This window comes from Pseudomonas sp. ADAK18, assembly GCF_012935695.1.
GTDB lineage: Bacteria > Pseudomonadota > Gammaproteobacteria > Pseudomonadales > Pseudomonadaceae > Aquipseudomonas.
In genome coordinates, this window is the sequence record NZ_CP052859.1 from 1,415,509 (window position 1) to 1,529,995 (window position 114,487).

A 114,487-nucleotide genomic window follows, 5' to 3' on the forward strand; every position below is an offset into this window, starting at 1 on the left:
GCTGTTGAGCACCCTGCGAGACGGCAGCGCCACGCCGATGATCCTGCTTCAGGGCGGATTTGCGGTGGTGGCATGGGGCGCGTTTCATCTGTTGCGCCAACGCCGGGTGGTGTTGGTGCCAGCCTGATCAGGCCATATCGCTCTGGGAAAACTCCTCCCCGAGGAAATCAATCAACGTGCGCACTGACGGCAATAATCCCCGGCGCGAGGGGAAAATCGCGTGGACAATCCCGGTCCTTGGCGACCAGCCGGGGATCAGGCTCACCAGGCGTCCCGCTGCGATGTCTTCGCGCACCACTACACTGGGCAAGTGCGCGATACCCACTCCGGCACAGGCCGCATGCCGCAGCGCCAGCAGGTCATCGGTGACCATCCGCGGATAATGCCGGATGACCGCGCTGGCACCGTTCTCACCAAACAATTCCCACTGATATTCCCGGTGCGGCGATCCCCAATGCAGGCTCGGCAGACCATTGAGGTCCGCCGGCGAAGGCGGGGTCGACAGCTGTGGCAAAAATTGCGGGCTGCCCACCAGGCACTGGGTGCTATTGCCCAGAACCTTCATCACCAGGTCGGTATTTTCCAGCGGCGGAAAGCGAATCCGCAGGGCGATGTCGAAGCCCTCATAAATCACGTCCACTCGACGGTTGGTGCTCTCGACATGCAATTCCACCAGCGGGTACTGCAGCATGTAGCGGGTGAGCATCGGCCCGACCCACGAGTTGAGCAGGGCGGTGGGGCAACTCAGGCGCACGATGCCCTGAGGCTCGGAGCGGTTGAGCTCGATGACCTCGGCGGCGCTTTCGGCTTCCACGCGCATCGCCAGGCAACGCTGGTAATAGGCCTGGCCGATTTCGGTGAGGGAACAGTGGCGGCTGGTGCGATTGATCAGGCGCACGCCCAGGCGTTCTTCCAACTCGCTGATGCGTCGGCTGAGCTTGGACTTGGGCATGTCCAGGGCTCGTCCGGCAGCGGCGAAACCACGGTGCTCGACCACCTGGGTGAAGTAGTAGAGGGTGTTGAGGTCTTCCACTATCGTTCTCCAAATAGAACGCTAAGGGTTATTTTTGCCGTCTAGCGCTGCAAAGGTAACGGATTTAAGGTGTATCCATGAACTGCTTTCACCCATTTGGAGACACACCATGAAAAATATCATCGGTATCTACACCAGCCCACGAGGCCATTGGGTGGGCGACGGCTTCCCGGTTCGCACCCTGTTTTCCTACGACACCATGGGCAAGCACATCAGCCCATTCCTGCTGCTGGACCATGCCGGCCCCGCCGATTTCACCCCGACCGAACATCGTCGCGGTGTTGGCCAGCATCCCCATCGCGGTTTTGAAACCGTGACCATCGTCTACAAAGGCGAAGTCGAGCATCGGGATTCCACCGGAGCCGGCGGCACCATCGGCCCGGGCGACGTTCAGTGGATGACGGCGGCGAAGGGCATTTTGCATGAAGAGTTCCACTCCGAGGCTTTCGCCCGCAGTGGCGGCGCCCTGGAAATGGTCCAGTTGTGGGTCAACCTGCCGGCCAAGGACAAAATGACCGACGCCGGGTACCAGACCATTCTCGACAGTGACATTCCATCGCTGCCTCTGGCCGATAACGCCGGCAGCCTGCGCCTGATCGCCGGGGAGTTTGCCGGTGTCAAAGGTCCGGCTCGCACCTTCACGCCGATTGACGTGTGGGATGTACGGCTCAACGCCGACAAGGCCGTGACGCTGGACTTGCACGCAGGGCGCAATACCGCGCTGGTGGTGCTCAAAGGCACGGTGCAGATCAACGGTGTGGAATTGGCGCGTGAAGGGCAACTGGTGTTGTTCGAGCGTGACGGCGACCAGCTCAGCCTTGAGTCGAACAACGACGCCACGTTCCTGCTGCTCAGCGGCGAACCTATCGACGAGCCTATCGTCGGCCACGGTCCGTTCGTGATGAACACTGAGCAGGAAATCCACCAGGCCTTTGCCGACTTCCAGTCCGGCGAGTTCGGCCAGATGCACAGCTGATACACCCCCGCAACACCCCCCATGGAACACGACAGCCAGGCCGGTTTACCGGCCAAGGATGGCTGTTGCCCAGAGAAAAGAGGAAAGCCCTATGACCCTTCACGCACCGGCCAACTTCAACGGCCACAAGCCAACCATCGACGCCAGCGACGCAGCGATGTTGTTGATTGACCATCAGAGCGGCCTGTTCCAGATCGTCAAGGACATGGACGTGCCGCAATTGCGCGCCAATGCCATTGCCCTCGCACGTGCAGCAACCCTGTTGAACATGCCCGTGATCACCACCGCCTCTGTGCCCCAGGGGCCCAACGGTCCGCTGATCCCCGAGATCCACCAAGCCGCGCCTCACGCTCAATACGTGGCTCGCAAAGGTGAAATCAATGCCTGGGACAATCCTGAGTTCCACGCCGCAGTTAAGGCCACCGGCAAGAAAACCCTGGTGATCGCCGGCACCCTGACCAGTGTGTGCCTGGCGTTTCCGTCCATTAGCGCGGTGTATGAAGGCTACAAGGTGTTTGCCGTGGTCGACGCCTCGGGCAATCACTCCAAGTTGGCCACTGACCTGAGCATCGCCCGCCTGGCCCAGGCCGGCGTGGTGCCCATCGATATCATGGCTACGCTGTCTGAGCTGCAAGGCAGTTGGAACCGCCCGGATGCCGAGCAATGGGCACAGGTTTACACCCAGGCAATGCCGCACTACCAACTGCTGATCGAAAGCTATATCAAGGCCCAGCAGGTGGCGAACGAACACGAAGTGCTGGATTCCCAGCGCTGAGTGCAACCGCAATACCTACCTTCATTGATGAAAGAGGACTACCCCATGAGCACTCCCTACAAGCGTCTCGACAAGGACAATGCCGCCGTTCTGTTGGTGGATCATCAAGCGGGCCTGCTGTCCCTGGTGCGTGACATTGAACCGGACAAGTTCAAAAACAACGTGCTGGCCCTGGCTAACCTGGCCAAGTACTTCAAGCTGCCAACTATCCTCACCACCAGCTTCGAAACCGGCCCCAACGGCCCGCTGGTGCCGGAACTCAAGGCGCTGTTCCCGGACGCGCCGTACATCGCCCGTCCAGGCCAGATCAATGCCTGGGACAACGAAGACTTCGTCAAGGCCATCAAGGCCACTGGCAAGAAGCAACTGATCATCGCGGGTGTGGTGACCGAGGTGTGCGTGGCGTTCCCGGCGCTGTCGGCCCTGGCAGAAGGATTTGAGGTGTTTGTGGTGACGGATGCTTCCGGCACCTTCAACGAAATCACTCGTGACGCGGCCTGGGATCGTATGTCGGCCAACGGCGCACAACTGATGAATTGGTTCGGCGTGGCGTGTGAGTTGCATCGCGACTGGCGCAACGATATCGAAGGCTTGGGTGCCTTGTTCTCTAACCATATCCCGGACTATCGCAACCTGTTCACCAGCTATAACGCGTTGACCGGCGCTAAATAACAGCACACCAGATGTGGGCACGGCTTGTGTGGGAGCTGGCTTGCCTGCGATAGCATCGCCTCGGTATTACTGAAAGACCGAGGCGCTTGCATTGCAGGCAAGCCAGCTCCCACATGAACCGTGCCCACACTGCTTTTGCGGCGCACTCTTTTTCATGCGATCTTCATCCCATTCGCCCTGGAGTCGCCCGGATGCCCTCATTTATCGCTGATCACCCGATGTTCTGCGCCCTGGCGCTGATCCTGATCGATCTTCTCCTGTGGCGGCTGATCGCCACTAATGCAAGCAACTGGAAGCTGGTGGTGCGGCTGGTGATCTTTGCTGTGTTCAGCGCCTTGCTGTTCAACGAAGGCATGAACCCGATGCAGGTCGCGCCTTGGGTGGAGAACGTGCCGTTGCACCTGGCGGCCACGGCGTTGCAGATCGGTTGGTGGCTGTACGCCGCGCGTACCCTTACGGTGTTGCTCGGTACGGTGATGATGCAGCGGGTCGGGCACGGCGGGCGGCTGCTGCAAGACCTGATAGGCGCGGTGATCTTCCTGATTGCGATCATTGCCGCCATGGCCTACGTGCTCGACCTGCCGGTCAAGGGCGTGTTGGCCACCTCCGGCGCGGTGGCGATCATCGTCGGCTTGGCGTTGCAAAGCACATTAAGTGATGTGTTTTCCGGCATCGTGCTCAACACCACCAAGCCCTATCAAGTGGATGACTGGATCTCCATCGACGGCACCGAAGGCCGGGTCACCGACATCGACTGGCGTGCCACGCGGCTGCAAACCTCCCAGGGCAGCATGGCGGTGATTCCCAACTCGTTGGCGGCCAAGGCCAAGATCATCAACTTCTCGCGCCCGGCGGATATGTTCGGGCTGGCGGTCAGTGTGCAAGTCAGCCCCCATGCGCGGCCGCAAGTGGTCATCGAAGCCCTGGAGCGGGCCATGCAAGGTTGCCGGCCACTGTTGGTCAAGCCGGCGCCCAGCGTCGCCTTCAAGACCTCCGTCAGTGGCGGGGTGGAATATGAAATCAGTGGTTTCGTGCCGGCCATGGGGCAGAAACGCGAAGTGCGCAACCAGCTTTACGACTTGGCTTATCGGCATCTTGCAGCGGCGGGTGTGAGCCTGCTGTCGGCCACCGAAGGGGCCACGCCGGCGGCCACATCACGGGCGCGGGCACTGCTGGAAAGCTCGAATATCTTCTCCACCCTGCGTCAGGAGGAGAAGGAAACCTTCAGCCAGAACATGACCCTGAAAACCTTCCGTGCCGGGGAGATGATCCTGCCGGCCGGAGAGGTCAGCGACCACCTGTTTATTGTCGAGTCCGGCGTGGTCTCGGTGATCTTGAGCAAAGGCGGGCACAAATTCGAAGCCGGACGCATGGGACCGGGGGAAGTCATCGGCGAGGGCGGGATCCTGTCTGACCAGTCAGTGCCGGCGGACTTCACGGCCAAGACCTATTGCACGCTGTACCGGATTGAGAAGGAATACCTCAAGCCTTGCCTGGATGCGCGCCACGACATTGGCGAGGCGATGAAAAACCTGCTGGATTTCCGCTTGCATGCGGCCCAGAACCTGACTCAGGAAGCGCCGGTAGTGCCGGTGAAGAAGGGGTTCTTGCAGTGGCTGCGTAGCCGAACCTGACGTTGGGGCATTGGCTACCTGTTCTTCCCCCGAATTGGCTATTTGTCCGGGGCAGTGGGGTGACTAAGCTGGGCACCACTTCCTACTGTCTTGGAGTATCACCATGCACGCTCGTACCGACTTTTACACTGCTTCGCCTGATGCCATGAAAGCCATGCTTGCCCTGGAGGCGGCTGTCGGCAAGCTGTCGCTGGAACTGCCGTTGCTGGAGCTGGTGCGCCTGCGGGTTTCGCAGATCAACGGGTGTGCGTTTTGTCTGGACATGCATACGGCTGATGCCCGTAAAGGCGGGGAGACGGAGCGTCGGTTGTATACGTTGTCGGCTTGGCGTGAGACGCCGTTCTTTACTCCGCGTGAGCAGGCGGCGTTGGCTTGGGCAGAGAGTTTGACGTTGATCAGTCAGACGCATGCTTCGGATGAGGATTATGCGCGGGTTGCTGCGGAGTTTAGTCCGAAAGAGCAGGTGGACTTGAGTGTGGCGATTGCTACGATTAATAGTTGGAATCGGTTGGCGATTGGGTTTCGCAAGATGCCTAAGTAATCAGGGGGACGTGGCGGCCTGGTAGCCGACCAGGCTGTTTGGTTGTTTGAGTACATATCCATTTCTTCGGTGATGGCTACCTATGGTTCCGCTCTTACAGCGGGTCACTTTTGGCAAACGCCCCAAAAGTAACCAAAAAGTCTTGCCCCACCATTCGGCGCCTCGCCCAGGCTCGGCGTGCCCTCACTCTGGCATTGCTCCGTGGGCCGCCGCGACGGGCCATCCATGGCCCAACGCGGCTATCCCGGCATCCATGCCGGGATGCCCACTGCGCAATGCCTGCGTTCGGCCATCATGGTTAACGGGGCCGGATAGATCAAAATCAAAAGCACGGCGGCCTGAAAGCCGACCTGAGTGGTAGAAGCAAAGGCAAGGTCCAGCAAGGACCAGAGCGAAAGCAGATCTGCTTTTCTGTGGGAGCTGGCTTGCCTGCGATGCAGGCAACTCGGTCTTTCAGGAACACCGAGGTGATGCCATCGCAGGCAAGCCAGCTCCCACAGTAGACCGTGCCCGTTTTTGATTTTGCCTTCGCTTCACACCACTCAAGCCGGCCGGTAGGCCGCTGTGTTCTTGATCTGCTTTTGACTTTGATCTTAGGCGCCCCGTTAAACCACGATGGCTGAACGCAGGCATTGATCCGTGGGTAAACCGGCAGGACGCCGGTTTAGCCGCACTGGGCCATGGATGGCCCATTGCGGCGGCCCACGGAGCAATGCCGGAGTGAGGGCACACCGAGCCTAGGCGAGGTGCCGAGTGGTGGGGCAAGAGCGTTTTGCTTACTTTTGCGCTGTTCAAAAGTGAGCCGCTGTAAGAGCGGAACCAATAGCAGCCGTTACCGCAGCAACGGATATACCCCCCAAAACCGCCTACCTCAAAAATTAACCGAAGCACTCAACCGAGCCGTCAACGGCGCCCCTTGGAACAAATAATCATCCCCCAGATACTCCCCTGCATCCCGCCAATAACGCTTGTCAAACACGTTATCCACCGTCAACCGAAAAACAGTCTCATACCCCTCGATCCGCGTGGTGTAACGACTCCCCACATTGAAGATTGCATAATCCCCGACCTCAACCTGCCCAGTACGATTGGCATACTTGCTGGCGCTGTACTGCACCCCACCAAGCACCGCCAGCCCGTCCACCCAGGGCAAGGCATAGTCAGCATACAAACTGGCCCGCAGCTTTGGCACGTTGATCGCCTGATGGCCCTCATATTCCGGCGTACCACTGCCACTGACCCGAGCCCGAATAGCCGCAGCACTGGCCGCAATCTGCAAGCGCGACGTCACCCAACCGTTGGCAGACAACTCCAGTCCGGTGTTTTTCTGTTCGCCCTGTTGCACGTAGGTGTAGGTGCCTGCGTCATCCGGCTTGGCGTATTGATAGGCCTGGCGTGTCTGGAATACGGCGGCGGCAAAACTGATACGGCGCCAGTCGTATTTCACCCCGGCTTCGATTTGGCGGGAGACGGTAGGGGCGAGGGTTTCGAAGCTGTTGAGGGCAAACCAAGGTGCTGTGCCGCCCAAGGACAAGCCCTTGCTGTAGCTGGTATACAGCGACAGATTCTCCACTGGCTTGTAGATCAGTGCTGCCTGGGGCAGGAACACGTACTGTTGGGTGTGACGTGACGGATTGCCGTCCTTGTCGAAGGCGTGCTCGTCGAGGCGCACTTCGCGGCCACCCAGTACGGTCTGCCATTGTTCGTTGAGGCTGATGCGATCGGTCAGGAACAGCCCGTATTGACGGCTATCGAGACGGCGGTGACTATCGTTAAGCTTTCCGCTATAGCGGGGAAAATTTTCCGGCTCCTGATCGATATTGCCGATGCCGATAAATTCATTGATCGGTTCTCGCTGGTTCACTATTTGGCGAAATGCACTCGTGCCAAATGTCAGCTCATGACCCAGGCCTGCGGTATTGAACAGCCCGGTCATTGCCGCCTGTACTTCGTCATTACGTCGAGTGTCATCAGGACTACGGAAGTCGTAGATGCCGTAGTCACCATTCGGGCTGAAGTAGTTGCCATTACCTGCCGTATCACCGCCCCACGCAAACGAACTGTAATCATCAATCACCACCTTGCTGCGCGAGGCACTGACACTGCCTTTCCACTGGTCGCTGAAACGATACTCAAACTTGCCATTGAGGTTCAGCGAATCAATGCCCACCTGATTGGCACCGCTCTGATGCCCCAGCAGTTTTTTCGGTGAAGCGTGATGCGGCAACTCCGTACCCCCGAGCAACTGGTATCCAGGCACCGAACGCTGTTGCTTGTTCTGATACTCGACGTCCAGTTGCAACAGCGCATCCGGGCTGATGCTCCAGTCAAAGGCCAGCGACAGGAAGTCCCGCTGGCCATTGGCGTGTTCGACATAAGAGTTGAGGTCTTCATGGGCCACGTTGGCCCGCAGGCCGAATTGTTGCTCGCTGCCAAACCAGCCACCTACATCCGTGGCGATATAGCCGCTGCCGCGATCGTCGGTGGACACCGTCACCGAACGCACATCTTCCGGGCGTTTGGTCACGTAGTTGATCACGCCGCTGGGTTCGGAAATGCCGCTTTGCAAACCCGACAAGCCCTTGAGCAATTCCACCCGCTGTTTGTTTTCCAGGGCGACGTTTTGCTCACCGGTGATGGTGCGGCCATTGATCTTGTAACTGCTGGCAGCATTCAGGGAGAAGCCGCGTACCACGAAGTTTTCGTAGTAGCCGATGGGCGCATAACTTTCACCCACTGAGGCGTCATTACGCAGCACTTCGCTGAGCAGGCGCGCCTGCTGATCCTTGATCATTGACTCGTTGATCACCGTTATCGAGGCCGGTGTATCCAGCAAAGGTGCTTCGTCAAAACCACCCACCGAGGCGCTGCTGTTTTGATAGCCGGAAGGTGTGTCGCCCTCGATTTGGGTGGGCGCAAGCTCTAAGTCTGTGGCACGGCTGGTGGAGCTCGTGGCCATCAGCAGGCTGGCGGTCATGAGGTTGAGGGCGAAACGGCCCGTCAGGGCAGATGAGCGATACAGCATAACCATGGAAAGCTCCCGGACTACCGCAGTCCCTTGCCAGATCAAACGTGCGGGCACGGTCAATCTTCAGGGCGCAGTGGATGATTCAGGCTGGAAAGGGGGGGCACTATACCCAAAGCCAGGCTTTTGGGGGCAATTGTGGTTCGGTGCTATGGGTATCTGATGGCCGGGAGAGGGAGCAGGGCGCCGGCGCGGTGGTAATCGTGTGGCAAGCCGATGTCGATAAAGCTGCCCGAGGTTTCAAACCCCAGGAGTGGAGTACCGTTGTCCATCAGTTTGGGCAGCAGTTGTTCTTCCAGAGACAGGACCTGGCCGGGCTGATAGTCCAGGTGGTTCAGGCTGGTGCGGCGGACCCAGTACACCCCGCCATTTGCCAGTGCCCCGAGCTGGCCGCGTTGGGATGCGAACCTGTGGATATGACCATCGGTGTCGATATCAATGCCCATGTAGCGATCGGCTTCGCTCGCTCGAAATAGCGCCAGGCAGACGCCCGCGCGATGTTGTTCGGCAAACTGCTGGAAGGCCATCAGGTCTAGGGCGAACCAGGTGTCGCCATTGAGCAGCAGGAAACTCTCCTCACCCTCCGTCAGATGCTCAAGGGCCAGCAGCAGTCCCCCGCCGGTGCCCAGGGGCTGTGATTCGAAGGCATACGCAATCGGTACCCGGCGATAGCCGTTACCGAAGTGATCGACGATCACGTCACCGCGATACCCCACCGACAGGATGAAGCGCTCGATTCCCTGGTCTATCCAGTAGTCCAGTAAGTACTCGAGGAACGGCCGACCTTCGATCGGGGCCATGGGTTTGGGAACATCGGTCACGACACTGCGCAAGCGGGTACCGAGGCCTCCGGCGAGAATCACAGCGGTACGTGTTTTCATGCAAGGGACTCTCGATCAAAGCCCATTGGGCTGGTACAGCACGATCCGGCTGCCGGAGTGTTCGAACTGAAAGGGCACATGCACCAGGTCGCGCAGGCTTTCGCGAACCCTGGCCTGGAGTTCGGGCTTGACGAACAACAGCATGAAGCCGCCGCCACCGGCGCCCAAGAGCTTGCCGCCTATGGCGCCTGATGATCGGGCGATGGTGTAGAGATGGTCCAGATCAGGGTTACTGACCTTGTTCGACAAGGTTTTTTTCAACTGCCAACTGTGATCCAGCAGTTCACCGAAGGCTTCCAGCGGCCCCGAGCCCTGCAGAATGTCGAGCGCTTCGTCGACCATGGCGTGGATTTGGGTCAGCTCCACATGCCGTGCGGCGAGGTTATCGATTTTTGATTGGGCGATTTGGGCAGCGATCCGTGAGAACCCGGTAAAAAACAGCATCAGGTGTGTTTGCAATGCCTCCAGGCGAGCCTTGGGTACGATGGTGGGGGTGACATTAAAGCCGCCTCCCCGCAAGAAATCGATTCGGTTAAAGCCGCCAAATGCTGCGGCGATTTGATCCTGGGAGCCAACACTTTCGGCGATGACCCGTTGCTCGACATGGATAGCCAGTTCAGCCAGGGATTCGTGGGAGATGTGTTGGCCTTGCAACGCCTTGATGGCATGCAGCAAACCGACAGTGAATGATGAACTGGAGCCCATGCCCGAGCGGGCAGGCAGGTCGCCATCGACATGCACTTCCAGGCCTTCATCGCAGCCCAGATGTCCGAGTACTGCACGTACCGCCGGGTGTTGTATTTCACTGGGGTGCATGACGTTTTCGATACGCGAATAAACGATCCGGTATTTGTGGTCAAAAAAAGGTGGCAGGTGTCGACAGCTGATGTAGCAGTACTTGTCGATCGAGGTGGACAGTACGGCGCCGCCATGGTCCTGGTACCAAGCCGGATAATCGGTGCCTCCGCCAAAAAAGGAGATGCGATAGGGGGTGCGAGTAATGATCACAGGTGAAGGGCTCCCGATAGGGCCGCCAGGAAGTCAGATTGGAAATAAAAGAATGGGCGCTGCAGTAAATAACCGTGAACTACGGGTGATCCGTCCATGGCAATCCTTAACTAATACGCATTGTTTGTAAGAAAATACCTACATTATATTTTGTCGTTTTGAACACGTTCCTGTGTTTCGTAACGTTCATCAGGTTTGGTGGGTTAAGTCAGGCAGTTACGGCAATGGTTATTGTGGGTTTGCCAGTTTTTTATAGATTGTGGTTATAACGGTTCCATTCGTTTTTGATACTCGCTAAGGGCCAGCATAGCAGTGGTTAAGAACAACGCACCCGCCGTTTGTCGGCGACGATAAGGCTGTTTCAGAGGGGCTAATAAAAATTTGCGTAGTGGTAAACAACTGCTAGCGTAGAACAACACTGAAGGCCTCTGCGGTTCATGAGTTGTCGGTTCCGAGGGATAAGGTCGTCAAAATCGTTGTTTCAGGGAAGATGTTGAAATGTACTAGGGATAATTCGCTATAACCGGATCGAAAATTATCGTGAATGCTGCTTATGACAGTGGCATGGATTTTTTTGATCAAAAGTTAATTATTTTTCCCCATTACTGTTTGAGTGCAAGGGGCGTTCGGCTATGAATGATGTTATTCAGTTTGTTCAAGTTCAAAGTTCTTGTAATAACCCTTTGATTCATGCTGAGTTACCAAAGGCTATATACATAGAACTGACAGATCGCTGTAACTTGACCTGTCCGATGTGCCGCTGCAGTCCGGTAAAAGGCAATATCCTGCCTTTGCCATTGTTCAAGGAAATGGCCGCAACGTTATTTCCCGGCGCCACGTTTGTGGACCTGCGTGGCTGGGGGGAGAGCACCATCATTCCGGGCTTTCTCGACTACCTCGATGTGGCGTTGGCCTACCCGGTCAAGATCAAGCTGATCACCAATGCCGTGGTACGCAAGCCGTCAATGTGGCAGCGCCTGGGCCAGGAGGGCATTACGGTCGGGGTGTCGTTCGACGCCGCCACCGCACCGTTGTTTCGCGAGTTGCGAGGGGGTGCCAATCTCGAGCACGTCATGGCCAATCTGCGGCTGCTTACCGCTGCTCAACGAGAGGCGGGCCATGATCCGGCGGAAAAGCTTTATCTGTGCGTGACCATCAGCGGGCGCAATCTCGACGAGCTGGAAGACATCATTGCCCTGGGCATGAGCCTTGGCGTGCGGCGCTTTAAATTCGAACCATTGTGGGCACCTGACGATGATCCCAATCGCCTGGAGTTCCACGCCGAACGAGTAGCGACGGTCATGCGGCGGCTGACGGCGCTGCGACGCCAGCACGACCTGCAGATTGAACTGTCGGCCGCACTCTCCGAAGCCAGCATCCAACCCAAGGCGATCCACAAGGTCTGTATCCATCCCTGGCAGTACCTCTACATCAACAGCCGTGGGCGCCTGGGCTTTTGCGATCACCTAAATGGCCGTGATGAATTCACCTTTGGCAGTTGGCAGGAAGGCACCTTCGATCAGTTCTGGAACGGTGCCGACATGCGCCAACTGCGTGCCGAACACATGCAACGCCTGGGGGGCGAGGCAATCAAGCGTTGCGCAGACTGCAATTGGTGTTACGAGCGGCGCTATATGGATCTTGAAGACTGGCTAGAGCCCGAATGGGCCAACTACAGGGTGACCCTATGAACATCGACGACCTCACCCTCAACCCGCCCTGGCTGGCGCACTTCTATGACCCCGCGCTGTTTGATGCCAGCGCAGGCGACGCGGATTCAGCTGCGACCATCGGCTATTACCGCACCCGACTCGAAGGGCCACAGCGCAGCGTACTGGATATTGGCTGCGGCACTGGCCGTCTGGCCCTTCCCCTGGTGCAGGACGGGCATAGCGTACACGGCGTGGACATTAGTGAGCCGATGCTGGGTTACCTGGCAGCCAAGGCCGAGGGCTTGGATCCGGACGTCCGGACGCGATTGACCTGGGCTTGTGGCAGCGTGTTGGACATGCCCGTCACCCAGACCTTCGACGTACTGGTGGCGGCAGATGACTTTGTCACCCATTTCGACCTGGATGAGCTGGGCCGTTTCCTGGTCATTGCTCACCGTTGGCTGCGCCCGGGAGGCATGTTGCTGACCGATATGCGCGAGCGCTCACCCGCTCGCCTGGACGCCGCTGCGGCACCTTTTCCCAAGCCAATGCAGAGCCATGGCCTGGCCAGTGGCATCGCGACCGAAAACGGCCCGCGCTACGCGGCAATGATGGGCTGGGAAGAGTACGACCCCCACAGCCGTTGGTTGGTCAGTCATCAGTTATTCAGCTTTATCGATCCACTGGGCCAGGAAGAACGACGCAACTGGAAGACTATCCGTCAACGTAACCACAGCAACGCTGAGTTCATCGAAGCCGCGCATCAGGCTGGCTTCAAGGTTGAACAGGCCACCGGTCGTGGTCCGCAGGGTTCGCTGGGTGAACAAGGCGGCTTTTTCCTGCTGGTGCAGGCGTGAGTGCCAGGCTAAGGCTGATCTGGGTGGTGCCCTCACTGGCCGGTCTTGGAGGCAGTGAATACGCTGCCGTGACCTTCGCTCGCCTGGTGGCTGGCGATGGACATCATTTGCGGCTGTTGACCGGGCCGCAAGTACACCCGGCGTGGCGTGAATTGTTGCAGGTCGAGGGCCTGACGTTGATTGAGGACCCGTCCGGCAGCCCCCAGGCACTGTGCGAAACCACCGAGCGCCTGCTTGAACACCAACCAGCGGACCTGATCCAGTTCATGCCCCTTGAGGAGCACTGCCTGGCCTGGTTGCGCAAGGCCCTTCCAGTTCCTGTCATTGGTTGGGAACCCACCGATCTGAGCCCACAGTGCTGGTGGTTGCCTGCGGCCTTGAAGACCCAAATCCATGATCTGAATGCCTTGCTCGTACTGAACCCCTGCGCCGCCCGGCATGCTCGCGAACACTATGACTACCGGGGCCCGGTGACGGTGTTGCCCAACACCCTGAACGGTGTACCGGCCAAGATATCGGCTGATCTGCACGGTGACCCGGTGGTGGGCTGTATTGCGCGTTTATCGGCAGAAAAGGGCCTGGAATACCTGTTGGCGGCATTCTCGTTGTTGCTCGTGCGCTGCCCGCGGGCCATTTTGCGTTTGTGGGGTGAGGGTGAGGACCTCCAGCGTCTGGAGAATCTGGCGAAGATGCTGGGTATTGAGTCACAGGTGCAGTTTGTGGGCGGGTTTGAGCCGTTCAGCGGGATAGATGAGGTGGCCGCGTCCGCTGATGTGTTTGCCTTGAGCTCGCTGTTCGAAGGGGCCCCGGTGGCCTTGCTGGAGCTGGCCGCCAGGGGCCGGCCGGTGGTTGCCTCGCGGACCTCGGGAGCACGCTGGGTGTGCGGCGAAGACTATCCGTGGCTGCCTGCTGTCGGTGACACCCGGGCCATGGCCGATGCCCTGGCGGATGCGCTCAACGGCCAAGGCCGCGAAACCCTGGGTGAGCAGTTGTACCAACGGTTTCATCGACAGTTCGCTGCCCGCCCGGCGTTGGCCGCGCTCAATGCCGCGTATGCCGACGTACTGTCAGCCGGAGTCCGGTTGTGAACGCCGTTGGCGGTACCTGGTTGCTGGCGCCTCACTGTGACGACATTGCCTACTCCCTGGCCGGCCGGCTGTTCTCTGGAGTGGAGGGGAGGCGGCGCATGCAGTTGCTGACGATTTTCTCCCGCAGCCGTTTTGCCCCCTACGCCCCTTATGCGACCACCGAAGCGCAAATCACTGCATTGCGCCAAGACGAAGAGTCGCGTTTCTGTGCCGCCCTGCACCTGGAACACGACTGCCTGGACCTGGCCGAAGCGCCGCTGCGGGGCTATCTCGATGTCGACTCGCTGTTTGCCGAAGACGGCGTTACCCCAAATGACCCAATACTGGAGTGCCTGGAGCAGCGATTGCGCCAGCGCCTGGAGGTTGCCGCCCCCACCAGGGTTTTTGCGCCCTTGGGAATCGGTGGCCATGTCGATCACCTGATCACGCGCGCTGCTGCGCAACGGGTATTCGGCGGCGTCTGCCCGCTGTTGTTCTACGAAGACTTGCCCTATGCCGGCGAACTGCAACCCGACGAACTGACCCGTCAATTGTCCCGTGATGCCCAAGGCTTGCGACCGTTGCTGACACCTCTTGGTGATTGGTTGCCGGACAAGCTGGAGCAGTTGGCCGGATACGCCTCCCAGGTGGCGCCCAAAGACCTGGAATCGGTAGTAACCCATGCTCATTTGATTGGAGGTGAACGTGTCTGGACCCTTGGCTGATGTGTGCATTTTGACGTTTGCTGTCGATCGGCCCGAGGCGCTGGCGCGTTGCATTGCCAGCGTCGCCGCGCAGCAGGGCTCGATCCGTATCGAGCAACGAATTTTGTCCGAGCGTGCCGCGGCGCTGCGGGCGCATCCGGCATTGGCGCCCTGGCGTGACCGGGTGCAGTGGCAGCAACTGGCGGGGCAACCTTTCCAGGGTCCGTCTTCGGCACGCATGGCCCGTTTGCGCGCAACGGCGGTGGCCCAGGTAACGCAGCCACTGGTAGGTTTCCTCGACGATGACAATGAGCTTGAGCCCGAGCACCTGGATTCCCTTTGCCAACTGCTGCGAGACCCTGAACTGCAGGCGGCCCATTCCTGGCGACAGGTGCTCAACCCGGATGGTTCGGCATTTTTGTTCGAGCATTACCCGTGGCACGACGACCCGCGTGTAGCCCACAAGATGTATCAGTGGGGCCTGGAACAAGGGGTTTTTGCGCCGGGCAGTCCGGTGATGCGGGACGGCGTCCGAGGGCCTGATTGCCCCGAAAACTGTGCCACCGTCGACATGAATGAATGGCTGTTTCGCACCGCATGCTTGCGTGGCCTGGGATTTGACGATCGCTTCAGTCAGTTTGAAGTCGAGCACCGGGTGGGCGAGGACGACAAGCTGTTCCAGCGGGCCCGTGCCGAGGGCGTGAAGTTTGTGTGTTCGCAGCGCCCCACGGTGCGCTACTACTTGGGTGGGGTGTCCAATTTGCGCCTCACCAGCGGCCCGACCCTGGCTGTCGCCGGAGCCTGCTCATGAACCGCCTGGCGCTCCACGGCGGGGTACCTGTGCGTTGCGAGCCCTGGCCGCAATGGCCACAGTCCACGGTGCAATCCGAACAGGCGCTGCTGACGGTGATGCGCAGCGGGCGTTGGTCGGTCAGCGGCCTGGAAACCGATGGCAGCCCGGCCTGGGATACCCGGTTCGCCCAAGCGTTTGCCCGTTACAACGGCGTGGAGTGTTGTGTGCCCACCGCCAATGGCACCAGTGCCTTGATGTCATCCATGCAGGCCTTGGGGATCGGCGCGGGCGACGAAGTTATCGTGCCGGGTATGACGTGGGTTGCCTGCGCCAGTGCAGTGCTGGCGATCAATGCAATCCCGGTCATTGTCGACATCGATCCGCTGTCCTTGTGCCTTGACCCGCGTGCCGTGGAAGCGGCTATTGGCCCGAGGACCCGAGCCGTCATGGCCGTGCATTTGTACAACGCGATTGCCGACCTGGATGCCTTGCTGGCCCTGACCCGGCAGCACGGCCTGCACCTGATCGAGGACTGTGCCCAGGCCCATGGTGCCCTGTGGCGTGGTCGGCGTGTAGGGAGCATCGGTACGGTGGGCACTTTCAGCATGCAGAACGGCAAGGTGCTGACCAGTGGTGAAGGCGGTGCCTGTATTTGCGACGACCCGCAACTGGCCGCGCGTATCTATCGTCTGCGCTCGGACGGCCGACGACTGGCCAGCCAGCCGGTGCCGTCCGGTCATATGAACCTGGAGGAGGGCGGCCCGGGGTTTGCCCAGAACTTCTGCCTGAGTGAGCCCCAGGCGGCGATTCTGCTCTGCCGCCTGGAAGACCTGGACCAGGAAAACGCCCAGCGTGCGCGACAGGCCCAGACGTTGCGCAGGCACTTGGAGGAAATCGGCGGATTTGGCTTCCAGCACTCAGCCCCAGGTACCGAGGCGACCACCCTCTACCACTTCCCTATTCGGCTGGAGGGGCCGGAGTTTGACGGCGTGGATGTCGAACAGGTCTGCCAGGCATTGTCTGCTGAGCTGGGATGCTGGGTGCATCCGACTTACCCGCCGATGGATGAATTTTCTTTGCTTGCCCCGGGGCTTTCACGGCGTTTGTTGGCGCCGCCTCGGGTGCCGCAACCGTTGCTGGGTGCCCGCAAGGCTCGTCGGCAACATGTGGTGTTGGCCCATTGGCTGTTTTTGACTGACAGCCACGCCATGGCCCAGATAGCCGACGCTTTTGCCAAGGTCAAACAGCAGGCAGCGAGCTTGCGCGTGCGCCAAGGAGAAGGACAATTATGAGTACCCCTCTGCATGAAACAACGGCTCGGCGCCCAGCACCGGCGCCTGCTGTGCAAACCCTGAGCTTCCGATTCGCTGACCAGACGATGGAAATGCTCCTGGGCTATCAGTACACCGAACAGATTGCCACGCGGGCCAGTGAGGACGCCGAACACATCATTCTGGTGGCTGACCGTCGGGTTTACGAACTGTGGGGCGCTCCATTGCTGAGCGCCCTGCAGCGCCACTTGCCGGTGACCTGCCTACTGGTAGAAGCCGATGAAGTCCACAAGACTTTGGCGGTATTGCAGAGCTTGCTCGATCACGCGGTGGCCGACGGCGCGACACGCCGTTCGGTGGTGGTGGCGTTTGGCGGTGGGCTGACGGGGAATCTGGCCGGTTTGCTTGCTGGCTTGCTGTACCGCGGTATTCGCCTGGTACATATCCCTACCACGCTGCTGGCAATGTCCGATTCGGTGCTGTCGCAAAAGCAGGCCGTCAACGGAGCGAATGCCAAGAACATGTATGGCTTGTACCACCCTGCGACCTTGTGCTGCGTGGACGTGCAGTACCTGGAAAGCCTGCCACCGCAGGACTTTTCCGCCGGTGTGGTGGAACTGTGCAAGAACGGCTTGGCTTTCGATGTCGCCACAGTGCCTGAGCTCAAACGTTTGGCTGCTGACCCGTCACCTGTCGGCCGTATCGACTTGGTGAAGCTGGGTATTCGGGCCAAGCAACGGTTGCTGCTGGACGATCCACTGGAGCATGACTTGGGCGTGGTGCTGGAATATGGACACACCGTCGGGCATGCCCTGGAGTTGGAAACCGGCACCTTGACCCACGGCCATGCGGTGGGGTTGGGCATGCTGGTGGCCGCCGCCATCGCCCGAGGGCGTGGCTGGTTGACCGAGCAAGACGAGCGCCTGCATGCCCAGTTGCTGGCCCGCAGCGGTGCGCCCTGCAGCTTGCCGTGGCCCGTGCCGTTCGACGCCGTCATGGCACGGGTTCGCCTGGACAACAAGCGCGGGCGTATCCCGGTGAGCGCCGGACACTACCCCTTCGTCCTGTTGCGTCGCCTCGGCCAGCCGGCCATGACCCAGGGGCAGCCGCTGGTGGGCGTGGAGGAAAGAGAAATTCGCCAGGCTTACGAAAAATTGCAGTCGGGGTATTACGCCGCCCTGGTGTTTGCCGAGTAACCCCACCGGCAGGTCTTTCGCGATAAGGAGTGTCGTGATGTCTGAACTCAACGTTACCCTGGCCTGGCTGGATGAGCAGCGCCTGGCGAACGCCATCGACCAGGCGAATCACCAGCAACGGCCCCTGTACATGATTGTCCTGGCGACCAAGCCTTGCTACATCAAGCTGGCGAGCCTGGTATTGGCCTGTGAGGCCGGGGAAGTGCCTTTTTTGTTGGTCGACAGCGGCCAACATTATGACGAGGCACTGACGCAGGCCAAGCAGGAGCTGGGCTATGAGCATTTGCTGGCGGTGATTTTCGGCATACGGGGTTCGCTATTGATGCGCACCGCGCAGTTGGCAATCGGCATCGAGCAGCTTGATGCCCGGCTCAAGGCCGGTGGCATTCGCCAGCCCGTGGTACCGGTGGTGTCCGGTGATACGGCCACCGCAGCGATGTTTGCCCAGTTCTGGTACTTCGCCCATGGTGTGCGCAGTGTGCATGTCGAGGCCGGGTTGCGCAGTTACGGGCCCCATGTCCAGGACTGGGAAAACCTTCATGACTTGACGCAACAGCGGCATTTTCATTGGCAGCGCTTTCGTGACGAGCCCTTCCCTGAAGGTGTCGATACCGCGTTGGCCAGCGTGGTCTGCGATCTATTGCTGGCGCCGGTGTGGCGCAATGTTGAACAGCTGCGCACCGAGGGTTACCACGAACAGCAGATTAGCCAGGTTGGCTCCTTGAGCAGTGATGCTGTGCGCCTGGCGTTGCCCCAAGCAGGGCGTAGCCAGATCTTCCAGCAATATCCGCAGCTGGCTCACGGCCGTTGGTTGCGGGTGGATCTGCACCGACGCGAGAGTATGACGGCGGATGCTTTGCGTGCCGTGTTACAGGGCTTGGGCAGACTCGCGGCGGATGGCATCCAGGTGGTGCTGATTCGCACCAACGCTTTTAACGGTGCCCTGGTTCAACATCAGCTCACTGATGTGTTGGACGAGGCTCGGTACCAGGGTGTGGTGGTGCAGCCAATGTGGCCACACTACACCGATGTCATCCACTTCCTCACGTCCAGCCATTGCCTGGCGTTGTACACCGACAGCGGTGGCCTGCAAGAGGAAGCCAATATACTCAGGGTGCCATGCCTGACCTGCCGCCTGAGCAGTGATCGCCCGGAAACGGTACTCGACGCCCAGACCAACTTGCTGCTGCCACCCCTGTCGGCGGAGTTTGTCCACCGGCACCTGAGTTGGGCGTTGGCCCAGCCACCCGCCACGGTCTGGCCCGGGCTCACGCGAACACAGCCGCTCTACGGTGAGGACGTGGGCCAAGGCATCGCTCAACTGCTCAAGGCCCACCCGGCGCCTGTGCCATTGGCAGGCGCACAAGCGCAGTTTCTGTCGCGGGGTGCCTGAATGAACCGCCCCGTGTTTTGCGCGGATGCTCGCCATTCTCCGTCGGCCTTGTGCGGCGGGCTCGACGGTGAAACCGGCGACCTGGCCTTATGGCTAGGGTCACTGTGCCGGGCGATTGGCATCAACCCTGACAGTCTGCCCTCCCGACAACACACCCATACGTTGTGGTACGGCGAATTGTTCAACCGTGCGCAGTTACTGGAATGGCTGGGGCTGTCATCGCCGGCCCTGACCGACAGCGAGCTGCTGACCCGGGCCTTTCTGGCCTGGGGCGAGTCGCTGACCCTGAGGCGGATCAGTGGCAAGTTCGCCCTGGCGTATTGGAACGCCGAACATCAGCACCTGATCCTGGCGTGCGATGGCACCACCGAGGTCAATCTCTTCTATGGCCGTATCGGCAGCCATTGGTTGTTCAGTTCCGACTTTGCAGCTTTCCGGCCGTTGCACCGACATCTGGAGGTCGATCGCCAAACCCTCGGGTTGTTCGTGCGCTATGGCTTTGTACCTGCGCCCCATACGTTTTATCGCGAAGTCCGCAAGTTACTGCCTGGGCACTGGGTTTCATTATCTGGTCGATCTGGCGCAGACGTAGCCGTGCAGCAGCCCTATGCATCGTCGTTATTTGCCTGCCAGCCGACGCCCCGGGTCAAGGTGGCCGAGGCACACGAGGCTACGCAAGCCTTCGAGAGCCGGTTGATGCAGTCCATCGCGGCGCGCCTGGACGGGACGACGACGGGAGCGTTTATGTCCAGTGGTTTTGACTCGACCCTGGGCGCAGCACTGTTGCAGAAAACCCTTGGCGAACCCATTCACACGTTCACCGCAGGCTTTTATGGCATGCATTGCAATGAAGCTCCGGCGGCCAAGGCCATCGCCCATCACCTGGGCACCCTCCATCATGAAATCTACCTGGATGACCGTGCATTAGCGGGGGCAGTCCATGACATTCCCAAGACCTATTCCGAACCGTTGGCTGACTCCTCGCAGTTGCCTTCCATGCTGTTGGCCCGGGCCGCGAGTGAGCACGTGAGCACGGTCTTTGCCGGCGATGGCGCAGATTGTGTGTTAGGCGAATACGCCCAGCGCCTGGACATGTACCGGGCGTTCGTACGTGCCCGTGCACTCGGCCCACGGCTCAGGGAGGCACTGACCGCAGGACTGTTGCTGGCCGAGCGCTGTTCGCCGCGCCTGGGAGGGTATGTGGCCAATCACCTGGCTCACCGGCTGGCCCTTGATGATCCGGGGCGTGATGCCTTGGAAGACGTCCGTGGCGTGTTGGCGGCTGAGGGCCTGGGGCAGGTCGAGCAAGTCCTTGGCGCCCGGGTATTGGACCCGGGGCGACTGGTATTGGGGGAGGCATCGACGGATATCCCCTGGCCAGGCCTTCAAGCACCGCCGCGCTTGTCGGTGCTGCTGAATCAGTTGGTGCAGGTGCAGGGCGAGATCCTCCTCGCACCGGTGATTCACAAGACTGTCGCGGCCTGTGCCAGGCAGGGCCTGCGTGTGGCCATGCCGTTTCTCGATGCCGGGCTGCTGGATTTTGCCAGCGGTTTGCCCCACCGCCTCAAGTACCGCAAGCACACCTCCAAGTGGCTGTTGCGCCAAGTGGCGTACCGGCACATTCCCCAAGTGCTGCTGGACCGCCCGAAACTGGGTTTCAGTATCTGGCTCAGCCCGCTGCTGCGTCACCACCTGCGCGAGTGGGCCGAGCACTTGCTGGCGCCCGAACGGTTGCATAACGACGGCTTTTTTGACGTGGCACAAGTTCGCCGGGAATGGACGCGGTTGCTGCACCACGGGGAAAACTTCCGGGAGGAACGGCTGTGGTCGATCCTCATGTTTCAACAGTGGCTGGACACCAGCCGTGCCTTATCCCCTGCGGAGTGACTCATGACAGCGATTAAAACGGCTTTGATCGGATGCGGCACGGTCTGTGATTGGCACCTGGAAGAACTGGTGAAATTGAAGGACCTGTTCAAGGTGCGCTGGCTCTGTGACAACGTCCCGGGCAAGGCGCAACAGTTGGTGCACAAGTGGCAAACCGGGCGCTGGACCGAGGACTATCAGCAGGTACTGGATGACCCCGAGGTCGAGTGCGTCTGGGTACTGACCCCGCCTTTCAACCACGCCGAGGTGGCCATCGCCGCGCTGCGGGCCAACAAACATGTTTTCTGTGAGAAACCCTTGGCCAAATCCTCTGTGCAATGCCAGGAGGTGGTGCGGGTGGCCGAGGACAGCCAGCGGGTGTTTCTGCTGGGATATCCGATGCGCTTCTCCGCCGACGCCGCCAACCTGCGCCAGGTGGTGCAAAGCGGCGTACTCGGCCGGCCGGCAGTGTTCCGTGATGTCTGGGCAGTGTGCAAGGGCTCGGACAGCCCGGCCATCCACGATGCTGAACTGGGCGGCGGCGTGGTCTTCGAACATACCCATTGGCTGGATTTCGTGACCTGGATGTTCGGCCCCGCACAAAAGGTCTATGCCTCCACCCGCAAACTCAAGGCGGGTCCTACCACTGCCCATGACACCTTGATCGCGGTGATCGATTTTGTCTCCGGTGACCAGGCCGTCTGGTCCGAGTCCTGGGCCGCCACCGGCATGGGTTGGGAGCCGCTATGCGTGGGCCGCGCCGGGATCCGGCCGACCTTCGACGTGATCGGTGAGCGGGGCGTCCTGCAGTTTCCCAATGCCCGTGGAGAGAAGGTCTTGAGTCTGTATCGCTTTGATGCGCCCGAGCAGCCGGTCAGTACCTGGACCTGGCAAAACGATTGGGGCACCAACGACGATGCGTTCCCCAATGAACATCGACATTTGTATGACTGCATCCGGCACGGTACACCGCCCATTTGCCAGGCCCGGGACGGGCTGCAAGCGGTGCAGTTGGCCGAAGCCATTCTTGAGTCCAGCCGCAGTGGCCTGCCGGTATTTTTCCAGCAGTAGCCGATCAACAAGGAGTGTCATCGTGCAGCAATTCAATCAGATCGTGTCGGTGAATTTTCAGGGTGTGGTGGTGGTCTTCGGCCGTGAGCTGGCGGGCAAACAGGCTATCTATTTCGATGTACTTGGCCAGGACGTAGACAGCACCGACGATGACCTCGACTGGTCGGGCTTCACCCCGGTGGGGTTTACCGAGCAGGTTCGACAGGTAGGCATGAGCATCATCACCGTGGACTGCGAGGCATCGACCCTGATGCCGTCGACGGCGCCTTTTCGGGTAGTGACCGATCAGAAGTACATTTCGGTCATTCAGCAATCTCTGAGCGGTACCTTGTATGTCAACCGTTTTCGCCTGCTCAAGACCAAGTCCGGCACCGATCAGAAGACCACCGCCTACGTGCTATCGCCCGCCTGGGAGGTGCGTTACGCGCGCAGTCATAAGGAGGATGTACCGGCTGACAAGTCCGACAAACAGGACTTTCTGGACCCCGATGCCCAGCCCTTCCTGGAGCCGTCCCTTGAGCTGTCGATGATCACTGGTGTGACCGACGGTAATTTCGATGCGCTGTTGCTGCCGATCTCAGGCAGCGAGAGTTTCGCCTGGCAATTGCTCTCCCTGGATGGCGCCAAGACAGCCGTCCGGTTGTTCAACTTCCCGGCCACCGACAACGGCCTGTTCGACGTGGCCGGCAAACCCGTCGGCAGTGACCTGCGCATACTGCCGGACAGCGTCTTCAGCGTGGCCAAGGCCGGCTCCACCGCTGCCCTGACGATCACCTCGGCGCCACGGGCGGTGACCTACGTCAAGCATGAGAAGGTGGTACAGCCTGACGGCTCTAGCATCGGCGTGCGCCGTGCGACCCGTGCCATGATTACCCTGACGGTCGCCGATGGCACCGCTACCGTAGATTCGGCCATCAGCGTGAGCGGGACGATGGCTGATCTATCAGGGGTAATTGTGACCTCCAATATTGTGCCCGCCGAATTCGATTTGCGTTTTGATGGGGTTTCCAGTCTTGGACTGGTGCCGCCTGGCAGCGGTGCCAATCCGTTGGTAATCAACGGCCCCTTCGAGATCACCCTGATGTTGGCGCCGGGGATCAAGGGCGATGGCCTCAGCGTCGTCGCAGGCGCGGCCCAGTCAGAGGAAAAGAATCTCGCGCCGTATGTGTCGATCGTTGATGGCGACAAGATTGAGGTGGGCTTTGGTAATGGCAGCGCCCGGGTCAGTTGCCGCACGTTGCATCAGGTGTTGTTCAACGAGGTGTGGACCGATCTGCACATCCAGTACGCCGGCAAGGGCGACAACCCGTTCACCCTGACGGTCAACGACTCCTCGGTCCCTCTTACGCCGTGCACCACTGCGGCAGAGCCTTGCGGCACGCCGCTGGCCCTGGTCGGGGCCGCCAGCAAGGGCTTTGTGGGCGCGTTGAAAAAACTTGAAGTCAAGGTCGCGGGCACCAGTGTGGTGTTGCTGGACTGCAACAGTGTGAACTACAGCGTCAACCCGCCCACCACCCTGAACCAGGCGGCATCTGCAGTGGTGGTGACGGTCACGGGGGCACGCCTGGAACCTTCGGCCTCGCCGGTCAACAGCGACATGAGTGGCGCGTTCTATATCGATGCCATGGGCCTGACCTATTACGCCGGCCTTGCCGGGTTTATCCGCCCGGATGCCGCAGCGTGCCTGATCGATGGCTCCGATGGCCTGCTGCATTTGTATTACCAGGGCGATAGCAGTTTGCTGACGGTGGCGCAATTTTCCACCCAGTCGGCGCGCGCCACCTTCACCGTGGACTGGACGACTCAATGGAGCAGCAGCGGGCTGAGGGCGGCGGCACTGGAACAGCCTTCAACGTCCGTGGCCCTGTATCGCGGCTGGGGCTGCGAGACCTGGGCGCCGGTTGGCGCGCGCTTGTTAGCGGCACCCGACACCACCCAAAGCGGCTTCCTGAACTTCGTTGCCCACCGGGTGGGCACTTATATGAACGGTACGCAAATCACGGTCAGCGCTTCCAGCGTATCGGAGCTGTTGTGCGACATCAGCGTAAAAGCCGCGCAAGATGTGGGTACCGAAACCTGGCACGGCCTGCCACGGGACGTTGGGCAGTTGTCACAGATCTGGAACGGTGCTGGCTCCAACAACCCTGACGACCCGGATGTACTGAACCAGTCAAAACCCTATTACGACTACGCCGCGAGCGCCCCAGCGGTGCTGATACCCACACTTGCCGGTGGCAACGGCAGCTTTTTTCTGTTGACCTCAGTGCCGCAGTTGCCGGTGACCCTGACGTCGGTGCAGGTCGCTGCCGGGGCTACCGCAGAGTTTGTCGTTATTGATGTGACGATCAAGGCGCCTCCTCGTTGGCCGGCTACCGCCACTCTTAATCAGCACTGGCCCACCGTGCCCGCTGCACCGCGTACCTTGCTGGATGTGTTCGCCGGCAAGGCCAGCCATTATGACTACAGTGCCGTGACCACGACAGGCAGCCGCGCCTATGGTCTGCCTATGAGCCTGGCGCGCTCCGACGAGCAAGTCAGCCATGTGCTGATGTTTGTGCGCGATGAGCAGAAGGACTTCTCGGTCACCGTCGCCCAGGGCAGCCGACCGGCTTTGTGCAATGTTGCTATCTGCGGGGTGAGCTTGACCGACGTGCCTCGTGAGCAGGCCGGGTTCGTCCGGGTACTCAATGGCGACGACCCGAGCTACCCATACCCCAGCGGTTATCAAACGGGCTTGGCGACATTGATTTACGCCTTGGGCAACGGTTTGAGCGCCGATGTCGTCGACACCCCGGCGCCTGCCCCGGAGGGTGGCGCGTTTGCCTACGCGGGGTTGTTGCGGGTGCTGTTTCAGGGGCCAAGCTACGATGCACCGGGCATGGCCACTCAGGCATTGACCGCAGCGGCGGTGATCCAGGGTGCGCGCCTGGCCTTCCAGGGCCGTGACGATGCGCTTCGCGGCTCGATGCTGTTTGGTGCGCTGATCGACTCGCCACCCACCGACGGTGGTGTCGGGCGCCTGACCAATACTTCAGTGCATCAGGACGGTATCGCCCCAGTGCTGACGCCTGGGGTCAACGGTGGTTGGATGCCGCTGTCACCCAGCTTCAGCCTGGACGTGAACCCGCAAAGCAAAACCAATTATGTGGGGTTCAATGTTGATAAGGCGTTTTCCCCCTCGGATCAATTGGCGATTCTGTCCGACCTGACGGTAGAAACCTGGCTGGCCCAGAGCGATGCCCGAATCAATCCGTCGTCCCGGGTCTTGTCCTATAACGTCCTTGGCAACCGCCAGCACCCGGACTTGCCGGTGCAGTACATGATCGGTGCCCGGCAAGGGCCGGGGCTGGTAATGAACGACAGCACCTACGTCAGTCGCTCGTTCAACTTCAAACCGCCGGCCTTGTCATTGCAGGTTTACCTGTACCTGTCGCAAAGTAATTTGACCGGTATTGTGCTGACGGTTTCGCAAGTGCGGGGTAGCGCCCGGTACGTGCAACTGTCGTTGGACGAGTACGGCAAGGCGGTGCTGACGTTCCTCCAGAATGCCGGCCAAGTGCAGACGGCTCAGCCCCTGCCGGTGGGCGCCTGGGTGTGTCTGACCGCGGTGGTCGCCGATGCAGGGCAGGGGCAGGTGACCCTCAAACTGTCGGTCAACGCCGATGCACCGGTCAAGGCCACGGTGGCCAACAGTTTCAGTGGCGACCTCGGCGCCCTGATGTTGGGCGACAACCAAGGCAACAGCTTGCCGGCGCGCGTCAATGGGGTGGCGTTCTGGCAGCGGGCCTTGAGTGATAGCCAGATGCAAAACAGTTACCGCTATGGCTTTGCCGACACCGACTCGATGCTGGGTATTCGCTGGAACTTGGCCGAAGGGAGCGGGGTAGCCGTCGTCAATTCAGCGGCCACTGGCATCGAGTACGACGCAACGGTCATCAACCCGTCGAGCCCCGGCTGGGATGTGCACGGGGCGTTTCAGGTGCCCTATGCCGGGCGCAATGACCTGGTGCTCACCTCCAACCGCATCCTCAAAGGCTGGACCCACGTTGCCCTCGCATCCAGCCAGGGTCATGGGCTGAAACTGCTGGCCAGCAACTACGGCAAGGTGACCGATGGTGATGGCTTCAATCCGTCCAGCACCTTTGCTCTGGAAACCTGGGTTGCCCCATCGGCGCTGAACCGCAAACAGGTGCTGCTGGAGAAAAACGGCAGCTATTCGCTGTACATCAACACGCTGGGCCAAGTGTGCCTGACGGTGCAGTTGCAGAGGGACGGCTCCAAGTACGATGACCCGCCCATCAATTTCACACACGAGGTGAAGTTCGCCATCACGGCTGGCGTCACCACCTACGTGGCCGTGAACTTCAGCACCGGTACCGTGGCCAATGACAGCGGCAGCAAGGACTACGTGGCGCAGAAGTATTTTGTGCGCGCAGGGCTGTACCTCAACGGCACACGGGTCGCGGAACAGTTGAACAGTGCCCTGGACCAGCCAGCCACTGTGCGTACCCGGACGTCGTCCTATTACGTGGGAGTCAATGAAGACTTGAGCTTCAACTTCGAAGGGTTGATCTCCCATGTGCGGGTATGGAACCGCAACCTGACCACCGACCAGATCGCCCAGACCTATGCGTTGCGCCTGACGCCCACCGCCATCGATGGGCTGGTGGCGGGCTGGGATTTCGATGAGATGACCGGCACCACCGCCCAGGACCTCACAGGCAATAACACCTTGGTGCTGACCAGTAACCAGTTGTGGACGATCTGGCAGGATGTGGCCCAGGCCAACCTGATCGTCAACGGTCGTCGCAGCTTGCCATTGCGCCTGACGGTCGCGGATGTCGGCGGTTATCAGGACAGCCAGTTCACCTTCGGTGGCGCACTTCAGGGTTCGAACCTGACGTTGCCTTACAGCGGCCAGATTGATGATGTGCGGCTGTTCTCCACGCGATTGACCGAGCAGCAGATTCGCGAAAGCATGAACAAGGCACTCACCGGTGGCGAAGATCACCTGGCAGCCTATTGGCGCATTGAGGCCGGCTCCGGACCGACCCTCTATGACATGACCGGCTATGGCAACAACGGCACCTTGCTGCCAGCGGCCAATCCGCCCTTGTGGAAAAACTCATCCGCACCGATCCAGAACGAAGCCCAGTACGTGGTCAATGCCCTGGGGGGCACACCGAACTATTTTGTCGCCCAGATCCAGGGCCAGCCTTCGGTCATTGAGTACGCCAGTGCCGAGCGGGATGCCTACGGCAAGGTCTTCAGCGTGATGAAACGGGGTTATTTCTACGAAAGCAGCGATGGCGTAACGGCGCTGGAAGTGGGCTACAAGGTGGGTGACCTGGACACCTTGTTCGTCGGCCAGGTGCAAAGCAAACCGACGATCATCGGCTTTATTGAAGGCGGGCCGCCGTTGCCCAGCGAGAACCAGACCCTGGCCTATTGGGTTGGTGATGGTGGCGGGCCGGCCCCGGACTATGCGTCGGCCTGCTCGGTTACTTACCAGGAGAGTGAGACCAAAAGCTGGACCTTTACCGGCAACAAAACCTCAACCTTCAACGGCGAATTCAACCTCAAGGGCGGCCTGTACCAGAAGAGCAAAAGTGATGTCTCGGTGGGGTTGGGGGCTGAGGCCGAAACCATGGTGCTGGAAACCACCATCACCGGCGGCGCCAAGATGGTCCTGTCGGGCAACCTGGGTGACGGCCTGGAGGTGTCACAAAACCACTCCAGCAGCGTCAGCCTATCGACCTCGATGACACCTTCCGGCAGTTGGGAGGCGGCCAATGCCTTGCTCAACCCTGTCGTGGGGCGGCGTTATATCCAGAACAACGTCGGCATCGCTCTGGTCAAGTCGTCGACGGCAGACCTGTACATGCAGGCGCTCAAGGGCACGCAGACTCCGGTGGGGTACGTCCTGGCGCCGAATACGACGATTCCGGTGGACACCAATATCATCGATTTTCCGATCAACCCGCGTTATGTGAAAAATGGCACGCTGGACGGCAAGGTCGGGCTGGTCAACGACCCTGATTACCCTGAAGCCAATGACGAGCGTGGCAGCTACTTCAAACCCTTGGAGGCCTACGGCACCAAGCGCAAGATCGAAAAACAGGAGCAGCAGCTCAAGGCCTATTACGACCAGTTCGATGTCAGCAAATACCGCACGGTAGCGGCCATGGACAGCCTGCGGGATAAGCTCAAGTCCAACCAGTTCTATGATTTCGCCAACCAGAAGAACCTGCGCAGCCTCTACAACAACTACGTCTGGACGGCAGCGGGCGGGCTGCACAAAGAGGAGCACAGCTTCGCTAACAGCTACAGCGAAACCTACAGCGGCACCAGCACCCTGACGTTCGCCGCCGGGCTGGAGTTCAAGGCGGACATCGGCACACCCTTTGGGGGGTACTACATCGAGGCCGACACCTTGCTGGGCAACACGTGGACCATGACCGCCACCAAGGTTGAAGCCCTGTCCAACGGCTTTGCCTTGAGCTGCAGCGTGACCCCAACCAACTTCCTGCCGGCGCCGATCCTGACCCAGGATGGCAATAACCTGAAATTCAGTGGTTACGGCGCCAACGCCGCGCCGGGCAAGGTGGATGCTTATCGCTACATGTCATTCCTGTTGGCACCCGCTGCCGATAACTTCGCCGCGCTGTCCCAGGTGGTGGACGCGAATTGGCTGAACAATTCGACCACAGCCTCGGCAGCGGCCATGCGCGAAGCGATGAACAACCCCAGCGAACCCTGGAGGGTGATGTATCGCACGACCTACGTCAGCCGCGTGCCCGCAGCGTTCCAGCCGGTCAAGGCTGACACCAATGCACCCAACATCACCCCGCCCGCCAACCTGCCTTCCAACTACTGGCTGGTGACAGTGATCGAAAAACAACTGAACAAGCCTGACCCGACGCGTCTGGAAATCGGTACGGCGATTGACACGGTACTGGGTAGCCCCGGCGCCGCACCCGGCCTGCTCAAGGATCTGATTCCTTGGTGGACCGCTTTCTACTCGGCGGCCAAGGTCTATGGAACTGATGAATTCCTTGAATTAGCCGAGCTGCGGGTGGACTTGCTGAACTACATGGCCAGCAAGTACGAAGCAGACAACTACCGCAACAGCTGATACTCAACCTACGTAAAGGAGTTACGAACATGGCTGATACAAGTTTTGCAGTGACCGGCATTTATTCGGGTCTACAAATAGCAGCGACAGGCACCGGTGGATTGGTGAGTGTCGCGTCGACGGTCTCGGCGCAGACGGGCTATGCCATTGCCCGGCAAATGACCTCCGACGGCACGCCTTACGCGGTGCTGACGGCGGCCAACACGCAACCGGCCACCGATCCGGCGAGCCTGGTGGTTGGCGCACACTACGAGCAGACCGTGACTTACGACGAGCTCGATCTGGAGGTGCGTTACACCGATATCCCGGCGGGCACCCAGGTGTCGGTGGAGGCGACCAACAGCAAGTTGGCCATCTCGCGGCAGGCCATTAACGGCACTAGCCTGGTGGGCACCCAGAGCGAAAACCAAGAAGCATTCACCATGGACTTGAGCTTGAGTCTGTGGGTGACCAGCCCCGACACGTTGAAGAAAACCTCAGCTGTGACCCTGAGCTTGTCGAGCATCGCAAGTGGTAGCGGTGGGCCGGTGAAGAAGGTGCTGTTGCAGAAGGTCCAGATCAACCTGTCCAAGTAATCCTCTGTAAGGAGTACAGATTATGGCTACTGAAACATGGAGCGGGATTGTCGTTCGCGCCACTCTCTCGGAGAACGGTACAGTTCCGCGCAGTTCCTCATCCGGCTCGCCGGACATCATCCTGGCCGGCAAGGCGCCGCTCGAGGATCCTTCGGTATTGACCGACCCTGCCAACTACAGCAACGGTTATGACAACAAGCTGTACATCGGTTGGCCGAACTTCCTCTACGTTCGCGGCAAGAACTACACCACCGGTGATCTGTCGGGCAGTTGGAACCTCTTTTGGGCCACACCCAACATCCTGCTCTACCCCTACCTGTGGGAGAAGAACCAGCTCAAGACGTCGGCGGGCAACCAGAATCCGGCCTTCACCATCAAGGCGGGAGCCATCGGTGCGTCTACCGATTGTTTCACCTGGATACCACCGAATACCTCCGACCACTACTGCATGATTGCTGTGGCCAACACCCCGGATCATCCCAACCCGCTCAAGGGCGTGACCAATATCACCGACTTGGCGGATATTCTCTCGAAGAATGCCAACATCGCGCAGCGCAACGTGCAGATGGTGCGCGGCGACGTTCCGCAGGTGGTGAGCACGGCGGGGTACAACCAGGGCGACGAAGGCGCGACGGTGGACCTGGCGGTGGTGTTTAAAAACATTCCCAAAGGCACCTCGTACACCGTTGCTTCCGGGACCTTGCTCAATGGAAAGGCGCTCAGCCATTCCGAAAGCAACACCCAGGACAATGACTTCAAATATGCCTGGGTCGGCCAGGATATTCCGGCCAACTGGCAGACGTTGTTTACCTTCACGCTGACGTTTGGTAGTGATTGGTCGGGCATTCCTCCCGGTAACATCCCCTCGGTCGAGATTCGCGGTGAATTGGTACAAGGGACTCAGGACCGCCTGTACCACAACCCGGCTGCGCGCCTGGCGGATCCACATCCGCACACCAAGCAAGTGCGCCTGGATGTGACCGGCGGGCCGGTGAAAGTGATTGTCGCGGGCAGCGTGACGACCGTTTACACCGATATCGGGCCGAAGTAACCGTGCTGGAGCGAGCTTGCTCGCTCCTACACCTTGTCCCGTTGGCGCTTCAGGGTTTCGCTGGGCAGCTCTTTGAACAACGCCCAATAACTATGGGAAAAACGCCCCAGGTGCCAGAACGACCAATTCATCGCCACCTCGGCCACCGTGGTCTCGGCAGACGGTGGGTTGAGTAACTCCCTTCTCGCGCTGTTCAATCGGCGCAATCGCAGCCACTGCGCCGGGCTCATGCCGGTGTAGGTCTTGAAGCCATGCTGCAATTGGCGCAACGGCACGCCGGCGATACGCGCCAGTTCCAGCAGGTTGACGGTTTCATCCGGTACATCCGCCGCCCATTCACCGATACGGGCCATGAGTGTTCGCTCCTCGGTGCGTCGCTGCAATGAACCTTGGTCCAGGCACACGCAGGCGTTGTCGAGAATGAACAGACAATCGTCGAGTAACTGTTGGGTCAGGGCGTCACGGCTGGGTGGATCGACGACTTCTGACAAGCGCGTCAATGTTCCGCTCAGCCAACGGCTGAACAGGGCGTTTTGCAGGGAGGTGAGAGGGGCCATGAACAGTCCTTCGAGCTTTGCCACATCCAACCCATGGCGCTGGACGAACTGCGGGCCAAACACCACGGCCACTTCCCGGTAGTTTTCCGGGGTGATCCAGGTGTTGCGGCTTTCGCCATTGAGCATGTACAGCGCGTTGTCGCTGCCATCAAAACAGAACGCCAGGGAGCCCGGCGGCGCGTTGAAGTTCTGCTCCACCCGCGTGTTCATGCACTCTTCGTAGACCTCGACACCTTGCAGGTCGAGGTAGCGGATCAGCCCGGCAAAATGCCCCGGGGACATTTGCTGATACTGCTGGACCCAGCCGGGTGTGGCATTGCATTGAGCGGCTACATCGCCGGTGGCGAAGGCCTGTACACGCAAGGGAGCTGCCTGTGTCATGGGTAACCTGAGCGCACTCTATTGGTGCGTTTTGGGTGGCGCAAAGTGGATAGATGCCGTCGCACGGCTGGCCCAAGATAGACCTCAATGCGCTGCGGGGGAAGTGGGTCGTCGAACCTGACCGAACCGCCGGCGCTTTCAAAACCCATGACGAGGTCCTTATGAACGCCCCCTTCGATCAGCTGTCCGCCTGGCTGAAAGAACACAAGATTACCGAAGTCGAATGCGTGATCAGTGACCTGACTGGCATCGCACGCGGCAAGATTTCGCCCACCAACAAGTTCCTGCATGAGCGAGGCATGCGCCTGCCGGAAAGTGTGTTGCTGCAAACGGTAACCGGGGACTTTGTCGACGACGACATCTACTACGACCTGCTGGATCCGGCCGATATCGACATGATTTGCCGTCCGGCAGCCAACGCGACGTATGTGGTGCCTTGGGCCATCGAGCCCACCGCCATCGTCATCCACGACACGTTCGACAAGCAGGGCAACCCCATCGAACTGTCGCCGCGTAATGTGTTGAAGAAGGTCTTGCAGCTTTACACCGAGCAAGGTTGGCAGCCGATTGTCGCGCCGGAAATGGAGTTCTACCTGACCCAGCGCTGCGAAGACCCGGACCTGCCGCTGAAAACCCCGCTGGGCCGTTCCGGTCGCGCTGAAAGTGGCCGGCAATCATTCTCTATCGATGCCGCCAACGAATTCGATCCGTTGTTCGAAGACGTCTACGACTGGTGCGAAGCCCAGAACCTGGACCTCGACACGCTGATCCACGAAGACGGCCCGGCGCAGATGGAAATCAACTTCCGCCATGGCGACGCCCTCGACCTGGCCGACCAGATCACCGTGTTCAAACGCACCCTGCGCGAGGCCGCGCTGAAGCACAACGTGGCCGCTACCTTTATGGCCAAACCCGTGGCTGATGAGCCCGGCAGCGCCATGCACCTGCACCAGAGCGTGGTGGAGATCGCCACCGGCAAGCAGGTGTTTGTCGATGAGCATGGCAACAAAAGCCAGCTGTTCCTGAACCACATTGGTGGCTTGCAGAAGTACATCCCCAAGCTGCTGCCGATGTTTGCGCCCAACGTGAACTCCTTCCGCCGCTTCCTGCCGGACACCTCGGCACCGGTCAACGTCGAGTGGGGCGAAGAAAACCGTACCGTCGGCCTGCGCGTACCGAGTTCCAGCCCCGACGCGATGCGCGTGGAAAACCGACTGCCGGGCGCTGATGCCAACCCGTACCTGGCCATCGCCGCCAGCCTGCTGTGCGGCTACCTCGGCATGATCGAAAGGGTCGAGCCGAGCGCCCCGGTGGAAGGCCGCGCCTACGAGCGTCGCAGCCTGCGCCTGCCGATCACCATCGAAGACGCCCTGGCGCGGATGGAAGAGTGCGAGACCGTGAAGCAGTACCTGGGGGAAAAATTTGTGCGCGGCTACGTGGCGGTCAAGCGTGCCGAACACGAGAACTTCAAGCGGGTGATCAGTTCCTGGGAGCGCGAGTTTCTGTTGCTGAGCGTCTGATGTCCAGACGCTCTGTGCTGCCGCCACTACCGCCGCCGTTGTAGCCGCTGCCGAGGTACGAGGCTGCGATGCGGTCCGCAGGGCCGCCCTCGGGGGTCGCTGCGTCGGAATGCCGCACCAAACCCATCGCAGCCTCGTACCTCGGCAGCGGCTACAGGGCGGTTTACTCATAAAAACAATCATGCAAAGGGGTGTCGATATGCGTCTTGTGAAAAAGCTTCTCCCGCTGACCTTGGCGGTGTTGTTCAGCGCCACGAGCCAGGCCGCACAGACGGTCAGTGTCTACAACTGGACCGATTACATCGGCGACACCACGTTGGCCGACTTCCAGGCCAAGACCGGGATCAAAGTGATCTACGACGTGTTTGACTCCAATGAAACCCTGGAAGGCAAGCTGCTGGCCGGACGCACCGGGTATGACGTGGTGGTACCGTCCAACCACTTCCTGGCGCGCCAGGTGAAGGCCGGGGCGTTCCTGAAGCTGGACCGCTCGCAGTTGCCCAACTTCAAGAACCTCGATCCGAAATTACTCAAGTTGTTGGAGCAAAACGATCCGGGCAACGTGCATTCGGTGCCTTACCTGTGGGGCACCAACGGCATCGGCTACAACGTCGACAAGGTCAAGCAAGTGCTGGGCATCGACCATATCGATTCGTGGGCGGTGCTGTTCGAGCCCGAGAACCTGAAGAAGCTCCACCAATGCGGTGTGGCCTTCCTCGACTCGGCGGATGAAGCCTTCCCGGCGATCCTCAACTACATGGGCATGGACCCGCGTAGCTCAGACCCCAAGGATTATGAGAAAGCTGAAGCCAAGCTGCTGACCCTGCGGCCATATATCACCTATTTCCATTCGTCCAAGTACATCTCGGACCTGGCCAACGGTGATATCTGCGTAGCCTTCGGTTACTCCGGCGACGTGTTCCAGGCGGCCAATCGCGCCAAGGAAGCCAAGAACGGTGTCAACATCGCCTACTCGATCCCCAAGGAAGGCAGCAACCTGTGGTTTGACCTTCTGGCCATCCCGGCCGACGCGGCTAACCCGAAAGAGGCGCATGCCTTTATCAACTACCTGCTGGAGCCCGAGGTCATTGCGAAGGTCAGTACTTATGTCGGCTACGCCAACCCGAACCCGGCGGCCAAAGCCTTCATGGCCCCGGAACTGGTGAACAACCCTGAGGTGTACCCGTCCCAGGAAGTGCTCGACAAACTCTATATCTCTACCACGCCCACCCCGGCGGTCATGCGGTTGATGACGCGGTCCTGGAGCAAAGTGAAGTCCAATAAATGAATCAGCAAAGCCATGCGAATGAACACGCCCGGTCCTATTACGCCGCGACCGCCAACACGATGCCTCGGCGTGAGTCCTTGAAGGGAGAACTGAGCGCCGATGTCTGCGTGATCGGTGGCGGTTTTACCGGCGTTAACACTGCGATTGAGTTGGCCCAGCGCGGTCTGTCAGTGATTCTGCTGGAGGCCCGGCGCATTGGCTGGGGCGCCAGCGGGCGCAACGGCGGGCAGTTGATTCGCGGTATTGGTCATGACGTGTCGGGCTTTGCCAAGTACGTGGGCGAGGAGGGTGTACGTTACCTGCAACAGGCCGGCATCGATTCGGTGGCGGTAGTGGGCGAGCGTATCCGCGAACAGGGTATCGACTGTGATCTGCGCTGGGGCTTTTGCGAACTGGCCAATACTCCGTCGCAGTTCGCGGCGTTCCAGGGGGAGTTGGAAAGCCTGGCGGCCCTGGGTTATGCCCATGAAACCCGGTTGGTGGGGCCGCAGGACATGGCGCAGGTGGTGGGCTCCGGGCTGTATGCCGGTGGCCTGGTGGACATGGGCTCTGGGCATTTGCACCCGTTGAATCTGGTGCTGGGGGAGGCCTGCGCTGCCGAATCCCTGGGGGTGCGGATCTTTGAAGACAGCCCGGTGCTGGAACTGATCCATGGCGAGACGGTGCAGGTGCGTTGCGCCTCTGGCACCGTGCGCGCCGGCAGTCTGGTGCTGGCGTGCAATGCGCATCTGGAAGAGTTGGAGCCACGCTTGAGTGGCAAGGTGCTGCCGGCTGGCAGCTACATCATCGCAACCGAGCCACTGTCGGTTGAGGTGGCCAGCCAGTTGATCCCGCAGAACCTGGCGCTGTGTGATCAGAAGGTGGGGCTGGATTACTACCGGCTTTCAGCGGATCGGCGTCTGTTGTTTGGGGGCGCTTGCCATTATTCGGGGCGTGACCCTGCCGATATCGCGGCGTATATGCGGCCGAAGATGCTCAAGGTTTTTCCGCAGTTGGCGGATACCGCCATTGAGTTTCAGTGGGGTGGGAAGATTGGGATTACGGCTAACCGGTTTCCGCAGGTGGGGCGGTTGAAGCAGTACCCGAATGTGTTTTATGCCCAGGGGTATTCGGGGCATGGGCTTAATGTCACCCATTGGTGCGCGCGGTTGTTGGCTGAGGGGATTCATGCCGGTCATAGTCGGGGGTTGGATGTTTTCAGTCAGGTGCCGCATATGACTTTTCCGGGGGGGAAGGTGTTGCGTTCGCCGTTGTTGGCGTTGGGGATGTTGTGGTATCGGGTTAGGGAGATGGTGGGGTAAGGGTTTTTTGGGGGGAGTGTATATCCGTTATTTCGGTAACGGCCGCCTAGGGTTTCGCTTTTACAGCGACTCACTTTGCAAAAGCGGCAAAGTAAGCAAAACGCTCTTGCCCCACCACTCGGTGCCTCGCTGTGGCTCGGCATGCCCGAACGCAGGCATTACTCCGTGGGCCGCCGCGACGGGCCATCCATGGCCCAACGCGGCTAAACCGGCGTCCTGCCGGTTTACCCACTGCGTAATGCCTGCGTTCGGCCAGCGTGGTTTAACGGGGCGCCTAAGATCACAATCAAAAGCACGGCGGCCTGAAAGCCGACCTGAGTGGTAGAAGCAAAGAAGGTCCAGCAAGGGCCAGAGCGAAAGCAGATCTGCTTTTCTGTGGGAGCTGGCTTGCCTGCGATGGCATCACCTCGGTGTTCCTGAAAGACCGAGTTGCCTGCATCGCAGGCAAGCCAGCTCCCACAGTAGACCGTGCCTGCTTTTGATTTTGCCTTCGCTTCACACCACTCAAGCCGGCCGGTAGGCCGCTGTGCTCTTGATCTGCTTTTGACTTTGATCTTAGGCGCCCCGTTAAACCACGATGGCTGAACGTAGGCATTGGTCCGTGGGTAAACCGGCAGGACGCCGGTTTAGCCGCACTGGGCCAGGGATGGCCCATTGCGGCGGCCCACGGAGCAATGCCGGAGAGAAGGCATGCCGAGCCACAGCGAGGCACCGAGTGGTGGGGCAAGAGCGTTTTGCTTACTTTTGCGCTGTTCAAAAGTGAGTCGCCGTAAGGGCGAAACCCTAGGCAGCCATTACCGAAATAACGGATATTCACACAGTCACCCACCCACCCACCCTACCGCTCAATCGACCGACTCCACCGCGCATTCCACTCCGGCCGCGCCTGGTTCACCTGATCCCAATCAATCGAAATCGCCGTCTCCAGATACCGATTCATCGCCTCCACCCGCTCCCGGGTTTTATCAGTAGTCGGGGTACTAGGATTCGAAGGAATCTGATCACCCAACTCCAACGCTGGCGCCTGCGCCTCGGCCGTCAACAGATACTCCGCCAGTTTCTGAGCCAATGCAGGCTGGTCATTACGGGCAATCACGCATTCGGCCACGTTCAGCACCACCGCACCTTCTTTGGGCTGCGCATACTCCATCGGCACGCCCAGCAGTTTCTGAGTCGCCACCTGAGTCGGCGTCAGGGGAAAGATCGCCGCTTCATCGGTCTGCACCATCTCGGAGATTTTCGCCGAGCTGGCGATGTACTCCAGCACATTGGGGCCGACCGTTTTTGGCCAGGCCTTGAAACCCGGCTCCACGTTGGTTTCATCGCCGCCCTGGATCCGGTTGAACATCAGGAACCCATGCAAACCGAACGTCGAGGAGGCCAGGGACTGGAACACTACCTTGTCCTTGAAGCGCGGGTCGGCCAGGTCCATCCATGAAGTCGGTGCGCTCCAGCCTTTGTCCTTGAACATCTTGGCGTTGTAACCCAGGCCAGTGACGCCGAGGGTCACGGCGACCGCTTCGTCTTTGATCCTGGCCTTGGCCGGGATCTGTTCGAGGGTCGGACTGGCCGCGAGCTTCTCGCACAGGCCCATGGAGATGGCGCGGTACATGATGCCGTCGTCAAGGAACATCACGTGCATCTGTGGGTTGTCCTTGTTGGCCTGGACTTTGGCCAGGATGTCCGAGGAGGTGCCGGGGACGATCACCACCTTGACGTTGTTGGTCTTCTCGAACGCGGGCAGCACCTTGTCGGCGTAGACCCGTTCCATGGTGCCGCCGTTCATGCCCAGGTACAGCGTGGGTGCGGCGTGGGCTGTCGAGGTGAGCAGGGCGAGGGACAGGCAGGACAGCGCAATACGTGGGTTCATGGGTGTTTTTCCTCTCAGGCTTGGAAACGACGGATGGAAAACGCTTCGATAGGTTGTCGGCTGGCGCCATTGCAGACCAGTTCTGCCAGGGCTTCACCGACGGCGGGACCGAGCTGGAACCCGGCGCCGGCAAAGCCGAAACCGTGGAGCAGGCCAGGTTGGGTGCTGCTGTTGCCGATCACCGGTTCGTGATCGGGCAAGTAACCTTCGGTGCCGCTCCAGGTACGGATGGCCTGGGCACCTTTGAGGAACGGGTACAACTCGGCGGCGTTGCGCAGTATTTCCAGCACGGCGGCTTGCCCTGGTCGCGCCTGTTGCGGGCCGAGGGCAAAGCCGCGACCGCCGCCGAGGATGCAATTGCCGCGCGCCACTTGCCGTGCATAGATCCCGCCGCCTTCAACGCCGGTGCTGACATCCATCACCCTCGGCAACGGCTCAGTCACCAGCATCGCCGGGTGCGCCGAATGCATCGGCACGGGCTCGCCAAACTGCGCGGCCACGGTGCCGGCCCAGGCGCCGGCGCAGTTCAGCAGCCACGGCGCTTGCAAGTGCAAGCCGTTGGCGCAGCGCACCTGGAACCGGTGGCTGTCGTGTTCGATATGGCTCACTTCAGACTGTTCAAAGACCTGTGCGCCAAAGCGTTGTGCTGCGCGGGCAAAGGCCGGTGATACCAATCGCGGATTGGCGTGGCCGTCCTCGGGGCACAACGACGCGCCGACCGCCACATCGCCGACCCAGGGAAAACGCGCCCGCAGTTGGGCATGGTCGAGCAGTTGCAAATCCAGATCAAACCCACGGCTGGCTTCGGCGTAAGCATGCAGGGCGGCCAGATCGGTGTGGCTGCGCGCCAACTTGAGATGCCCGGAGCGCACGTACTCCCCATCAATGCCAATCAGCCCCGGCAAGTCGGCCCACAGCTGATGCGCCCGTTGCGACAGCGGCAACTGATGCAGCGGCCGGCCCTGACGCCGCACACCACCGTAGTTGACACCGCTGGAATGGGAGCCACAGAAGTCCCGCTCCAACAGCACCACGCGTTGACCTTTTTGCGCGAGCATCAGCGCCGCCGAAGCACCGACAATCCCACCACCGAGGACGATGACGTCACTGTCGATCATGGCTGCACCTCAACGCCAAACGGCAGCGGCTTGATCGGTGCCTGGCCGCGTAACCGGCCAATGCTCTCCAAAGACCGGCCACTGCGTTGGGCGACGATTTCCGCTGCCGCCAACCCACACATCCGGCCCTGGCAGCGTCCCATGCCGACCCGACAATGGGCTTTCACCCGATTCAGTTCCCAGTGGCCTTCGTCCACCACCGCGCGTACATCGCCGACGCTGACTTCTTCGCAGCGGCACAGAATCAACTCATCCGGCGCATCAGCGGCCCAGTTCTCGGGAAACGGAAATGCGGTTTCCAGTCCATGACGAAAGCGTTGGATGCTCGCCAACTGTTGTTCCAGAACGGGGCCACGGCGGTGATCCAGGGCCACGTCCAGGTCTTCCAACACCGCCAGCGCTGCTCGTTCTCCTGCCTTTTGCGCGGCGTCGGCGCCCATGATGCCGGCACCGTCGCCCGCGAGGTAAACGCCCTCGACACTGCTGCGTCCCGCCGCGTCGCGGGTTGGCAGCCAGGCACGGTTCAATTCATTCCAGGCGAACCCACAGCCCAGCAAGTCAGCCAGTTGGGTTTCGCTGCGCAGGGCATGGGCAAAGGCGACGGCGTCACAGGCCAACGTCTGCTGGTTCCAATGAATGCCTGTGACCCGTTGCTCACCGTCAATCCGCTCCAGGGTTGCGCCCTGGTGCACCGGGATACCATGGGCGGTCAGCCAGGTGCGGTAATACATGCCTTTGGCCAAGGTCAGCGGTTGCCCGAGCAGCGCTGGCAGGGCACGGCATTGAGCGCTGAAGGGCGCACTGTCGAGCACCGCTACGACCTTGGCCCCGGCCTTGGCGTATTGATATGCCACCAGGTACAGCAACGGTCCACTGCCGCAAAACGCCACCCGTTCACCGATAGCGCAGCCCTGATATTTCAAGGCAATCTGCGCGGCGCCCAGGCTGTAGACCCCAGGCAAGGTCCAACCCGGTACCGGCAGGATGCGGTCGGTGGCGCCGGTGGCGACGATGATTTTCGAGTACTCGATACTGGCGGCGTGGCCGTTACTGAGGGTGTCCAGGCGAGCGTTTTCGGCGTTCCACACCAGCGTCTCCGGGCGGTAATCAATCAGCGGCGCCAGCTCATCCAGTGTGCGATGCGTTGCGACGGCCTTGCTTGCTTCGAAGCCATATAGCTGCTTGGCCGAACGCTGGAAGTTGGCCGGTTGGCGGCGATAAATCTGCCCGCCGCCGCGCAGGCTTTCATCCAGCAGGCAAGCCGTCACACCGTAATCAAGTAACGTGCGTGCAGCGCTGATACCAGCAGGTCCGGCCCCGACAATTACCACTGTCTTCATACCTGGCACCCCGGATCTCGACGAATCGCCTGGCCCTCTTCCAGTAACGTCGAACAGGCGCGCACCCGCCGGCCATCTTCCAGGCGCACCCAGCAATCCTGGCAAGCGCCCATCAGGCAAAAACCGGCACGTCGTTCGGCACTGAAATCACTGCCCCGCAGGTGCTCGGCGCAGGTCAGCACCGCCGTCAGCAGGGTATCGCCCAGCAAGCCCGTCGCGGGCTGTCCGTCGAGGGTAAAGGCCAGGGTCGGGCGTTCGGTCTCGGCCAATCGTTTGAACAGCGCCATCAATGTTTTCCCACCAGCACCCGGTCCAGGCCGTAAACCCGGTCGAGTAGAATCATCGCGGCGGCCGTCAAGGCAATCACCAGTGCCGACACCGCCGCCATCATCGGGTCAATGGACTCGGTGGCGTACACGTACATGCGCACCGGCAAGGTTTGCGTGGCCGGCGAGCTGACAAAAATCGACAGGGTGACTTCATCGAAACTGTTGATGAACGCCAGCAGCCAGCCACCGGCCACGCCAGGAAGAATCATCGGCAGGGTGATCTGGCGGAACAGGGTGAAGCGGCTGGCACCGAGGGATTCAGCCGCCTGCTCGGCGCTACGGTCGATGCCGATGGCAGCGGCCAATACCAGACGCAGCACATACGGCGTGATGATCACCACGTGGGCCAGCATCAGCCAGGTGAAGCTGCCATTGACCCCCATCAATGCAAACAGCCGCAGCATCGCCACCCCCAGCACCAGGTGCGGAATGATGATGGGCGAGAGGAACAGCGCACTGAAAAAGTTGCGGCCGGGGAATTGATACCGGCTGATGGCCAAGGCTGCGGGTACCGCAATCAGTGTCGCCAAGGTGGCGGCGACAAAGGCCAGAACCAGGCTGTTATAGAAGGCGTGGATAAAATCGGCCCGCTCGAACACTGCACGGAACCAGCGCAGAGAGAAGCCTGAGGTGGGCAGGCTCAAGGTATTTTCCGGGGTGAAGGCCACCAGGCACACCACCACCAGCGGCGCCATCATGAACAGCACCACCAGGCCGTGAAACCCCAGGGCCAAAGGACCGTTTCTCGACATCTTTTCAGACTCCCAGGGATTTTTTGTAGCGGCCTTCGACCATGCGGTTCCAGCTCAGCATGATCAGCAGATTGACCAACAGCAGCACTACCGCGATGGTCGCGCCCATGGGCCAGTTCAGTTCCGAGAGGTATTGGTCGTAAACCACCGTGGCGACCATCTTCAGGCGGCGTCCACCCAGCAGGCCAGGGATGGCGAAGGAACTGGCCGCCAGGCCAAACACGATCAGCGTTCCGGACAGCACGCCGGGCATGACCTGCGGCAAGACGATCTTGCGCATCACCGTGGCCTGGCTGGCGCCAAGAGACAACGCCGCCTGTTCCGCCGAAGGGTCGAGTTTTTGCAGGGAGGTCCATACCGGAATGATCATGAACGGCAGCATCACGTGGACCAGCGCGATGATCACCGCGAACGAGGTGTACAGCAGCTTTACCGGGCGCCCACCAAGGGCCTGGATCACTTGGTTGACCAAACCGTCAGCCCCCAGCAACAGGCTCCAGCCGAAGGCCCGCACCACCACCGAAATCAGCAGTGGGGTCAGGATCAGGATCAGGAAGATCGAGCGCCATGGTGTGCCCATGCGGCTGAGGACGTAGGCCTCGGGAACCCCGATCACCACGCACAGCAAGGTGACCACGGCGCTGATCCAGAAGGTGCGCCAGAAGATTTCATAGAAGTACGAATCACTGAACAGCGACAGGTAGTGGGCGAAGGTCCACTCATCCGCCTTGACCCCCACCTGATAGTCGAAGACGTTGAACGACAACACCAGCGTCAGGCCCAGGGGCAGGATCAACAGCCCGAAAAACAGCACCAGCGCCGGCAACGACAGCAGGTAGCCACGGCTCATGTGCGCACCTCATCTGCCGCCAGTACTCGCAGTAGGCTGGCTTGCCAATCCAGGCCCACCGCCGCCCCGCAACCCAGGGGCGCGCTGCCGTCGTTGCGGCGTACGACGGTCAGTTCGCCGATGTCGGTCTTGATGCGGTACAGCCATTGGCTGCCGAAGAAATAGCTGTCAAGGATGTTGCCTTGCAGGCGTCCGGTGCCTGAGGCCACCAGGTCGATTTTTTCCGGGCGCAGGCTCAGGGTCAGTTCGCCGTCACCGGGTATATGTCGCACTTGCGGGGTGCCGAGTTCATCGAAGTCGCCAGCCAGCAAGTTGGCCTTGCCGACGAAGTCGGAGATGAAACGGGTGCGCGGGTGTTCATAGAGTTTGTAGGGCGCATCGATCTGGGTCACGCGCCCGGCTTGCATCACGACGACTCGGTCGCTGATGGACAACGCTTCGGCCTGGTCGTGGGTGACCATCAGGGTGGTGATGCCGACTTCGCACTGGATGCGGCGGATCTCGAACTGCATCTCCTCACGCAAATTGGCGTCGAGGTTCGACAGCGGCTCGTCCAGCAGTAACACCGGTGGCTCGATCACCAGCGCGCGGGCCAGGGCCACACGCTGGCGCTGGCCGCCGGACAGTTCCCGGGGATAACGCTCGGAATGGGGCGCCAGGCGCACCAGGTCCAGCACGGTTTTCACTCGGCTAGCGATCTCGGTGGCCGGCACTTTGCGCATCTTCAAGCCGAAGGCGACATTGTCGCGCACGCTCATGTGAGGGAACAGTGCGTAGCTCTGGAACACCACGCCGAGGCCGCGGCTGGCGGGTTTGGCGTGGGTGATGTCGCGACCATCGAGGAGGATCTTGCCGGCACTGACGTCGACGAAGCCGGCGATCATTTGCAGGGTCGTGGTCTTGCCGCAACCCGATGGGCCGAGCAGGGAAACGAATTCGCCCTTGTCTACCGATAGGTCAGTGGCGACCACTGCATCGACGGCACCATAGCGTTTGCTCAAGGCCTGGAGTTGGAGAAAAGCCATGTCTGCGTTCCACCTTTTTGAGTCGCGTCTAGACGCGCTTTTTTGTTTTGGGCAGATGCGAAAAGGGTCGTGCGGGTGCGTTGGCGCTCGATCTCGGTCGGCTGCCGTTAGTTGTTCATTTCGCCCCTGTGGACGCAGATTAGGACGAAGACTAGGATGGGCGAAAGGTTGAATTTCACTGAAAGGAGTACTTTTTTCAGTTTCATTCACTGATCAGAATTTGTAGTGAGATAAAGCTTTATGAATTCCACTGAGCGGAATGAAAGTATCAAAGAAGTCGGCGTCGGCAGCGTCTCGCGCTTGTTCGCGCTGTTGCGCATTCTCGGTGCGGCACCGGAGGGTGGCGAACGGGTGACGCAGTTGGCGCAACAGGTGGGCCTGTCGCAGCCCACCACCCACCGGCTGCTGCGCAGCCTGATGGACGAGGGCATGGTCGAGCAGGACGCGCGCAGTAAACGCTATCGCTTGAGCCTGGAGTTCTTCGCCCTGGCGGCCAACGCAGGCAATACCGGCAACTTGCGCGACCTGGTGCGGCCGAGCATGTTGCGGCTCAGTGCTTCGCTGGGGGACTCGTTGTTTCTGTTGGCCCGCAGCGGCTTCGACGCGATCTGCCTGGACCGCAGTGAAGGCCCGTACCCGATCCGCACGTTCACCGGCGACATCGGTGGCCGCGTGGCTCTGGGCGTGGGGCAGGGCAGCCTGGCGATCCTGGCGTTCTTGCCGGAGGAAGAGCGTGAAACGGTGATCCGCTACAACTTACCGAGGCTCAAGGATTTTCACCTGTATGACGAAGTATTCCTGCGTTCGGAGGTCGAGAACGTCCGCCGCCTGGGCTATGCCGCGCGCAACACCGGGGTGCTGGAAGGCATGGCCGGCCTGGCTGTGCCCATCCTTAACCGTGACGGTCATGCGGTGGCGGCGTTGAGTGTGGCGACCATCAGTGACCGGTTGGGGCCGAGCCGTTTGCCGACGGTGGTGGAGCTGCTCAAGCGCGAAGCGGCAGCCATCGGCCCGCGCATCAATCCGTTTGATCCGACCTTGCGTCGGCCTTCACAAATTTTTAGTGGCAAAGATTAAAGTTATGACTAATATTGTCCGGGTAAAACAAATATCACCCGGATTATATTAATCATGAACACGCAGACATTTCCCCGTTGCACTGCCTTTCTCGGTCATCGGCGTGTGGCCGATGGTTCCTATGCCGATGTCGCCGATGTCCTGGCGGGCCTTGACCTGTCGGCAGGTGGCTTGTTGGTGTTTGATGATGTCAGCGGTATTCAAGTCGACTACCCCTGGCCCGTGGGCTACGCTGCGGCGCAGCCAGGAGGGGGGCCGACGGCTGATGTCGAGCCAGCGGCGACGACTTCTGTGGGGCGTCCGCGTCTTGGGGTGGTGGCCCGTGAAGTGACCTTGTTGCCCCGGCACTGGGAGTGGCTGGGACAGCAGCAAGGCGGTGCATCGGCCGCGTTGCGGCGACTGGTGGATGAGGCTCGCAACGTGCATGCCGAGCGAGATGTCATGCGCCAGGCGAAGGAATCCAGCTATCGTTTCATGAGCGCCATCGGCGGTGACCTGCCGGGTTTTGAAGAAGCCTCACGGACATTGTTTGCCCAGGATGGCGCTGATTTTTCCAATAAGATTGCCCATTGGCCGATCGATGTACAGACGTACCTCGCCTGGCTGTCGCGCAACGCTTTCCCTGTCAAACCGCACTGAGACCCGAACCCTCATGCAAGTCGCTATGCCACAAACCGTGCAACGGCCGCTATGGCGGATCTACCTGATCTTTCTGGCACCGATGGTGCTGTCCAACTTTCTGCAGAGTTTTTCCGGGACCCTCAACGGCATCTACGTCGGGCAGATGCTCGGTACTCAGGCGCTGGCGGCGGTATCGGGGATGTTTCCCATCGTGTTCTTCTTTATCGCTCTGGTGATTGGTCTGGGCGCGGGCGCTTCGGTGCTGATTGGCCAGGCCTGGGGGGCGCAGGAGACGGGGATGGTCAAGTCGATCACCGGCTCCACCTTGACCCTCGGGGCGTTGATCGGGGTGATCGCGGCAGTCCTGGGCAGCCTGTTTGCCCGTCCGGCGATGCAGGCGTTGGGCACGCCGGTGGATGTGCTGGACGATGCCGTCAGCTATGCGCAGGCGATGATGCTGATCATGCCGTTGCTGTTGGTGTTCATTCTGTACACCCAGCTGCTGCGGGGGGTGAGCGACACGGTGTCACCGCTGCTGGCGCTGGTGGTATCGACCACGGTCGGCCTGGTATTGACCCCTGCGTTGATTCTCGGCTGGGTGGGCTTGCCGCCCATGGGTATTCAGAGTGCGGTGTTCGCCAGCCTGGTGGGGAACGCCTTGGCGATGCTGTTTCTGATCTTGCGCCTGCGCCATAAAAATCACGTGATGGCGCCTGACCGAGAACTGATGGCGGCGTTGCGCCTGGACCGAGTGATCCTTGGCAAGGTCCTGCGTATCGGTTTGCCCACCGGCTTACAGATGGTGGTGTTGTCCCTGTCGGAGCTGGTGATCCTGGCCCTGGTCAACGGTCATGGCTCCCAGGCCACGGCGGCTTACGGCGCGGTGACGCAGATCGTCAACTATGTGCAATTCCCTGCACTGTCGATTGCCATCACCGCATCGATCCTGGGTGCCCAAGCCATTGGCGCCGGACGGCTGGAACGCATCGGGCCGATCCTGCGCACCGGGATCTGGATCAATACGTGTCTGACCGGCGGTTTGATTGTGCTGAGTTATGTGCTGTCCCATTGGCTGCTGGGGTTGTTCATCACCGACACCGAGGCGCGGGCCAAGGCTGAGCATCTGTTGCACATCATGCTGTGGAGCATTTTGGTGTTTGGTTTCCAGGCGGTGGTGGGCGGGATCATGCGTGCCAGCGGCGTGGTGCTGGTGCCGGTTGGGATCTCGATCTTCTGTGTGCTGGGCGTGGAACTGCCGGTGGCGTATCTGCTCAATGCGCGGTTTGGGCTGGAAGGCGTGTGGATGGCGTTTCCGGTGACGTACCTGGCGATGTTGGGGTTGCAGACGGCCTATTACCGCTTGGTCTGGCGGCATATGCAGATTACGCGGCTGGTATAAGGGTGGGGCCGTTTATGGCCCCTCCCTACAAAAAGATACGCTTTTTACCAGCGCCGGGTTTGATGTTTTCTACTGGTTCTTTTGGCCGATGCGCCAAGCGTTGGTGCGGTTTTCTCGTTGGGTACTGGCCGTTCTGGAACTGTTTTCGGGGCGGTCGCCACACAACAGTGGTCCATCTTCTTTGATATCAAGTCCGCTTGATGGGGGGCTGACATGCCTCAGTCGAAGATGGGAACTTCAACGTCGAACGAATCCGAGATCCAGTTATGACATCGTCAATACCGAGCGCATTAACTCCCTCCTTTAATCCGAATGTCGCTGGTCAAAACGCACCCCTTCCGCCTCCCGTAAACATTTATGCAAATGCGACTGACGACGACACGAAGGCGGTGATTGAAAATAATCGCGATGTGTTTCAAGACTCAAACGGGAATATCACCCAAGCTAAAATCCGCGAAGTCGCCAATCGACCTTTTACCGGAAAAACGGCTGACGACAACCTGACGATGTTGGCCAATGAGATTCTCAGGCGTCCTGCAATGAACCGTTCACTGGTCTCCGGTGGCAAGGATCAGGACAGTCAGTCAGGGAGCGTGAAGCAGAGCAGCGACGGTGCTCAGTCGGGTAATGGCTTGACACGCCATAAGTTGGAGAACCCGACTTCATCCGATAAAACACGGGCCGCCGAGAAGGAAAATCCGTACGCCAACAACAGTGCCGCGGACCTTGCCGGGTATGCACTTGCCAGCTTCAGTTCACTGGAAGACCCTGACGCCAAAGGGCACGTAACCGATAAGTCTCTCAGCGCAGTTGCCTCTGGAACACGATTGGATGGCACGCGAGCTACGCCCGCGGAGACAAACCTGGCCAAGGCGATATTGAATAGTCCCAGTTTCTTCAGGGACGTCGATATGGATAAAAGCGGTACGTTTGACGGAAAAATCTCCAGGCAGGATCTCGGTGATGTGAAGTATCGGACGATGAGTGACCATGATTTGCTCAGCAGCATAAAAGATGAATTCAGGGAATATACCGCCGGTGCCACTGACCGCTTCATTAATTTTAATGAACTCGAAGAGGCTGCCGGGCTGCGCGAAACAACTAGAACCTTTACCTCGGCTGCGAAGGCGCATGCCAACGAACTACTTAGTCGTCACGGGCTTCGTCGGGAGTTGGATATCGGGATTGGCGACAATGGGCCAGGCGCCGAAGATCGAAGGTTTGATATGGAAAACCTGGATTACATGTTAGCTAAGGCCTCCAAGTCTCCTCATCAGCGTAGCTGATTGAATCTACCGATGGCTGCTGCCGGTTACACCGGCAGTAGCTGATTCTCGAGTCGCTTGAAACGACGCTCATCATCAGCCATTGTCGTGCCGACGTTGTATGCCATCACGCTGATGCCACTGCCCAACCCTTGAGCAGTGGAAAGAGAAAAGTCATGATTGAGCTATCGGTCCTCGCCCTGTTCGCAGGGGCTTGCATTGCCCTTAACCTGACACCGGGCCCGGATATGTTGCTGATCGCGTCTCGAAGTCTGAGCCAAGGGCGGGCCTCGGCTTTTATGTCGCTGGCGGGCATTCAGGTCGGGACCTACTGTCATGCGCTGGCGGCGGCGTTGGGGTTGTCGCAGCTATTCGTAATGGTACCTGTTGCCTACGATGTGGTGCGTTTTGCCGGCGCGGCGTACTTGGCCTATCTGGCCTGGAAAGCCTTTACCTCGACCACAACACCGCTGGCAGTCGATAAACCGCAGGTGTTGTCCCTGGCGGATATCTTCAAGCAGGGGCTGGTGACCAACTTGTTGAATCCCAAGATGGCGCTGTTTGTCCTGGCGCTGTTCCCGCAATTTGTCCAACCCGATAAAGGTTCCCTCGTCACCCAGATGATGGTGCTGGCGACGGTGCTGAATTTCACCGGGCTGTTGGTGAATGGTGCGGTGATTGTGTTGGCGACCAAACTCCGAAGCCAGATCACCGGCAATCTGCAGGTGGCCAAGCGGCTTAATCAATTGTTGGGTATGGTTTTCCTGGGGTTGGCCTGTCGTCTGGCGTTGGTCGGGGGGCGGTAGAGCGGTTGTGGGCTTTCAAAAAATCTGATTTTTCATGGTCAGGAAAATCGCTAAGGTGTGCAACTTTTTTGACGTGGCTGCAGATTTGTTTATTGGTTGATCGTAACCATGATCGCGTCTTTCCATGTGCTGACGTGCAGACCAAGGTTTCGGGTTCGGGGAACGGCTGTAAATTCTAAGTGCATTGCAGTTCATCGCGAAAGGCACCTATCGACCCAAAGAAGCTGATCGTAGACCCTACGAATAAGCGCACGTTAGATCTCGTGCGGCGATGGTGTTAAATCGTCCGGTCCTTGCGCTTTTGGTAAATCCGCACTCATACGCGTCGATCTACAGTAGGAAAAAACCGTTCAATGCCGGTTGCTTCGATGCAGCCTTTGAACGTGTTCATTCGGGAAAACGGAAGGTGTGCATGGAGTAAAAAATTCACAATCGATCGGTATTGAAATAAATACTCCGCTGCTTTACTCTCGGTCCCACGTCGTACGAGATCAACCGCTGTTAGCACCTAAAAAAAACAAATAATCGGGAGCAAACATGAAAGCGAAAGTGATGTTGGGATTGTTCATGACCGCCGCAGTTGCACTACCAGCCTGGTCAGCTGACTGGACTGTAGGTGCTAACGTTGGCAACGTGCCCTGGGAGTTTCAGGACGCTAAAGGTGAATTCGTCGGATTCGAAGTCGATGTTGTAAAAGAAGTGGCCAAACGCGCCGGCAAAAGCGTCGAGTTCATCAATATTCCCTTCAACGGCCTGTTCAGTGCCGTTCAATCCAAACGTGTCGAGATCGCTATCTCGTCGATCACCATCACCCCTAAACGCCTGGAGTCGGTCGCGTTCGCTCAGCCTTACTTCGATAGCGATCAGTCCCTTACCGCGCTGACCACGTCCAAGGTCAAGAGCCTGGCCGATATGGCTGACAAGGTTGTTGGCGTCGACACCGGCTCGACCGGAGACATGTGGATTGGCCAACACAAGGACGAGTACAAGTTCGCCGATGTGTCGCGTTATGAAGGGCTATCGCCGGCGATGCTCGATCTGGCCTCCGGCAGAATCGATGGCTACCTCAGCGATATTCCTGCGGTGCTCTACTACATCAAAGACAAACCGCAATATTCCATCGTGGCGCGGATTTCCACCGGTGAGCGTTACTCGCTGATGCACGCCAAAGGCTGGGCGATGAGTGATCAAGTCAACGACATCATCAGCAAGATGAAAGAGGACGGCACTCTCGGAAAAATCCACAAGGAGTGGTTCGGCACCGAAGCCGATAAAGATTCGAGCACCATGAAGTGACCGCTGTCCTCAAGTAAGCCCTGTTGATGATGCATGTAAGTGGCGGCGCCCGTTCGCCACTTGTATTGACCGAGGTATCCCATGGATCTTTTGCAGACATTTTTTAATTGGAATGTGCTCGTCGAGTCGCTTCCGCTGATGATGCGGGGTCTGGGCGTGACCATTTTGCTTGGGGTGGTGAGTATCGTCCTGGGCTTGGTGGGGGGGCTTTTGCTGGCATTGTTGCGGCTGTACTCCTATGCCCCCGTTCGAGCCCTTGCACGTATCTACATCGATATCATGCGCTCCATTCCATTGCTGGTTTTGCTGGTACTCATCTATTACGCGCTGCCTTTTGTAGGTATTCGGCTGTCGTCCTTTGCGGCCGCTGCCAGTGCGCTCTCGCTTGTGTCCTGCGCCTACAGCGCGGAGATTTTTCGGTCGGGCATTGAGGCCATTCCCCGGGGCCAGTTCGAAGCGTCGGCCTCACAAGGTATGAGCTTTTTCAACACCATGCGCGACGTTGTTTTACCGCAAGCCATCCGCATCGTAATGCCGCCCATGACCAGCAACTGCATAAACGTGATGAAAGACACCGCGCTTGCCTCGGTGGTAGCGATGCCTGACTTACTGAAGCAGGCAACCCAGGCGCAGGCACTGGCTGCTAACCCGACGCCGCTGGTAGGGGCTGCCTTGCTGTACCTGTTGCTGCTGTTGCCACTGGTGCAGATGGTCAGTTGGGTTGAGCGTCGTAACGCCTCTGGAGGAAAAGCCGCATGAGCACGTTGATCGACATCGAAAAACTCGACAAGTACTACGGCAGTTTCAAAGCGTTGAGCGATATCAACCTGCAGGTTGAAGAAGGTGAAGTGGTGGTCATTCTTGGCCCGTCCGGATCAGGAAAATCGACCTTGATTCGCTGTATCAATCTGCTTGAAAACTACCAGCAGGGCCACATCCGCGTGGCGGGTGAACGGGTTGAAGACGGTCCGCGATTGACCGCCATCCGTAGTGAAGTAGGCATGGTGTTTCAGAGCTTCAACCTCTATCCGCACCTCAGTGTTCTCGACAACGTGTCACTGGCGCCGATCCGTGTCCGCGGTCTAAGTCGGCGTGATGCGCATGCTCGGGCCAAGGAACTATTGGTGAGGGTTGGGATGGGCGATCACGCGCACAAATACCCGAGCCAATTGTCTGGCGGCCAGCAGCAGCGTGTTGCCATCGCCCGTACCATGGCCATGGAACCTCGCGCAATTCTGTTTGACGAGCCGACTTCGGCGCTGGACCCGGAAATGGTTGGCGAGGTACTCGATGTCATGCAGAACCTCGCCCGCTCTGGCGTCACGATGGTCGTGGTCACTCATGAAATGGGCTTTGCCCGTCGGGTCGCCGACCGGGTGATCTTCATGGAAAGTGGACGCATTGTTGAGCAGAACACCCCAGAGCCGTTTTTTACCGCACCTCAGGAACCACGCACACAAGCGTTCCTGCAGGCCATCTTGCATCATTGAATCCGGCTGGAGAAAGTAGAGTGAATCCTCTCGATATCGATTACGTACGCAAGCAATTTCCCGGTCTGGCCGATGGCTACGCCTACATGGATAACGCCGGTGGTTCGATGGTGCTGAGTGCCGTAGCTGAGCGGGTCGTTGATTACATGCTCAACAGCAGTGTGCAACTGGGCGCGTCCTACCAACCTTCCGTTGACGCTGGCGCACGAGTGATACAGGCTCGGCACTCGGTCATGCAGTTGATCAACGCCGAGCATCCCGAAGAAGTGATCATGGGCGGCTCGACCACTCATTTGTTGCAAATACTGTGTCGCGCCATCGCCCCGTCAATCGTTCCAGGCGATGAAATTATCGTTACCAATTGCGACCATGAGGCCAATATCGGCCCATGGGTCAAACTGTGCGAAAGCAGCGGTGCGACCTTGCGTGTGTGGCAGGTCAATCTCGATAGTTGTGAGCTTGAGCTGGAGGACCTGCAGGTCTTGCTCACTGATAAAACCCGTTATGTGGCCATGACCCACACCTCGAACATTCTCGGTTCGGTCAATCCAGTCGCCGAGGTTGCGCGGCGTGTTCATGCGGTGGGCGCAAAGCTGTGCGTGGACGCTGTCGCTTATGCGCCACACCGTCTGGTGGATGTGCAGGCCAGCGGAGCCGATTTCTACGTCTACAGCTTCTACAAAACGTTCGGCCCGCACTTTGCCGTGCTCTGGGGGCGTCGTTATCTGTTGCTGGAATTGCCGAGCCTTAACCACTTCTTTATAGGCAAGGATGTGGTGCCTTACAAATTGCAGCCGGGCAATGTCAACTACGAGTTGTCCTTCGGTTGCATCGGCATTACCGACTATCTGCTCGACATCGGCACCCGGCTCGGCGCGCAAGGCAGCGAACGCGAGTGCATGCAGGCTGCGCTGGATGCCTTTGAGGTGCAGGAGGATTTGCTGGCCGAGCGTCTGTTGGCATTTTTGCGCCAGCGCGAAGGCGTTCGGATCATTGGCAAAGCGCATACCCGCAATCGAGTGCCAACGATCAGTTTCGTGGTTGAGGGCGTTCAGTCAGAGGCTATTGTGTGCAGGCTCGATGAGCACCGGATAGGCATTCGCTTTGGTGACTTCTATGCGCGGCGACTGATCGAAGCCCTTGGACTTGACCAGTTTGGTGGGGTAGTGCGGGTGTCATTGGCGCATTACAACACGCTGGAAGAAGTCGACCGCCTTATCACTGCGCTGGATCAGGCAATCAATGCATTGCGTTGACTGGCGCATACACTCCTAATTTTACGAGCCTTCACTATGGCCTTACCTGAAACCCTTGCAGAGCTGCGTGACTGTATAGCGGCCCAGCACGAACAACTGACCGGTCGTCTGCGCGATGCTGCCCGATTCCTGATCGACAACCCGCACGAGATCGCACTCAACACGGTGGCCGAACTGGGGAAGCGCTCGAGCATCGCGCCTTCCGCTTATATTCGGCTGGCTCAGGCGCTTGGCTTTGCAGGTTTCAAGGATTTGCAAAGGTTGTTCCGCGCACCGCTGCAGCAGGCTGCCGATACCCACAGCGAGCGCATTCGGTACTACGGCGGTGAGACGTTGCTGGAGGACCCGAGTGACGTCGGTGCGATTCTGCGTGAGTTCAGTCAAGCCAATATCGTTTCTCTGGAACACCTGGCCGAGGGTGGTGAGCAGGCCAATATCGAAGCAGCCATCGCCCATCTGCAAGTCGCGCGCACTACCTTCGTCATTGGCATGCGCCGTGCTTTTCCGGTGGCGGCGTATCTGAGCTACGCGCTGAGTCGTGTGGGCCGGCGAACTGTACACATCAGCGGTGCCGGCGGCACGTTGCCGGAGCAGGTCAGCGCCATTGCCGATGATGATTTGTTGATAGCCGTCAGCTTTCCACCCTACGCCAATGACACCGTTGAGGCGTGTCGTCAGGCGCGAGAAGCAGGCGTGACGCTGGTGGCGATTACTGACAGCGTTCTGAGCCCTATCGGGCAGATGGCCGATACGGTGATCGAGGTCAACGACGCCGAGTTACTGGGCTTTCGCTCGCTCACCGCTTCGTTTTGTATTGCGCAAACCCTGGCCATGGGCCTGGCCTTCAGCGAGTGGCAATCGGACAGCACCTTTAGCCATGACCGGTTGAAAGATATCGACTGCTAAGTCGCTACTTTGGCCACGTACTTATTTAACCTGTCACTTCAGGAGAACATCCCGATGGTTTTACCTGCACGCGATTTAGTGGGTTATGGAAGACAACGCCCACAAGGTTCCTGGCCGAATGGCGCACGTTTGGCCATCAGCCTGGTGATCAACTACGAAGAAGGCTCCGAGCGCTCGCTCGCCATGGGCGACCCGGACCAGGAATCAATGACTGAATGGGGCAGTTATTCAATACCCGACGGTACCCGCAATCTGGCGATGGAATCGATGTATGAGTACGGTTCGCGCGTGGGGATCTGGCGAATTCTGGATATTCTCGACCAGCAATCGGTTCGTGCGACTTTTCATGCTTGCGCAGTGGCCTTTGAGCAGAACCCTGATGTGGCACGCGCCGCAGTCACAGGCGGTCATGAAATCTGCAGTCACGGTTATCGCTGGGAGGAAGTATTTCGCCTGACTGTAGAGCAGGAGCGTGAACACATGCGTTTGGCAATCGAGTCATTCGAACGCACCTGCGGCAAGCGTCCCGTTGGCTGGTATTGCCGGTATGGCGCCAGCGTCAATACCCGTCGCCTGGTCGCTGAGGAGGGCGGTTTTCTCTATGACTCCGATGCCTACAACGACGATGTTCCCTACTTTGTCGAGGTGGAGGGTAAGCGTCATCTCGTGGTGCCTTACACTGCCGACGTGAACGATTTCCGCTACTGGAATTCTCCGGGGCTTTCGCAGGCATCGGATTTTTTCGAGTACATGAAAGAAAGCTTTGAGGTCCTTTATGAGGAGTCGGCTCAAGGTCCACGCATGATGTCGATCGGGCTGCACCCACGTATGGTGGGTCGTCCTGGGCGGGTTAGGGCGATCAAGCAATTCATCGAGTATGCCAAGCAACACGGCGGTGTTTGGTTTGCGACGCGCGAAGAAATCGCCCGTGCGTGGCTTGAACGAACGTGATTGCGTGGCAATCACGCGGGATCAAAAAATTGGTACGCGCGATTCCCTGCTGCGTTGAAAGAGTTCAAGGGGAAGTTCACCGATGCCTTTGAGTGGAAATTTTTCAAAAAAATAAATAATTAATAAATCCGGTGGAACATGTATTTGCCATTTTTTTGAAAGCCTACAATCGGTTGACGCGACGGGAAGCAATTGCTCCGCTTAATAGGAAGTATTACTATTCACGTCCCGCCTCCCCAGTGCACCCTCATGATTCCGCCGCCGCCCACCAGACCAGGCTTTTTCGAGCACTACGAGGAGTTGATCGGGACCTGGACGCGTCGCCTGAGGAACCGCCAGCAGGCCGAGGACCTGGCCCATGACACATTCGTCCGAGTGCTTGAGTCAAAATCAACGCAAGTCACGCAACCTCGCGCTTATTTGCATCAAACCGCACGCAATATCGCGGTGGACGCCTATCGTCGCGAGGACCGCCGTGAGGCAATGGCATTGGAAGCCTTTGATCAGCGTTCGCCCCAGAGCGGCGACCCGGAGCACTTCATGCACGCGATCCAGTTGGCGGACTCCATCGAACGGGCCTTGGCCGAGTTGCCCCTCAACTGTCGCAAGATTTTCATCTGGCAAAAGATCGAAGGCCTGACCCAGCAGGAAATCGCCGAGCGCCTGGGGCTTTCAAAAAACATGGTGGAAAAGTATATGATCCGCACCCTGCGGCATCTGCGTGACCGCTTGGACGCGATGGCCCCATGACCAACGCCCGCTTTGAAACAGGATCTTCCATGATGGATACCCGCGAGTGTGTCGGCGGTAGCAAGACGGCCCGTGACGAGGCGGCGCTTTGGTTCGTGCGCTTGCAGGACAGCCCGTTGAGTGTCGAGGAGCGCAGCCGGTTTGACGCCTGGCGCGAGGAACATCCTGAGCATCAGTACGAATTTGATGTGCTGCAAGGGCTGTGGAGTGCCACCGACCTCGTGCCACAGGCTCGCCTGCAGGCCTTGTGCGATACGCCCGTGCCCTGTGCGAAACGTCGGCCAGTGTTGCGTTATGCGGTGGCGGCCAGTGTCCTGGCCGCTGCCCTCGGGCTTGGGTTGTTCAGCGGCCTGGATCATCCTGCGACTTACACCGCCGAGTTCAGCACGAAGCAGGGAGAGCGTCGGCAGGTGGCGCTGCCTGATGGCTCGCTGATGGACTTGAACAGCCGCAGCGTAGTCGCGGTGCATTATGAAAAAGGCCGGCGCGGCATCGAACTCAAGCAGGGCGAAGCGATGTTCAGCGTCGAGCATGACACCAGCCGGCCCTTTGTGGTCGAGGCCGGGGCAGGGCAGGTGACAGTGACCGGTACGCGTTTCGATGTGCGTCGTGATGACGACCAGACCCGCGTGGTGGTCGAGGCTGGGACTGTCAAGGTGCAGGGTCGCTCCCCGGACGTGATCGTCACACTCACGGCAGGCCGAGGCACGCAGATCGACGGGCATGGTCAGGTGGCAGCAGCTTACGCGGTCAACCCCGAGGAGCTGACAGCCTGGCGTACCGGCAAACTGGTATTCAATAACGCGACTCTCGGTGAAGTGGCCCGGGAAGTCTCGCGCTACCGCGAGCAACCACTGCGGGTCAGTACTCCGGCGGTCAGCAACTTGCGGCTGACCAGCGTGTTCAAATCCGCCGACACCGACGCCTTGCTCAAGGCTTTGCCGCACATTCTGCCGGTGGCGTTGCGTACGCTGCCTGACGGTAGCCAGGAAATAATTTCACGCTAGATTCAGGTTTTTTCCGAGTTCTTCGTCTTCTTGTCCAACTGCAACTGGTTTGCATTAACAGACGCACTCTCTTGCGATCAGAGGACTAGGTTCGACGTGAAAAAACTCGCCGTGAAAAACAATAAATCATCTCGCTGGGCACCTCTCGCGCTGGCCTTGGCGGTCAGCGCCGCAGTTCCGGCGGCGTACGCCGACCAGGCATCGGGCGCGATCCATATCCAGGCGCAATCCCTGGGCTCGGCCTTGAGCCAATTAGGCCAGCAAACCTCTCTGCAAGTGTTCTTCAGTCCTGACCTGGTGGCCGGTAAGCAAGCGCCGGCAGTAGACGGTAACCTGTCGCCGGAACAAGCCCTGCGCCAACTGCTGCAAGGCAGCGGCCTGGACTACCAGATAGATGCAGGCTCGGTGACACTGCGGCCGTTATCCAGCGGCAGCGGTGAGGCCGGGTCGCCTCTGGAGTTGGGTGCAACCGACATCCGGGTGGTGGGGGATTGGCTCGGCGATGCCAATGCCGAAGTGGTGCAGAACCATCCGGGGGCGAGGACCGTGGTACGTCGTGAGGCCATGGTAGAGCAGGGCGCGATGAACGTCGGTGATGTGTTACGGCGCATTCCGGGTGTGCAAGTGCAGGAAGCTAATGGCACCGGCGGCAGCGACATTTCCCTCAACGTTGGCGTGCGCGGTCTGACTTCACGCCTGTCGCCACGCTCCACGGTATTGATCGACGGCGTGCCAGCGGCTTTCGCCCCTTACGGCCAGCCACAACTGTCCATGGCGCCGATTTCTTCCGGCAACCTGGACAGCATCGATGTAGTGCGCGGCGCCGGTTCCGTACGTTATGGACCACAGAACGTCGGCGGGGTGATCAACTTTGTGACCCGGGCCATTCCGGAAAAATTCTCCGGTGAGGTTGGCACCACCCTGCAAACCTCCGCCCACGGCGGCTGGAAACACATCGACAACGCCTTCATCGGGGGTACCGCCGACAACGGCATTGGCGTGGCGCTGCTGTACTCCGGCGTCAACGGCAACGGGTATCGCAACAGCAACAACTCCAACGACATCGACGACGTGATCCTCAAGACCCATTGGGCGCCGACCGATCAAGACGATTTCTCGCTGAATTTCCACTACTACGACGCCAGTGCTGACATGCCCGGCGGCCTGACCCAGAAGCAGTTCGACGCCAACCCGTATCAATCGGTGCGCGACTGGGACAACTTCAGTGGCCGGCGCAAAGATGTGTCGTTCAAGTACATCCGGCAGATCGACGACCGTACCCAGGCAGAAGTGCTGACCTACTATTCGGACAGTTTTCGCGGTAGCAACATCGCCAACCGCGACCTGAAAGCCCTGAGTTCCTACCCGCGTACCTACTACACCTTTGGCATTGAGCCACGGGTATCCCACGTGTTCGACCTCGGGCCGACGACCCAGGAAGCCAGCATTGGCTACCGCTACCTGAAAGAGGGCATGCACGAGCAGGCCACCAGCCTGGCCCTGGTCAACAACCAGCCGACGCCAGTCGGTCAGAATGACGGCCACGTTTACCAGGACCGCACCGGTGGTACCGAGGCCAATTCGTTCTACATCGATGACAAGATTGATATCGGCAAATGGACGGTCACCCCGGGTATTCGTTTTGAAAGCATCCGCACCGAATGGCATGACCGGCCAGTGGTGGGCCTCAATGGCAAGCCGGTCCAGGAGAAGCGCCGCGAGATCAATAACAACGAACCGTTGCCGGCCCTGAGCGTGATGTACCACGTCTCCGATGCCTGGAAACTGTTTGCCAACTACGAAACGTCCTTCGGCAGCTTGCAGTATTTCCAGCTCGGCCAGGGTGGTAACGGCGACCAGACCGCCAACGGCCTGAACCCCGAAAAAGCCAAGACCTACGAGATCGGTACCCGCTACAACGACAACGTCTGGGGCGGCGAAGTGACGCTGTTCTACATCGACTTCTCCGATGAGCTGCAATACGTCAGCAACGATATGGGCTGGACCAATCTGGGCGCCACCAAGCATCAGGGGATCGAAGCGTCGGGTCATTACGACCTGTCGAACCTGGACCCGCGCCTCGATGGCCTGACCGCCAGCGCCGGCTTCACCTACACCAAGGCCACCGCCGAGGGCGACGTGCCATTTAAAGGGCGCGACTTGCCGCTGTACTCCCGTGAAGTGGCGACCCTGGGACTGCGTTACGACGTCAACCACTGGACCCATAACCTGGACGTGTATGCACAGTCCGGCCAGCGCGCTCCGGGTACCGGTACCACCTACATCACCCAGCCGACTGACGATGGCCAGTACGGTGATATCCCAGGCTATGTCTCAGTCAACGTACGTAGCGGTTATGACTTTGGTGCGCAACTGTCGAATCTGAAACTGGGCGTCGGGGTAAAAAACGTTTTTGACCAGCAGCATTACACCCGTTCCAGCGACAACAACGCCGGGCTTTACCTGGGCGAGCCGCGCACATTCTTTGTGCAGGCGAGCGTCGGGTTCTGATCCGCTGTTGATTCCTGGGGTCGCAGCCCGTTCTGGCCTTGTCAGGACGGGCTGCGATTCTTCTAATGTTCAGCGCCTTCTTCCTACTCTTTTTCCGACAATTTTCCGCAGCTTCAGGAACTGAATCCGACAGGCCTCCCACACAGGGATAGCCCTCTTTCCACAGAGTATTTCGACGATCACTCCGTTGTGACGCTTTGGACAGTGAGGCGAACCTTGTAATCAAGCCGAACTGGAGATGCAAATGTCGGTACCCGCGTTCAATCAGCCCGTCGCCAATTCACCCAATAACGCCGCGCAGACTAAAGCCGATACTACGGCCGGCACCGAAGCCTCTGTCGCTTCGTCGAGGGGGCAAGAACCGGCCGGTTTAAATTTCGCAGAACAAAACAGCAAGTTCGGACCGATATTTGGGGGGCCGCCGCATCGGCCTCATCCAGGCCACTGGCATGGTGGTGCGCCGGCACGACCGACTCCTGGAGGTCCGCCACCGCGACCGATGCCTGGAGGCCCGCCGCCGCGACCAATGCCTGGAGGTCCACCGCCTCGGCCAAACCCCACATTGCCGGATCCTCACTATTCAAAACAGAGTAATGAGCAGTTGTCCCAGAGTCTGCTGAACAACTTCAACGCGTTCAAGGCTCCATGGCCTGCGAACTACATAACGTCCAAAGGCCTGGAGAAGATGGCCGGCAAGCCGTTGACCGGCCATCCGTCCACGGATCAGAACATCCTCTTGGCCAGAGAGATTCAGCGACGTCCGGACCTGATGAAAGCCCTTGATCGGGATGGCAGCACCGGTGTGCTGGATGGACGGCTAACCCGGCAAGATATCAACAGTGTTGTTCGTTCTGATAACCCGTTGAAGTTTCAAGACGACAAACAACTCGTTCAACAGATGCTTAACAATTTTAATGAATTGAAGGGCGGTTTCTGGAGTGACTCCATTAAAGTCGGCACGCTCAAGCACTTGTCTTCGCGACCGTTGACCGGCAACCCGACGACTGACTCGCTCATCCAGTTAGCAAGAGAAGTTACTACGCGATCTGATCTGCTGGGGAAAATGGACAATATTGTCGGCTGGAAACAAGACGGCAAGATCAAGTGGGACGAACTGCTGCGTCTGCTGCGTTAAACCACAGGCCTTACCGTATTACCCGAAATGCAGGAAAGCGCCGCGAACCGGTTGTGGCGCTTTTCTCTCGGTCTGCCCATCACGAGGGTGGCACCTGGTTGAGACCGTTTACGTTTTCAGTTGCCGGTCATTTCAATGGTTAGGAACTATTTCTGCCGGATTGCCACACAGGGTGTATCCGATGGCTTTTATGGCGCCGAAGGCTTTTCACTCCTAGCGAGGGCTTAGACATGACCTCAACGTCGTTTGGAGCTCGTACTCCCGGACCCCAGCAATCCTTTCAAGCGTCTCCTTGCGAAAGCAGGGAGGGATCCCGTCTTTCTGATCCGCCGAGCCTGCTTGCCGAAGGCAGCGGCGAAGCTCTGCGCGTAAAAAAATTTGCCGGCCAACACACATTCAAGGCACCCGCGGCGGCGGATTTCGCTAAAGGAATGCTGCCCCATCAAGCCCCAACGGCTCCTGACCCCAATCCGTTAGCCAAGGTGGGTGTGGCCATGGAGTCCATGATCAAAGCAGTGAAGGCTTTTATTGGAGGGTACAAATCGCAAACATCCTCTTTGCCAATGACTCGAAAACCCGAGTGATGCAGTTTCCAGGCATCCGCTGACCGTTTACATACAGTCATCGAAATTGATCGACCGCCTCGGAACCATTGCTTGTAGGTGGCCACATACTTTTGCGCGTGTTTAACCACCGTTACTCCAGCGATGTGCGCTGTGACAGTGGTGGTGACAGGGTAAGTACGGATCGGGAAAAGGTGGGCATGAAAAATGGCAATTGATGGTGGGCTACCCTACCTGCGGCCTGGTGCTATAGGTCGATTTGATGCGATACCGGATGAGGCACAGCAAAAAACGCATGAGGTTCATCCTGTTCGACAAGACGATCAGCAACGTTCGATCGACACGGTTCGATCTTCCGGCTTCAGGCGTCCCTTGCGATGGGCCAATTCCTATGAGGTTGCATTGCATCACCGGGAACTGCAGAACGTTGCCTCCACGCGCGCCGGTCATGGGAACCCCTACACACAACTGCCGGATAGTCAGTTAGTGAAGGCATTGGGCGTTCATTTTTCCATGTTGGAAAACTTCCATGAAAAATGAAGGGCTGAAGCTGGCTTCCCTGCAGCGTATTGCCAGCGAAAAAATGGGACCGAGCCAGGAACTCAATAACTCGATCTTACTGGCCAAGGCACTTATCCGCCGTCCACGATTGATCGACGCGATCCTCGACGAGGATGGCTTTATTACCCGGCAAAGTCTTTTGAGGGCTGCGAAGAGACTGTTTGGCAACAGTGATCCCGACACGTTCAGCCCGGACCCCTTTCACGCCAAAACCAATGTCGAACTGGTTCAGGCGTTTCAGGCGATGTTTGAGGCGTTCCGTGACAAGTCGCAGGACCGGACAGTCTTTTTTGAAAAAATCGGCTACGTCAAAATTGAGCGGCTGGTTGCCATAAGCAAAGACCCAAACGAAATTGACACGCGGGGTGACGTTGTCCTGGATCTGGTCACCGGGCTGCCCAGAAAAAAATACGATGAACAGCACGTGTATATGTCAAAAAATCTTGTGTATCGTCCGGGGCTATTGCGTTCTTTGGAGAGTATCCAGGCCAGCGGACGTCGTATGTTCGGTAGCCATTATCAGAGGGGTTGGTTAAGCAACAAAGACGTTGAATGCTGGCTTAAAAACAACACCTCCGGTAACCCGTCTTGACGCCTCAACCCATGAGGCGTTGTGTATCTACACCCGCAGTATTTTCCCGCTGATCGCCACGCCTGCCAGCAGCACTGCGATCAGCACAAAGGCGGCACTCAAGCTACTGCCATGGGCGATAAAGCCGATCATCGCCGGGCCGGAAAGAATGCCGGCATAGCCCAGGGTGGTGATGGCAGGCACGGCAATGTGTTCTGGCATGACCTGCTGCTTGCCGACGGCGGTGTACAGCACCGGCACGATATTCGAGCACCCGGCACCCACCAGCGCATAGCCCAGCAGGGCGGTTTCCCAGGCCGGGAACAGCGTCGCCAGCAGCATGCCAACTGCGGCCAATGAGCCGCCGATCACAATGACCCGGGTAGCACCCAGACGGCGAACGATGGCATCACCGGTCAGGCGTCCGGCGGTCATGGTCAGAGCAAATGCTGCGTAGCCCAGGCCTGCGTAGGCTTCATCCAGCCCGCGCTCGGCACTGAGGAACACCGCACTCCAATCCAGCACAGCGCCTTCGGCGAGAAATACGATAAAGCACAGGCAGCCGATAAACAGCACAACGCCATGGGGGATGGCAAAGGCCGGCCCCGAGCTTTCGCTGCCGTAGGGCAGCAGGTGTGGCCCGGCCTTGAGCAGCGCCAACGCGATGATGACGATCACCACCAGGATGGCCGCCAGCGGCGACAGGCCCAGCCCCAGCAACCCGCTGACACCCGCCGCACCGACGATGCCTCCGAGGCTGAACAGCCCGTGGAAGCCCGACATCATGGTCTTGCCGCTAGCCCGTTCGACGATCACCGCTTGCAGGTTGACCGTGGAGTCCACCGCGCCTAAGCCTGCGCCAAACAGAAACAGCGCGGCCATCAACAACGGAATTGAGCTGACCGTGGCCAGCAATGGCAAGGCCAGGCAGATCAGAATCGTCCCCCCGGTCAGCACCCGTCGGCAGCCGAAGCGCGATGCTAGGGCGCCCGCTGCCGGCATGGCGATGATCGAACCGACACCAAGGCACAACAACAACAGCCCCAGTGTGCCTTCATCGAGTTGCGCCCGTGCCTTGGCATATGGCACCAGCGGTGCCCAGGCAGCAATGCCGAAACCTGCGATGAAAAACGCGATACGGGTCGACATTTGTTCCAGCCGCCCGGGAACCACGGGCGCTGGGGTGCTGATGGCGGTCATGAAAAATCCTTGGCTTTGCGTTTAACGACGATGTGCTGCGCAACATCCTTGCACATCAGGCCGTATCGAGCGAGCGGGGTTCCCTTGGAATGGCTCAACTCGCCCTGGCTTTACACATCGCCAAACGCTGCCGATTTTTGTTTTTCCAATCATGGAACGCTATTCCCCTGCTTCGCCACTCAACTACTTCCTATCTGCAGGACAGTAGCCTGTGCCTTGTGTGAGGTGGTCTGGAAGGTGCGTAATCTCCGTGAGAACAGGTGAACCCCAGTATTCTTGCGGTGGATTACCACCTTCCAGGCCAATCCTTTTACTGGTCGGAGCCGCTCAGGCGTACTTTCGGGATAACGTTGGGCGATATTTTGGATAAGTATCAAGCCGACGTTTTCAAATAGTCCTGCACCTGCACCACTTCAGGCCCCACCACCCGGACCAGTACTACACCACGTGGCGTGGTTTCCTTGTCGACATAACTCTCGACAATCACCCGATCCGCAGCGGTGGCGTGCAACGACAGCGTGTGAGGTTTACGCAGCAGTTTCTTGATCTGGGCACTGACGGGAAATGACGGTTTGCCCTGGCGTACGCTGTCACAGAACGCCATGGCCAGCGCCAGTGGTGTAGGCGGCGGGGGCGAGGCGAGGCCAGCCGCTTCGAAGAGTTGGTTGAGCTGATCGGCAGTGGCTACGGCACGGGGAAAACCGGTGAATGCAGATGCGATCAACAGCAGTTCGGTGAGTTCCCCCGGTGCCAGCCCCTCAGCCAGGCTGGTCTTGAAGTGAACGCTCAAGGGGGCCGAAACAATCCCCGTGGCGACGATGGCGGCAAAGATCGCCGCCTCTTGCAAGCGCGAGTCCAGGCCCGGACGACTGTTCAAATAGCCGTAGACCACACCCACCGCGAGCTCGCCCAAAGCCGGAGCGGTGTGGAACAGTGCATCCAGGCGTGCGCCGCCCTCGGGAACCAATTCAATGAAGGTCTTGCGACCTTCGCGATACAGCGTTTCGACGGGGCTTTGTGGGGCAAGTGTTTTCATGTCGCATCCTCCGCGAAAAGAGGAGGGCGTTTGATCGACTGCGCACGTATTTCGGCCTGATGAAAACGTCCATCCATGGGAAAGACAAGTGTAGAACCCACAGGCCTTTACGCCACTTCCATGCTATTAGCCGTGCCGCAACCGGCTGCGGGCGTAGACCGCGACAATCACAAAGCATCCCAGGGGCAACAGGTAGGCAAGCGCCACCGAACTGTGATCGGCCACCTTGCCCATCAAGTAGGGCATCAACGCGCCGCCGACAATCGCCATGATCATGAACGAACTGCCCCGCTTGGTATGCGGTCCGAGGTTTTTCACGCCCATGGCAAACAGCGTCGGGAACATGATCGACATGAAGAAGAACACTGCGATCAGCGCGATCACCGACACGCCTTCCAGCCCCATTACCACCAATGCACACAAGGCAATGTTGATCAGCGCGTAAATCAGCAGCAACCGCTGGGCGCTGACCCGCCCCATCAGCCAGGTACTGAAAAACCGTCCGAACATGAAGGCCAGCATGGCGATCGACAGCAAATAGGCCGCACGCTGGCTACTCATCTGCGCCCAGTGTTCGGTGACGTAGTTGATAAAAAATGCGCCGACGCCGACCTGGGCCGCCACGTAGAAAAACTGAGTGATCACCCCGCCGACAAACTCCCGATGCTGCCACAAGCCCTTGCCACTGACCGGTTGCATCGCCTGTTCCTGGGCTCGCAAGTCCGGTAATGGCGTGCGGGCAATCAGCACCGCCACCAGCAGCACCAGAATGGCGATTACCACGTAGGTGGTTTGCAGCGAACCCATGTCTGAGGCGGGTGTGCTGCCAGCGCTGAAAAACATCGCGCCGCCAATCAGCGGGCCGAAGAACTGACCCAGGCCGTTGAACGATTGCGCCAGGTTCAAGCGCCGTTCGGCGCCCTGAGGATCACCCAACACGGTGGCGTAAGGGTTGGCGGCCGTCTCCAGGCAACCCAGGCCGCAGGCAATCACGAACAACGCGAACAGGAAAAACGGGAAACTGGCCGCCGCCGCCGCTGGCATGAACAGCAGGGCGCCCGCCGCATACAGGCACAAGCCCAGCAGGATCCCGGCCTTGTAGCCGTGACGGTCCATCAACAGTCCCGCCGGCAGGGCAATCAGGAAATAGGCGCCGAAGTAGGCGCTTTGCAAGAGGCCGGACTGGGCTTTGCTGACGTGCAAGGTTTCCTGGAAGTGCTTGTTCAGCACGTCCAGCAAGCCATAGGACAAGCCCCAGAGGAAGAACAGGCTGGTCACCAGGATCAGTGCCCAGCGATAGGTCGGCACAGCTGCGCTTTGGGCGCCGTCTGCCACTCTCGTTTCTTTGCTTAACATGACGCTTCTCCTGTTGTTTTTATGGGATCAAGGCGTGCGATGCAGGGGGACTTACGGTTGAAAGGTCAGGGTTGGTCGATAAGGCTGAACATCTGCTCCATGGGCTGCCATTTGCCGCCCGGATCGGTCCACGGCGTGGGTGTCTGGAAGCGCCACATCAATGACTCCCAACGCTGCACCTCGGGATTGGCCAGCGCGGCACGCTCCAGTGCGTCGAAACTGAAACCGGCAGCGGTGTCCATGACCATGAACAGCCGTGTGCCCAGGCGCCAGATCTGCATGTCCAGCACCTGTTGGCTGCGCAGGTGCTCGGCCACGCTGGGCCAGATGCGCTGATGCAACTGCTGGTACTCGGTGATCAATGCCGTATCGTTCACCAGGTCCAGTGCCAGGCAGTAACGTTGGCGATTCATGTCAGCGCCCGGTCCAGATGGGTGTAGCCACCGTCCACCACCAGCCATTGTCCGGTGGTGTGGGACGCGCGAGGTGAGAGCAGGAACAGCACGCTGTCGGCAATTTCCTCGGGGGTGGTCATCCGCTTGCCCAAGGGGATTTTTTCAACGATGGCGGCCAACTTGGCTTCTGGATTGTCGAAGCCATCGATCCAGCGCTGGTACAGCGGCGTCAGCACTTCGGCGGGCACCACCGCGTTGACCCTAATCCCATGCTCCAGCAGCGACGCGGCCCATTCCCGGGTCAGGGACAATTGCGCGCCCTTGGCGGCGGTGTAGCCGCTGGTGCCGCCCTGGCCGGTGAGAGCGGTTTTGGAGCTGATATTGACGATGGCCCCGCGACTGGTCTTGAGCGCGTCGAGGCACAGGTGGGTCATCAGGTAATAGTGAATCAGGTTCTTTTCCAGGGATTCGACGAAGGCGGCACGCCCAGCTTCCAGGCCCACACCGTCGTTGACGCCGGCGTTATTCACCAGCCCGTCGATACGCCCGAAGCGTTGCAGCACTTCGTTGACGGCGGCGCGACAGGCCTCTTCATCCCGCAATTCGACACGCACGAAGTGGCTTTTGCCCGCCTGTTCAAGTTGGGCGGCAAAGGCTGCGGACAAGGGCTGATGACCGAAGATCACCGGGATCGCACCTTCAGCAATCAGCCCCAGGGAGATGGCCGCGCCAATTCCCGAGCCGCCGCCGGTGACGATGATCACGCGGTCCTGCAAATGCAGATTCATGGGCAGTTTCCTTCAAGGTGATAGACCCGCTGGGCAGTGCCGCCCCAGATGGCCTGGTGTTCGCTGGGCGACAGATGGCCGAGGGTTTGCTCCAGCAATTGGCAGGTGTCTGCGTATTCGCCGGCCAGCAGGCACACCGGCCAGTCGGAGCCGAACATCAGGCGTTCGGCGCCGAACAGTTCCAGGGCCAGTTCAATAAAGGGGCGCAAGGCATCGGCGTTGCGTTGATCGGGCCCGGCCTCCGTGAGCAGGCCCGACAGTTTGCAGCTGACGTGGGGCAGGGCGGCCAGCGGCGCCAGGTGTTCAGCCCAGCCGGAAGGGCCATTGGCGATATCCGGTTTGCCCAGGTGATCAAGCACCAGATGATGGCGGTCGTGGCGCTGGCACATCGCTGTAGCCGCGTCGAGGTCGGCGCAGCGGATCAGCACCTCGTAGACATAGCCTTGCTGTTGCAGGTGTTGCAGTCCACGGGAAAACCTGGGGTCAGCCATGAAGGTCGCGGGCCGTGGCTCGTCCTGAATCTGGTGGCGAAAGCCCTTGAGTTTTGGCCGGTCGCTCCACTGCTCCAAGTGCTGCTCAAGCGTCGGGTCGCACAGGTCGACCCAGCCCACCACGCCGAGTATCCACGGGTATTGTTGCGCCATATCCAGTAGTGCATCGGTTTCCTGTTCGCCGGCCCTGGCCTGTACGGCAATACAACCGTCCAGGCCGGCGGCGTCGAGCAAAGGCCGTAAATCCTGTGGGACAAAGTCCCGGCGCAGGTCGGCTTCAGGCGCGCCGATCCACGGATAGTCAGCGGCCCGGTAGCGCCAGAAGTGCTGGTGCGCATCGAGCCTTAAAGGTGTTGGGGACGACATTATTATTGTGCTCCGTCCATTCAGTTTGCTGTTCGTCTCAAGGCCGGTGACGGTATTGCTCACGGGACGCGGCTTTCATCTGGATCGAAAAACCTGGTGCCTGAGGCGGCATGTAGGCCGCGCCACGGACCACGCACGGCTCTTCGAAGTGCTCGTGCAGGTGGTCGACATATTCGATCACTCGACCGTCATGGGTGCCGGCAATGCACAGGTAATCGATCATCGATAAGTGCTGCACATACTCGCAAAGCCCGACACCGCCGGCATGCGGGCACACGGGCAAGTTGTACTTGGCCGCCATCAGCATCACCGCGAGGACTTCGTTGACCCCGCCCAGGCGGCAGGCGTCAATCTGCACCACATCGATGGCTTCGCGCATGATCAATTGCTTGAAGATGATCCGGTTCTGGCACATCTCGCCGGTGGCCACCTTGACCGGTGCTACGCCCAGGCGAATCTTGCGGTGGCCTTCAATATCGTCGGGGCTGGTGGGTTCCTCGATAAACCAGGGTTTGGCAAACGCCAATTCCCGTACCCAGTCGATGGCGGTGTTCACTTCCCACACCTGGTTGGCGTCGATCATCAGTTGGCGGTCTGGCCCCAGTACCTCGCGGGCGATGCGCACCCGGCGCAGGTCGTCCTGCAAGTCGTGGCCGACCTTGAGTTTGACGTGATTGAAACCGGCATCCACCGCTTCCTGGCACAGCCGGCGCAGCTTGTCGTCGCCATAACCGAGCCAACCCGCTGAAGTGGTGTAGCACGGGTAGCCGTGGGCTTGCAGGTTGGCCATGCGCTGGGCCTTGCCTTCGGCGCGTTGACGCAGCAGGACCAGGGCTTCGGGCGCGGTGATGCAGTCGGTGATGTAGCGAAAATCGATGCAGCGCACCAGCTGTTCCGGGCTCATGTCGGCCACCAGGCGCCACAGGGGTTTTCCTTCGGCCTTGGCCCATAGATCCCACGCGGCGTTGACGATGGCGCCGGTGGCCAAGTGAATGGCGCCCTTGTCCGGACCGATCCAGCGTAACTGGCTGTCGCTGGTGACATGGCGCCAGAAGCGGCCCATGTCCTCGCTGATCCATTCCAGCGTCAGGCCCACCAGCAGCGGCTCCATGGCCTTGATCGCCGCGCAGCAAATCTCGTTGCCACGGCCGATGGTGAATGTCAGGCCATGGCCTTCAAGGGCCGGATTATCGGTTTGCAGAATCACATAAGCGGCGGAGTAGTCTGGGTCCGGGTTCATTGCGTCGGAACCGTCCAGGGACTGGGACGTAGGAAAACGGATATCTTCGACACGAATCGCGGTAATGGTGGTCATGAACGGCTCCTTGGCTCTTGTCAGGCGTCGACCGTGGTCTGGTTCTGCTCGCCCAGGCCTTCGATACCCAGGCGGATTTTTTGCCCGGCCTTGAGGTAGACCGGCGTGGGCTTGATCCCCAGACCGACACCGGGCGGGGTACCGGTGGAAATCACATCCCCCGGTTGCAGGCTCATGAATTGGCTCAGATAGCTGATCAATTTGGGAATCTGGAAAATCATGGTGCGGGTGTTGCCGTTCTGATAACGGTGGCCGTCGACTTCCAGCCAGATTGCCAGTTGATGCGGGTCGGCGATTTCATCACGAGTCACCAGCCATGGGCCCAGCGGGCCGAAGGTGTCGCAGCCTTTGCCCTTGTCCCAGGTACCGCCGCGCTCCAGTTGGAATTCACGCTCGGACACGTCGTTGATCACGCAATAACCGGCGACATGTTCCATGGCCCGACTTTCATCGATATAGCGCCCGCCCTGGCCGATCACCACGCCCAGCTCCACTTCCCAGTCGGTCTTGTGTGAGTGGCGAGGGATCTCGATGTTGTCGTTGGGGCCAACGATGGCGCTGGTCCATTTGTTGAAGATGATCGGTTCGTCTGGAATCGGTGCTCCGGTTTCTGCTGCATGATCGGCGTAGTTCAGGCCGATGCAGATGAATTTTCCGACGTGTCCGACACAGGCTCCCAGTCGGGGGGTACCCGGCACCAGAGGCAGGCTGGCGGGATCAAGGTCTTGCAGGCGAGCCAGGTTGTGCGGGAGCAGGGCACTGCCTGCGATATCGCTGACATGGGCGGACAAGTCCCGCAGCCGACCGTCCTGGTCCAGCAGAGCCGGGCGTTCCTGACCTTTCTCACCATAACGCAACAGTTTCATGGGCAATCCTCTAATAAGTAGAAGGAACGGGGCGGTCAGTTGCTCCAGCCGCCATCGATAATTTGGGTAGTACCGGTGGTAAAGGCACTGGCATCTGAACCGAGGTACAGCGCCAACTGAGCGATTTCCTGCGGTGTGCCCAGGCGCCCCATCGGCTGGCGGCCGGTGAAGGCGGCATACACCTCATCCTGTTGCCGACCTTCGCGGGTGGCCTGCTCGGCAATGCGCTGATGCAGTGACGGCGACTCCACCGTGCCAGGGCAGATGGCATTGCAGCGAATGCCCCGGGTGACGAAGTCGGCGGCCACGGATTTCGTCAGGCCGATTACCGCGGCCTTGCTGGCGCAGTAGGCGAAGCGGTTGGGCACGCCTTTGAGGCTGGAGGCCACCGACGACATATTGATGATCGACCCGCCCCCCGCCGCCAGCATGCCGGGAAGAAAGGCGCGGATCATGCGGTACATGGCGGTGACGTTCAGGTCCATGGCAAACGCCCAGTCACTTTCCGGGCATTCCAGGATATTGCCGGCATGAACGACACCGGCGCAGTTGAACAACACATCGAGAGGGCCGAATTGTGCGGCTAGGCGTTGGGCGGCAGCGGCGTCGGTGACGTCCAGCACGACCGTCTGCGCGCCCGGCAGGTCGGCGAGTGCCTGTTGATTGATGTCGGCGGCAATCACCTCGGCGCCAGCCTCCAGATAGGCTTCGACGCTGGCACGGCCAATGCCTTGGGCGGCGGCGGTGATCAACACGCGTTTACCGGTGAGGTCCATGACAGACTCCCTTGATTGTTATTATTGGCTCAATGGTCAGGCCATTGAGGGCGTAAAACGCCTGAATATGGTTCGTAGCGAAACCTGGGAGGTTTGCTATGATCAGCCCAATGGAAACGATCCAATGGTCAGGCCATTGATCCAATTTTTAGCACGGGACTTCCCGGTCAACAAGCGGCTTTTTTGCGGGATGATCGGTTTTTCCTGGCTGTGCATGAGTCGAGCTGAGCCAAGATGCCATTTCAAGTAATTGATAACCAACGTCTTTACCGGCAGATCGCCGACCAGTTGCGAGCGCTGATCGACAGCGGTGAATTTCCTCCAGGCAGCCGCCTCCCGGCTGAGCGGGAACTGGCCAAGCTGTTGGGCGTAAGCCGTGCGTCGGTCCGGGAAGCCATGATTGCCCTGGAAGTGATCGGCCTGGTGGATGTGCGCGTTGGTAACGGCGTGCTGGTGTGTGAACCGGCGCAGCCAAAGGTCAGTCAGGAGCCGGTGATGGCCCTGGCCACTCGGGATCAATGGCAGGAGTTTGATCCGGAGCTGGATTTGCACGTCGACTTCAACGCTGAAATCCCACCGTTTTCCCTGCTGCAGGCCCGTCGCCTGATTGAACCGGAGGCCGCAGCCCTGGCCGCCAAACACGCCACTGATGAAGAACTGGTGGGTATTCGCGAGGCGTTTGAGCGCAACGTCCAGGACAACCGCGAAGGCTCGCATACCCACCCAGGTGATCGCCTGTTCCATATCCGCATTGCCCAGGCTTCGGGTAACCCGGCGTATGCGCTGATGATTGCGCACTTGTTGGGGCATCGTTACGGCAGCATGTTCCAACGATTGCAGGCGCACTACACCTCTGACGATATGCCTCATCGTTCCGAAGACGAGCACCGCAAAATCCTGGAAGCCTTGGAACAACGGGATGCCGAAGGTGCGCGACAGGCCATGCGCAAGCATCTGGAGGAAGTGGTACGGATCTTTATGCGGACGGCGCAATGACCCATTTCTACGACGCCCGAGGCAATATCTACGGCGTTGTGAGCCCCGCGTTGTTGCGCAGTCATGGCATTGCGGTGCCGGATAGTGCCGCCCAGGCTGCGCGTACCCGGGATGCCTGGACGCAGGCTGCGGTGGCCCGCGAGTGTGGTTGGGGAGCACTGCCGCGTCCTCCAGAGAGCAAGGCTCACCGCAGTGATGGCTTGCTGGTCGGGCCGTTTCAGGTCGAGCCGCCATTCGATCTACTGATCGTCAACACCGACGGTACCTTGGCCGAACGCAGCGGTAATGGCTTGACGATCTTTGCCCAGGCGTTGACCGATCAAGGGTTGATGACGCAGGCGTGTGAGCTGCGGGTGTATCACGACAAGACGGATACGTTGTCACCGGTGCTGACCCGGATTGAGCCCGCGGTGCATGACCAGATCCGGGGCTTCTGGCTGGCGCTGGGACGCCCTGAGTTCGGGCCGGCGGCAGTGGGGGCCGTGGGCCCTGGGCAGGTGTCGCTCAACGGTCGTGAACTAAGCCATGTTTCAGGCCTGTCTTCGATCAACGCCCAATGGGATCACAGTCAGTTTGTGCGCGTGGGTAATCCTCATTGCGTGACTCTGGTACCTCAGATTTCGTTGTTGCCAAGCAACCAGCAGATGCATCAGTTGGACCTGTTCGAGTCGCTGCAGGCGATTGCTTTTGCGCCCCCGGTTGGAGCTGGCCAGCCTTGCATCGGCGGAGTCAACCTGCAATGGGCGGCCCGGGAGTCTGATAGTCGCTTGATTGCCCGGGTGTTCGAGCGCGGCGAAGGGCCTACGGAGTCTTCCGGCACCAGTGCCAGTGCGGTGGCTTGTGCTGCCTGGCGTGTGGGATGGGTGGGTGCGGGCGAGGTCGCGGTGGTGATGCCTGGAGGGACAGCACCTATGCGGTTGGAGCAGCAGGGGGGAACGTTGAGCAATGTCAGCCTGTTCGGGACCGCGCGGCGGCAAGAGACCTGAATAAGAAAGTGATCGGCTTAATTAGCCGGGTCAGCTGGTTCTCTATCAGTAAGTTATTAATATGAGAATAGTGTAGGACTTTTCCAGTTGTCCGGTACTGGCTCTTTGATTGTGATTCTTTATTTTAAAAAGACACTTCTTTTGCTCGCGTACGAAACTTCCTTTTTATTTTCAAGTGGCCAGAGTTTCCTCTGGAATCGCTACCCTTAGGGCTGCTCAGGGATTTCTCTTCGGCTCCGATTTAAACAACTAACGCATCGGTGCACAGGGAAAGTCATTTCAGTGTGGCAATTAGTGGCGGACAACAACGGATGTTTAATGCGCATGTTTCTTCCCGTTTCAAACTGATCGTTCCAAGTGTTACCCATGACTTCCAGGTACTTGCCTTCAAAGGCAATGAAACCATCAGCCAGCCTTTCTCCGTTCATGTCCAACTGGTCAGTGAGAATCCCTCCCTTGATCTGGAGACACTTCTCCATCAACCCGCCTATCTTGATTTCGGTGAACCTGGCCAAGGACTTCATGGGCAGATCTACGCTGTTGGACGCGATGATCCGGGCAGCCGGCTGACCCGTTATCACCTGACCCTGGTACCGCGCCTGGCCTACCTGGCTCATCGCTGTGATCAGCGGATTTTCCAGCAACGCAGCGTGCCGCAGATCATCGCAGCGGTATTGGAGCATCACGGTATTCTCGCGGATGCCTATGCCTTTGAGCTCGGTCCGGTGGTTTATCCGCCTCGAACGTTCTGTGTGCAATACGCAGAAACCGATTTGCATTTTATCCAGCGGCTGTGTGAGGAGGAGGGCATTCATTACCATCTGCGTCACAGTCCAGACGGCCATCTCCTGGTGTTTGGCGATGATCAGACGGTGTTTCGCCGATTGCCGGCGCAGCGCTATTGCTCCAGCCGTTCGACTGCAGATCAAGGTGTGATCCAGCGCTTTGATGTACGCCTGTCGACCCGTAGCCGGCAGGTGGTACGGCGTGACTATGACTTCGAACATCCGTCGTTGCGTTTGCAAGATCAGACCGGGACTTCATCTATCGAGGTTCTTGAAGACTACCAATACCCGGCGGGCTTCACCGGTCATCGGCGTGGTGCGCAATTGGCCCGGCGTGGTCTGGAGCGCCACCAGCAGCCTCGTTATCGGGCGTTGGGCAAGAGTGATCAGCCCACTCTGCGCAGTGGGCATTTTCTGGAGTTGCAGGATCATCCGGATCAGTCGTGCAATGACTTGTGGCTGATCACCAGTGTGCGTCATGAAGGCTATCAGCCCCAAGTGTTGGAGGAGGTCGCACCGGAGCCTGGCGCTTTCTGCGGTTACCGTAACCGGTTCACCGCAACGCCTTGGCGAGCGCCTTTCCGTCCACCGCTCGAACACCCCAAGCCGCGTATCGCCGCAAGCCAGACCGCTACGGTGACCGGGCCTGCGGGTGAAGATGTGCATTGCGACCCATATGGTCGGGTCAAGATCCGGTTTCACTGGGATCGACTGGATCCCAGTGATGACAAAAGCAGTTGCTGGGTGCGAGTTGCCTCCGGTTGGGCCGGTGATAGTTACGGCGCGTTGATGCTTCCGCGAGTGGGCATGGAGGTTCTGGTGACCTTTCTGGAGGGCGATCCCGATCAGCCGCTGATCAATGGCTGTTTACCTAATGCCCGGCACATGCCGCCCTATTCCTTGCCGAAGCACAAGACCCGCAGCGTCCTGCGCAGCCGTAGCTCTCCAGGTGGTGCAGGGGCCAATGAGCTGCACCTGGAAGATCGCCGCGGCGAGGAGCTCATCTACCTGCGAGCCCAGCGGGATCTGGAACAACACGTGGGTCATGACATCCGGCTGGAGGTTGCAGGCCAGCGGCAGGAAACCATCCGTGGCTTGAGTACCGCCAGCCTGGAGGATGAGGAACACCGCAGTATCGTCGGTGACCGCAAGATTCTGCTTGAGGCAGATGATCACTTGAAGGTGGCTGGCAGCAGCCAGACGCATGTGGGCCAGGTGTTGCTGATCGAAGCCGGGCAGCAGATTCATCTCAAGGCTGGTGCCTGCCTGGTTATTGAGGCGGGTGCGCAGTTGAGTTTCAAGGCCGGTGGTGAGCATCTGGTGATTCAGGCGGGCGGGATATTCAGCAGTCGTCCCATTACCGTGGGAGGAAAACCTACTGCAATCCGCTCGGCGAATCCTGTCGGGCCGGGTGAAGAAGCTTCGTTGCCGATGCTCGCAGTCGTTCCAATGATGTCTACAGCGCAAGGAGCCGTCATGGGGTTGGCCAGGCAACTGGGGGCTGACTTCTGCCCGGTGTGTGAGCGTTGTCGCGAAGGTGTGTGCGACGTTACGGGGAGGGCCGCCTGATGAAGATCACGCCCGGACATTGGATGGCTCAACAACAGCAGGCAGGACGCTGGCTGTGCCTGATGCTTGAGGGGAACAGTGAGGCGCGTCACTCACTGCTGGCGACACGCGCGGTATCGCAGTATTGCAATCTCTACAGTGGAACCGTCGTGGAGGCGCTGGCAACGAAAGGCCCGTTGATCCTGCTGCTGGATCAGGCCAGCGAGCCTGAGCTTGTCAGGTTGCTGCAACAACCAGAGCTGAATTGGGGATGGTTGGGCAGCCTGCCTGATGAGGACTTGTCTAGCGTTACCCGGCATTGGCGTGAACGGCTGTTGGTGGGAGCTACGGGGAACCAGGCGCTGTACCGCTTTCACGACAACCGTACTTTCGCGCGAGCGTTGGCACATCTACCAACCCAGGAGTGGCCTGCCTTCCTCGGGCCATTGATCAGCGTGTGCTACTGGCACGATCAGCGCTGGAACTGTGGCAACAACCCAGCGCCCAACGAACACACAGTGCCCGATCCTGCACCGTGGCTCGACGTCCCCAATCCGCATTCTGGAGCCATTCTGCAAGCCAACATCCTGCGCTACCTGCTGGCTGAACACAGCGAAGACCTTTGCCGGTTGGCCGAGTATCAGGACCCGAAAGTCTGGCTGGTCCAGGTGTTGGAGCAGGCCCGGGTCTGGCAATGGGAGGCGCCTGAACGGTTGGAGTTTTTGGTGGTGCAGCGCTTGCTGGAGGCCAGTGGAGAGGCTGTTGTCCATTGGCAGCCGGTGCCGGGGGAACCCGCAGCGGGTCATTTTCAGCGGGTGGTGGAGCAGTGGCGTCGGGCGCAGGGAGCGAGTCGTGATGCGTAAGGGAATCATGTTGGGGTTACTTGTCTGTGGTGTGCTGGTCACTTCCGGGTGTGGGACGCAACCCGTCGATAGCTTCACGTTGGAGGTCGATCTGCCGGCGAATTTCAGATTCAGAGGCGATGCGGTTTACCAACCTGCGACGGGCGAGACCTGCACGTTGCCGCGACGGCGAGGCAAGCGGCCGGAGCTTAAGGTTTTTGACACGCGTGGTAAGCCAGAAGCTAACCGGGTCAGTTTCGAAGTACCGCTGACGGAGCGGGTGGGTGGGTGTCCGCTGGTGTTGCGCAGAATTATGTTTGCGCTGGATACGGAGTGGGGAGAGCGCTGGTTTGATATTGGGAGGGATTATGCCGCCATCTATTTGAGTGATCAGTCGGAGTTCGGGGACTCCGTAATGCCTGAGTCTGGAGTATTGGAACTTGCGGCTCGGTGTCAGTGGCTGTTTCGTACTGGAGGACCTGAACGTGCCCTTATCAAACTCCTCAAATGCAACGCATTGGGCGCGGATGGTCTGTTACGCAAGGCACGGGCGGGTGGTGCTGTTCAGCGTGATGCGATGACAGGGAAAACCATAAGACTGACATTGGGGTTGATCGATGAGGAGTTACCAGCGGTTGACGACAATTGGATAGTTGTTCCTGGTGGTTGGAAGCGGTGTCTGGGGAAAAGCCTGGATGACGTGTTCGCGTTTTGCCGTGGTAATACGACTGATTTCAAGTCTTTTAAAATGCCAGATGGGCGTGTCTGCACTATCTATCCGACGTGTAACGAATAGGGAGAAAGCTCATGAGTCAGGACGCATGGAAGCAACTGTTCTTCAGTAACAAGATGCCAGCTTGTTCATTGCGAGGACACTGGGTGAGCTTTTGTTTGGTAGATGAACTGGGGAGTGGCAAGGCATATGGAGGTCTACCTTACAAGGTCTATGACAGTGCAGGAGAGCATTACACCGGAAGGTTGAACGGTGAGGGGTTTGCCAAATTGCAAGGGCTCTACTGCGGGCCGGTTGTCCTGTCGTTCGACGAGCGTTATTCGGGAGCAGAAGATATCTATAACGGACTGATGACGCGGCCAAGTTACAAGTTGCCTGTCACCGAGCTTCAAGTTCGTGCGGAACAAACCCGTTTTTCACGCGACGATGGTCAGCGGTTAGAACGTAATCCGTCGCAGATACAGGCAGACCATTTTTATCAGGTCGAAGTACGCGATCTTGTCCGGCACTCCGCTCATTTGCCCCCTCCGGCACCGAGGATTCATTGTCCGCCTCGGCATGCTCTAAAAATGATGGCTGATCTGGGTTTTGGGCCACCTCAACCGACGTTGACAGGATTGGTGCTATTTCCTAACAAGCACACCGTACTGGAGGTTCGGCCGCTTAGAGCACTGCGTCCTGCACTGTCACTTGATGATCGCTTCTGCGCCTTGAACGGCTATCAACTGGCACTCATGGCAACCTTGAGTTATTGCGAGTTTGGTCAGGAGCCTACGGTAGCTCCCCTTGATCAAGTCGCCTTCCCGCTGCATCCCAGCATTGGCAACCTGTTTGCGGAGAAACTCGCGGGTTATCACGAAGCCTGGAAAGTCGACTCTGACCAACAGCAACGCTTTTATCCTTTATACGAAGATGTGCCGTACTCCCAGCGCTTTGAAATTTTGCCCTTTGATCCAGAGTTGTATGAGCAGAATGACCCCCGGTTGGATAAGGCCCAAGAGCATCCAGCACAGTTGCATTTTTTCGACGATGAGGAGAATGGCACTGATACTCAGGCTTTTATCTGTCACCACGATGAGGTGGTTTTGATCGCGGTACGGGGCACCGCCAGCGGTGCCGACGCCATTCGTGATGCGAACGCTCATCAAGTTCCATTTACCGAAGGCGTCGGGAAGGCACACGAAGGCTTTTATCTGGCTTACCGTGCGATGCAGCGATTTGTGCTCGGATATTTGACGCAGTTTCATACCAGCCAACGCATCATTATCTGTGGCCACAGCCTCGGCGGAGCCATAGCCCTTTTACTGGCAGAGTCCTTGCGCCGAATCCCAGACCGCGAATACAACATCCTCCTCTACACCTACGGCGCCCCCCGCGCCGCCGACGCCGAATTCACCGAAGGCGCCTCTGCGCTGGTACACCACCGCATCGTCAACCACAACGACCCGGTCCCTAGCGTCCCGGCACCGTGGATGAACACCACCGCCAAAATCTGGATCCCGGGTGCCGTGGTGCTGTTCAGCAACCCGGCCCCCGGTGGCCTGCTATTCGTCCTGGGCCTGGTTCGCCTGACCGGCAATCCCTATCAACACCACGGCGCACAACAACATTTCATGCCGATCATCCTGCCCGACGGCACGCAGTCCTCGGTACTGTGGACCCCCGGCTGTGAGTCCATCGAGGAGGTGGCCTGTCATCGTGCATTGCGACTCCACGGCGATATGCCGGACAGGCCCAATCTGATCAAGCAATTGGTCCAGTCCAGCCATCACTTTATGGTCACCAGCTACATCCCAGCAGCCTGGGCAACCCTGCGCCGCTGGCAACAAACCCTGGACACCAATGGCACTCTGGTAACCCCTCGCGAGTTTGAGCTGATCGAGAAAGCACTTAGCACCATGCAACAACAATTGCGGGACAAGAACTACGAACTGCACCGTCGACGTCCAACTAACCAGCGCAGTGACGAAGACAATCAGGCGGCCTTGAGTGCCGAGGTCGACCGCCTGGACACCAGTCGAAAACGCCTGGCAAGCCTGCGCTGGCGTCGACTGCAAGCCTGGGACGTCTACGGTTGCCACGCCCAATCCCCAAACCTGCAACCCAGCTTGAACCGCTGGTTCGCCCATCAGGAAAACCGCGAACGATCCCAAGTGGCAAGTATTCCCCCGCAACCGGATGACAGTTGGGGGCCGGGAAGGGCGCAAACCCTGGATATCGATTCGATTGTGTAAACCTATAAAAACTCCACCTGCGCAGGCTGACGCTTCATCAACACCTGGCCCCCGCGAATCGAATACAACGGTAAGCCCTGGCTGCGAATCACTTCATAGTCGCTATCGGCGGAAAGGATCAGCAGGTTCGCCGGGCGCCCAGGCTCCAGGCCATAACGATCCCCCAGGGCCATGGCCTTGGCGCTGTTGTCGGTGACCAGGTCCAGGGCACTTTGCAGGGTGCGGTAGCCGAGCATATGGCAGATATGCAAACCGGCTTCCAGCACCCGCAGGATGTTGCCGTTGCCCAGTGGGTACCAGGGATCGACGATGGAGTCCTGGCCAAAGCAGACGTTCATGCCGGCTTCCAGCAGTTCGTTGACCCGGGTCACGCCCCGACGTTTCGGAAAGTTGTCGAAGCGGCCTTGCAGGTGGATGCTTTCGGTGGGACAGGAAACGAAACTGATGCCCGAATGCCCCAACAGGCGGAATAGCTTGGCGCAGTAGGCGTTGTCGTAAGAGCCCATGGCCGTGGTGTGGCTGGCGGTGACGCGGGCACCCATGTCGCGGCTGCGGGCTTCTTCGGCCAGCACTTCAAGAAAGCGCGAGTGGGGATCGTCGGTTTCATCGCAATGTACATCCACCAGGCAACCGGTGCGTTCGGCCAGGTCCATCAGGAATTTCACCGAGCTGACGCCCTGGTCGCGGGTGTATTCAAAGTGGGGGATACCACCGATCACATCGGCCCCCAGGCGAACGGCTTCTTCCATCAGCTCGCGGCCATTGCGAAAAGACTCGATTCCTTCCTGGGGAAACGCGACGATTTGCAGGTCGATCAGGTGCGTGCTTTCTTCGCGCACTTCCAGCATTGCCTTGAGGGCTGTCAGATCCGGGTCGGTGACGTCGACGTGAGTGCGCACATGCTGGATGCCGTGGGCGGCCAGGGCCTGGATGGTTTTTTTGGCGCGGGCCTTGGTGTCTTCCTGGGTGATGGTGGCTTTGCGTTCGCCCCAGCACTCGATGCCTTCGAACAGCGTGCCGCTCATGTTCCAGCGTGGCTCACCGGCGGTAAGGGTGGCGTCGAGGTGGATATGCGGCTCGACGAAGGGGGGAACAACCAGATTACCGGCAGCGTCCAGATCATCCGGGCCTGCTGCTGGCGCTATGTTTTGTGGGGTGATGCTGGCGATCCGGCCGTGTTCCAGGTGCAGATCATGCAGGCCTTCACGGTTGCGCAGGCGAGCGTTGATGATATGCATGGGCAAGTTCCTCTTGGGCAAAAAGCAATCAGATAGTCATTATGCCTGGACGTCAGCCAGTGGCGCCCGCACCCGCAGTACAGCGGTGAGCACGATGTAGGTCAACGACGCGGCAACAATGCCCACCAACGGTGCCACCCAGGGGGAGTTGAATGCCAGCACTGTCCCGACGGCATAGGCGGTCAGCCCAGGCCAGTTGAATGCCGGCAACGGTGTATCGGCCAATCGTGGGTAGGCGCCGCGATACCGATAGAAGAAGTCCGCCATGATCACCCCGCCAATCGGCGGAATCACCGTGCCCAGCAGGATCAGGTACGGCACCAGCATGTCGTACATACCTCCCAACGCCAGCAGCGTACCGATCACTGCGCCCACCAGGGTCACCGTCTTGCGACGCCCGGTGCGCAGCAGGTTGCAGCCAGCGACGGCGAAGTTGTAGATGGTGTTGTCCTGGGTGCTCCAGATATTGAGCAGCAACATGGCCATCGCGGCCATAGCAAAGCCTTGCAGTAGCAACACTTCCACCACATCGGGTTGCTGATAGACGATGGCTCCGTAGGCACCGATCAACACCATCAAGCCATTTCCGATGAAGAAACCAATCAAGCTGGCCAGCACTGCCACCTTGGCCGAACGGGAAAACCGCGTCCAGTTGGTGGCTTGGGTCGCACCACTGACAAAGGTGCCGAACACCAGAGTGATGGCGGTGGATATATCCAGCTCGCCGGTCGGCACCACAGCCAACAGGCCATCGAGCCCGCCGACTTTCACCGTGGCGACCCACATCGACAGAAACAACAGGATGCCCATGGCCGGCACAGCGATGTAGGACAAAATTTCCAGCCCGCGATACCCCACGTAGGCGGTGGCGCAAAACACCATGCCAAACAGCACCATCAACGCCAGCACGTTGCCCTGGCTCAGTTCGAAATATTTGCCCAGCACCACGGCGGCGGTGGCGGTGCCCCAGGCATACCAGCCGATCTGGGTAAACCCAAGGATCAAGTCACTCAGCTTGCTGCCCATTTCACCAAAGCAGAAACGCCCCATCAGCACCGAGTTCAAGCCACTCTTGAAGGCGATGTAACCCAGGCCTGCGGCGTAGATACCCAACAGCAGGTTACCCAGGGCCACGACGCCGAGCATCTGGGCAAAGCTGAAGGCTACCCCCAGCTTGCCGCCCGCGAACATGGTTGCGGTAAAAAACGTGAAACCCAACAGCACCATGGCCGTTGAGGCAAGGCCCTTGCGCGCATGCATGGGCACTTCGCTGAGGGGGTAATCGTTGCCAGGTTCGTGCTGCGTCATGTGCCTTCTCCCTGAATAAATGACGCAGGTGTGTAGCACTGCTCGTGCCAACTCCAGGGGCGGGGAAGGGGTCAATCAAACAGGGTGTGGGTCGTCTCGCCGCGATGAAACGCAAATGCGGCCTCGAGATCACTCTCGATGGTCCGTCCTCGGGACAGCGGTGGCAGGTCATCCAGGCTGAAGAAACCGACATCCGTAGTCTCGAAGCCCGCTACGGGCGCAGCCTGGTCGAGACGTTCACACAGGAAGTACAGTTTGTAGAAGTCGCGGGTATCAGGCTTGTACAAGCCTTTCGCCTTATGGGTGACGCTGTACAGCGCCTGAGCCGTTACGCTCAGGCCAGCTTCTTCACGGATTTCCTTGACGATGTTTTCCGCCGCGGATAAACCGATATCGGCGTAGCCACCCGGCAACGCCCAACAGCCGTCGTTCAGTTCTCGCACCAACAAGATGCGGTCGCCCTCAATCACAGCACCGCGCACATCGAGCATCGGCGTCGAATAGCGCTTGGCGAAATCCGAAACCAGCCCGCTGATGCGCTCCAGAGGCACATTGCCCAGTTGCGCGAGCATGCTGTGGGCGATATGAGCGATCTCCTCAAAGCGTTCGCGCTCGAAGTCATCGGTGCAAAAGTGCAGCCCTGTGGACGCCAGTGCCTGCAGGCGTTTGGCCTGGGCCAGCCAGGTATTTTCCATGATGCGTTCCTTGAATGCCGAGATGTCCGGTTTATACGCTGTAGCCGATCAGGGCAAGGCCATCAGCTCGGCGTTACCCAAAGAGGCTGGCGCCATGCATAAAAAAACCACCGTAGAGGTGGTTTTCAATAAGTACTGCCCGCTTACTCGCCGCGATAAATGCAGCCACTGGTGCAGGTCTCATGGATCCGAATCGCACTGAGCTCCGGCAGCAGCGGTTTCAATTCATTCCAGATCCATTTGGCCAGCACTTCGCTGGTAGGGTTTTCGAGGCCCGGAATGTCATTGAGGTAGTTGTGATCGAGACGCTCGTAGAGCGGCTTGAAAATCGCCTTGATCTCCGAGAAGTCACGGATCCAGCCGGTATGCGGGTCGAGGTCGCCGCTCAGGTGGATCGCCACCTTGAACGAGTGGCCATGCAGACGTCCGCATTTGTGGCCTTCGGGTACGTGGGGCAGGCGGTGGGCGGACTCGAAGGTAAACTCTTTGAAGATTTCCACGGTATTTTCAGCTCGGTCAGGTGTCAGGCAGGCGGCGAGTTTAACAGCTTGACCCGGCGCTGCGCATACCGCGTAGCAGCTGTCGAGCCCAAGCGAGGCTGCGTCAGGTACGCCGCGGTTCGCCAGATAGGCCGCCAACGCAGCCTCGCTGGGGCCAGGAAGCCGGGAGAACGGTTAACAAGTTAAAGGGCTATCAGCCGCTCACCCAGGCCGCCGTTATCCGCCAACTGCATAAACTCATCCCCCAACCGCCGGCTTTCACTCATTGCCGTTTGCCAGTACTTGTTGCGGCCCGGGTCATCTCCCATGAAGCGCTTGAAGTCACTGCGGTCCGGCAGTTTGCCGTAAGGCAGGCGGGCCAGGTATTCCCTGGACGGTGCCAACAGCAACACGTCCTGCAGGCCTTGCTGATTACCGCGCCGCCAGGGCAGGCCCTTGTCAAACCAGCCAGGAATGACCCGGTCGGTGAAGTGCGGGTACAGCACGATGTCATCGCCGTGGTAGGGCAGGTCGAGGTGATAGTCCAGCAAACCGCCATCGCGGTAGGTGCCGGTGCCCGCGCCCGGCAGGTTGCGCACCCCTTGCATGACCATCGGGATCGAGCCGGATGCCAGTAACGCCTGGCGCAGGTTGCCCAGTTCCAGGTGGAGGAAGCGCGATGGGAAGTCCTTGAGCGGATGCAGCGGTGGCGCCTGGCGCGGGTCGTGGATGATCAGCCGTTCGAAATGCCGCGACAGCCGCGCGCGTCCCCGCAAGTTGTCGGCAATCACCGACGACAGCCCCAGGCCCAGACGGCCACGATGATCGTCAGCCAGCAGGCCGTGGCTTTTGACCACCACGATATTCAGTCGATAGTCGGGGTTGGCCAGCAATGTGGCGTCGCGCCCGGCCAGCAAGTCGTCGAGCATGCGCTGGCAGCTCTGGCTGACTTCGGCCATGGTCACGCCCTTGGCAAAACGCTGCTCGTTATACAGCCGGCCCAGGTCCAGCAGGCCTTGCACCGGGTCGGGCAGGCAGGCACTGGCAAAGCGCCAGGAACCGATGGACGCGCCGATCAGTGAGCGCTGACGAGGTGCACGAGGCAGCCAGTCACCGAACAACGCCAGGTCGATGCCCTGAATCCCCAAGGCTTTTGGTCCGCCGGCCGCGCCAGGCAGAATGCCAACGTCCGCTGGCTTCAAACCCTGTTCGCGGATCCGCGAAAGGGCGCGTTTGCCGGCTTTGAGCGTCAGGGCAGGGTACTTGATGTGAATAGCCGTCATACCGGTCTCTATGGGAACGAGCAGGGCAGTATAGAAAATCTTCCTTGGTCGCACGCAAGGTGAATTGCCATGGTGGCAATTCAGTTTCAGTTAAGTTGCAGCCGTTACCGTGAGCCCCGTAGGAAAAACATCCCGAAACGGAGACTCACCATGAAAACCCTCACAGCTTTGGCCACCACCAGTATCATCGTCATGACCGCCGGCCTGGCCCAGGCCCGAGACCTGGGGCCGGATGAAGCGCTGAGACTGCGCGACGCTGGTACCATTGTGTCTTTCGAGAAGCTCAATGCGACGGCACTGGCCAGTCACCCCGGCGCCACGGTGCATGAAACCGAGCTTGAAGAGGAATACGGCAAGTACCTTTATCAAGTGGAGCTGCGCGATGTCCAAGGCGTCGAGTGGAACCTGGAATTGGACGCTGTTACTGGGGCCATCCTCAAGAACCATCAGGATACGTAATGAAGGTAAATCTACGCACCAGCAGTCGAGTGGCGCTGGTGCTCCTGGCGTTTTGCTCAAGTCTGGCCGCACGAGACCTGGGCCAGGACGAGGCCTTGCGTCTGAGCCAGAAAGGTTACATCAAGCCGCTGGAACAGTTGCTGGGGCAGGCTTTCGAGCGCTATCCCGGTAGTCGCTTGCTGGATGCCGAGCTGGAGGAACATAAGGATCGGCCTGTGCGGTATATCTATGAAATCGAATTGCTGACGGTTGAAGGGGTGGTCCGAGAAATCGAACTCGACGCCAACACCGGCGAACTGCTCAAAGACAAGGAAGACGACTGATGCGCCTGCTGCTGGTGGAAGACCATGTACCCCTGGCCGATGAGTTGATGGCCGGGCTCAATCGCCAGGGTTATGCCGTCGACTGGTTGGCGGATGGGCGCGACGCGGTGTATCAGGGACGCAGCGAGCCTTACGACTTGATCGTTCTCGACCTCGGTCTGCCCGGTCTACCGGGGTTGGAAGTATTGGCACAATGGCGAGCCGCCGGTTTGGCCACACCGGTCTTGATCCTCACCGCCCGCGACTCTTGGGCTGAACGCATCGAAGGCCTCAAGGCGGGTGCCGACGACTACCTGAGCAAGCCCTTTCATCCCGAAGAGTTGCACCTGCGTATCCAGGCCTTGTTGCGCCGCTCTCACGGTCAGGCAAACCAGCCGACCCTGCAGGCCGCCGGTTTGCATCTGGACGAGGGACGCCAGTGCGTTATTCGTGATGGCGACGATATTCAATTGACCGCCGCCGAGTTTCGGTTACTACGTTATTTCATGCTGCATCCCGAGCAGATTCTGTCGAAAAGCCACTTGGCCGAACATCTGTACGACGGTGAAACCGAGCGCGATTCCAATGTGCTGGAAGTCCACGTCAACCATCTGCGCCGCAAGCTGGGCCGCAGCGTGATCGAAACCCGCCGTGGCCAGGGTTACCTGTTTGGCGCCAGTAAAGCGTGAAGTCCATTCAGCGACGGTTGAGCCTGGGGCTGATCAGCGTCATGGTGGTCGTTGGCCTGGTGCTGGCACAAACCAGCCTGTGGCTGTTTGAAATGGGCTTGCAGCGCTACCTTGAATCGGGACTGCGCAACGACAGCGAAAACCTGCTGGTGGCACTCGTGCGTGGGCCCAATGGTGTGCAACTGGATGAGCAGCGCCTGTCACCGGCCTATCAGCGCCCGTTTTCCGGCCACTATTTCCGTATCGATTTTTCCGACACCCACTGGCGCTCTCGCTCCTTGTGGGATCAGGAATTGCCGCAACTGCCTCACTCAGGGCTGAAGGGCAATCTGCAACTGGGGCCGGAGGGCCAGCAACTGTTGGTGTTGCGTTCGGACTACAAGCGCTTCGGCCAATCGATTTCTATCAGCGTGGCTCAGGACTACACGCCGGTCAGGGAAAGCTTTCGCCTGATGCGCCAGGTCGGTCTGGTCCTCGGGTTGGCGGCGTTATTGTTAATCCTGGTCCTGCAACGGGTTACCGTGCGCAGGGCCTTGCGCCCCTTGGAGACCGCTCGCGAACAGATCGCCCAACTGCAGCAAGGCCAGCGCTCGCAACTGGATACCCAGGTGCCGGTGGAGCTGGAGCCGCTGGTGGCGCAAATCAACCATTTGCTGGCCCATACCGAAGACAGCCTCAAGCGCTCACGCAATGCCTTGGGCAACCTCGGCCATGCCTTGAAAACCCCGCTGGCAGTGTTGCTGAGCGTGGCGTCCAGCGAACAACTCAAAGACCATCCGCAGCTCGCCAAGCTGCTGCGCGAGCAACTGGAGCAGGTACAGCAACGACTCAACCGAGAACTCAACCGCGCGCGGCTGGCCGGTGAGACCTTGCCCGGCGCCTTGTTTGACTGCGATGGAGAGTTGCCAGGGTTGCTGGCGACCTTGAACATGATCCACGGCGAGCATCTGGCGTTGAGCTACCACGTACGGCCCGGCTTGCAGTTGCCGTGGGACCGCGAGGACCTGCTGGAGCTGCTGGGCAACCTGCTGGACAACGCCTGCAAGTGGGCGGATGCCGAGGTAGTGCTTCGCATCGACGAAGTGGCGGAGGGTTTCCGCCTGAGCGTGGAGGACGATGGCCCTGGGATTCCCGAAAGCCAGCGCGATCAGGTCTTCAGCCGTGGTACACGCTTGGATGAACAAACTCAGGGCCATGGCCTTGGGCTGGGGATCGTGCGGGATATCGTCGAAGTGTGGGGCGGGGTGTTGCAGTTGCAAGAGAGCGAGTTGGGCGGGTTGAAGGTGGTGATTGAGCTGCCCCGTCGCCAGGGCTGAAGAGCTCGATCACCTGTAGCCGCTGGCGCAGCCTGCGATCGGCTGCGCAGCAGTCGTCAGGATCTTGAAACCGCTGAAGGTCCTTCGGCCCTTATCGCAGCCTCGTATCTCGGCAGCGGCTACAGGAAGGGCGGTGTTATCCCATCAAACCCTGAACTGATCCATCAAGCTCTGCTGCTGGTTGGCCAGGCTGTTCAACGCCTGACTGACCCGCGCCGACTCATTGGCCTGGCCTGATAGCGATTCCGTCACGTCACGAATGCTTGCCACGTTATGGTTGATCTCCTCGGCCACCGCGCTCTGTTCTTCGGCGGCGCTGGCGATTTGCAGGTTCATGTCGCTGATCACCGTCACCGCATCACCAATCTGGCGCAGTGCGGTCACGGCATGGCCCACTTGCTCGACGCTGCCCTGGGCCTGGCGGTGGCTGTTGCTCATGGAGCCCACTACGTCCTGAGTGCCGCTTTGCAGTTGCTCGATGACCGCGCGGGTTTCCTCCACCGATTCCTGGGTGCGCCGTGCCAGGTTGCGCACTTCATCGGCGACTACCGCAAAACCACGACCGGCCTCGCCAGCACGGGCCGCTTCGATAGCGGCGTTGAGGGCCAGCAGGTTGGTCTGTTCGGCAATGGCGCGGATCACTTCCAGCACTGAACCGATCTTCTCGCTGTTGGCCGCCAGGCCTTCAACTTGGGCCATGGCCGTGCTCATGTCGGCGGCCAGGTGGCCGATGCTGGTGGTGGTGCGATCGATCACGGTCAGGCCTTCGCGGGTGGCTTGATCCGCATCGCGCGCGGCCTGGGCCGCCTGGGCCGCGCTGCGGGCGACGTCCTGGGCGGTGGCGCTCATCTCGTGGGAAGCCGTGGCCACCTGGTCTACCTGACGGTACTGCTGCTCCATGCCTGCGCTGGTTTCGGTGGCGATGGCGGCGGACTGGTCGGCGGTGCCACGGGCGTCCTGTACCGAACGTTTGACCTGGGCAATGATCGGTTGCAGCTTGTCGAGGAAACGGTTGAACCAGCCGGCCAACTCACCGAGTTCATCGCGCTTGTCGTAGGCCAGGCGCCGGGTCAAATCGCCTTCACCGCTGGCGATATCTTCCAGCATGCGTGCCACGCCGAGGATCGGCCGGGTCACGCTGCGGGCCATCAGCCACACCAGCAACAGCCCGACGATCGCCGCCAACAAACCCAGGCTCAGTTCCAGTAACGTGCCTTTGGCGTTGTCGGCATCCAGTTCGGCCTTGAGGGCTTCGGCTGGGGCGACCAGGACTTTTTCCGGCACATCCAGCAACACGCCCCACGACTTGCCGCCGGGAATCGGTTGGAACGGCGCCAGCACTTTGAGTTGATGATCGCTACGCAGGCTGCGGGTCTCGGCGCTGTTGGCAAGGGCGCTGATCAGCTGCGCGCCACTGGCCGTGTCAACTTTGTCCAGGCGTTGGCTGAGTTGACTGGCGTCCGGGCTGTAACCGGCGAGCAGGCCCACCGGGCTGATAATGCTGACGCTGGTCTGGCCATCGTAGAGCTTCTGGCTGGCCTGCTGGCTGATGGCTTGCAGGCTATTGAGGTTGATGTCCACCGACAGCGAGGCAATGACTTTACCATCCACCATCAGCGGGAAAACGATGCTGGTCATCAGCACGTTCTGCCCGTCGATCACATAGAAGTAGGGCTCGATCACACACGGCTTGAGGGTGGCGCGCGGGCAGGTGAACCAGGCGTTGGCCTTCTCACCGCTGGGGCCGAGACTGGTGTCGGACATGTCGCTTTCCGGCAGCGGCATTGACGTCAACTTGCCGGGTGTCGGCTGCGACCAATACAGGGCAAAGCGGCCTTTTTCATTGCTGCCCAGCTCTTTCTGACCGTTGAACAACTCGTCCTTACCGTCCAGTGCATTGGCTTCGAACACCAGGGACAGGCCCAGCAAGTCCGGGTTGGCTTGCAGCGCCGCCTTGACTTGGCGAGTCAGGTCTTCCCGCAGGTCGAAGGCATCCAGGAAGCGCTTCTCGGCCTGCTCACGCAAAAACAACACCTGCCGGGAAAAGCCGTGGCCGTACTGGTAGGCGTCCATGAACTGCTGGCGAATGCCCAGCGCCTGGACTTCACCCTGGGCCTCGATGCGTGCCTGGGCGGCCTCGTCGAGCATCTCCATGCTGGACGCCTTGACCCGCTGGGAACTCTGCTCCATGCGATACAACGAAAGACCCACCAGCAAGGTCACGATTCCCGCCAGGCACAGGCCAGCCAGGAGGGTAATTTTCCATTGTATGGACAGCTGTCTGAGCGACATGGAGATATCCTTAACCTTGCGAGACGACAGAGACGATCTGCCTGTATCGGCGAGCCAGGTTTTTTCTTTATTCATGCGTTCAATTTAAAGTTTCCCCTCGGGCCTTCGTCTTTGACATGACGTCCCACCTGCTGCAAAGTGCGCGCCCTCTAATAAAACTCTCTTTAAGCCTGCATTCCGGCAGTCGTTCTCGACGCTTGCCCGAGCGCCGGTATGCCCGTGTTTTGCTGTTTTTTTAGCTTTCTGTCTTGAGGTAACCATGGTTAATGCAGTAATCGCCGCGGTCGGCACCATGCTGGTGCTCAGCCTGTCTCGCGTGCATGTGGTCATCGCGATCATTATCGGCGCCCTCGTGGGTGGCCTGACCGGTGGCTTGGGAATCGATGCCACGCTGAAGGCGTTCAACAGCGGTTTGGGCGGCGGCGCTACGGTGGCGTTGTCCTACGCGCTGCTCGGTGCTTTCGCGGTGGCGATTGCCAAGTCCGGCCTGGCCCACGCCTTGGCGGACAAGGCGTTGCTGCTGGTGGATCGCCAAGAGGCCAGCGGTGGCAGTCACGTCAAATGGCTGTTGATCGGCCTGCTGTGGGTGGTGGCCATCGCGTCGCAGAACATCCTGCCGATTCACATCGCCTTTATCCCGCTGCTGGTGCCGCCGCTGTTATATGTGCTGACCAAGTTGCAACTGGACCGCCGCCTGATCGCCTGTGTCATGACCTTCGGCTTGATCACGCCCTACATGTTCCTGCCGGTGGGCTTCGGCAACATTTTCCTTAACCAGATCCTGCTGGCCAACGTCGCCAAGAGCGGCGTGGACATCAGTCACGTCAACGTCACCCACGCCATGGGTCTCCCGGCGCTGGGCATGGTGGTCGGCTTGCTGGTGGCGGTGTTTATCAGCTACCGCAAGAAACGCGTGTACGACTTGGAGAAAATCGAGCGGGTCGAGCAGGTCGCCGTGCAATACAACCCGTTGACCCTGCTGGTGGCCGGCCTGGCGATTGCCTCTGCGTTCATTATTCAGTTGTGGCTGGACTCGATGATTATTGGCGCCCTGGCCGGGTTCCTGATTTTCTCGGTGTCGGGCATCGTGCGCTGGCGCGAAACCGATGACCTGTTCACAGAAGGCATGAAGATGATGGCGATGATCGGTTTCATCATGATCGCCTCCTCAGGCTTTGCCGAGGTGCTCAAGGCCACCGGCGAAGTCAATACGCTGGTGGAAGCGTCCGCAGCCTTTATCGGCCATAGCCGTGGGGTGGGGGCCCTGCTGATGTTGCTGGTGGGTTTGCTGGTGACCATGGGCATCGGTTCGTCGTTCTCCACCGTGCCGATCCTGGCGGCGATCTTCGTGCCGTTGTGTGTGCAACTGGGGTTCAGCCCGCTGGCCATCGTGTGCATCGTCGGCACCGCCGGCGCCTTGGGCGATGCCGGTTCGCCTGCCTCGGACTCGACCCTGGGCCCGACCTCTGGCTTGAACATCGACGGCCAGCATCACCATATCTGGGACACCGTGGTGCCGACATTCCTGCACTACAACCTGCCGTTGCTGGCCTTCGGTTGGTTTGCCGCGATGACGCTGTAGGTTACCCGTGCAGGAGTTGTCGAGTGAAACGAGGCTGCGATAGCGGCCTACAGTTTTCTCCCGCCAAGCCGTTAACCCCATAAACCACCCTGCTAATCGAGAGAGAAAAACCATGCGCCTTAGCTTGAAGGCCAAAGTATTGTCCCTCGCAGTACTGCCTGTGCTGCTGTTTGCCGTGGTCATCAGCCTGACCACCGTGTGGATCCTCAAGGACCAGGCGCGCAACGAGGTGGAAGAAACCCGTCAGCGGTTGCTCGAAGATGCCAAGGCCACCCTGCAGAGTTACGTGGCGGTGGCGATGACTACCATCAAGCCGTTATACGACGCTGCGGCCCCCGGCGACGAGACAGCGCGGGCCCAGGTGGTCAAGTTGTTGTCCAGCATCAGCTACGGCAAGGACGGCTACTTCTTTGGCTACGACTCCGAAACCGTGCGCCTGTTCAAGGGCAACAGCCCGGAAGGTGTCGGCAAGAGCTTCAAGGACAACCGCGACCCGAACGGCGTGTACGTCAACCGCGACCTGGTGAAAGTCGGCAAGGACGGCACTCACTACCTGCAATACAGCTCATCGCTGCCGGGTAACGAGAAGGTGTTGGTCCCCAAACTGGGTTACACCGAATACCTGCCGAAGTGGGACATGGTGATCGGTACTGCGGTCAACCTGGATGGCATCGAAACCCAGGTCAGCGAAGTTGAAGTCAAGGTGCACGAGCGCATGGAAGGCGTGTTGCTGAGCATTATCGGCATCGCGGTGATCGTGCTGCTGGTGATTGCTGCGGTGGGCATGCTGGTAGCCAATACGATTTTGCGGCCACTGCACCTGATGAAGATTAACCTCGACGACATCGCCGCCGGTGAAGGCGACTTGACCCGCCGCCTGGCCATCACCAGCCAGGATGAGCTGGGCGAGTTGGCCGGTTCGTTCAACCGTTTCGTCGACAAGATCCACGGCCTGGTGCGTCAGATTACCGAGATGACCTCGCAACTCACCGGGCTGGTCAGCCAGGTTTCCGAGCAAGCCCAGCGCTCGGAGCTGGCTATGGAACGCCAGCGCCAGGAGACCGATCAGGTGGCCACCGCGATCAACGAAATGTCCTCGGCCGCCCATGAAGTGGCGCGCAGTGCCCAAGGCGCGGCCGTGGCCGCGCAGCAGACCGATGCCGAAGGTCAGGCCGCCAAGCGCGTGGTGGATGGCAGCATCGCGCAGATCCATGCGTTGGTCAGCGACATCCGCAGCAGCGGCGTGTCGTTGGACAGCCTGCAGAAGGACGTGTCGTCGATTGTCAGCGTGCTTGGGGTGATTCGTTCGATTGCCGAGCAGACCAACCTGTTGGCCCTCAACGCCGCGATTGAAGCGGCGCGGGCAGGCGAGGCCGGACGTGGATTTGCGGTGGTGGCCGACGAAGTGCGGGCTTTGGCCAGTCGCACCCAACAAAGCACCCAGGAAATCCAGGGCATGATCGACCGCCTGCAAAAAGGCACCGAGGCTGCTGTGGAATCTATGCGCCGCTCCAGCGATGCTGGTGACGGCACCTCGGCCCAAGCCAACGAAGCCGGAGCGTCCCTGGACACCATGGCCCAGTTGATCGGCACCATCAACTCGATGAACGCGCAGATTGCCAGCGCTGCTGAAGAGCAGACCGCTGTGGCCGAAGAGATCAACCGCAGCGTGCATCAGATTGCCGTGGCGGTGGACAGCGTGGCTGATGAAACTCAACTGGGTGCGCAGACGTCGCGTAGTCTGGCGGACCTGGGGCAGCGGTTGGGCAAGTTGGTGGGGCAGTTCAGGATCTGATTCAAGAATTGAGATGCCTGTTCTGGCCTCTTCGACTTGCTCGCGAAAGAGCCCTTACAGGCACCCTCAAACTCCTTCATATATCCCGCATCAACAGCCCAAACCGCAGCTCTATCTTCAGCGGTACCGGCACATACACCGTATGCCCATCCCCCGGCGCCACCTCAATCGCCTGGCCATTGCCGTTTCGCATCATCCCCAGATCAAAATGAAAATTCCCCGCCGGCGTCATCAACTCCAGATGATCACCCACGGCAAACCGATTCTTCACCTTCACCTCGGCCAACTCGACACGCCGCTCACCGGTCAACTCCCCGACAAACTGCTGACGCTGCGACACTGAGCTGCCGTTCTGGTAGTTCTGGTACTCGTCATGCACGTGCCTGCGCAGAAACCCCTCGGTGTAGCCACGTTGGGCCAGTGATTCCAGGTTCGTCATCAAACCCCGATCAAATGCACGACCAGCCACGGCATCATCAATGGCTTGACGATAAACCTGGGTGGTACGCGCGCAGTAAAAGTGCGACTTGGTACGGCCTTCGATCTTCAGTGAATGCACGCCCATGTGGGCCAGGCGCTCAACATGTTGCACCGCCCGCAGGTCCTTGGCGTTCATTATGTAGGTGCCGTGTTCGTCTTCGAAAGCGGGCATCTGTTCATCGAGGCGATTGGCTTCCTGCAACAGGAACACTTGGTCGGTGGGCGCGCCCAGACCAAGAGTGGGTTCCGGCTGATATTGCTGGACGATATCGCCGACGGTGTTTTCCACCGCGGGTGACGCCTGGTACTTCCAGCGGCAGGCATTGGTGCAAGTTCCCTGGTTGGCATCCCGTTTGTTCATGTAGCCCGATAACAGGCAGCGCCCGGAGTAAGCCATGCACAACGCGCCGTGGACGAAGACTTCCAGCTCCATCGTCGGGACTTGCTGGCGGATTTCGGCGATTTCTTCCAGGGACAGCTCCCGCGACAGGATGATCCGACAAATCCCTTGCTGCTGCCAGAACTCGGCGCTGGCCCAATTCACGGTGTTGGCCTGTACCGAGAGGTGAATCGGCATGTGCGGGAAGTGCCGGCGTACCAGCATGATCAGCCCTGGGTCAGACATGATCAGCGCGTCCGGGCCCATGGCGATGACCGGTTCAAGGTCCTTGAGGAAGGTCTTCAGCTTGGCGTTGTGGGGCGCAATGTTGACCACCACGTAGAAACGCTTGCCCTGGGCGTGAGCTTCCTGGATGCCGAGGGCCAGGTTCGTGTGATCGAACTCGTTGTTGCGCACCCGCAGGCTGTAGCGTGGTTGCCCGGCGTACACTGCGTCGGCGCCGTAGGCAAAAGCGTAACGCATGTTTTTCAGGGTGCCGGCGGGCGCCAGCAGTTCGGGGGCAAGGGCAGGGAGCATGAGGGCTTCGATCGCAAAAGGACGGCAGGGTAGTCGAGGTGCTGTCAGGCGTTATTGACCTGGGTCTACATAAAAGGGCACTCGCAGGATGCGCTGCGGACTAAACATCAAGGGGCGCTTGGGTTCCTGTGTTTTTCTGCCATGGATCGAACATGAATCAAACCAACCTGCAATTCAAAACCCTGCTGGTACTGTTGGTGCTGGTGACCCTCGCTTTTTTCTGGATCCTGCTGCCGTTTTATGGCGCAGTGTTCTGGGCCGTCATTCTGGGGATCATCTTTGCGCCGATGCAGCGGCGTTTGCAGTTACGGTTCGGCTGGAACCGTAACCTGACGTCACTCTGTACGTTGGCCGCCTGCCTTGTGATCGCAATCTTGCCGGTGATTATCACCAGCACCTTGCTGGTGCAGGAAGGTGCGACGCTTTACAAGAATATCGAGAGCGGCAAGCTGGACATCGCCGGCTACCTTGAGCAGTTCAAGAATGTGTTGCCGCCGTACTTCCAGCAACTGCTGGACCGCTTCGGCATGGGCAACCTGGAAGGGCTGCGGGAAAAGATCGTCAAGGGCGCCATGCAGGGCAGCCAGTTTTTCGCCACCCAGGCGTTCAGCTTCGGCCAGGGCACCTTTGATTTCCTAGTGAGCTTTTTTATCATGCTGTATTTGCTGTTCTTCCTGCTGCGCGATGGCCCTGAATTGGTGCGCAAAGTGCGCACGGCAGTACCGTTGGCCGAGCCGCAAAAGCGTCGCCTGCAGCTCAAGTTCAATCGAGTGGTGCGCGCCACGGTCAAGGGCAACGTGCTGGTGGCCGTGACTCAGGGGGCATTGGGCGGCTTGATTTTCTGGTTTCTGGACATTCCCAGCGCATTGCTCTGGGCGGTACTGATGGCATTTCTGTCACTGTTGCCAGCGGTGGGGGCGGGAATTGTCTGGGCCCCGGTGGCGGCGTACTTCCTGCTCAGCGGTTCGATCTGGCAAGGCGTGGTACTGGCGCTGTTCGGAGTGTTCGTGATCGGGTTGGTGGATAACGTGCTGCGGCCTATCCTGGTGGGCAAGGACACCAAGATGCCCGACTACCTGATCCTGATCTCGACCCTGGGCGGGCTGGCAATCTTTGGCCTGAATGGGTTTGTCATCGGGCCGCTGATCGCCGCGCTGTTCATGTCCAGTTGGGCGCTGTTCGTCGAAACCAGGCCGAAAGTGCAACTGCCTTAGGCGTGGAAGCAGTGGGCCATCTTGCGCGACTGGGCCTGGGCATCAGGCAGTGAAGTGAGCGGGCCGCTGACGGGTTCACCGTCACGAACCAGGTACCAGCAGGCGAGCAGTCCCAGTTCCCTGAGGTGGGCGGGAACGGCGCTGCCGATGACGGACATGATTTGGATAGTAGGCATATCGACCTCCATTGCTCTATGGAAGCCAGCTTACGGTTCATCAGCCTTCAGGAAAAATCACCCTGCTCGATAGTCGACATCACTGTCATCGAGGCATGAGGGGCATGTTGCGATCAGTCGACCACCTGATCGAGCATATTCACCACTTCATGTTCATTAAGCAGGCCCTTGTGTACCAGGTTTTCCGCCAGCAAGGACAGGAACTTGGCGCAGCGGTGGCCTTCCAGGTGCTTGAGTTCGGTCAAGGCACTGTAGACCTTGCTGGAGGTACAGAGTCCGGCGGTGCGGTGCGGGTTTTGTGTGGGCATGGGCGATCGTCCTTGTTGTTATCACGCGCTTGGATGGACAGTTTCGATAGTGAGAGCCTGTCATGACACAAACATGACAGCGCCTGATGGGATCGGGCAAGTGGATATTGAGGTCCATCATGTCGGATTGAGCCACAGTCACTGTCCTCACAACGACCTCGGCAAGATTTATTCAGACCTGCCGACCCAAAAAGTTATTCCATGTTTTCCAGTGGATCGAGGGCTTGTTGGGCTTCGGGGTTGTCTTTGTACCGTTCACGCAAGTCGCTGAGTTGGCGATCGTGGCCGGCACAGGCTTCATTCATGGCCTTCTCCAGGAAGGCCCGGCGCTCAGCGTCGTAGGGCTCTTCGCCGGCAAAATGCACGCAATCTTCGTGGCGTTTGACGAAGGCGCTCACGTCGGTGGGAAGCTCCTTGGCGCCGTAGTGACCCAGGAGCTTCAGGCGCTTTTCCTCGACCCAGCCGGTAAAGTCCTGACCATCTTTAGCGATGTACATGACTTGGGCCCAGCCGCTGTCGCTGGACGCGTATACCGTCAGGCTGTCGTTGGGAACCACGTAGACTTTTTTGTTCATGCAGACCGCATTCGGGCCGCTGTGGAAGTGCAGGTGGCCTTCACCGATCACCTTGGCCTCCATTGGCGGGCGGTACTCGGCCGCTTCCAGAGAGACATTGTCGCTCAGGGCTTCGCAGTCCACAGGCGCTTCGGCGTGGGCCAGCATTGGTAGCAGGGACAGCAATCCATACAGAGACAAGAGGCGCAGAGGTCGGTCCATCGCAGGGATCATCCATGAGGGAGATGGCACTATGGTAATGAGAAAGACTTGGTCCGGTCATCCGTGAGGCATAAAAAAGCCCCGCATGTTCTGCGAGGCCTGTTCAGGTGTTTCAGTTCAGGGTTACCAGCCGCGGCCGTAGTAGCCGTGTGGAGGACCGTAGTAGCCGCGCGGTGGGCCGTAATAGACCGGTGCCGGGCGGTAATAAACCTGTTGCTGCACATACACCGGCGGTGGCGGTGCGTAGTACACCGGCTGCGGCTGGACATACACCGGTTGTGGTTGGACATAGACTGGTTGTTGCACATAGACCGGCCGGGACTGGCTGGCAATCACTGAGCCCACTACAGCGGCACCGACAACAGCACCAAAGACGGCCGGGCCACCCCAACCACCACCGTGGGCGGAGGCCTGACCTGCTACAGCGAGTGCACCGATAAGCAAGGCGATTTTGGGGATTTTACGAATCATGGTCATTCCTCGGTTAGCCCCTGCGCTTGTGGTCTGCAATCAATAGACTCAAGGATTGTCGCGGGGATACTTTTAAGACAGCGTATTTCTGGAAAACAGCACAGCCGTTAGGTAAATGTTGTGTAAGGTCTGTACCGATTGGCTTACAAAGCCTGTGCAGTGCTGCGCTAATGATCCGCGACAAACCGCCCGCACGGGTATCCCCGTCTATCCGAAACGTTCTGAGAATGGCTTCAAGGAGTTACACATGCTGATGACCCCCAACAAGGACACCCAACTGTGCATGTCACTGTCGGGGCGCCCCGGGAATTTTGGCCTGCGGTTTCACAACCACCTTTATGAACAACTGGGCCTGAACTTCTATTACAAGGCCTTCAGCAGCCAGGACCTGCCCGGTGCTGTGGGCGGCATTCGCGCCTTGGGTATTCGCGGTTGTGGTGTTTCCATGCCGTTCAAGGAGGCCTGCATTGCCCTAGTGGATGAACTGGACGACTCTGCCCGTGCTATCGCCTCGATCAATACCATCGTCAACACCGCCGGGCACCTCAAGGCCTACAACACTGACTACATTGCCATCGAACAACTGCTGAAAAAGCATGCGGTGCCCAAGTCCTCGACGTTTGCCCTACGGGGCAGCGGCGGGATGGCCAAGGCGGTGGCCAGCGCCTTGCGCGATGGCGGGTACGCCAAGGGTGTGATCGTGGCGCGCAATGAAGCGGCGGGCAGGGCGCTGGCACAAAGCCTGGGTTATGAGTGGCAAGCGGAACTGGGTGGCTTGCGCCCGCAGATGTTGATCAACGTGACGCCCATCGGCATGACCGGTGGCCCGGAAGCCGATCATCTGGCCTTTGATGCCGAAGCGGTTGACTCTGCGGAGACTGTGTTCGATGTGGTGGCGATCCCCGCCGAAACGCCGTTTATCGTGCGTGGTCGGGCTAAGGGTAAACGGGTGATTACCGGCCTGGAAGTGATCGCGATCCAGGCGTTGGAGCAGTTTGTGTTGTACACGGGTGTCAGGCCGACGGATGAGCAATTTCAGGCGGCCGTGGCGTTTGCGCGAAGCTGAATGCTGAACCTTGGGAGGAGGGCTGTTGTGGGAGGAGGGCCGTTGTGGCGAGGGGGCTTGCCCCCGTTGGGCTGCGAAGCGGCCCTGAAACCTGCCGTCTCGGTCTAACTGAAAAACTCAGCGATCTTTTTGGGGCTGCTGCGCAGCCCAACGGGGGGGCAAGCCCCCTCGCCACAACAAGCCTGTTCACGCCGCGTTATTCCAACCGCGAGAGGCGCTCTTCCAGCGCTGCAATCCGCGCCTCCAACTCTTCAATCCGCTCCAACGAAACCCCAATACTGGCACTGCGCTCCGCCGGATTACCACGGGCGGCGAGGATCGCCTCGATGTCTGCCGGATCGCCCAAGGCATGCATATAGCGATCTTCCCGCTGCCCCGACTGACGTGGAACCAATAGTGCGAGTCCACGGGCGATCAGGCGCTCCAGTTGATGCACCACCTGTTCGGTGTCTTCAAAGTCATGCATGCGCCCGCTGCGGGTCAGTAATTCACTGACGGTCTGCGGGCCGCGCAAAAACAACAAGCCGATGAGAATCACCTGGGCCGGCACCAGCTCCAGCGCCTTGTCCACCCGATGCTCCCAGCGGTCGGCGCGACTGCCCATCACCAATCGGGTAAAACCGCTACCTTCCAGGGCCCGCAGGCTCTGGCCGACCTGGCCTTGGCTCAGGTTCATCACCGGCTCCCGGCTGGTCTTCTGGTTGCAGGCGATTACCAGCGCGTTGAGGGTCAGCGGGTAGGTTTCCGGGCTGGTGGCCTGTTTCTCGATCAGGCTGCCCAGGATGCGGATTTCCGTGCTGTTCAGGCGTGGCTCGGCGGAAGTGGTGTCGTGCTCGGTGGTCATCGCGCTTTCCCTATGCAGTGAGCCCACTAGCCTAATCCTGAAAAAATAAAAGACAAGCAGTGCCGGCGGCGAGCATGTCTATAATCGCGGCTGTTCAAACCCTGCCACCATTGTCGAGACTGTCATGACTATTTCCCTGTACGCCGCCTCCCTCCCGGTCTTCAAGCAAATGCTCAACGCCCTGAGCGATGTGCTGAACAAGGCCGAGGCCCATGCCACCGCCAAGAACATCGACCCGAACGCCTACCTGCAAGCACGCCTGTTCCCTGACATGTTCCCGCTGGTGCGCCAGGTGCAGATCGCTGTCGACTTCGCCAAAGGCGTTTCTGCCCGCCTGGCTGAAATCGAAGTGCCGAAATATGACGATACCGAAGTGACCTTTGCTGACCTGCAAGCGCTGATTGCCAAGGTTCTGGCGTTCATCGACACCATCACCCCGGCACAGATCGACGGCAAGGAAGGCATCGAAATCGTTACTCGTCCTGGTACGCCGAAAGAGAAGCGCTTCAGCGGCCAGTCTTACCTGCTGACCTACGGCCTGCCGCAGTTCTTCTTCCACGTCACCACCGCTTACGCCTTGCTGCGTCACAATGGTGTGGAAGTGGGCAAGCGTGATTACATGGGCGCGTTCTAAACGTCCTGAAATAAAAAGCCCGGCCCGGTTCTGTGAACGGGGCCGGGCTTTTTTGTGAGCGCACGCTTACGCCGTCTGTTCTTCTTTGCCCAGGCAGGCTGCGGCGGTGAACAGCACATCGGTGGAGGAGTTGAGGGCGGTTTCCGCCGAATCCTGCAGCACGCCGATGATGAAGCCCACGGCCACTACCTGCATGGCGACTTCACTGGGAATGCCGAACAGGCTGCACGCCAGGGGGATCAGCAGCAGCGAGCCACCGGCTACACCCGAAGCACCGCAGGCGCAGACCGCCGCCACGACGCTGAGCAGGATGGCAGTGGGGATGTCCACGGCGATGCCCAGGGTGTTTACCGCCGCCAGGGTCAATACGGTAATGGTGGTCGCGGCGCCAGCCATATTGATGGTCGCCCCCAGAGGAATCGACACTGAGTAGGTGTCTTCATGCAGGCCCAGGCGTTTGCTCAACGCCAGGTTGACCGGGATGTTGGCGGCCGAACTGCGGGTGAAGAATGCCGTGATGCCGCTTTCCCGCAGGCACATCAACACCAGAGGGTAGGGGTTGCGACGCAGCTTCCAGAACACAATGGCCGGGTTGATCACCAACGCCACGAACAGCATGCTGCCAAGCAGCACCAGCAGCAGGTGGGCGTAGCCCAGCAAGGCGCCGAAGCCGGAGGTGGCCAGGGTCGAGGCCACCAGGCCAAAGATCCCCAGCGGTGCAAAGCGGATCACCATGCGCACGATCAGCGTGACGCCATTGGACAAGTCAGCCAGTACGGTGCGGGTGGTTTCGCTGGCATGACGAATGGCGATGCCCATGCCGATGGCCCAGGCCAGGATGCCGATGAAATTGGCATTCATCAGTGCACTGACCGGGTTGTCCACCACGCTGAGCAACAGGCTTTGCAGCACCTCGCCAATGCCACCGGGCGCGCTCACGGCCACATCGTGAGTGGCGAGCACCAGGGTGGAAGGAAACAGGGTGCTGGCAATCACGGCCACGACGGCGGCGGCAAAGGTGCCCAACAGGTACAGGAACAAAATTGGCCGAATATGGGATTCCTGGCCGTGCTTGTGGCTGGCGATCGAGGCCATGACCAGCACAAATACCAGGATCGGCGCGACGGCCTTGAGCGCTGAGACAAACACTTTGCCGATGAAACCGGTGGACTGGGCCACGTCGGGTAACAACAGGGCCAGTAGAATGCCAGCGATCAGGCCGATCACGATTTGCGTGACCAGGCTGACGCCCATGAGTCGGGTGAAGAGGGAAGGGGCAGCAGTCATAAATAGAGTTGTCTCTGGTTTTCTAATGGGTGCGGCGATTCGTGCAGGCAAGGCAGCGCACAGGCTGCCGGAGGGTAAAGCGCCAAGGCAAGGCCGAACGGTAACCGGATGTTCAGCAAAGTTTAACATGCTGTAGGAAATATCCAGGTTGGGTGCGGCGTTCAGTCACCCTGTTACACGACTGGCCCGCTTGGCCTCCCCAAAGCCGGACACATTCTGTTAAAATCCAGCATCCTCTTATTTCCTCTCTGTCAGCGAGCCCTCGGGCTGTCGTTGGCGTCGTCGTTTCTGGAGTTATTCATGTTGTTGCCCATCCTGCTGCTGTCGGCGGCCGGTTTTACCGTGCTGACCACAGAGTTCATCATCGTTGGCTTGTTGCCCTCCATCGCCCGCGACCTGGATGTCAGCGTGTCCCAGGCCGGCCTGCTAGTGACGCTGTTTGCCTTCACCGTGGCGGCGTTCGGTCCATTCCTGACCGCCTACTTCGCCCGGTTTGAGCGCAAGCGCCTGTTTATCACCATCCTGGTGATGTTCGGTGCGGCCAATGCCTTGGCGGCGTTGGCGCCGAATATCTGGGTGATGTCGGTGGCGCGATTGATTCCAGCCTTGGGGCTGCCGGTGTTCTGGGCGCTGGCCAGTGAAACGGCGGTGGACATTGTCGGCCCGGACTACGCAGGCCGGGCGATTGCCAAAATCGGCTTCGGCATTGTCTGCGCCACGGTGTTTGGCATCCCGGTGGGTACGCTGATTTCCGACATGTTCGGTTGGCGTACCGCCTTTGGCATCCTGGCGGTGGTGGCACTGGCCAAGGCCTTGCTACTGTTTGTCTACCTGCCGGCGACCCGCGTGAAGAAAGAACAGGTCACGTTGCGTTCGCAATTCAAGATCCTGCGCAGCCCGCTGATGCAAGGCCACGTTGTCCTGTCGATCCTGGTCTTTAGCGGCATGTTCACCGCTTATACCTACCTGGCAGACATCCTTGAGCGCTTGGCGGGTTTCGACGGCACGCTGGTGGGCTGGTGCCTGATGGGCTTTGGTGCGGTCGGCCTGATCGGCAACTCCCTAGGCGGGCGCATTGTGGACCGCCACCCGCTGATCGCCTCGATGGTGTTCTGCGGCTTCATGATCACTGGCATGGTGGCGCTGGTGCCGGCCATCCACTCCACGCTGGGGCTGGCGGCGGCGATGGGTATCTGGGGCGTGACCCAGGCGGCGCTGTTTTTGGTCAGCCACGTGCGGCTGATGAAAGTCGCGCCCCACGCGCCAGCGTTTGCCGCGTCGCTGAACATCGCCGGGGCCAACCTGGGGATTGGTTTGGGTGCGATGGTCGGCGGGCGGGTGATCGACACGCTGGGCCTGGGCAGCCTGGGCTTTGCCGCTTCGGGTTTTATCCTGCTGTCGATGCTGTTGGCGTTGTGGCTGATGACCGCCAAGACCCGCGAAGTGTGCGTCTGAGGCATCAGTCGGGAAGGGCGGTAAACAACTCCCGTCGGGCACCTTCGGTAATCGCCACGATGCCAGGGTGCTTGACCTTGCGCTCCACCGAAATGGCGTAGAAGGATTCGGTTACTGCTTCAGTCTGGCCGATCAGCACCACGCCGTACTGGCGCGCCACTTCATCGGCAATCACGCTGGGGGCGATAAAAATACCGCTGCCGGATTGGCCGAAGGCCTGCATCAAGGCGCTGTCGTCAAATTCCCCGACAATCCTTGGTTGGATCTGTTGCTCGGCAAACCAGCGCAACAGACGGCTACGTACCACGGTTTCCGCCCCCGGAATCAACAGCGGGGCGCCCTGCAGGCACTGTGGGAAAGTGCCGCCGTGTTGGTCAGCCAAGGCTTGGGTGGCGAAGAAGCTGATTCCGCATTCCCCCAGTTTCTGGCTGTAGCCCTTGATGTCCAGGTGCGTGGGCATCGGGCTGTCGGAGATCACCAGGTCCAGGCGCTGGATCGCCAGGTCCGCCAGCAGGCGTTCGAGTTTGTCTTCGCGGCAGGTGATGCGGATCGGCTCACTGAGCTCCATGGTCGGCGCGATCAGCCGGTAGACGATGGACTTGGGCACCACATCCGCTACGCCCACCCTGAACAGGATCTGCTGTTCGTTGGGCTGGGCTCGCAACATGGCCTCCAGCTCATTGCCCGTCTGAAACATCTGCTCGGCATAGGGCAGCGCCTGCCGACCGGCTTCGGTCAATTCCAACTGCCGTCCCACCCGCTGAAACAATGCCACGCCGAAGGTTTGCTCCAGCAGGCTGATTTGCCCGCTGATCGTCTGTGGCGTGAGGTTAAGTTGCTCGCAGGCGCGCACGATACTACCGGTCTTGGCGACTACCCAGAAGTAATGCAGTTGACGGTAATTGAGCATGGGCGCCTCACAAGGAAGATATTACTTCGTGTAAATCGAAGTATAAGCGAAAAAAATACGAATTTTCCTGAACTGTTCATCCCCATAGAATGCGTCGCTATCGAGGGGCCAATGCTTGGACCCAACCGTTCTAACGAGGAACGCATCATGAAACTCAATTCTCTGGGCGCGGCGTCGCTGCTTGCGCTTTCATTAGTCATGCTCAGCGGCTGTGATCAAGCTGAAAAAAGCGCGCAACAACTGTTGGGCAAAGCCACCGAGTCGGCCAAGCAAGTGATCGATGACACCCACCAGGCCGCCGAGCAGGCCTTGAGTGATGCGACCAAAGGTTTGATTGCTCCGAAAGACAAAGAGCAACAGGAAGAGAAGAAACCTGAACCGACTTCGCAAGAAACCTAACCCCAGCACACCACGTCAGGACTGACCTATGGATTACCTTTTACAACTGGCCGCCAGCCCGACCGCCTGGGTCGCACTGGCCACCTTGATCGTCATGGAGATCGTGCTGGGGATCGACAACCTGATCTTTATCTCGATTCTCACCAACAAGTTGCCGGTGCAGCATCGTGCCAAGGCGCGGCGTATCGGCATCAGCATGGCGTTGTTCTTGCGGTTGGGCCTGTTGAGCACCATTGCCTTCATCGTGCAGTTGACCGCGCCGGTCATCGAGATCTTCGGGCAAGCGTTCTCCTGGAAGGACATGATTCTGATCGCCGGTGGTCTGTTCCTGGTGTGGAAGGCTACGACCGAGATCCATCACAGCATGGACCCAGAGCCTGAACAGGTGCAAAGCAGCACGCCGAGCGTGTCCCTGGGCTTTGCCGCGGCTATCGGGCAGATCCTGATGCTGGACCTGGTGTTTTCCATCGACAGCATCATCACTGCCGTGGGCATGACCGAGCACTTGCCGATCATGATCATTGCCGTGGTGGTCTCGGTAATCGTGATGTTGGTGGCGGCCGAGCCGTTGGCCAAGTTCATCAACGACAACCCGACTGTCGTGATGCTGGCCCTGGGCTTCCTCATCATGATCGGTATGACCTTGATTGCCGAAGGTTTCGGTGCCCATGTGCCAAAAGGCTATGTGTATGCGGCCATGGCGTTCTCGGCAGTGATCGAGTGCCTGAACATGGCGCGTCGCAGTCGGCATAAGCGGCTTGCGGCAAAACCCTAAAGGCTGAAACCAAAGGCCAGCTGCGCTCATCAGAGCCCAGCTGGCCTTTTGCTGTCTGGCATCGGCTGATTTGCCGCATGTATGTAGGTATCGTCTGATAAAATCCCGCACCTTGACGTTGAGAGGTGCCCCATGAACGAGCCGATTCGCCTGACCCAGTACAGCCACGGTGCGGGTTGCGGTTGCAAGATTTCCCCCCAGGTGCTTGAAGTGATCCTCGCCGGCAGCGGTGCGCAGAACCTCGACCCCAAACTCTGGGTGGGCAATGCCTCGCGGGACGACGCGGCGGTCTACGCCATCGACGAAGAGCGTGGCGTAGTCTCCACCGCCGATTTTTTCATGCCGATTGTCGATGACCCTTTCGACTTCGGCCGTATTGCCGCGACCAACGCCATCAGCGATATCTACGCCATGGGTGGCGATCCGTTGATGGCCATTGCCATTCTTGGTTGGCCGGTCAACGTGCTGGCGCCGGAAATTGCCCGTGAAGTGATCCGTGGCGGTCGCTCGGTGTGTGACGAGGCCGGTATTCCCCTGGCCGGTGGTCACTCCATCGACGCTCCCGAGCCGATCTTTGGCCTGGCCGTCACCGGCCTGGTAGAAAAACGCCATATGAAACGCAACGACACCGCCACTGCGGGTTGCCAGTTGTACCTGACCAAGCCGCTGGGCATCGGCATCCTCACCACGGCGGAAAAAAAGGGCAAATTGCGCGAAGCCGATATCGGCCTGGCGCGGGACTGGATGTGTACCCTCAACAAGCCCGGCAGCCGTTTCGGCAAGTTGTCCGGTGTGACGGCGATGACGGATGTCACCGGTTTCGGCCTGTTGGGTCATCTGGTGGAAATGGCTGACGGCAGTGGTTTGACCGCCCGCATCGAATACGAAAAAGTTCCACGCCTGCCAGGGGTCGAGTACTACCTGGACCAGGGCTGTGTGCCAGGTGGCACCTTGCGTAACTTCGACAGCTACGCCAGTAAGCTGGGGCGGGTGAATGAGCTGCACAAACGCGTGTTGTGCGATCCGCAAACCAGCGGTGGGTTGTTGATTGCGGTCACGCCCGAAGGCAACGCCGAGTTCCTGGCGGTGGCCGCCAAACTTGGCCTGAAGCTGGAGCCCATCGGCCACCTGGTTGAGCGACAGACCAACGCGGTAGAGGTGTTCTGATGCCCATCGACATCACCGATTACCGCGACATCTTTCTTAACGACCGGCCGATGATGGATACCCGCGCACCGGTGGAGTTCACTAAGGGGGCTTTTCCCGGGGTGATCAACCTGCCGCTGATGACCGATGACGAGCGTCAGCGGGTCGGGACTTGTTATAAGCAGCAAGGGCAGGAGGCAGCGATCGCTCTGGGGCGGCAGTTGGTCAGTGGGGCGACCCTCAACGAGCGCCTTGAGCGATGGGTCGGGTTTGCCCGGGCCAACTCCGATGGTTATCTCTACTGTTTCCGCGGCGGCCTGCGCTCCCATCTTGTGCAGCAAGTGCTCAAGGATGAAGCCGGTATCGATTACCCGCGCGTTGGTGGTGGCTACAAGGCCATGCGAACCTTTCTGCTTGAAACAGTGGATCAGGCAGTGGCGCAATGCGATTTTGTCTTGCTGGGCGGCATGACCGGCAGCGGCAAGACCGAAATCCTTACCCAGCTGGACAACGGCTTGGATCTGGAAGGCCATGCCAATCATCGCGGGTCCAGCTTCGGCAAACGGGCTACCGCCCAGCCGTCCAATATCGACTTTGAAAACCGTTTGGCCGTGGATGTGCTGAAAAAGCGCGCACGGGGCATCGAGCGGTTTGTGTTGGAGGACGAGAGCCGAATGATCGGCAGTTGTGCCTTGCCGCTGAATTTGCATCGAGGTATGCAGACGTTTTCCATGGTCTGGCTGGAAGAAAGTCTGGAAAACCGGGTCGAGCGCGTGTTGCGTGATTATGTGATCGACCTGTGTGCACAATTTATCGCCGAGTTTGGTGAGGCGGGTTTCGACCTGTTCGCCGAACGCCTGACGCAGAGTCTGAGCAATATTCACAAACGCCTCGGCGGCGAGCGTTATCAACGGTTGTTGGGATTGATGCAGGACGCGTTGGCGGAACAGGCACGCAGTGGCGACGTGGACCTGCATCGAGGCTGGATTATCGGGTTGCGCGAGTATTACGACCCGATGTACGCCTTCCAGAGAGAAAGCAAAGGCGCGCGGATCGAGTTCTCCGGGGAGCAAAGCGCGGTGGTGGAGTATCTGCGCGAGCGTGCAGCCCGGTAGGGTGGGCAATGCCAATCAACTAAGAACGAACACCAAACTTGTGGCGAGGGGGCTTGCCCCCGTTGTGCAGCGAAGCGGCCCTGAAGCCTGTTATCTCGGTCTATCTGAAAAAAACGCAGTGATCTTATTGGGGCTGCTACGCAGCCCAACGGGGGCAAGCCCCCTCGCCACAGGTCACTCGCTGCCTGTTCGATCGCCTGACTGACTGACATAAGTTCGGGTGACTACAGAATGGCCATTCCAATCAGGCCACACACCACACCCATCAGCATGGTCAACCCGGCCACTGTCACCAGCACCCGTGCATCAAAATCTTTGCGCAGCATCAACAGCGACGGCAGGCTTACGCTCGGCAAAGTCATCAGCAACGCCACGGCCGGGCCAGTGCCCATGCCCAGGGTCATCATGGTCTGCACGATGGGGATTTCCGCCGCTGTGGGGATCACAAACAGCGTGCCGACGATTGCCAGGGGCACCAGCCACATGAGGCTGTTGGCCATCGCGCCATCGACATGGGGAAACAGCCAGACCCGCACCGCGCCCAAGATCAGCACCGCGAGGATATAGACCGGAATCGTGCTCCAGAACAGCTGCCACAAGGTGCGCAACCAGCGGCTCAGGAACGGTTGGGTCTCGAGGGTGCTCGCTTCGGCGACGGCGTCCAGCGCCGCTTCCGGCACTAATTCAGGACGTGCGATGCGTTGGGCCACCAGCGAAACGCCCACCACCAGGACGATGCCTGCCACCAGGCGCAATGCGGTAAACCCCCAGCCGAGCACAAAACCCATGAACACCAGGGTCGCCGGGTTGAGCACCGGGTTGGCGATCCAGAATGCCAGAGCGGCGCCAACCGAGACCTTCTGGCGACGCATACCGGCGGCCACCGGCGCGGCACAGCAGCTGCACATCATCCCCGGCAAGGCGAACAGCCCGCCACGCAAGGTCGACCCCAGCCCGGCGCGGCCGAACAGGCGTAACAGCCAGTCCCGGGGGATCAGCACTTGCAGCAACGACCCGAGGATTACCGCCAGCACAGCGGCTTTCCAGATCGCCAGGAAATACACCTGGGCATAGGCCAGTGCAGCGGCCAGTGGTGCGCTTTGCTCGTCGTTGAGAATCGAGGCACCGATGCTGTGGTTATCGGCCGCAACAAAGGCCTTGAAGTAGTAAGGCGACCACTTCACGTAATAGAGGCCGACACAGGCCACCAGCAGGAACAGCGCCGGTTTCCACCAGAAGGACCAACCCCGGGCGGGGTGGGTGGAGGAGAGGTTGGACATGTTGAGGATCCGCAGATGAGTCAATAGCGGCGCATCATACGCTGTGGACGGGTATGTAGGGCGAGCAGGCTTTCTGTGGCGAGTGGGCTTGCCCGCGTTGGGCTGCGTAGCAGCCCCATTCTGACTCCCGCGTTGTTTCAGGCAGAACACCCCATGCGGTTATAGGACTGCTGCGCAGTCCAACGCGGGCAAGCCCGCTCGCCACAGTGTGGAGGGTCAGGTATCCGCGCTGACCTGCGTCGCCGCCGGGCACGTCTGCTGGCCGTTATCCAGCCCTTGCTTGTAATTGCGGCTGAGCAGGCTCGCCTTGCCGTTGTGCCAGGTCAGGGTCAACACATACAGCGTGTCGAAATCACTGCCGGACCAATCCTCGGTGATGGTGTGTTCTTCACCGACTGCTTCGCTCGCCACCTTGTTGATCAGCTCTGGCAGGTAGCCATGGGACCAGGCGGTGTAGATGATTGAGTTGTGGTATTTGTTTTCCACCAGTTCGTCGGCCAGGGCGCTGGTGTCATTGGCCGAGTACTCGATGTTCACCGGCAGGCCGAGTTTGATGGCGCTGGGGCTGATGGTCATCAGCGGCCGAATGTAGCTGTAGGAATTGTCGAACTCGCCTTCCTCGACGTTACGGGTCGGGTTGGCGGCAAATATGTAGTTGGCGTTGCCGAATTTTTCCGGCAGCACGGTGGCCAGGTTCATGGCGCGGTTCAGGCCTTGGCAATTGAGCTGGCCGAGGCCGCCTGCTGGTTTTTCTCCGTGGCGCAGGAATACCAGGGTCTGCACGCCGTCCACTTGCTGGGCGCGGCTTTCGCGGGCTTCCAGGGCCACGGCCAGCGCGCCAGCCACCAGCAGTAGCGGCAACAGGGTGTAAGAATAGCGTTTAAGGCGTTTGGCAAGGCACAGAGGCTTTAATATCATTGGAGGTTTTAGTCTTCAGTGCGTCGGGTTAAGGCAGACAAGCCTGGCCTCAGCGACGCTTCAGGCGTCGTGTGGTTTTCCATTTTCGTTGTAGCGGCGTGCTTCCCTTCACCGTTCGGTGCGCACTTAAGAGTGCGCTTGAGGGTTTTGGTTCGCGTCGACGGGAGATTAGCGAGGCGATGTTGCGAATTGAAGACCGATGCAGGCGGCTCGCCAGATGACTATGATGGACCCTTCTTGCCTTGGAGCTTTGCGATGAACTCACTCTCCACGTTCCCGATCACCCGCAAATGGCCGGCTCAGCATCCCGAGCGCCTGCAACTGTACTCCTTGCCGACGCCCAATGGGGTCAAAGTGTCGATCATGCTGGAGGAGTTGGGCCTGCCATATGAGCCACACAAGGTCAGCTTCGAGACCCAGGACCAGCTCTCCGCCGAATTCATGTCGCTGAACCCCAACAACAAGATCCCGGCGATCATCGACCCCAATGGCCCTGGCGGACAGGCACTGGCGTTGTTCGAGTCCGGTGCGATCCTGATTTACCTGGCCGAGAAAAGCGGCCAGCTTCTGCCCGAGGACCCGGCAGCGCGTTACGAGACGATTCAGTGGCTGATGTTTCAGATGGCCGGTATCGGGCCGATGTTCGGTCAGGTCGGTTTCTTCAACAAATTCGCCGGCAAGGCCTATGAAGACAAACGCCCCCGTGACCGTTACGCCGCCGAAGCCCGGCGCTTGCTGGACGTGCTGGAAAAACGCCTTCTGGGTCGCACCTGGATCATGGGCGACGAGTACACCATCGCCGATATCGCGACCTTCCCCTGGATCCGCAACCTGATTGGCTTCTATGAGTCGGGCGAGCTGGTGGGTATTTCCGATTTCCCGAATGTGCTGCGCGCGCTGGACGGCTTTGTCGCACGGCCGGCGGTGATCCGTGGGTTGAACATTCCCGCCTGACAATAACCGACTGACAGGAACCCCATGCCTTCCTTCGACTTCAAGCAACTGGATGTCTTCAGCAGTATCGCCCTCAAAGGCAATCCCCTGGCCGTGGTGCTGGGGGCCGATAGCCTGAGCGACCAGCAGATGGCTGACTTCGCCCAGTGGACCAACCTCAGCGAAACCACCTTCCTGCTCAAACCCCGTGATCCAAAGGCCGACTACCGAGTAAGAATCTTCACCACCCTGCAGGAACTGCCATTTGCCGGTCATCCTACCCTGGGCAGTTGCCATGCCTGGCTGCAAGCCGGTGGCGAGCCCAGGGGAGAGGAGATCATCCAGGAGTGTGAAATCGGCCTGGTGCGCATCCGGCGCCAAGGTGATGAACTGGCCTTTATCGCGCCGCCGTTGTTACGTTCAGGCCCGGTGGAGGCCGAGCTGGTAGAGCGGGTCCGGCGAGCATTGGCGCTGGAGCCGGGGGCGATTATTCGCAGCCAGTGGGTCGATAACGGCGCGGGCTGGCTGGCGGTGATGTTGGCGGATCGTGAGACGGTTCTGGAACTGCGCCCGGACTACTCGCAATTGCACGGACTGGCGGTCGGGGTGATCGCCCCGTGGAACCCCGAACGGGACGGTCTGGAGGCGCAGTTTGAAGTCCGCGCGTTTATTGCCGGCGATGGCGCCCCGGAAGATCCTGCCACCGGCAGCCTCAACGCCGGCGTGGCCCAGTGGTTGCTGGGCGAAGGCTTGGCGCCGAATCGTTATGTGGTCAGCCAGGGTACGGCCATGGGCCGCGCCGGGCGAATTCGAGTCGAACGCCAAGGCGAAGAAGTCTGGATTGGCGGTGCGGTCTCGGTCTGCATTGACGGGCAACTGACCCTTTAACGGTTGTTGGCCGCCAGTTTGATGCCAAAACCGATCAGCGCCAGGCTGGCTACGCGGGTGGCAATTTTTCGCGCCAATGGAAACATCCTCAGGCGCAAGGCCACAGCGTTGCCTGCCAACACCAGCAGCGCCTGATACAAAAAGCCGATCAACGTGACGTGCACCATCATTGCCACCAAGGTGCTTGACGGTGAGTCCGGCCGGATAAACAACGGAAAAAATGCCACGAAAAACAGAATCACCTTGGGGTTGGTCAGGCTGACGGCGACGGCTTTGCGAAAATAGATCCAGCCGGAGCGCTTGGGCTCCAGCCCTGCGGTGTCGTGGCCGACGGGAGTGAACAGCAATTGCAGTCCCATCCAGCACAGGTAGGCTGCACCGACCCACTGCAGTGCCATGAACAGCATGGGATTGGCCTTCATCAAGGCCGCCAGGCCCGCTGATGCCGCGAGCATGAAGATCACGTCTCCCAGCACCGTGCCGAATACCGCGCCGAACCCGGCGCGCACGCCATTGCGCGCCGTCGCGTGCAGAATGGCAAAGGTGCCTGGCCCCGGGATCAATTGAAAGATCAGGATGGCGGCGATAAAGCTGCCGTAGTTCTGGATATCAAACATGGGGAGCGCTCCTTTGCTTTTTTGTCGCCAGTAGCCGGATTTTTATCAAGTCGCGGTGATTGTTACTGAAACGGAAAGGCACTGTTATGGAGGGGATGTTTGTGCTCCCGGTCAATCCGGGCATAAGCTTTCGCCTTTAAACTATCAGCCTCGTCACCTGCCTTGTTCTACAGGTCTTTTTCAGGAGCATCAATGTCCAGCCAGTTCCCCGAAGCCCGTCCTCGCCGCCTGCGCCGCTCCCCGGAGCTGCGTGGCCTGTTTCAGGAAACCGAGTTCACCCTCAACGACCTGGTGCTGCCGATTTTCGTCGAGGAAGAAATCGACGACTTCGTGCCGATCACCAGCATGCCTGGGGTGCTGCGTATTCCCGAGTCGAAACTGGCCGGTGAAATCGAGCGCTATGCCCGTGCCGGGATCAAGTCGGTGATGACCTTCGGCGTGTCCCATCACCTGGACGCCAGCGGCAGCGACACCTGGAACGAACGTGGGCTGGTGTCGCGCATGTCGGCGATCTGCAAGGACGCGGTGCCGGAAATGATCGTCATGTCCGATACCTGTTTCTGTGAATACACCGACCACGGCCACTGCGGCGTGATGCAGGGCGCTGAAGTCGACAACGATCGCACTTTGGTCAACCTTGGCAAGCAAGCAGTGGCGGCGGCTCGTGCCGGGGCAGATGTGATTGCGCCGTCGGCTGCCATGGACGGACAAGTCCAGGCTATCCGCCGGGCGTTGGATGAGGCTGGTTTCAGCCATATTCCGATCATGGCGTATTCCACCAAGTTCGCGTCTGCCCTCTATGGTCCGTTCCGCGAAGCTGGCGGCAGCGCGCTCAAGGGCGATCGCAAGAGCTACCAGATGAACCCGATGAACCGTCGTGAAGCGGTGCGTGAATCGCTGCTGGATGAACAGGAGGGCGCGGATGCGCTGATGGTCAAGCCGGCCGGTGCTTACCTGGACATCATTCGCGACATCCGCGAAGCCTCGCGTTTGCCGGTGGCGGCGTATCAGGTCAGCGGTGAATACGCGATGATCAAGTTCGGTGCCCAGGCGGGTGCCATTGATGAAGGGCGGATCGTTCGCGAGACATTGGGTTCGATCAAGCGGGCCGGTGCGGACCTGATCTTTACCTACTTCGCGATGGACCTGGCACTGGCCGGGATCTGATAAGACTGACGGGAACCTCGTGGTGATGGGGCTTGTTGTGGCGAGGGGGCTTGCCCCCGTTGGGCTGCGTAGCAGCCCCAAGCCAGGCGATATAGTTCTGTCTGAAGAAATGCGGTGGTGCTATTAGGGCCGCTGCGCAGCCCAGCGCGGGCAAGCCCGCTCGCCACAGAAGCGCGATCGCCACAGGCTCTATGCCTAGCGTTGCGCAAACGCCAAATTCAGCCCCAACCCCGCAAACGTCGCGGCAAAGCTGCGGCGCAGCCAGTTCTGTACTCGTGGTGATTCGATCACCGCGCGGCGGAACACATTGGCCAGCAGGCCGTAGATCACGAACACCGCCAACGTCATCGCCATGAATACGCTGCTCAGCAATAGCATTTGCACGGCGGGTGCGGTGCTGCCTGGGGTGACGAACTGCGGCAGGAATGCCAGGAAGAAAATCGTCAGCTTCGGGTTGAGGATATTCAGCAGGCAGCCCCTGACCATCAGGCTGCGGGCGCTGGACACCGTCGGCGTGTCATTCATGGCAAAGGCCGAGCGATCGCGCCAGGTGGCGTAAGCCAGGTACAGCAAGTAGGCGGCACCGGCAAACTTCAGCGCTTCAAAAGCCAGCGCACTGGTGTGCAACAGGGCGGACAGGCCGAGCACCGATGCCAGCAAATGCGGGACGATTCCGGCGGTACAGCCCAGCGCGGCAAAAGCACTGGCTCGCTTACCAGCGGTAAGCCCCGTGGAAATGGTGAAGATCACGCCGGTACCGGGGATCAGCACGACGATCAGACAAGTGATGAGAAAATTCACACTGAGCATGGCATTCAAACTCCTTGTTGGAACGGCAGGAGTCCGATCCTGTCACAGTTGCGCTGTGGCTGGCGAGTACAGCAGGTCGGCAAACCCGCGTTAGACTTGTCCGCCATGACTGCCCATCGTCGTCCAAGGAAGCCCCATGTCCTCATCCCACCTGATTCTCTGCCTGACTACGCTGCTGGTGCTGGCCGGTTGCTCCAGCCAAGGCACCCGGCAACAGCCGGAGCGCAGCGAAGCCGAGGTCAAGGCGCAGATTGTGCGGTTGCTACCCGCTAAAGTTGCGGACCGGTCTGGCTGGGCCCAGGACATCTACACCGCATTCAATGCCCAGAAAATTTACCCCAGCACTGAAAATATCTGCGCGGTACTGGCAGTGACCGAGCAGGAGTCCACCTATCAGGTCGACCCGCCAGTACCGAACATGGGCAAGATTGCCCAGGACGAAATCCTCCGGCGTGCGGGCAAGGTGCACATTCCGGCCGTGCTGGTGCGTACCGCGCTGCAATTGCGCTCGCCCACGGGCAAGTCCTACGCCGATCGCTTGAGTGCTGCGCGTACGGAAAAGGACCTGAGCGGGATTTTTGACGACTTCATCAGCGTTGTGCCATTGGGGAATACCTTGTTTGGTGGCTTCAACCCGGTGCACACCGCAGGCCCGATGCAAGTCAGTATCGCCTTCGCTGAGAAGCAGGCTCGGGGTTATCTCTACACAGTTGACGGGACAATTCGTCGGGAAGTCTTCACCCGGCGTGGCGGTATGTATTTCGGCATTGCTCACTTGCTGGGCTATCCGGTGAACTACGACCAGCCGCTGTACCGCTTCGCCGACTTCAACGCCGGCTGGTACGCCAGCCGCAATGCTGCGTTCCAGGCGGCCGTGAACCGCGTCTCGGGGAAGTCACTGGCGTTGGATGGGGATCTGATCCGCTACGGCTCAATCTTGCCCGGCACGACCGAACTGGCGGTGCGTTCGTTGGGCAAGTCCCTGGATATGCGGAACACCAGCATCCGCAGTCAGTTGGAGCAGGGCGACCGCCTGGATTTTGAAGAAACCACCCTCTATCAACGAGTCTTTGCCCTGGCCGAGAAGGCCGAGGGCAAGCCATTGCCTAGGGCGATCTTGCCGGGCATCGTGCTGAAAAGCCCGAAGATCACCCGTAACCTGACCACGGCCTGGTTCGCCAAGCGGGTGGATGAGCGCTATCAGCGGTGCATGAAGCGTTAGGTGCGACGCTTGACGAACTTGCGCCACAACCAGACCCACAACCACAACACCGGGAAGGCCAGGATCACGAACGGCAACACATAGCTGACCCGTTCCAGGGCATCGGCGGTGCCGTTCACCAGGTTGTCCCCCAGGTTGCTGAACATCCGGCTGAAGCGTGACTGCTGCTGCGAACCGTCGGAGGCCCGGAAGTTCAGGGTCACGCGGTTGGTGTCCAGGCGCCGCTGCTGGCCGGCGGCGGCCTGGGCCAGCTCCTGCAAGTCGTTCTCGATGCTCGCTTGTTCCTTGCTCAAGGTGATCAGGTCACCCACGGTGATGTCCTTGCGCTTGGCCAGCTCATCCAGGCGCTGTTGCTGCGCCAGCAAGCGTTCCTGACGGCGGCGAACGTCGGCCACAGCGTCGGCCAGGTCCTCGGCGGTGGTGATGCGCTGGCCCAGTTTCCCACCTTCGGCCGCCATGGCCACCATCGGTTCGACACCGGTGGGTGCGATGCGCAAGACAATCTCGCCACCGCTGCTGTCCTCCTTGATGCCCAGGATATTGCAGGCGCCAAAGCGCGCCGATTCGCAAGCCTCGCGTGTCGCCTGCATGCGTGGCGCCAGCAGCGCGGCGGGCAGGGACAGGTTCAACTCGTGCTCATAGGCTAACTGCGCACCGGCCCGGCCTTGTTCGCCACTGATTACTGTGGCTTCGGAATGGGTCTTGGGCGAGCAACCGCCAAGGGCCAGGCCGGCGAACAGGATCAGTACGGTGTTGCGGAGCAGGGAGGGATTGCCGTCCAGGTGGCGCATTGCGGTTCCTTGGGGAATAAGCAGGAGGTCGAAGGCGATTAAAGCGGTTCTTGGGGATTAACGCAA

104 protein-coding genes (1 of these 104 cut by a window edge) are annotated in these 114,487 nt (G+C 59.6%); 64 read left to right on the plus strand and 40 right to left on the minus strand.

Features of this window, described 5'->3' with window-relative positions:
• On the plus strand, positions 1-127 hold the final stretch of the coding sequence (locus tag HKK55_RS06375) for an MFS transporter (protein ID WP_169353862.1). The gene continues 1,076 nt to the left of window position 1, outside the view; only the last 127 of its 1,203 coding nucleotides appear in the window; the start codon falls outside the window, past its left edge; it ends in the stop codon at positions 125-127.
• Here the strand turns inward: HKK55_RS06375 and HKK55_RS06380 are convergent, their stop codons facing one another.
• Positions 128-1,036, minus strand: coding sequence for a LysR substrate-binding domain-containing protein (locus HKK55_RS06380; protein WP_169357793.1), 909 nt, complete (start codon positions 1,034-1,036; stop codon positions 128-130).
• 106 nt (positions 1,037-1,142) lie between these two features.
• Here HKK55_RS06380 and HKK55_RS06385 point away from each other — a divergent pair, with 106 nt between their 5' ends.
• From HKK55_RS06385 to HKK55_RS06405, 5 genes are all read left to right on the plus strand, one after another.
• Positions 1,143-2,009, plus strand: coding sequence for a pirin family protein (locus HKK55_RS06385; RefSeq protein ID WP_169353863.1), 867 nt, complete (start codon positions 1,143-1,145; stop codon positions 2,007-2,009).
• 91 nt (positions 2,010-2,100) lie between these two features.
• Complete coding sequence (locus HKK55_RS06390) at positions 2,101-2,784, plus strand: isochorismatase family protein (RefSeq protein WP_169353864.1); 684 nt, start codon at positions 2,101-2,103, stop codon at positions 2,782-2,784.
• Between the two features lie 45 nt (positions 2,785-2,829).
• Positions 2,830-3,456, plus strand: coding sequence for an isochorismate family cysteine hydrolase YcaC (gene ycaC / locus HKK55_RS06395; RefSeq protein ID WP_169353865.1), 627 nt, complete (start codon positions 2,830-2,832; stop codon positions 3,454-3,456).
• Between the two features lie 191 nt (positions 3,457-3,647).
• Positions 3,648-5,090 carry a mechanosensitive ion channel family protein gene (locus tag HKK55_RS06400; protein ID WP_169353866.1) on the plus strand — a complete coding sequence of 481 codons (1,443 nt, stop codon included), beginning with the start codon at positions 3,648-3,650 and terminating at the stop codon, positions 5,088-5,090.
• A gap of 103 nt (positions 5,091-5,193) precedes the next feature.
• Positions 5,194-5,631 (plus strand): carboxymuconolactone decarboxylase family protein, encoded by a 438-nt coding sequence (locus HKK55_RS06405; RefSeq protein ID WP_169353867.1) that lies wholly within the window; start codon positions 5,194-5,196, stop codon positions 5,629-5,631.
• An 871-nt stretch (positions 5,632-6,502) separates the two neighbouring features.
• Here the strand turns inward: HKK55_RS06405 and HKK55_RS06410 are convergent.
• The 3 genes from HKK55_RS06410 to HKK55_RS06420 all read right to left on the minus strand — a co-directional run bounded on the left by HKK55_RS06410 (position 6,503) and on the right by HKK55_RS06420 (position 10,545).
• On the minus strand, positions 6,503-8,662 hold the full coding sequence (locus HKK55_RS06410) for a TonB-dependent siderophore receptor (protein WP_169353868.1): 2,160 nt from the start codon (positions 8,660-8,662) through the stop codon (positions 6,503-6,505).
• A gap of 143 nt (positions 8,663-8,805) precedes the next feature.
• Entirely contained in the window at positions 8,806-9,537 is a 732-nt protein-coding gene (locus HKK55_RS06415; protein ID WP_169353869.1) for a sugar phosphate nucleotidyltransferase, read from the minus strand.
• A 15-nt stretch (positions 9,538-9,552) separates the two neighbouring features.
• Positions 9,553-10,545, minus strand: a complete 993-nt coding sequence (locus tag HKK55_RS06420) for a kinase (protein WP_169353870.1) — start codon at positions 10,543-10,545, stop codon at positions 9,553-9,555.
• Positions 10,546-11,177: 632 nt separating this feature from the next.
• Here HKK55_RS06420 and HKK55_RS06425 point away from each other — a divergent pair.
• Genes HKK55_RS06425 through HKK55_RS06485 form a run of 13 tightly spaced genes read left to right on the plus strand, consistent with a single transcriptional unit; the run spans position 11,178 to position 31,176 of the window.
• Positions 11,178-12,236: a radical SAM protein gene (locus tag HKK55_RS06425; protein WP_169353871.1), complete on the plus strand. Its 1,059-nt coding sequence runs from the start codon at positions 11,178-11,180 to the stop codon at positions 12,234-12,236.
• Positions 12,233-13,054: a class I SAM-dependent methyltransferase gene (locus HKK55_RS06430; RefSeq protein ID WP_169353872.1), complete on the plus strand. Its 822-nt coding sequence runs from the start codon at positions 12,233-12,235 to the stop codon at positions 13,052-13,054. Before HKK55_RS06425 ends, HKK55_RS06430 begins: the two co-directional genes overlap by 4 nt.
• Positions 13,051-14,142: a glycosyltransferase gene (locus HKK55_RS06435; protein ID WP_169353873.1), complete on the plus strand. Its 1,092-nt coding sequence runs from the start codon at positions 13,051-13,053 to the stop codon at positions 14,140-14,142. The genes HKK55_RS06430 and HKK55_RS06435 overlap by 4 nt, the downstream gene beginning before the upstream one ends.
• Entirely contained in the window at positions 14,139-14,846 is a 708-nt protein-coding gene (locus HKK55_RS06440; RefSeq protein ID WP_169353874.1) for a PIG-L deacetylase family protein, read from the plus strand. The genes HKK55_RS06435 and HKK55_RS06440 overlap by 4 nt, the downstream gene beginning before the upstream one ends.
• The gene (locus HKK55_RS06445) at positions 14,827-15,636 is read left to right on the plus strand and encodes a glycosyltransferase family 2 protein (protein ID WP_169353875.1); all 810 of its coding nucleotides are present in this window, start codon (positions 14,827-14,829) and stop codon (positions 15,634-15,636) included. The genes HKK55_RS06440 and HKK55_RS06445 overlap by 20 nt, the downstream gene beginning before the upstream one ends.
• Complete coding sequence (locus HKK55_RS06450; protein WP_169353876.1) at positions 15,633-16,910, plus strand: DegT/DnrJ/EryC1/StrS family aminotransferase; 1,278 nt, start codon at positions 15,633-15,635, stop codon at positions 16,908-16,910. Before HKK55_RS06445 ends, HKK55_RS06450 begins: the two co-directional genes overlap by 4 nt.
• Positions 16,907-18,085, plus strand: a complete 1,179-nt coding sequence (locus tag HKK55_RS06455; RefSeq protein ID WP_169353877.1) for a hypothetical protein — start codon at positions 16,907-16,909, stop codon at positions 18,083-18,085. The genes HKK55_RS06450 and HKK55_RS06455 overlap by 4 nt, the downstream gene beginning before the upstream one ends.
• A gap of 37 nt (positions 18,086-18,122) precedes the next feature.
• Positions 18,123-19,478, plus strand: coding sequence for a UDP-N-acetylglucosamine 2-epimerase (locus HKK55_RS06460; RefSeq protein WP_169353878.1), 1,356 nt, complete (start codon positions 18,123-18,125; stop codon positions 19,476-19,478).
• The gene (locus tag HKK55_RS06465; protein WP_169353879.1) at positions 19,479-21,365 is read left to right on the plus strand and encodes an asparagine synthetase B; all 1,887 of its coding nucleotides are present in this window, start codon (positions 19,479-19,481) and stop codon (positions 21,363-21,365) included. It abuts the gene before it with no gap.
• Positions 21,366-21,368: 3 nt separating this feature from the next.
• Positions 21,369-22,415, plus strand: coding sequence for a Gfo/Idh/MocA family protein (locus HKK55_RS06470; protein WP_169353880.1), 1,047 nt, complete (start codon positions 21,369-21,371; stop codon positions 22,413-22,415).
• 22 nt (positions 22,416-22,437) lie between these two features.
• On the plus strand, positions 22,438-29,550 hold the full coding sequence (locus tag HKK55_RS06475) for a LamG-like jellyroll fold domain-containing protein (RefSeq protein WP_169353881.1): 7,113 nt from the start codon (positions 22,438-22,440) through the stop codon (positions 29,548-29,550).
• Between the two features lie 29 nt (positions 29,551-29,579).
• Positions 29,580-30,125: a hypothetical protein gene (locus HKK55_RS06480; RefSeq protein ID WP_169353882.1), complete on the plus strand. Its 546-nt coding sequence runs from the start codon at positions 29,580-29,582 to the stop codon at positions 30,123-30,125.
• Between the two features lie 22 nt (positions 30,126-30,147).
• Positions 30,148-31,176 (plus strand): hypothetical protein, encoded by a 1,029-nt coding sequence (locus tag HKK55_RS06485; protein ID WP_169353883.1) that lies wholly within the window; start codon positions 30,148-30,150, stop codon positions 31,174-31,176.
• 26 nt (positions 31,177-31,202) lie between these two features.
• On the opposite strand, the gene HKK55_RS06490 is transcribed toward HKK55_RS06485, so the two are convergent.
• Positions 31,203-32,114, minus strand: a complete 912-nt coding sequence (locus tag HKK55_RS06490; RefSeq protein ID WP_169353884.1) for a helix-turn-helix domain-containing protein — start codon at positions 32,112-32,114, stop codon at positions 31,203-31,205.
• A gap of 161 nt (positions 32,115-32,275) precedes the next feature.
• On the opposite strand from HKK55_RS06490, the gene HKK55_RS06495 reads away from it, so the two are divergent.
• The 3 genes from HKK55_RS06495 (at position 32,276) to HKK55_RS06505 (ending at position 36,223) form a co-directional block, all read left to right on the plus strand.
• Positions 32,276-33,634, plus strand: a complete 1,359-nt coding sequence (locus HKK55_RS06495) for a glutamine synthetase family protein (RefSeq protein WP_169353885.1) — start codon at positions 32,276-32,278, stop codon at positions 33,632-33,634.
• A gap of 199 nt (positions 33,635-33,833) precedes the next feature.
• The gene (locus tag HKK55_RS06500) at positions 33,834-34,922 is read left to right on the plus strand and encodes a polyamine ABC transporter substrate-binding protein (RefSeq protein ID WP_169353886.1); all 1,089 of its coding nucleotides are present in this window, start codon (positions 33,834-33,836) and stop codon (positions 34,920-34,922) included.
• Complete coding sequence (locus HKK55_RS06505; RefSeq protein WP_169353887.1) at positions 34,919-36,223, plus strand: FAD-binding oxidoreductase; 1,305 nt, start codon at positions 34,919-34,921, stop codon at positions 36,221-36,223. Before HKK55_RS06500 ends, HKK55_RS06505 begins: the two co-directional genes overlap by 4 nt.
• An 838-nt stretch (positions 36,224-37,061) precedes the next feature.
• Here HKK55_RS06505 and HKK55_RS06510 read toward each other — a convergent pair.
• The 7 genes from HKK55_RS06510 to HKK55_RS06540 are packed head-to-tail and all read right to left on the minus strand — an operon-like array spanning position 37,062 to position 43,507.
• Positions 37,062-38,093: an ABC transporter substrate-binding protein gene (locus tag HKK55_RS06510; protein ID WP_169353888.1), complete on the minus strand. Its 1,032-nt coding sequence runs from the start codon at positions 38,091-38,093 to the stop codon at positions 37,062-37,064.
• A 14-nt stretch (positions 38,094-38,107) separates the two neighbouring features.
• Positions 38,108-39,211, minus strand: a complete 1,104-nt coding sequence (locus tag HKK55_RS06515; protein ID WP_169353889.1) for an FAD-binding oxidoreductase — start codon at positions 39,209-39,211, stop codon at positions 38,108-38,110.
• Positions 39,208-40,551, minus strand: coding sequence for an FAD/NAD(P)-binding oxidoreductase (locus HKK55_RS06520; protein WP_169353890.1), 1,344 nt, complete (start codon positions 40,549-40,551; stop codon positions 39,208-39,210). Before HKK55_RS06520 ends, HKK55_RS06515 begins: the two co-directional genes overlap by 4 nt.
• Positions 40,548-40,838 (minus strand): (2Fe-2S)-binding protein, encoded by a 291-nt coding sequence (locus HKK55_RS06525; protein WP_169353891.1) that lies wholly within the window; start codon positions 40,836-40,838, stop codon positions 40,548-40,550. The genes HKK55_RS06520 and HKK55_RS06525 overlap by 4 nt, the downstream gene beginning before the upstream one ends.
• Positions 40,838-41,632 carry an ABC transporter permease gene (locus tag HKK55_RS06530; RefSeq protein ID WP_169353892.1) on the minus strand — a complete coding sequence of 265 codons (795 nt, stop codon included), beginning with the start codon at positions 41,630-41,632 and terminating at the stop codon, positions 40,838-40,840. The genes HKK55_RS06525 and HKK55_RS06530 overlap by 1 nt, the downstream gene beginning before the upstream one ends.
• A gap of 4 nt (positions 41,633-41,636) precedes the next feature.
• Entirely contained in the window at positions 41,637-42,482 is an 846-nt protein-coding gene (locus HKK55_RS06535; RefSeq protein ID WP_169353893.1) for an ABC transporter permease, read from the minus strand.
• Complete coding sequence (locus HKK55_RS06540) at positions 42,479-43,507, minus strand: ABC transporter ATP-binding protein (RefSeq protein WP_169353894.1); 1,029 nt, start codon at positions 43,505-43,507, stop codon at positions 42,479-42,481. The genes HKK55_RS06535 and HKK55_RS06540 overlap by 4 nt, the downstream gene beginning before the upstream one ends.
• Before the next feature lie 240 nt (positions 43,508-43,747).
• On the opposite strand from HKK55_RS06540, the gene HKK55_RS06545 reads away from it, so the two are divergent.
• The 17 genes from HKK55_RS06545 (at position 43,748) to HKK55_RS06625 (ending at position 61,693) form a co-directional block, all read left to right on the plus strand.
• Positions 43,748-44,584: an IclR family transcriptional regulator gene (locus HKK55_RS06545; protein WP_169353895.1), complete on the plus strand. Its 837-nt coding sequence runs from the start codon at positions 43,748-43,750 to the stop codon at positions 44,582-44,584.
• A gap of 54 nt (positions 44,585-44,638) precedes the next feature.
• Positions 44,639-45,223, plus strand: a complete 585-nt coding sequence (locus HKK55_RS06550) for a DUF2239 family protein (RefSeq protein ID WP_169353896.1) — start codon at positions 44,639-44,641, stop codon at positions 45,221-45,223.
• A 25-nt stretch (positions 45,224-45,248) separates the two neighbouring features.
• Positions 45,249-46,604, plus strand: a complete 1,356-nt coding sequence (locus HKK55_RS06555; protein WP_169357794.1) for an MATE family efflux transporter — start codon at positions 45,249-45,251, stop codon at positions 46,602-46,604.
• 266 nt (positions 46,605-46,870) lie between these two features.
• Entirely contained in the window at positions 46,871-47,890 is a 1,020-nt protein-coding gene (locus tag HKK55_RS06560; RefSeq protein ID WP_169353897.1) for a hypothetical protein, read from the plus strand.
• A 155-nt stretch (positions 47,891-48,045) separates the two neighbouring features.
• The gene (locus HKK55_RS06565; RefSeq protein ID WP_169353898.1) at positions 48,046-48,675 is read left to right on the plus strand and encodes a LysE family translocator; all 630 of its coding nucleotides are present in this window, start codon (positions 48,046-48,048) and stop codon (positions 48,673-48,675) included.
• A gap of 537 nt (positions 48,676-49,212) precedes the next feature.
• Positions 49,213-49,971 carry a transporter substrate-binding domain-containing protein gene (locus HKK55_RS06570; protein ID WP_169353899.1) on the plus strand — a complete coding sequence of 253 codons (759 nt, stop codon included), beginning with the start codon at positions 49,213-49,215 and terminating at the stop codon, positions 49,969-49,971.
• A gap of 81 nt (positions 49,972-50,052) precedes the next feature.
• Positions 50,053-50,730: an amino acid ABC transporter permease gene (locus tag HKK55_RS06575; RefSeq protein WP_169353900.1), complete on the plus strand. Its 678-nt coding sequence runs from the start codon at positions 50,053-50,055 to the stop codon at positions 50,728-50,730.
• A complete protein-coding gene (locus HKK55_RS06580; protein WP_169353901.1) occupies positions 50,727-51,461 on the plus strand; it encodes an amino acid ABC transporter ATP-binding protein in 735 nt (244 codons plus the stop codon). Before HKK55_RS06575 ends, HKK55_RS06580 begins: the two co-directional genes overlap by 4 nt.
• 20 nt (positions 51,462-51,481) lie before the next feature.
• Positions 51,482-52,717: a cysteine desulfurase-like protein gene (locus HKK55_RS06585; protein WP_169353902.1), complete on the plus strand. Its 1,236-nt coding sequence runs from the start codon at positions 51,482-51,484 to the stop codon at positions 52,715-52,717.
• A gap of 36 nt (positions 52,718-52,753) precedes the next feature.
• Complete coding sequence (locus HKK55_RS06590; RefSeq protein ID WP_169353903.1) at positions 52,754-53,623, plus strand: MurR/RpiR family transcriptional regulator; 870 nt, start codon at positions 52,754-52,756, stop codon at positions 53,621-53,623.
• 54 nt (positions 53,624-53,677) lie between these two features.
• A complete protein-coding gene (locus tag HKK55_RS06595; RefSeq protein ID WP_169353904.1) occupies positions 53,678-54,574 on the plus strand; it encodes an allantoinase PuuE in 897 nt (298 codons plus the stop codon).
• A 249-nt stretch (positions 54,575-54,823) separates the two neighbouring features.
• On the plus strand, positions 54,824-55,324 hold the full coding sequence (locus tag HKK55_RS06600; RefSeq protein ID WP_169353905.1) for a sigma-70 family RNA polymerase sigma factor: 501 nt from the start codon (positions 54,824-54,826) through the stop codon (positions 55,322-55,324).
• Positions 55,325-55,356: 32 nt separating this feature from the next.
• Positions 55,357-56,331 (plus strand): FecR family protein, encoded by a 975-nt coding sequence (locus HKK55_RS06605; RefSeq protein ID WP_169357795.1) that lies wholly within the window; start codon positions 55,357-55,359, stop codon positions 56,329-56,331.
• 96 nt (positions 56,332-56,427) lie between these two features.
• Positions 56,428-58,842, plus strand: a complete 2,415-nt coding sequence (locus HKK55_RS06610) for a TonB-dependent receptor (protein WP_169353906.1) — start codon at positions 56,428-56,430, stop codon at positions 58,840-58,842.
• Between the two features lie 601 nt (positions 58,843-59,443).
• On the plus strand, positions 59,444-59,977 hold the full coding sequence (locus HKK55_RS06615) for a hypothetical protein (RefSeq protein ID WP_169353907.1): 534 nt from the start codon (positions 59,444-59,446) through the stop codon (positions 59,975-59,977).
• Between the two features lie 770 nt (positions 59,978-60,747).
• Positions 60,748-61,080, plus strand: coding sequence for a hypothetical protein (locus HKK55_RS06620; protein WP_169353908.1), 333 nt, complete (start codon positions 60,748-60,750; stop codon positions 61,078-61,080).
• Positions 61,070-61,693 (plus strand): type III secretion effector protein, encoded by a 624-nt coding sequence (locus HKK55_RS06625; RefSeq protein WP_169353909.1) that lies wholly within the window; start codon positions 61,070-61,072, stop codon positions 61,691-61,693. Before HKK55_RS06620 ends, HKK55_RS06625 begins: the two co-directional genes overlap by 11 nt.
• Positions 61,694-61,720: 27 nt before the next feature.
• Here the strand turns inward: HKK55_RS06625 and HKK55_RS06630 are convergent, their stop codons facing one another.
• The 9 genes from HKK55_RS06630 to HKK55_RS06670 all read right to left on the minus strand — a co-directional run bounded on the left by HKK55_RS06630 (position 61,721) and on the right by HKK55_RS06670 (position 70,261).
• On the minus strand, positions 61,721-62,872 hold the full coding sequence (locus HKK55_RS06630; RefSeq protein WP_169353910.1) for an MFS transporter: 1,152 nt from the start codon (positions 62,870-62,872) through the stop codon (positions 61,721-61,723).
• A gap of 373 nt (positions 62,873-63,245) precedes the next feature.
• Positions 63,246-63,908 (minus strand): carboxymuconolactone decarboxylase family protein, encoded by a 663-nt coding sequence (locus tag HKK55_RS06635; protein WP_169353911.1) that lies wholly within the window; start codon positions 63,906-63,908, stop codon positions 63,246-63,248.
• A 126-nt stretch (positions 63,909-64,034) separates the two neighbouring features.
• Entirely contained in the window at positions 64,035-65,264 is a 1,230-nt protein-coding gene (locus HKK55_RS06640) for a sugar MFS transporter (protein ID WP_169353912.1), read from the minus strand.
• A gap of 65 nt (positions 65,265-65,329) precedes the next feature.
• Positions 65,330-65,677 carry an L-rhamnose mutarotase gene (locus HKK55_RS06645; RefSeq protein WP_169353913.1) on the minus strand — a complete coding sequence of 116 codons (348 nt, stop codon included), beginning with the start codon at positions 65,675-65,677 and terminating at the stop codon, positions 65,330-65,332.
• Positions 65,674-66,447, minus strand: coding sequence for an SDR family oxidoreductase (locus HKK55_RS06650; RefSeq protein WP_169353914.1), 774 nt, complete (start codon positions 66,445-66,447; stop codon positions 65,674-65,676). The genes HKK55_RS06645 and HKK55_RS06650 overlap by 4 nt, the downstream gene beginning before the upstream one ends.
• Entirely contained in the window at positions 66,444-67,304 is an 861-nt protein-coding gene (locus HKK55_RS06655; RefSeq protein WP_169353915.1) for an amidohydrolase, read from the minus strand. The genes HKK55_RS06650 and HKK55_RS06655 overlap by 4 nt, the downstream gene beginning before the upstream one ends.
• A 37-nt stretch (positions 67,305-67,341) precedes the next feature.
• Positions 67,342-68,619, minus strand: a complete 1,278-nt coding sequence (locus HKK55_RS06660; RefSeq protein ID WP_169353916.1) for an L-fuconate dehydratase — start codon at positions 68,617-68,619, stop codon at positions 67,342-67,344.
• A gap of 20 nt (positions 68,620-68,639) precedes the next feature.
• Positions 68,640-69,485 carry an ureidoglycolate lyase gene (locus tag HKK55_RS06665; protein WP_169353917.1) on the minus strand — a complete coding sequence of 282 codons (846 nt, stop codon included), beginning with the start codon at positions 69,483-69,485 and terminating at the stop codon, positions 68,640-68,642.
• A 35-nt stretch (positions 69,486-69,520) separates the two neighbouring features.
• On the minus strand, positions 69,521-70,261 hold the full coding sequence (locus HKK55_RS06670; protein ID WP_169353918.1) for an SDR family oxidoreductase: 741 nt from the start codon (positions 70,259-70,261) through the stop codon (positions 69,521-69,523).
• On the opposite strand from HKK55_RS06670, the gene HKK55_RS06675 reads away from it, so the two are divergent.
• The 7 genes from HKK55_RS06675 to HKK55_RS06705 all read left to right on the plus strand — a co-directional run bounded on the left by HKK55_RS06675 (position 70,260) and on the right by HKK55_RS06705 (position 78,385).
• A complete protein-coding gene (locus HKK55_RS06675) occupies positions 70,260-70,511 on the plus strand; it encodes a hypothetical protein (protein WP_169353919.1) in 252 nt (83 codons plus the stop codon). The two genes, HKK55_RS06670 and HKK55_RS06675, sit on opposite strands and share 2 nt — an antisense overlap.
• On the plus strand, positions 70,496-71,257 hold the full coding sequence (locus tag HKK55_RS06680; RefSeq protein ID WP_169353920.1) for a FadR/GntR family transcriptional regulator: 762 nt from the start codon (positions 70,496-70,498) through the stop codon (positions 71,255-71,257). The genes HKK55_RS06675 and HKK55_RS06680 overlap by 16 nt, the downstream gene beginning before the upstream one ends.
• On the plus strand, positions 71,254-72,243 hold the full coding sequence (locus tag HKK55_RS06685; RefSeq protein WP_169353921.1) for a diaminopimelate epimerase: 990 nt from the start codon (positions 71,254-71,256) through the stop codon (positions 72,241-72,243). Before HKK55_RS06680 ends, HKK55_RS06685 begins: the two co-directional genes overlap by 4 nt.
• Before the next feature lie 311 nt (positions 72,244-72,554).
• Positions 72,555-74,597, plus strand: coding sequence for a type VI secretion system tip protein VgrG (locus tag HKK55_RS06690; RefSeq protein ID WP_169353922.1), 2,043 nt, complete (start codon positions 72,555-72,557; stop codon positions 74,595-74,597).
• Entirely contained in the window at positions 74,597-75,439 is an 843-nt protein-coding gene (locus HKK55_RS06695) for a DUF4123 domain-containing protein (protein WP_169353923.1), read from the plus strand. The genes HKK55_RS06690 and HKK55_RS06695 overlap by 1 nt, the downstream gene beginning before the upstream one ends.
• Positions 75,432-76,214: a hypothetical protein gene (locus tag HKK55_RS06700; protein ID WP_169353924.1), complete on the plus strand. Its 783-nt coding sequence runs from the start codon at positions 75,432-75,434 to the stop codon at positions 76,212-76,214. The genes HKK55_RS06695 and HKK55_RS06700 overlap by 8 nt, the downstream gene beginning before the upstream one ends.
• Positions 76,215-76,225: 11 nt before the next feature.
• Positions 76,226-78,385, plus strand: a complete 2,160-nt coding sequence (locus tag HKK55_RS06705) for a lipase family protein (protein WP_169353925.1) — start codon at positions 76,226-76,228, stop codon at positions 78,383-78,385.
• Positions 78,386-78,387: 2 nt separating this feature from the next.
• Here HKK55_RS06705 and codA read toward each other — a convergent pair whose 3' ends face one another.
• The 5 genes from codA to HKK55_RS06730 all read right to left on the minus strand — a co-directional run bounded on the left by codA (position 78,388) and on the right by HKK55_RS06730 (position 83,388).
• Positions 78,388-79,623, minus strand: coding sequence for a cytosine deaminase (gene codA / locus HKK55_RS06710; protein ID WP_169353926.1), 1,236 nt, complete (start codon positions 79,621-79,623; stop codon positions 78,388-78,390).
• 39 nt (positions 79,624-79,662) lie between these two features.
• Complete coding sequence (gene codB / locus HKK55_RS06715; RefSeq protein WP_169353927.1) at positions 79,663-80,931, minus strand: cytosine permease; 1,269 nt, start codon at positions 80,929-80,931, stop codon at positions 79,663-79,665.
• A 71-nt stretch (positions 80,932-81,002) separates the two neighbouring features.
• Positions 81,003-81,626 (minus strand): NUDIX hydrolase, encoded by a 624-nt coding sequence (locus HKK55_RS06720; RefSeq protein ID WP_169353928.1) that lies wholly within the window; start codon positions 81,624-81,626, stop codon positions 81,003-81,005.
• Between the two features lie 143 nt (positions 81,627-81,769).
• On the minus strand, positions 81,770-82,126 hold the full coding sequence (gene queD, locus HKK55_RS06725; protein WP_003190259.1) for a 6-carboxytetrahydropterin synthase QueD: 357 nt from the start codon (positions 82,124-82,126) through the stop codon (positions 81,770-81,772).
• 182 nt (positions 82,127-82,308) lie between these two features.
• Positions 82,309-83,388 (minus strand): patatin-like phospholipase family protein, encoded by a 1,080-nt coding sequence (locus HKK55_RS06730; protein ID WP_169353929.1) that lies wholly within the window; start codon positions 83,386-83,388, stop codon positions 82,309-82,311.
• 150 nt (positions 83,389-83,538) lie between these two features.
• Here HKK55_RS06730 and HKK55_RS06735 point away from each other — a divergent pair, with 150 nt between their 5' ends.
• From HKK55_RS06735 to HKK55_RS06750, 4 genes are read left to right on the plus strand one after another with little or no spacing between them, the layout of a single operon-like run.
• The gene (locus HKK55_RS06735) at positions 83,539-83,847 is read left to right on the plus strand and encodes a PepSY domain-containing protein (protein WP_169353930.1); all 309 of its coding nucleotides are present in this window, start codon (positions 83,539-83,541) and stop codon (positions 83,845-83,847) included.
• Positions 83,847-84,170 carry a PepSY domain-containing protein gene (locus HKK55_RS06740; protein WP_169353931.1) on the plus strand — a complete coding sequence of 108 codons (324 nt, stop codon included), beginning with the start codon at positions 83,847-83,849 and terminating at the stop codon, positions 84,168-84,170. The genes HKK55_RS06735 and HKK55_RS06740 overlap by 1 nt, the downstream gene beginning before the upstream one ends.
• Positions 84,170-84,838, plus strand: a complete 669-nt coding sequence (locus HKK55_RS06745; protein ID WP_169353932.1) for a response regulator transcription factor — start codon at positions 84,170-84,172, stop codon at positions 84,836-84,838. Before HKK55_RS06740 ends, HKK55_RS06745 begins: the two co-directional genes overlap by 1 nt.
• Positions 84,835-86,154 (plus strand): sensor histidine kinase, encoded by a 1,320-nt coding sequence (locus HKK55_RS06750; RefSeq protein ID WP_169353933.1) that lies wholly within the window; start codon positions 84,835-84,837, stop codon positions 86,152-86,154. The genes HKK55_RS06745 and HKK55_RS06750 overlap by 4 nt, the downstream gene beginning before the upstream one ends.
• Before the next feature lie 144 nt (positions 86,155-86,298).
• Here HKK55_RS06750 and HKK55_RS06755 read toward each other — a convergent pair whose 3' ends face one another.
• Positions 86,299-88,446: a methyl-accepting chemotaxis protein gene (locus HKK55_RS06755; protein ID WP_169353934.1), complete on the minus strand. Its 2,148-nt coding sequence runs from the start codon at positions 88,444-88,446 to the stop codon at positions 86,299-86,301.
• A gap of 259 nt (positions 88,447-88,705) precedes the next feature.
• On the opposite strand from HKK55_RS06755, the gene HKK55_RS06760 reads away from it, so the two are divergent.
• Complete coding sequence (locus HKK55_RS06760) at positions 88,706-90,028, plus strand: Na+/H+ antiporter family protein (RefSeq protein ID WP_169353935.1); 1,323 nt, start codon at positions 88,706-88,708, stop codon at positions 90,026-90,028.
• Positions 90,029-90,140: 112 nt separating this feature from the next.
• Positions 90,141-91,823 (plus strand): methyl-accepting chemotaxis protein, encoded by a 1,683-nt coding sequence (locus HKK55_RS06765; RefSeq protein ID WP_169353936.1) that lies wholly within the window; start codon positions 90,141-90,143, stop codon positions 91,821-91,823.
• A 76-nt stretch (positions 91,824-91,899) separates the two neighbouring features.
• Here HKK55_RS06765 and yegQ read toward each other — a convergent pair whose 3' ends face one another.
• Positions 91,900-93,219, minus strand: a complete 1,320-nt coding sequence (gene yegQ, locus HKK55_RS06770; RefSeq protein WP_169353937.1) for a tRNA 5-hydroxyuridine modification protein YegQ — start codon at positions 93,217-93,219, stop codon at positions 91,900-91,902.
• Positions 93,220-93,371: 152 nt separating this feature from the next.
• Between yegQ and HKK55_RS06775 the strand changes: the two genes are divergently transcribed.
• Positions 93,372-94,433 carry an AI-2E family transporter gene (locus HKK55_RS06775; protein WP_169353938.1) on the plus strand — a complete coding sequence of 354 codons (1,062 nt, stop codon included), beginning with the start codon at positions 93,372-93,374 and terminating at the stop codon, positions 94,431-94,433.
• Here the strand turns inward: HKK55_RS06775 and HKK55_RS06780 are convergent.
• From HKK55_RS06780 to HKK55_RS06795, 4 genes are all read right to left on the minus strand, one after another.
• Positions 94,430-94,609: a hypothetical protein gene (locus HKK55_RS06780; RefSeq protein WP_169353939.1), complete on the minus strand. Its 180-nt coding sequence runs from the start codon at positions 94,607-94,609 to the stop codon at positions 94,430-94,432. The genes HKK55_RS06775 and HKK55_RS06780 overlap by 4 nt on opposite strands.
• 113 nt (positions 94,610-94,722) lie before the next feature.
• Entirely contained in the window at positions 94,723-94,917 is a 195-nt protein-coding gene (locus tag HKK55_RS06785; protein WP_155584633.1) for a hypothetical protein, read from the minus strand.
• Between the two features lie 194 nt (positions 94,918-95,111).
• Positions 95,112-95,693: an SH3 domain-containing protein gene (locus HKK55_RS06790; protein ID WP_169353940.1), complete on the minus strand. Its 582-nt coding sequence runs from the start codon at positions 95,691-95,693 to the stop codon at positions 95,112-95,114.
• Between the two features lie 123 nt (positions 95,694-95,816).
• Positions 95,817-96,170 (minus strand): hypothetical protein, encoded by a 354-nt coding sequence (locus tag HKK55_RS06795; protein WP_155584631.1) that lies wholly within the window; start codon positions 96,168-96,170, stop codon positions 95,817-95,819.
• A gap of 241 nt (positions 96,171-96,411) precedes the next feature.
• On the opposite strand from HKK55_RS06795, the gene HKK55_RS06800 reads away from it, so the two are divergent.
• Positions 96,412-97,230 carry a shikimate 5-dehydrogenase gene (locus HKK55_RS06800; protein WP_169353941.1) on the plus strand — a complete coding sequence of 273 codons (819 nt, stop codon included), beginning with the start codon at positions 96,412-96,414 and terminating at the stop codon, positions 97,228-97,230.
• A gap of 196 nt (positions 97,231-97,426) precedes the next feature.
• On the opposite strand, the gene HKK55_RS06805 is transcribed toward HKK55_RS06800, so the two are convergent.
• Positions 97,427-98,074 carry a YceH family protein gene (locus HKK55_RS06805; protein ID WP_169353942.1) on the minus strand — a complete coding sequence of 216 codons (648 nt, stop codon included), beginning with the start codon at positions 98,072-98,074 and terminating at the stop codon, positions 97,427-97,429.
• 124 nt (positions 98,075-98,198) lie between these two features.
• Between HKK55_RS06805 and HKK55_RS06810 the strand changes: the two genes are divergently transcribed.
• The gene (locus HKK55_RS06810; RefSeq protein WP_155584628.1) at positions 98,199-98,708 is read left to right on the plus strand and encodes a DUF1993 family protein; all 510 of its coding nucleotides are present in this window, start codon (positions 98,199-98,201) and stop codon (positions 98,706-98,708) included.
• A gap of 66 nt (positions 98,709-98,774) precedes the next feature.
• On the opposite strand, the gene sstT is transcribed toward HKK55_RS06810, so the two are convergent.
• A complete protein-coding gene (gene sstT, locus HKK55_RS06815; RefSeq protein WP_169353943.1) occupies positions 98,775-99,995 on the minus strand; it encodes a serine/threonine transporter SstT in 1,221 nt (406 codons plus the stop codon).
• A 300-nt stretch (positions 99,996-100,295) separates the two neighbouring features.
• On the opposite strand from sstT, the gene HKK55_RS06820 reads away from it, so the two are divergent.
• Entirely contained in the window at positions 100,296-101,450 is a 1,155-nt protein-coding gene (locus HKK55_RS06820; protein WP_169353944.1) for an MFS transporter, read from the plus strand.
• A 4-nt stretch (positions 101,451-101,454) separates the two neighbouring features.
• Here the strand turns inward: HKK55_RS06820 and nhaR are convergent, their stop codons facing one another.
• Complete coding sequence (nhaR, locus tag HKK55_RS06825) at positions 101,455-102,360, minus strand: transcriptional activator NhaR (RefSeq protein WP_169353945.1); 906 nt, start codon at positions 102,358-102,360, stop codon at positions 101,455-101,457.
• A gap of 147 nt (positions 102,361-102,507) precedes the next feature.
• Here nhaR and HKK55_RS06830 point away from each other — a divergent pair, with 147 nt between their 5' ends.
• The 4 genes from HKK55_RS06830 (at position 102,508) to mnmH (ending at position 105,795) form a co-directional block, all read left to right on the plus strand.
• Entirely contained in the window at positions 102,508-102,759 is a 252-nt protein-coding gene (locus tag HKK55_RS06830; RefSeq protein ID WP_169353946.1) for a hypothetical protein, read from the plus strand.
• Positions 102,760-102,787: 28 nt separating this feature from the next.
• Entirely contained in the window at positions 102,788-103,534 is a 747-nt protein-coding gene (locus tag HKK55_RS06835; protein ID WP_169353947.1) for a TerC family protein, read from the plus strand.
• A 132-nt stretch (positions 103,535-103,666) separates the two neighbouring features.
• Positions 103,667-104,701 carry a selenide, water dikinase SelD gene (gene selD, locus HKK55_RS06840; protein WP_169353948.1) on the plus strand — a complete coding sequence of 345 codons (1,035 nt, stop codon included), beginning with the start codon at positions 103,667-103,669 and terminating at the stop codon, positions 104,699-104,701.
• Positions 104,701-105,795 carry a tRNA 2-selenouridine(34) synthase MnmH gene (gene mnmH, locus HKK55_RS06845; RefSeq protein ID WP_169353949.1) on the plus strand — a complete coding sequence of 365 codons (1,095 nt, stop codon included), beginning with the start codon at positions 104,701-104,703 and terminating at the stop codon, positions 105,793-105,795. The genes selD and mnmH overlap by 1 nt, the downstream gene beginning before the upstream one ends.
• Before the next feature lie 224 nt (positions 105,796-106,019).
• On the opposite strand, the gene HKK55_RS06850 is transcribed toward mnmH, so the two are convergent.
• Both HKK55_RS06850 and HKK55_RS06855 read right to left on the minus strand, forming a co-directional pair.
• Positions 106,020-107,075, minus strand: a complete 1,056-nt coding sequence (locus HKK55_RS06850) for a permease (protein ID WP_169353950.1) — start codon at positions 107,073-107,075, stop codon at positions 106,020-106,022.
• A gap of 216 nt (positions 107,076-107,291) precedes the next feature.
• Complete coding sequence (locus tag HKK55_RS06855) at positions 107,292-107,993, minus strand: histidine phosphatase family protein (protein ID WP_169353951.1); 702 nt, start codon at positions 107,991-107,993, stop codon at positions 107,292-107,294.
• A gap of 255 nt (positions 107,994-108,248) precedes the next feature.
• On the opposite strand from HKK55_RS06855, the gene HKK55_RS06860 reads away from it, so the two are divergent.
• Complete coding sequence (locus HKK55_RS06860) at positions 108,249-108,947, plus strand: glutathione S-transferase N-terminal domain-containing protein (RefSeq protein ID WP_169353952.1); 699 nt, start codon at positions 108,249-108,251, stop codon at positions 108,945-108,947.
• Between the two features lie 24 nt (positions 108,948-108,971).
• A complete protein-coding gene (locus HKK55_RS06865) occupies positions 108,972-109,814 on the plus strand; it encodes a PhzF family phenazine biosynthesis protein (RefSeq protein ID WP_169353953.1) in 843 nt (280 codons plus the stop codon).
• Here HKK55_RS06865 and HKK55_RS06870 read toward each other — a convergent pair.
• A complete protein-coding gene (locus HKK55_RS06870) occupies positions 109,811-110,431 on the minus strand; it encodes a LysE family translocator (protein ID WP_169353954.1) in 621 nt (206 codons plus the stop codon). The two genes, HKK55_RS06865 and HKK55_RS06870, sit on opposite strands and share 4 nt — an antisense overlap.
• A gap of 192 nt (positions 110,432-110,623) precedes the next feature.
• Between HKK55_RS06870 and hemB the strand changes: the two genes are divergently transcribed.
• The gene (hemB, locus tag HKK55_RS06875) at positions 110,624-111,598 is read left to right on the plus strand and encodes a porphobilinogen synthase (RefSeq protein WP_155584615.1); all 975 of its coding nucleotides are present in this window, start codon (positions 110,624-110,626) and stop codon (positions 111,596-111,598) included.
• A gap of 195 nt (positions 111,599-111,793) precedes the next feature.
• On the opposite strand, the gene HKK55_RS06880 is transcribed toward hemB, so the two are convergent.
• Positions 111,794-112,408: a LysE family translocator gene (locus HKK55_RS06880; RefSeq protein ID WP_169353955.1), complete on the minus strand. Its 615-nt coding sequence runs from the start codon at positions 112,406-112,408 to the stop codon at positions 111,794-111,796.
• A 136-nt stretch (positions 112,409-112,544) separates the two neighbouring features.
• On the opposite strand from HKK55_RS06880, the gene HKK55_RS06885 reads away from it, so the two are divergent.
• On the plus strand, positions 112,545-113,630 hold the full coding sequence (locus HKK55_RS06885; protein WP_169353956.1) for a DUF1615 domain-containing protein: 1,086 nt from the start codon (positions 112,545-112,547) through the stop codon (positions 113,628-113,630).
• On the opposite strand, the gene HKK55_RS06890 is transcribed toward HKK55_RS06885, so the two are convergent.
• Positions 113,627-114,421, minus strand: a complete 795-nt coding sequence (locus HKK55_RS06890) for a DUF4349 domain-containing protein (protein WP_169353957.1) — start codon at positions 114,419-114,421, stop codon at positions 113,627-113,629. The two genes, HKK55_RS06885 and HKK55_RS06890, sit on opposite strands and share 4 nt — an antisense overlap.
• Positions 114,422-114,487 lie beyond the last annotated feature (66 nt).

Excerpts from the sequence above, each read along its gene's own strand:
- HKK55_RS06400 (WP_169353866.1), top strand. The coding sequence starts at position 3,648 with ATGCCCTCATTTATCGCTGATCACCCGATGTTCTGCGCCCTGGCGCTG.
- HKK55_RS06730 (WP_169353929.1), bottom strand. The coding sequence starts at position 83,388 with ATGACGGCTATTCACATCAAGTACCCTGCCCTGACGCTCAAAGCCGGC.
- HKK55_RS06555 (WP_169357794.1), top strand. The coding sequence starts at position 45,249 with ATGCCACAAACCGTGCAACGGCCGCTATGGCGGATCTACCTGATCTTT.
- HKK55_RS06460 (WP_169353878.1), top strand. The coding sequence starts at position 18,123 with ATGTCTGAACTCAACGTTACCCTGGCCTGGCTGGATGAGCAGCGCCTG.
- HKK55_RS06635 (WP_169353911.1), bottom strand. The coding sequence starts at position 63,908 with ATGAAAACACTTGCCCCACAAAGCCCCGTCGAAACGCTGTATCGCGAA.
- HKK55_RS06660 (WP_169353916.1), bottom strand. The coding sequence starts at position 68,619 with ATGACCACCATTACCGCGATTCGTGTCGAAGATATCCGTTTTCCTACG.
- HKK55_RS06470 (WP_169353880.1), top strand. The coding sequence starts at position 21,369 with ATGACAGCGATTAAAACGGCTTTGATCGGATGCGGCACGGTCTGTGAT.
- HKK55_RS06755 (WP_169353934.1), bottom strand. The coding sequence starts at position 88,446 with ATGTCGCTCAGACAGCTGTCCATACAATGGAAAATTACCCTCCTGGCT.
- HKK55_RS06405 (WP_169353867.1), top strand. The coding sequence starts at position 5,194 with ATGCACGCTCGTACCGACTTTTACACTGCTTCGCCTGATGCCATGAAA.
- HKK55_RS06765 (WP_169353936.1), top strand. The coding sequence starts at position 90,141 with ATGCGCCTTAGCTTGAAGGCCAAAGTATTGTCCCTCGCAGTACTGCCT.
- HKK55_RS06790 (WP_169353940.1), bottom strand. The coding sequence starts at position 95,693 with ATGGACCGACCTCTGCGCCTCTTGTCTCTGTATGGATTGCTGTCCCTG.
- HKK55_RS06580 (WP_169353901.1), top strand. The coding sequence starts at position 50,727 with ATGAGCACGTTGATCGACATCGAAAAACTCGACAAGTACTACGGCAGT.
- ycaC (WP_169353865.1), top strand. The coding sequence starts at position 2,830 with ATGAGCACTCCCTACAAGCGTCTCGACAAGGACAATGCCGCCGTTCTG.
- HKK55_RS06890 (WP_169353957.1), bottom strand. The coding sequence starts at position 114,421 with ATGCGCCACCTGGACGGCAATCCCTCCCTGCTCCGCAACACCGTACTG.
- HKK55_RS06595 (WP_169353904.1), top strand. The coding sequence starts at position 53,678 with ATGGTTTTACCTGCACGCGATTTAGTGGGTTATGGAAGACAACGCCCA.
- HKK55_RS06590 (WP_169353903.1), top strand. The coding sequence starts at position 52,754 with ATGGCCTTACCTGAAACCCTTGCAGAGCTGCGTGACTGTATAGCGGCC.
- HKK55_RS06645 (WP_169353913.1), bottom strand. The coding sequence starts at position 65,677 with ATGAATCGCCAACGTTACTGCCTGGCACTGGACCTGGTGAACGATACG.
- HKK55_RS06775 (WP_169353938.1), top strand. The coding sequence starts at position 93,372 with ATGAATCAAACCAACCTGCAATTCAAAACCCTGCTGGTACTGTTGGTG.
- HKK55_RS06485 (WP_169353883.1), top strand. The coding sequence starts at position 30,148 with ATGGCTACTGAAACATGGAGCGGGATTGTCGTTCGCGCCACTCTCTCG.
- HKK55_RS06495 (WP_169353885.1), top strand. The coding sequence starts at position 32,276 with ATGAACGCCCCCTTCGATCAGCTGTCCGCCTGGCTGAAAGAACACAAG.
- HKK55_RS06430 (WP_169353872.1), top strand. The coding sequence starts at position 12,233 with ATGAACATCGACGACCTCACCCTCAACCCGCCCTGGCTGGCGCACTTC.
- HKK55_RS06570 (WP_169353899.1), top strand. The coding sequence starts at position 49,213 with ATGAAAGCGAAAGTGATGTTGGGATTGTTCATGACCGCCGCAGTTGCA.
- HKK55_RS06560 (WP_169353897.1), top strand. The coding sequence starts at position 46,871 with ATGACATCGTCAATACCGAGCGCATTAACTCCCTCCTTTAATCCGAAT.
- HKK55_RS06505 (WP_169353887.1), top strand. The coding sequence starts at position 34,919 with ATGAATCAGCAAAGCCATGCGAATGAACACGCCCGGTCCTATTACGCC.
- HKK55_RS06515 (WP_169353889.1), bottom strand. The coding sequence starts at position 39,211 with ATGATCGACAGTGACGTCATCGTCCTCGGTGGTGGGATTGTCGGTGCT.
- HKK55_RS06835 (WP_169353947.1), top strand. The coding sequence starts at position 102,788 with ATGGATTACCTTTTACAACTGGCCGCCAGCCCGACCGCCTGGGTCGCA.
- HKK55_RS06665 (WP_169353917.1), bottom strand. The coding sequence starts at position 69,485 with ATGAAACTGTTGCGTTATGGTGAGAAAGGTCAGGAACGCCCGGCTCTG.
- HKK55_RS06700 (WP_169353924.1), top strand. The coding sequence starts at position 75,432 with ATGCGTAAGGGAATCATGTTGGGGTTACTTGTCTGTGGTGTGCTGGTC.
- HKK55_RS06855 (WP_169353951.1), bottom strand. The coding sequence starts at position 107,993 with ATGATATTAAAGCCTCTGTGCCTTGCCAAACGCCTTAAACGCTATTCT.
- HKK55_RS06655 (WP_169353915.1), bottom strand. The coding sequence starts at position 67,304 with ATGTCGTCCCCAACACCTTTAAGGCTCGATGCGCACCAGCACTTCTGG.
- codA (WP_169353926.1), bottom strand. The coding sequence starts at position 79,623 with ATGCATATCATCAACGCTCGCCTGCGCAACCGTGAAGGCCTGCATGAT.
- HKK55_RS06600 (WP_169353905.1), top strand. The coding sequence starts at position 54,824 with ATGATTCCGCCGCCGCCCACCAGACCAGGCTTTTTCGAGCACTACGAG.
- HKK55_RS06795 (WP_155584631.1), bottom strand. The coding sequence starts at position 96,170 with ATGACCATGATTCGTAAAATCCCCAAAATCGCCTTGCTTATCGGTGCA.
- HKK55_RS06410 (WP_169353868.1), bottom strand. The coding sequence starts at position 8,662 with ATGGTTATGCTGTATCGCTCATCTGCCCTGACGGGCCGTTTCGCCCTC.
- HKK55_RS06480 (WP_169353882.1), top strand. The coding sequence starts at position 29,580 with ATGGCTGATACAAGTTTTGCAGTGACCGGCATTTATTCGGGTCTACAA.
- HKK55_RS06425 (WP_169353871.1), top strand. The coding sequence starts at position 11,178 with ATGAATGATGTTATTCAGTTTGTTCAAGTTCAAAGTTCTTGTAATAAC.
- HKK55_RS06520 (WP_169353890.1), bottom strand. The coding sequence starts at position 40,551 with ATGAAGACAGTGGTAATTGTCGGGGCCGGACCTGCTGGTATCAGCGCT.
- HKK55_RS06885 (WP_169353956.1), top strand. The coding sequence starts at position 112,545 with ATGTCCTCATCCCACCTGATTCTCTGCCTGACTACGCTGCTGGTGCTG.
- HKK55_RS06745 (WP_169353932.1), top strand. The coding sequence starts at position 84,170 with ATGCGCCTGCTGCTGGTGGAAGACCATGTACCCCTGGCCGATGAGTTG.
- HKK55_RS06650 (WP_169353914.1), bottom strand. The coding sequence starts at position 66,447 with ATGAATCTGCATTTGCAGGACCGCGTGATCATCGTCACCGGCGGCGGC.
- HKK55_RS06850 (WP_169353950.1), bottom strand. The coding sequence starts at position 107,075 with ATGTCCAACCTCTCCTCCACCCACCCCGCCCGGGGTTGGTCCTTCTGG.
- HKK55_RS06575 (WP_169353900.1), top strand. The coding sequence starts at position 50,053 with ATGGATCTTTTGCAGACATTTTTTAATTGGAATGTGCTCGTCGAGTCG.
- HKK55_RS06820 (WP_169353944.1), top strand. The coding sequence starts at position 100,296 with ATGTTGTTGCCCATCCTGCTGCTGTCGGCGGCCGGTTTTACCGTGCTG.
- HKK55_RS06550 (WP_169353896.1), top strand. The coding sequence starts at position 44,639 with ATGAACACGCAGACATTTCCCCGTTGCACTGCCTTTCTCGGTCATCGG.
- HKK55_RS06880 (WP_169353955.1), bottom strand. The coding sequence starts at position 112,408 with ATGCTCAGTGTGAATTTTCTCATCACTTGTCTGATCGTCGTGCTGATC.
- HKK55_RS06530 (WP_169353892.1), bottom strand. The coding sequence starts at position 41,632 with ATGTCGAGAAACGGTCCTTTGGCCCTGGGGTTTCACGGCCTGGTGGTG.
- HKK55_RS06675 (WP_169353919.1), top strand. The coding sequence starts at position 70,260 with ATGACAGACTCCCTTGATTGTTATTATTGGCTCAATGGTCAGGCCATT.
- nhaR (WP_169353945.1), bottom strand. The coding sequence starts at position 102,360 with ATGCTCAATTACCGTCAACTGCATTACTTCTGGGTAGTCGCCAAGACC.
- codB (WP_169353927.1), bottom strand. The coding sequence starts at position 80,931 with ATGACGCAGCACGAACCTGGCAACGATTACCCCCTCAGCGAAGTGCCC.
- HKK55_RS06415 (WP_169353869.1), bottom strand. The coding sequence starts at position 9,537 with ATGAAAACACGTACCGCTGTGATTCTCGCCGGAGGCCTCGGTACCCGC.
- HKK55_RS06685 (WP_169353921.1), top strand. The coding sequence starts at position 71,254 with ATGACCCATTTCTACGACGCCCGAGGCAATATCTACGGCGTTGTGAGC.
- HKK55_RS06640 (WP_169353912.1), bottom strand. The coding sequence starts at position 65,264 with ATGTTAAGCAAAGAAACGAGAGTGGCAGACGGCGCCCAAAGCGCAGCT.
- HKK55_RS06680 (WP_169353920.1), top strand. The coding sequence starts at position 70,496 with ATGCCATTTCAAGTAATTGATAACCAACGTCTTTACCGGCAGATCGCC.
- HKK55_RS06760 (WP_169353935.1), top strand. The coding sequence starts at position 88,706 with ATGGTTAATGCAGTAATCGCCGCGGTCGGCACCATGCTGGTGCTCAGC.
- HKK55_RS06630 (WP_169353910.1), bottom strand. The coding sequence starts at position 62,872 with ATGACCGCCATCAGCACCCCAGCGCCCGTGGTTCCCGGGCGGCTGGAA.
- yegQ (WP_169353937.1), bottom strand. The coding sequence starts at position 93,219 with ATGCTCCCTGCCCTTGCCCCCGAACTGCTGGCGCCCGCCGGCACCCTG.
- HKK55_RS06830 (WP_169353946.1), top strand. The coding sequence starts at position 102,508 with ATGAAACTCAATTCTCTGGGCGCGGCGTCGCTGCTTGCGCTTTCATTA.
- HKK55_RS06525 (WP_169353891.1), bottom strand. The coding sequence starts at position 40,838 with ATGGCGCTGTTCAAACGATTGGCCGAGACCGAACGCCCGACCCTGGCC.
- HKK55_RS06860 (WP_169353952.1), top strand. The coding sequence starts at position 108,249 with ATGAACTCACTCTCCACGTTCCCGATCACCCGCAAATGGCCGGCTCAG.
- HKK55_RS06605 (WP_169357795.1), top strand. The coding sequence starts at position 55,357 with ATGGATACCCGCGAGTGTGTCGGCGGTAGCAAGACGGCCCGTGACGAG.
- HKK55_RS06810 (WP_155584628.1), top strand. The coding sequence starts at position 98,199 with ATGACTATTTCCCTGTACGCCGCCTCCCTCCCGGTCTTCAAGCAAATG.
- HKK55_RS06390 (WP_169353864.1), top strand. The coding sequence starts at position 2,101 with ATGACCCTTCACGCACCGGCCAACTTCAACGGCCACAAGCCAACCATC.
- HKK55_RS06465 (WP_169353879.1), top strand. The coding sequence starts at position 19,479 with ATGAACCGCCCCGTGTTTTGCGCGGATGCTCGCCATTCTCCGTCGGCC.
- HKK55_RS06865 (WP_169353953.1), top strand. The coding sequence starts at position 108,972 with ATGCCTTCCTTCGACTTCAAGCAACTGGATGTCTTCAGCAGTATCGCC.
- HKK55_RS06545 (WP_169353895.1), top strand. The coding sequence starts at position 43,748 with ATGAATTCCACTGAGCGGAATGAAAGTATCAAAGAAGTCGGCGTCGGC.
- HKK55_RS06740 (WP_169353931.1), top strand. The coding sequence starts at position 83,847 with ATGAAGGTAAATCTACGCACCAGCAGTCGAGTGGCGCTGGTGCTCCTG.
- HKK55_RS06450 (WP_169353876.1), top strand. The coding sequence starts at position 15,633 with ATGAACCGCCTGGCGCTCCACGGCGGGGTACCTGTGCGTTGCGAGCCC.
- HKK55_RS06670 (WP_169353918.1), bottom strand. The coding sequence starts at position 70,261 with ATGGACCTCACCGGTAAACGCGTGTTGATCACCGCCGCCGCCCAAGGC.
- HKK55_RS06805 (WP_169353942.1), bottom strand. The coding sequence starts at position 98,074 with ATGACCACCGAGCACGACACCACTTCCGCCGAGCCACGCCTGAACAGC.
- HKK55_RS06500 (WP_169353886.1), top strand. The coding sequence starts at position 33,834 with ATGCGTCTTGTGAAAAAGCTTCTCCCGCTGACCTTGGCGGTGTTGTTC.
- sstT (WP_169353943.1), bottom strand. The coding sequence starts at position 99,995 with ATGACTGCTGCCCCTTCCCTCTTCACCCGACTCATGGGCGTCAGCCTG.
- HKK55_RS06800 (WP_169353941.1), top strand. The coding sequence starts at position 96,412 with ATGCTGATGACCCCCAACAAGGACACCCAACTGTGCATGTCACTGTCG.
- HKK55_RS06455 (WP_169353877.1), top strand. The coding sequence starts at position 16,907 with ATGAGTACCCCTCTGCATGAAACAACGGCTCGGCGCCCAGCACCGGCG.
- HKK55_RS06535 (WP_169353893.1), bottom strand. The coding sequence starts at position 42,482 with ATGAGCCGTGGCTACCTGCTGTCGTTGCCGGCGCTGGTGCTGTTTTTC.
- HKK55_RS06490 (WP_169353884.1), bottom strand. The coding sequence starts at position 32,114 with ATGACACAGGCAGCTCCCTTGCGTGTACAGGCCTTCGCCACCGGCGAT.
- selD (WP_169353948.1), top strand. The coding sequence starts at position 103,667 with ATGAACGAGCCGATTCGCCTGACCCAGTACAGCCACGGTGCGGGTTGC.
- HKK55_RS06735 (WP_169353930.1), top strand. The coding sequence starts at position 83,539 with ATGAAAACCCTCACAGCTTTGGCCACCACCAGTATCATCGTCATGACC.
- HKK55_RS06870 (WP_169353954.1), bottom strand. The coding sequence starts at position 110,431 with ATGTTTGATATCCAGAACTACGGCAGCTTTATCGCCGCCATCCTGATC.
- HKK55_RS06785 (WP_155584633.1), bottom strand. The coding sequence starts at position 94,917 with ATGCCCACACAAAACCCGCACCGCACCGCCGGACTCTGTACCTCCAGC.
- HKK55_RS06540 (WP_169353894.1), bottom strand. The coding sequence starts at position 43,507 with ATGGCTTTTCTCCAACTCCAGGCCTTGAGCAAACGCTATGGTGCCGTC.
- HKK55_RS06565 (WP_169353898.1), top strand. The coding sequence starts at position 48,046 with ATGATTGAGCTATCGGTCCTCGCCCTGTTCGCAGGGGCTTGCATTGCC.
- HKK55_RS06620 (WP_169353908.1), top strand. The coding sequence starts at position 60,748 with ATGGCAATTGATGGTGGGCTACCCTACCTGCGGCCTGGTGCTATAGGT.
- HKK55_RS06705 (WP_169353925.1), top strand. The coding sequence starts at position 76,226 with ATGAGTCAGGACGCATGGAAGCAACTGTTCTTCAGTAACAAGATGCCA.
- HKK55_RS06625 (WP_169353909.1), top strand. The coding sequence starts at position 61,070 with ATGAAAAATGAAGGGCTGAAGCTGGCTTCCCTGCAGCGTATTGCCAGC.
- HKK55_RS06385 (WP_169353863.1), top strand. The coding sequence starts at position 1,143 with ATGAAAAATATCATCGGTATCTACACCAGCCCACGAGGCCATTGGGTG.
- mnmH (WP_169353949.1), top strand. The coding sequence starts at position 104,701 with ATGCCCATCGACATCACCGATTACCGCGACATCTTTCTTAACGACCGG.
- HKK55_RS06695 (WP_169353923.1), top strand. The coding sequence starts at position 74,597 with ATGAAGATCACGCCCGGACATTGGATGGCTCAACAACAGCAGGCAGGA.
- HKK55_RS06780 (WP_169353939.1), bottom strand. The coding sequence starts at position 94,609 with ATGCCTACTATCCAAATCATGTCCGTCATCGGCAGCGCCGTTCCCGCC.
- HKK55_RS06690 (WP_169353922.1), top strand. The coding sequence starts at position 72,555 with ATGTTTAATGCGCATGTTTCTTCCCGTTTCAAACTGATCGTTCCAAGT.
- hemB (WP_155584615.1), top strand. The coding sequence starts at position 110,624 with ATGTCCAGCCAGTTCCCCGAAGCCCGTCCTCGCCGCCTGCGCCGCTCC.
- HKK55_RS06510 (WP_169353888.1), bottom strand. The coding sequence starts at position 38,093 with ATGAACCCACGTATTGCGCTGTCCTGCCTGTCCCTCGCCCTGCTCACC.
- HKK55_RS06720 (WP_169353928.1), bottom strand. The coding sequence starts at position 81,626 with ATGGAAAATACCTGGCTGGCCCAGGCCAAACGCCTGCAGGCACTGGCG.